This is a genomic window from Paenibacillus sp. 1011MAR3C5 (genome assembly GCF_003591485.1).
Classification (GTDB): domain Bacteria; phylum Bacillota; class Bacilli; order Paenibacillales; family Paenibacillaceae; genus Pristimantibacillus.
On the sequence record NZ_QZCF01000007.1, the window covers coordinates 1 to 115,343 of the forward strand.

At 51.3% G+C, this 115,343-nt stretch carries 109 protein-coding genes, 2 tRNA genes, 2 rRNA genes and 2 riboswitches (1 of these 115 running past the window's edge); of the genes, 96 read left to right on the forward strand and 17 right to left on the reverse strand.

Annotated features, from left to right (window positions below):
* The 14 genes from D3P07_RS20085 to D3P07_RS20150 form a co-directional block, all read left to right on the forward strand.
* A 23S ribosomal RNA gene (locus D3P07_RS20085) occupies positions 1-164 on the forward strand; the annotation flags it as partial.
* A 62-nt stretch (positions 165-226) separates the two neighbouring features.
* Positions 227-343 (forward strand): 5S ribosomal RNA (gene rrf / locus D3P07_RS20090).
* A gap of 759 nt (positions 344-1,102) precedes the next feature.
* A complete protein-coding gene (locus tag D3P07_RS20100; RefSeq protein WP_119802057.1) occupies positions 1,103-2,290 on the forward strand; it encodes a GNAT family N-acetyltransferase in 1,188 nt (395 codons plus the stop codon).
* A gap of 142 nt (positions 2,291-2,432) precedes the next feature.
* Positions 2,433-3,890 carry an IMP dehydrogenase gene (gene guaB, locus D3P07_RS20105; RefSeq protein WP_119802058.1) on the forward strand — a complete coding sequence of 486 codons (1,458 nt, stop codon included), beginning with the start codon at positions 2,433-2,435 and terminating at the stop codon, positions 3,888-3,890.
* Positions 3,891-4,315: 425 nt separating this feature from the next.
* A complete protein-coding gene (locus D3P07_RS20110) occupies positions 4,316-5,605 on the forward strand; it encodes a D-alanyl-D-alanine carboxypeptidase family protein (RefSeq protein WP_259391626.1) in 1,290 nt (429 codons plus the stop codon).
* A gap of 121 nt (positions 5,606-5,726) precedes the next feature.
* Entirely contained in the window at positions 5,727-6,608 is an 882-nt protein-coding gene (pdxS, locus tag D3P07_RS20115; RefSeq protein WP_119802059.1) for a pyridoxal 5'-phosphate synthase lyase subunit PdxS, read from the forward strand.
* Between the two features lie 66 nt (positions 6,609-6,674).
* A complete protein-coding gene (pdxT, locus tag D3P07_RS20120) occupies positions 6,675-7,259 on the forward strand; it encodes a pyridoxal 5'-phosphate synthase glutaminase subunit PdxT (protein WP_119802230.1) in 585 nt (194 codons plus the stop codon).
* Between the two features lie 68 nt (positions 7,260-7,327).
* The gene (gene serS, locus D3P07_RS20125) at positions 7,328-8,608 is read left to right on the forward strand and encodes a serine--tRNA ligase (RefSeq protein WP_119802060.1); all 1,281 of its coding nucleotides are present in this window, start codon (positions 7,328-7,330) and stop codon (positions 8,606-8,608) included.
* A 126-nt stretch (positions 8,609-8,734) separates the two neighbouring features.
* Positions 8,735-8,823 (forward strand) — tRNA-Ser (locus D3P07_RS20130).
* 191 nt (positions 8,824-9,014) lie between these two features.
* Positions 9,015-10,832, forward strand: a complete 1,818-nt coding sequence (locus D3P07_RS20135; RefSeq protein ID WP_119802061.1) for a glycoside hydrolase family 30 beta sandwich domain-containing protein — start codon at positions 9,015-9,017, stop codon at positions 10,830-10,832.
* A 74-nt stretch (positions 10,833-10,906) separates the two neighbouring features.
* Positions 10,907-11,254 carry a hypothetical protein gene (locus D3P07_RS20140; RefSeq protein ID WP_119802062.1) on the forward strand — a complete coding sequence of 116 codons (348 nt, stop codon included), beginning with the start codon at positions 10,907-10,909 and terminating at the stop codon, positions 11,252-11,254.
* Positions 11,255-11,266: 12 nt separating this feature from the next.
* A complete protein-coding gene (locus D3P07_RS27180) occupies positions 11,267-11,440 on the forward strand; it encodes a hypothetical protein (protein ID WP_182914426.1) in 174 nt (57 codons plus the stop codon).
* A gap of 51 nt (positions 11,441-11,491) precedes the next feature.
* Positions 11,492-11,644, forward strand: coding sequence for a small acid-soluble spore protein P (locus D3P07_RS20145; RefSeq protein ID WP_119802063.1), 153 nt, complete (start codon positions 11,492-11,494; stop codon positions 11,642-11,644).
* A 114-nt stretch (positions 11,645-11,758) separates the two neighbouring features.
* Positions 11,759-12,823, forward strand: a complete 1,065-nt coding sequence (locus D3P07_RS20150) for a Rossmann-fold NAD(P)-binding domain-containing protein (RefSeq protein WP_147384547.1) — start codon at positions 11,759-11,761, stop codon at positions 12,821-12,823.
* 141 nt (positions 12,824-12,964) lie between these two features.
* Here the strand turns inward: D3P07_RS20150 and D3P07_RS20155 are convergent, their stop codons facing one another.
* Positions 12,965-13,321, reverse strand: coding sequence for a DUF4870 domain-containing protein (locus tag D3P07_RS20155; RefSeq protein WP_259391612.1), 357 nt, complete (start codon positions 13,319-13,321; stop codon positions 12,965-12,967).
* A gap of 223 nt (positions 13,322-13,544) precedes the next feature.
* On the opposite strand from D3P07_RS20155, the gene D3P07_RS20160 reads away from it, so the two are divergent.
* The 4 genes from D3P07_RS20160 (at position 13,545) to D3P07_RS20175 (ending at position 17,748) form a co-directional block, all read left to right on the forward strand.
* Positions 13,545-14,231 carry a hypothetical protein gene (locus D3P07_RS20160; RefSeq protein ID WP_119802065.1) on the forward strand — a complete coding sequence of 229 codons (687 nt, stop codon included), beginning with the start codon at positions 13,545-13,547 and terminating at the stop codon, positions 14,229-14,231.
* The gene (locus D3P07_RS20165; protein ID WP_119802066.1) at positions 14,231-15,538 is read left to right on the forward strand and encodes a polysaccharide deacetylase family protein; all 1,308 of its coding nucleotides are present in this window, start codon (positions 14,231-14,233) and stop codon (positions 15,536-15,538) included. Before D3P07_RS20160 ends, D3P07_RS20165 begins: the two co-directional genes overlap by 1 nt.
* Before the next feature lie 241 nt (positions 15,539-15,779).
* Complete coding sequence (locus D3P07_RS20170; RefSeq protein WP_119802067.1) at positions 15,780-16,334, forward strand: RNA polymerase sigma factor; 555 nt, start codon at positions 15,780-15,782, stop codon at positions 16,332-16,334.
* Positions 16,321-17,748, forward strand: coding sequence for a hypothetical protein (locus D3P07_RS20175; RefSeq protein WP_119802068.1), 1,428 nt, complete (start codon positions 16,321-16,323; stop codon positions 17,746-17,748). Before D3P07_RS20170 ends, D3P07_RS20175 begins: the two co-directional genes overlap by 14 nt.
* Positions 17,749-17,844: 96 nt before the next feature.
* Here the strand turns inward: D3P07_RS20175 and D3P07_RS20180 are convergent, their stop codons facing one another.
* On the reverse strand, positions 17,845-18,243 hold the full coding sequence (locus D3P07_RS20180) for an alpha/beta fold hydrolase (protein ID WP_147384548.1): 399 nt from the start codon (positions 18,241-18,243) through the stop codon (positions 17,845-17,847).
* A 129-nt stretch (positions 18,244-18,372) separates the two neighbouring features.
* Between D3P07_RS20180 and D3P07_RS20185 the strand changes: the two genes are divergently transcribed.
* Positions 18,373-18,448 (forward strand) — tRNA-Arg (locus D3P07_RS20185).
* A gap of 73 nt (positions 18,449-18,521) precedes the next feature.
* Here the strand turns inward: D3P07_RS20185 and D3P07_RS20190 are convergent.
* Positions 18,522-19,325 (reverse strand): DUF4097 family beta strand repeat-containing protein, encoded by an 804-nt coding sequence (locus tag D3P07_RS20190; protein WP_119802070.1) that lies wholly within the window; start codon positions 19,323-19,325, stop codon positions 18,522-18,524.
* A 403-nt stretch (positions 19,326-19,728) separates the two neighbouring features.
* Here D3P07_RS20190 and D3P07_RS20195 point away from each other — a divergent pair, with 403 nt between their 5' ends.
* The 5 genes from D3P07_RS20195 (at position 19,729) to D3P07_RS20215 (ending at position 28,117) form a co-directional block, all read left to right on the forward strand.
* The gene (locus D3P07_RS20195) at positions 19,729-22,677 is read left to right on the forward strand and encodes an S-layer homology domain-containing protein (RefSeq protein WP_182914427.1); all 2,949 of its coding nucleotides are present in this window, start codon (positions 19,729-19,731) and stop codon (positions 22,675-22,677) included.
* 212 nt (positions 22,678-22,889) lie between these two features.
* Positions 22,890-24,737 (forward strand): asparagine synthase (glutamine-hydrolyzing), encoded by a 1,848-nt coding sequence (gene asnB / locus D3P07_RS20200; RefSeq protein ID WP_119802072.1) that lies wholly within the window; start codon positions 22,890-22,892, stop codon positions 24,735-24,737.
* 18 nt (positions 24,738-24,755) lie between these two features.
* Positions 24,756-25,982 (forward strand): carboxylate--amine ligase, encoded by a 1,227-nt coding sequence (locus D3P07_RS20205; RefSeq protein WP_119802073.1) that lies wholly within the window; start codon positions 24,756-24,758, stop codon positions 25,980-25,982.
* Complete coding sequence (locus D3P07_RS20210) at positions 25,982-26,983, forward strand: lipid II:glycine glycyltransferase FemX (RefSeq protein WP_119802074.1); 1,002 nt, start codon at positions 25,982-25,984, stop codon at positions 26,981-26,983. Before D3P07_RS20205 ends, D3P07_RS20210 begins: the two co-directional genes overlap by 1 nt.
* A gap of 48 nt (positions 26,984-27,031) precedes the next feature.
* Positions 27,032-28,117 carry a C39 family peptidase gene (locus tag D3P07_RS20215; RefSeq protein ID WP_119802075.1) on the forward strand — a complete coding sequence of 362 codons (1,086 nt, stop codon included), beginning with the start codon at positions 27,032-27,034 and terminating at the stop codon, positions 28,115-28,117.
* A 130-nt stretch (positions 28,118-28,247) separates the two neighbouring features.
* Here D3P07_RS20215 and cuyB read toward each other — a convergent pair whose 3' ends face one another.
* From cuyB to D3P07_RS20230, 3 genes are read right to left on the reverse strand one after another with little or no spacing between them, the layout of a single operon-like run.
* Complete coding sequence (cuyB, locus tag D3P07_RS20220) at positions 28,248-28,964, reverse strand: cysteate racemase (protein WP_119802076.1); 717 nt, start codon at positions 28,962-28,964, stop codon at positions 28,248-28,250.
* Between the two features lie 2 nt (positions 28,965-28,966).
* A complete protein-coding gene (locus tag D3P07_RS20225; protein ID WP_119802077.1) occupies positions 28,967-30,466 on the reverse strand; it encodes a UDP-N-acetylmuramoyl-L-alanyl-D-glutamate--2,6-diaminopimelate ligase in 1,500 nt (499 codons plus the stop codon).
* A gap of 23 nt (positions 30,467-30,489) precedes the next feature.
* A complete protein-coding gene (locus D3P07_RS20230; RefSeq protein WP_119802078.1) occupies positions 30,490-31,674 on the reverse strand; it encodes a carboxylate--amine ligase in 1,185 nt (394 codons plus the stop codon).
* A 285-nt stretch (positions 31,675-31,959) separates the two neighbouring features.
* On the opposite strand from D3P07_RS20230, the gene D3P07_RS20235 reads away from it, so the two are divergent.
* Positions 31,960-32,142, forward strand: coding sequence for an aspartyl-phosphate phosphatase Spo0E family protein (locus D3P07_RS20235; RefSeq protein WP_259391613.1), 183 nt, complete (start codon positions 31,960-31,962; stop codon positions 32,140-32,142).
* Positions 32,143-32,145: 3 nt separating this feature from the next.
* Here the strand turns inward: D3P07_RS20235 and tadA are convergent, their stop codons facing one another.
* Positions 32,146-32,610 (reverse strand): tRNA adenosine(34) deaminase TadA, encoded by a 465-nt coding sequence (gene tadA / locus D3P07_RS20240; RefSeq protein ID WP_119802080.1) that lies wholly within the window; start codon positions 32,608-32,610, stop codon positions 32,146-32,148.
* A gap of 225 nt (positions 32,611-32,835) precedes the next feature.
* On the opposite strand from tadA, the gene D3P07_RS20245 reads away from it, so the two are divergent.
* From D3P07_RS20245 to rluF, 3 genes are read left to right on the forward strand one after another with little or no spacing between them, the layout of a single operon-like run.
* A complete protein-coding gene (locus tag D3P07_RS20245; RefSeq protein ID WP_259391614.1) occupies positions 32,836-34,650 on the forward strand; it encodes a PAS domain S-box protein in 1,815 nt (604 codons plus the stop codon).
* A 32-nt stretch (positions 34,651-34,682) separates the two neighbouring features.
* Positions 34,683-35,363 (forward strand): NAD(P)H-binding protein, encoded by a 681-nt coding sequence (locus tag D3P07_RS20250; RefSeq protein WP_119802081.1) that lies wholly within the window; start codon positions 34,683-34,685, stop codon positions 35,361-35,363.
* Between the two features lie 35 nt (positions 35,364-35,398).
* Positions 35,399-36,100, forward strand: coding sequence for a 23S rRNA pseudouridine(2604) synthase RluF (gene rluF / locus D3P07_RS20255; protein ID WP_119802082.1), 702 nt, complete (start codon positions 35,399-35,401; stop codon positions 36,098-36,100).
* Between the two features lie 92 nt (positions 36,101-36,192).
* Here the strand turns inward: rluF and D3P07_RS20260 are convergent, their stop codons facing one another.
* Both D3P07_RS20260 and motA read right to left on the reverse strand, forming a co-directional pair.
* Positions 36,193-37,020, reverse strand: coding sequence for a flagellar motor protein MotB (locus D3P07_RS20260; RefSeq protein WP_119802083.1), 828 nt, complete (start codon positions 37,018-37,020; stop codon positions 36,193-36,195).
* Positions 36,998-37,804, reverse strand: a complete 807-nt coding sequence (gene motA / locus D3P07_RS20265) for a flagellar motor stator protein MotA (RefSeq protein ID WP_119802084.1) — start codon at positions 37,802-37,804, stop codon at positions 36,998-37,000. Before motA ends, D3P07_RS20260 begins: the two co-directional genes overlap by 23 nt.
* 416 nt (positions 37,805-38,220) lie before the next feature.
* Here motA and D3P07_RS20270 point away from each other — a divergent pair, with 416 nt between their 5' ends.
* Positions 38,221-38,514: a hypothetical protein gene (locus D3P07_RS20270; RefSeq protein WP_119802085.1), complete on the forward strand. Its 294-nt coding sequence runs from the start codon at positions 38,221-38,223 to the stop codon at positions 38,512-38,514.
* Positions 38,515-38,594: 80 nt separating this feature from the next.
* Here the strand turns inward: D3P07_RS20270 and D3P07_RS20275 are convergent, their stop codons facing one another.
* Complete coding sequence (locus D3P07_RS20275; RefSeq protein ID WP_119802086.1) at positions 38,595-39,083, reverse strand: GNAT family N-acetyltransferase; 489 nt, start codon at positions 39,081-39,083, stop codon at positions 38,595-38,597.
* A gap of 107 nt (positions 39,084-39,190) precedes the next feature.
* On the opposite strand from D3P07_RS20275, the gene D3P07_RS20280 reads away from it, so the two are divergent.
* Entirely contained in the window at positions 39,191-40,438 is a 1,248-nt protein-coding gene (locus tag D3P07_RS20280) for an MFS transporter (RefSeq protein ID WP_119802087.1), read from the forward strand.
* 26 nt (positions 40,439-40,464) lie between these two features.
* Here D3P07_RS20280 and D3P07_RS20285 read toward each other — a convergent pair whose 3' ends face one another.
* Positions 40,465-40,953 (reverse strand): C40 family peptidase, encoded by a 489-nt coding sequence (locus D3P07_RS20285; protein WP_119802088.1) that lies wholly within the window; start codon positions 40,951-40,953, stop codon positions 40,465-40,467.
* A 5-nt stretch (positions 40,954-40,958) separates the two neighbouring features.
* Positions 40,959-41,109: riboswitch (cyclic di-AMP (ydaO/yuaA leader) on the reverse strand.
* Positions 41,110-41,334: 225 nt separating this feature from the next.
* On the opposite strand from D3P07_RS20285, the gene D3P07_RS20290 reads away from it, so the two are divergent.
* From D3P07_RS20290 to hisC, 5 genes are all read left to right on the forward strand, one after another.
* Positions 41,335-43,011, forward strand: a complete 1,677-nt coding sequence (locus D3P07_RS20290; RefSeq protein WP_119802089.1) for a glutamine--tRNA ligase/YqeY domain fusion protein — start codon at positions 41,335-41,337, stop codon at positions 43,009-43,011.
* Between the two features lie 88 nt (positions 43,012-43,099).
* Positions 43,100-43,726 (forward strand): molybdenum cofactor guanylyltransferase, encoded by a 627-nt coding sequence (gene mobA, locus D3P07_RS20295; protein WP_119802090.1) that lies wholly within the window; start codon positions 43,100-43,102, stop codon positions 43,724-43,726.
* Complete coding sequence (locus D3P07_RS20300; RefSeq protein ID WP_397334612.1) at positions 43,720-44,238, forward strand: GNAT family N-acetyltransferase; 519 nt, start codon at positions 43,720-43,722, stop codon at positions 44,236-44,238. The genes mobA and D3P07_RS20300 overlap by 7 nt, the downstream gene beginning before the upstream one ends.
* Before the next feature lie 23 nt (positions 44,239-44,261).
* The gene (locus tag D3P07_RS20305; RefSeq protein WP_119802092.1) at positions 44,262-44,726 is read left to right on the forward strand and encodes a VanZ family protein; all 465 of its coding nucleotides are present in this window, start codon (positions 44,262-44,264) and stop codon (positions 44,724-44,726) included.
* Positions 44,723-45,796, forward strand: a complete 1,074-nt coding sequence (gene hisC, locus D3P07_RS20310) for a histidinol-phosphate transaminase (RefSeq protein ID WP_119802093.1) — start codon at positions 44,723-44,725, stop codon at positions 45,794-45,796. The genes D3P07_RS20305 and hisC overlap by 4 nt, the downstream gene beginning before the upstream one ends.
* An 80-nt stretch (positions 45,797-45,876) precedes the next feature.
* Here the strand turns inward: hisC and D3P07_RS20315 are convergent, their stop codons facing one another.
* Together D3P07_RS20315 and D3P07_RS20320 are read right to left on the reverse strand one after the other, a co-directional pair.
* Positions 45,877-48,957, reverse strand: coding sequence for an FAD-dependent oxidoreductase (locus D3P07_RS20315; protein ID WP_259391615.1), 3,081 nt, complete (start codon positions 48,955-48,957; stop codon positions 45,877-45,879).
* Between the two features lie 189 nt (positions 48,958-49,146).
* Positions 49,147-49,356: a hypothetical protein gene (locus D3P07_RS20320; protein ID WP_119802094.1), complete on the reverse strand. Its 210-nt coding sequence runs from the start codon at positions 49,354-49,356 to the stop codon at positions 49,147-49,149.
* Between the two features lie 242 nt (positions 49,357-49,598).
* Here D3P07_RS20320 and D3P07_RS20325 point away from each other — a divergent pair, with 242 nt between their 5' ends.
* The 6 genes from D3P07_RS20325 to D3P07_RS20350 all read left to right on the forward strand — a co-directional run bounded on the left by D3P07_RS20325 (position 49,599) and on the right by D3P07_RS20350 (position 56,479).
* A complete protein-coding gene (locus tag D3P07_RS20325) occupies positions 49,599-50,015 on the forward strand; it encodes an RrF2 family transcriptional regulator (RefSeq protein ID WP_119802095.1) in 417 nt (138 codons plus the stop codon).
* Positions 50,016-50,140: 125 nt separating this feature from the next.
* Complete coding sequence (gene trxA / locus D3P07_RS20330) at positions 50,141-50,455, forward strand: thioredoxin (protein ID WP_119802096.1); 315 nt, start codon at positions 50,141-50,143, stop codon at positions 50,453-50,455.
* A gap of 174 nt (positions 50,456-50,629) precedes the next feature.
* Positions 50,630-53,008: an S-layer homology domain-containing protein gene (locus tag D3P07_RS20335; protein ID WP_119802097.1), complete on the forward strand. Its 2,379-nt coding sequence runs from the start codon at positions 50,630-50,632 to the stop codon at positions 53,006-53,008.
* Positions 53,009-53,274: 266 nt separating this feature from the next.
* Entirely contained in the window at positions 53,275-54,615 is a 1,341-nt protein-coding gene (locus tag D3P07_RS20340) for an ABC transporter substrate-binding protein (protein WP_119802098.1), read from the forward strand.
* 107 nt (positions 54,616-54,722) lie between these two features.
* Positions 54,723-55,583 carry a carbohydrate ABC transporter permease gene (locus tag D3P07_RS20345; RefSeq protein WP_259391616.1) on the forward strand — a complete coding sequence of 287 codons (861 nt, stop codon included), beginning with the start codon at positions 54,723-54,725 and terminating at the stop codon, positions 55,581-55,583.
* A 23-nt stretch (positions 55,584-55,606) separates the two neighbouring features.
* On the forward strand, positions 55,607-56,479 hold the full coding sequence (locus D3P07_RS20350) for a carbohydrate ABC transporter permease (protein ID WP_119802100.1): 873 nt from the start codon (positions 55,607-55,609) through the stop codon (positions 56,477-56,479).
* A gap of 125 nt (positions 56,480-56,604) precedes the next feature.
* On the opposite strand, the gene D3P07_RS27185 is transcribed toward D3P07_RS20350, so the two are convergent.
* Positions 56,605-56,748, reverse strand: a complete 144-nt coding sequence (locus D3P07_RS27185) for a hypothetical protein (protein WP_182914428.1) — start codon at positions 56,746-56,748, stop codon at positions 56,605-56,607.
* A gap of 209 nt (positions 56,749-56,957) precedes the next feature.
* On the opposite strand from D3P07_RS27185, the gene ychF reads away from it, so the two are divergent.
* From ychF to sdaAA, 5 genes are all read left to right on the forward strand, one after another.
* Positions 56,958-58,058 carry a redox-regulated ATPase YchF gene (gene ychF, locus D3P07_RS20355; protein WP_119802101.1) on the forward strand — a complete coding sequence of 367 codons (1,101 nt, stop codon included), beginning with the start codon at positions 56,958-56,960 and terminating at the stop codon, positions 58,056-58,058.
* Positions 58,059-58,313: 255 nt separating this feature from the next.
* The gene (prfA, locus tag D3P07_RS20360) at positions 58,314-59,384 is read left to right on the forward strand and encodes a peptide chain release factor 1 (RefSeq protein ID WP_119802102.1); all 1,071 of its coding nucleotides are present in this window, start codon (positions 58,314-58,316) and stop codon (positions 59,382-59,384) included.
* Between the two features lie 126 nt (positions 59,385-59,510).
* Positions 59,511-60,467, forward strand: coding sequence for a peptide chain release factor N(5)-glutamine methyltransferase (gene prmC / locus D3P07_RS20365; RefSeq protein WP_119802103.1), 957 nt, complete (start codon positions 59,511-59,513; stop codon positions 60,465-60,467).
* Between the two features lie 224 nt (positions 60,468-60,691).
* Complete coding sequence (gene sdaAB, locus D3P07_RS20370) at positions 60,692-61,444, forward strand: L-serine ammonia-lyase, iron-sulfur-dependent subunit beta (protein WP_119802104.1); 753 nt, start codon at positions 60,692-60,694, stop codon at positions 61,442-61,444.
* Positions 61,422-62,315 (forward strand): L-serine ammonia-lyase, iron-sulfur-dependent, subunit alpha, encoded by an 894-nt coding sequence (gene sdaAA / locus D3P07_RS20375; protein WP_119802105.1) that lies wholly within the window; start codon positions 61,422-61,424, stop codon positions 62,313-62,315. The genes sdaAB and sdaAA overlap by 23 nt, the downstream gene beginning before the upstream one ends.
* A 166-nt stretch (positions 62,316-62,481) precedes the next feature.
* On the opposite strand, the gene D3P07_RS20380 is transcribed toward sdaAA, so the two are convergent.
* Both D3P07_RS20380 and D3P07_RS20385 read right to left on the reverse strand, forming a co-directional pair.
* Positions 62,482-62,919, reverse strand: a complete 438-nt coding sequence (locus D3P07_RS20380; protein ID WP_119802106.1) for a carboxymuconolactone decarboxylase family protein — start codon at positions 62,917-62,919, stop codon at positions 62,482-62,484.
* 56 nt (positions 62,920-62,975) lie between these two features.
* The gene (locus D3P07_RS20385) at positions 62,976-63,872 is read right to left on the reverse strand and encodes an RNA polymerase sigma-70 factor (protein ID WP_182914429.1); all 897 of its coding nucleotides are present in this window, start codon (positions 63,870-63,872) and stop codon (positions 62,976-62,978) included.
* 148 nt (positions 63,873-64,020) lie between these two features.
* Here D3P07_RS20385 and spoIIR point away from each other — a divergent pair, with 148 nt between their 5' ends.
* From spoIIR to D3P07_RS20445, 12 genes are all read left to right on the forward strand, one after another.
* Positions 64,021-64,749 (forward strand): stage II sporulation protein R, encoded by a 729-nt coding sequence (gene spoIIR / locus D3P07_RS20390; RefSeq protein ID WP_119802108.1) that lies wholly within the window; start codon positions 64,021-64,023, stop codon positions 64,747-64,749.
* 170 nt (positions 64,750-64,919) lie between these two features.
* A complete protein-coding gene (locus D3P07_RS20395) occupies positions 64,920-66,011 on the forward strand; it encodes an L-threonylcarbamoyladenylate synthase (protein WP_119802109.1) in 1,092 nt (363 codons plus the stop codon).
* Positions 66,012-66,077: 66 nt separating this feature from the next.
* On the forward strand, positions 66,078-66,635 hold the full coding sequence (locus D3P07_RS20400) for a manganese efflux pump MntP (protein WP_119802110.1): 558 nt from the start codon (positions 66,078-66,080) through the stop codon (positions 66,633-66,635).
* Between the two features lie 40 nt (positions 66,636-66,675).
* Positions 66,676-67,257: a low molecular weight protein arginine phosphatase gene (locus tag D3P07_RS20405; protein WP_119802111.1), complete on the forward strand. Its 582-nt coding sequence runs from the start codon at positions 66,676-66,678 to the stop codon at positions 67,255-67,257.
* Positions 67,258-67,317: 60 nt separating this feature from the next.
* Positions 67,318-67,399: riboswitch (ZMP/ZTP riboswitch) on the forward strand.
* A 124-nt stretch (positions 67,400-67,523) separates the two neighbouring features.
* The gene (gene rpiB / locus D3P07_RS20410) at positions 67,524-67,982 is read left to right on the forward strand and encodes a ribose 5-phosphate isomerase B (RefSeq protein ID WP_119802112.1); all 459 of its coding nucleotides are present in this window, start codon (positions 67,524-67,526) and stop codon (positions 67,980-67,982) included.
* Positions 67,983-68,013: 31 nt separating this feature from the next.
* On the forward strand, positions 68,014-68,619 hold the full coding sequence (locus D3P07_RS20415) for a TIGR01440 family protein (protein ID WP_119802113.1): 606 nt from the start codon (positions 68,014-68,016) through the stop codon (positions 68,617-68,619).
* Between the two features lie 81 nt (positions 68,620-68,700).
* Complete coding sequence (locus D3P07_RS20420; protein WP_119802114.1) at positions 68,701-69,948, forward strand: serine hydroxymethyltransferase; 1,248 nt, start codon at positions 68,701-68,703, stop codon at positions 69,946-69,948.
* A gap of 901 nt (positions 69,949-70,849) precedes the next feature.
* Positions 70,850-72,526 carry a peptide ABC transporter substrate-binding protein gene (locus D3P07_RS20425; RefSeq protein WP_182914430.1) on the forward strand — a complete coding sequence of 559 codons (1,677 nt, stop codon included), beginning with the start codon at positions 70,850-70,852 and terminating at the stop codon, positions 72,524-72,526.
* A 125-nt stretch (positions 72,527-72,651) separates the two neighbouring features.
* Positions 72,652-73,584: an ABC transporter permease gene (locus tag D3P07_RS20430; RefSeq protein WP_119802116.1), complete on the forward strand. Its 933-nt coding sequence runs from the start codon at positions 72,652-72,654 to the stop codon at positions 73,582-73,584.
* Between the two features lie 2 nt (positions 73,585-73,586).
* Entirely contained in the window at positions 73,587-74,537 is a 951-nt protein-coding gene (locus tag D3P07_RS20435) for an ABC transporter permease (protein ID WP_119802117.1), read from the forward strand.
* Between the two features lie 33 nt (positions 74,538-74,570).
* Complete coding sequence (locus tag D3P07_RS20440) at positions 74,571-75,572, forward strand: ABC transporter ATP-binding protein (RefSeq protein ID WP_119802118.1); 1,002 nt, start codon at positions 74,571-74,573, stop codon at positions 75,570-75,572.
* The gene (locus tag D3P07_RS20445; protein WP_119802119.1) at positions 75,569-76,525 is read left to right on the forward strand and encodes an ABC transporter ATP-binding protein; all 957 of its coding nucleotides are present in this window, start codon (positions 75,569-75,571) and stop codon (positions 76,523-76,525) included. Before D3P07_RS20440 ends, D3P07_RS20445 begins: the two co-directional genes overlap by 4 nt.
* A gap of 98 nt (positions 76,526-76,623) precedes the next feature.
* Here D3P07_RS20445 and D3P07_RS20450 read toward each other — a convergent pair whose 3' ends face one another.
* Positions 76,624-78,831, reverse strand: a complete 2,208-nt coding sequence (locus tag D3P07_RS20450; RefSeq protein WP_182914431.1) for an Ig-like domain-containing protein — start codon at positions 78,829-78,831, stop codon at positions 76,624-76,626.
* 254 nt (positions 78,832-79,085) lie between these two features.
* On the opposite strand from D3P07_RS20450, the gene D3P07_RS20455 reads away from it, so the two are divergent.
* From D3P07_RS20455 to D3P07_RS20635, 38 genes are all read left to right on the forward strand, one after another.
* Entirely contained in the window at positions 79,086-80,189 is a 1,104-nt protein-coding gene (locus D3P07_RS20455) for a mechanosensitive ion channel family protein (protein ID WP_259391617.1), read from the forward strand.
* Positions 80,190-80,349: 160 nt separating this feature from the next.
* Positions 80,350-81,429: a D-alanine--D-alanine ligase family protein gene (locus tag D3P07_RS20460; protein ID WP_119802121.1), complete on the forward strand. Its 1,080-nt coding sequence runs from the start codon at positions 80,350-80,352 to the stop codon at positions 81,427-81,429.
* Positions 81,430-81,433: 4 nt separating this feature from the next.
* Positions 81,434-82,540 (forward strand): alanine racemase, encoded by a 1,107-nt coding sequence (gene alr / locus D3P07_RS20465; protein WP_119802122.1) that lies wholly within the window; start codon positions 81,434-81,436, stop codon positions 82,538-82,540.
* A gap of 9 nt (positions 82,541-82,549) precedes the next feature.
* Positions 82,550-83,404 carry a D-alanyl-D-alanine carboxypeptidase family protein gene (locus D3P07_RS20470; RefSeq protein ID WP_119802123.1) on the forward strand — a complete coding sequence of 285 codons (855 nt, stop codon included), beginning with the start codon at positions 82,550-82,552 and terminating at the stop codon, positions 83,402-83,404.
* Entirely contained in the window at positions 83,382-84,437 is a 1,056-nt protein-coding gene (locus D3P07_RS20475; protein WP_182914432.1) for an acyltransferase, read from the forward strand. The genes D3P07_RS20470 and D3P07_RS20475 overlap by 23 nt, the downstream gene beginning before the upstream one ends.
* Positions 84,438-84,653: 216 nt before the next feature.
* Positions 84,654-85,283 (forward strand): uracil phosphoribosyltransferase, encoded by a 630-nt coding sequence (gene upp / locus D3P07_RS20480; protein WP_119802125.1) that lies wholly within the window; start codon positions 84,654-84,656, stop codon positions 85,281-85,283.
* A gap of 37 nt (positions 85,284-85,320) precedes the next feature.
* Positions 85,321-86,469 carry a non-hydrolyzing UDP-N-acetylglucosamine 2-epimerase gene (wecB, locus tag D3P07_RS20485; RefSeq protein ID WP_119802126.1) on the forward strand — a complete coding sequence of 383 codons (1,149 nt, stop codon included), beginning with the start codon at positions 85,321-85,323 and terminating at the stop codon, positions 86,467-86,469.
* A 191-nt stretch (positions 86,470-86,660) separates the two neighbouring features.
* Entirely contained in the window at positions 86,661-86,894 is a 234-nt protein-coding gene (locus D3P07_RS20490; protein ID WP_119802127.1) for an AtpZ/AtpI family protein, read from the forward strand.
* Positions 86,887-87,267: an ATP synthase subunit I gene (locus D3P07_RS20495; protein ID WP_119802128.1), complete on the forward strand. Its 381-nt coding sequence runs from the start codon at positions 86,887-86,889 to the stop codon at positions 87,265-87,267. Before D3P07_RS20490 ends, D3P07_RS20495 begins: the two co-directional genes overlap by 8 nt.
* Positions 87,268-87,276: 9 nt before the next feature.
* Positions 87,277-88,047, forward strand: a complete 771-nt coding sequence (atpB, locus tag D3P07_RS20500) for a F0F1 ATP synthase subunit A (RefSeq protein ID WP_119802129.1) — start codon at positions 87,277-87,279, stop codon at positions 88,045-88,047.
* Between the two features lie 109 nt (positions 88,048-88,156).
* Positions 88,157-88,375 (forward strand): F0F1 ATP synthase subunit C, encoded by a 219-nt coding sequence (atpE, locus tag D3P07_RS20505; RefSeq protein ID WP_119802130.1) that lies wholly within the window; start codon positions 88,157-88,159, stop codon positions 88,373-88,375.
* 86 nt (positions 88,376-88,461) lie between these two features.
* Positions 88,462-88,947 (forward strand): F0F1 ATP synthase subunit B, encoded by a 486-nt coding sequence (gene atpF, locus D3P07_RS20510; protein ID WP_119802131.1) that lies wholly within the window; start codon positions 88,462-88,464, stop codon positions 88,945-88,947.
* Entirely contained in the window at positions 88,944-89,492 is a 549-nt protein-coding gene (locus tag D3P07_RS20515) for a F0F1 ATP synthase subunit delta (protein WP_119802132.1), read from the forward strand. The genes atpF and D3P07_RS20515 overlap by 4 nt, the downstream gene beginning before the upstream one ends.
* A 15-nt stretch (positions 89,493-89,507) precedes the next feature.
* Positions 89,508-91,013, forward strand: a complete 1,506-nt coding sequence (gene atpA, locus D3P07_RS20520) for a F0F1 ATP synthase subunit alpha (RefSeq protein WP_119802133.1) — start codon at positions 89,508-89,510, stop codon at positions 91,011-91,013.
* A 94-nt stretch (positions 91,014-91,107) separates the two neighbouring features.
* A complete protein-coding gene (gene atpG / locus D3P07_RS20525) occupies positions 91,108-91,968 on the forward strand; it encodes an ATP synthase F1 subunit gamma (protein ID WP_119802134.1) in 861 nt (286 codons plus the stop codon).
* 32 nt (positions 91,969-92,000) lie between these two features.
* Positions 92,001-93,404 (forward strand): F0F1 ATP synthase subunit beta, encoded by a 1,404-nt coding sequence (gene atpD / locus D3P07_RS20530; protein WP_119802135.1) that lies wholly within the window; start codon positions 92,001-92,003, stop codon positions 93,402-93,404.
* A 24-nt stretch (positions 93,405-93,428) separates the two neighbouring features.
* Complete coding sequence (locus tag D3P07_RS20535; protein ID WP_119802136.1) at positions 93,429-93,830, forward strand: F0F1 ATP synthase subunit epsilon; 402 nt, start codon at positions 93,429-93,431, stop codon at positions 93,828-93,830.
* Between the two features lie 282 nt (positions 93,831-94,112).
* Entirely contained in the window at positions 94,113-94,478 is a 366-nt protein-coding gene (locus tag D3P07_RS20540) for an NADH-quinone oxidoreductase subunit A (RefSeq protein WP_119802137.1), read from the forward strand.
* The gene (locus D3P07_RS20545) at positions 94,469-94,987 is read left to right on the forward strand and encodes a NuoB/complex I 20 kDa subunit family protein (RefSeq protein ID WP_116049618.1); all 519 of its coding nucleotides are present in this window, start codon (positions 94,469-94,471) and stop codon (positions 94,985-94,987) included. The genes D3P07_RS20540 and D3P07_RS20545 overlap by 10 nt, the downstream gene beginning before the upstream one ends.
* Positions 94,984-95,673 carry an NADH-quinone oxidoreductase subunit C gene (locus D3P07_RS20550; protein WP_119802138.1) on the forward strand — a complete coding sequence of 230 codons (690 nt, stop codon included), beginning with the start codon at positions 94,984-94,986 and terminating at the stop codon, positions 95,671-95,673. Before D3P07_RS20545 ends, D3P07_RS20550 begins: the two co-directional genes overlap by 4 nt.
* A 7-nt stretch (positions 95,674-95,680) precedes the next feature.
* Positions 95,681-96,781, forward strand: coding sequence for an NADH-quinone oxidoreductase subunit D (locus D3P07_RS20555; RefSeq protein ID WP_119802139.1), 1,101 nt, complete (start codon positions 95,681-95,683; stop codon positions 96,779-96,781).
* Positions 96,781-97,794, forward strand: coding sequence for an NADH-quinone oxidoreductase subunit NuoH (nuoH, locus tag D3P07_RS20560; protein WP_119802140.1), 1,014 nt, complete (start codon positions 96,781-96,783; stop codon positions 97,792-97,794). Before D3P07_RS20555 ends, nuoH begins: the two co-directional genes overlap by 1 nt.
* A gap of 22 nt (positions 97,795-97,816) precedes the next feature.
* Positions 97,817-98,266, forward strand: a complete 450-nt coding sequence (gene nuoI, locus D3P07_RS20565; protein WP_119802141.1) for an NADH-quinone oxidoreductase subunit NuoI — start codon at positions 97,817-97,819, stop codon at positions 98,264-98,266.
* The gene (locus D3P07_RS20570) at positions 98,267-98,782 is read left to right on the forward strand and encodes an NADH-quinone oxidoreductase subunit J (protein ID WP_119802142.1); all 516 of its coding nucleotides are present in this window, start codon (positions 98,267-98,269) and stop codon (positions 98,780-98,782) included. It begins immediately after the preceding gene.
* Positions 98,783-99,085 (forward strand): NADH-quinone oxidoreductase subunit NuoK, encoded by a 303-nt coding sequence (nuoK, locus tag D3P07_RS20575; protein WP_119802143.1) that lies wholly within the window; start codon positions 98,783-98,785, stop codon positions 99,083-99,085.
* A 4-nt stretch (positions 99,086-99,089) separates the two neighbouring features.
* Positions 99,090-100,961: an NADH-quinone oxidoreductase subunit L gene (nuoL, locus tag D3P07_RS20580; protein WP_119802144.1), complete on the forward strand. Its 1,872-nt coding sequence runs from the start codon at positions 99,090-99,092 to the stop codon at positions 100,959-100,961.
* Positions 100,958-102,577, forward strand: a complete 1,620-nt coding sequence (locus D3P07_RS20585; RefSeq protein WP_119802145.1) for a complex I subunit 4 family protein — start codon at positions 100,958-100,960, stop codon at positions 102,575-102,577. Before nuoL ends, D3P07_RS20585 begins: the two co-directional genes overlap by 4 nt.
* Before the next feature lie 3 nt (positions 102,578-102,580).
* Positions 102,581-104,326 carry an NADH-quinone oxidoreductase subunit N gene (locus D3P07_RS20590; RefSeq protein ID WP_119802146.1) on the forward strand — a complete coding sequence of 582 codons (1,746 nt, stop codon included), beginning with the start codon at positions 102,581-102,583 and terminating at the stop codon, positions 104,324-104,326.
* 364 nt (positions 104,327-104,690) lie between these two features.
* Positions 104,691-107,903, forward strand: coding sequence for a S8 family serine peptidase (locus D3P07_RS20595; RefSeq protein WP_119802147.1), 3,213 nt, complete (start codon positions 104,691-104,693; stop codon positions 107,901-107,903).
* A gap of 33 nt (positions 107,904-107,936) precedes the next feature.
* Positions 107,937-108,203 (forward strand): DUF1146 domain-containing protein, encoded by a 267-nt coding sequence (locus D3P07_RS20600; protein WP_259391618.1) that lies wholly within the window; start codon positions 107,937-107,939, stop codon positions 108,201-108,203.
* Between the two features lie 21 nt (positions 108,204-108,224).
* Positions 108,225-108,401, forward strand: coding sequence for a hypothetical protein (locus D3P07_RS27190; RefSeq protein WP_182914433.1), 177 nt, complete (start codon positions 108,225-108,227; stop codon positions 108,399-108,401).
* A 76-nt stretch (positions 108,402-108,477) separates the two neighbouring features.
* Entirely contained in the window at positions 108,478-109,842 is a 1,365-nt protein-coding gene (gene murA, locus D3P07_RS20605; protein ID WP_119802148.1) for a UDP-N-acetylglucosamine 1-carboxyvinyltransferase, read from the forward strand.
* A gap of 254 nt (positions 109,843-110,096) precedes the next feature.
* Entirely contained in the window at positions 110,097-111,374 is a 1,278-nt protein-coding gene (spoIID, locus tag D3P07_RS20610; RefSeq protein WP_259391619.1) for a stage II sporulation protein D, read from the forward strand.
* Positions 111,375-111,438: 64 nt separating this feature from the next.
* Positions 111,439-112,185 carry a M23 family metallopeptidase gene (locus D3P07_RS20615; RefSeq protein WP_119802149.1) on the forward strand — a complete coding sequence of 249 codons (747 nt, stop codon included), beginning with the start codon at positions 111,439-111,441 and terminating at the stop codon, positions 112,183-112,185.
* A gap of 178 nt (positions 112,186-112,363) precedes the next feature.
* Positions 112,364-112,651 carry a sporulation transcriptional regulator SpoIIID gene (gene spoIIID, locus D3P07_RS20620; RefSeq protein WP_119802150.1) on the forward strand — a complete coding sequence of 96 codons (288 nt, stop codon included), beginning with the start codon at positions 112,364-112,366 and terminating at the stop codon, positions 112,649-112,651.
* 150 nt (positions 112,652-112,801) lie between these two features.
* Positions 112,802-113,791, forward strand: a complete 990-nt coding sequence (gene mreB, locus D3P07_RS20625) for a rod shape-determining protein MreB (protein ID WP_119802151.1) — start codon at positions 112,802-112,804, stop codon at positions 113,789-113,791.
* 488 nt (positions 113,792-114,279) lie between these two features.
* Complete coding sequence (locus D3P07_RS20630; RefSeq protein ID WP_119802152.1) at positions 114,280-115,146, forward strand: flagellar hook-basal body protein; 867 nt, start codon at positions 114,280-114,282, stop codon at positions 115,144-115,146.
* A gap of 33 nt (positions 115,147-115,179) precedes the next feature.
* Positions 115,180-115,343: the beginning of a flagellar hook-basal body protein gene (locus D3P07_RS20635; protein ID WP_119802153.1), read on the forward strand. The gene runs 676 nt beyond the window's last position; only the first 164 of its 840 coding nucleotides appear in the window; the start codon lies at positions 115,180-115,182; its stop codon lies off the right edge, out of view.

Consider the following 115,343-nt stretch of genomic DNA (forward strand, 5'->3'; position numbering starts at 1 on the left):
TACGGACGGGATAAGCGCTGAAAGCATCTAAGCGTGAAGCCCCCCTCAAGATGAGATTTCCCAATTAGTAAGACCCCTTGAAGACGACGAGGTTGATAGGTTCGGGGTGGAAGCACAGCAATGTGTGTAGCTGACGAATACTAATCGGTCGAGGGCTTATCCTACTGCTAAGGATGATTCAACAGTTACTTTCGTATCCAGTTTTCAAGGTGCAAACCCTTGATCGTTTGGTGATGACGGCGAAGGGGAACCACGCGTTCCCATACCGAACACGACCGTTAAGCCCTTCAGCGCCGATGGTACTTGGACCGCAGGGTCCTGGGAGAGTAGGACGTCGCCAAGCACAGATAGCCTACCGCATGAATTTGCGGTAGGTTTTTTGTTGTTCGTACGAGCTTCGCAACGTGCGAACCGCTTGGTGACTTCCCTCTCCCAACTGGGAGAGTGTCTGAACCTTCTGATCGATGCAATTCGACGATGTGGGCCCGGCCTTAGCGGTAGGTTCAGACGCCGACCGTGATGTAGAGCTACGAAGTTTACTCATCCGGTGCGGAATGGACGTCGCCAAGCACAAAATGGCCTGCCGCAGATCACTGCGGCAGGTTTTTTGTGCGTTCGGGGACTTTGGGATAGGCGAAGCCCTTCATCCCAAAGTCCCCTGGCGACGTTCCTCTCCCTGCTGGGAGAGTGTCCGAATCTTTTCATCGAAGCAACTCGGCGATGCGGGCCCGGCCTTAGCGGTAGGTTCAGACGCCGACCGTGATGCAGCGCTTCGAAGCCTATTCATCCGGTGCGGAATGGACATCGCCAAGCACAAGAGCCTACCGTATGGATGCGGTAGGCTGATTACTTTTTAAAGAGCAAGAGATAAAGATCAAAAGATAAAGATCAAAAGATCACTCTCCACAGGAGAGTGTTTGAACCCATTCTCGAAGAAGATGAACCTCCCAAAGCAAGTTCAAGCTACTTGAAACCTCACGGCTATTTGCGTCCGTTCATTGCGCATGTTATGGTTGCCATAGATTAATGTGCGTCTATCCTTGATTTAGCTTGGTTGAGGAGATTGGTGGAATCCTTAAGATACTATGGGAGGCGATGTGAAGTGTCGACGGCAGAACAGATTATAAGCTTGTCCCTGGACAGGTATGATGAAAGTATGGAGTTATCTCAATTCGCCTTTCAATTCAAGCGTACGCCTTCGGAATTAGAAGAGATCAAGCATAATTTTATCCATGAACCGGCAGATCGTTGGGCTGTACTGATTGATGATCGTTTGGCGGCACAAGCAATAGTGCTTGATCTGCAGACCTACATTGCGGGACGTCCGTTTCGCATGGGCGGAGTTGCTGGAGTGGCGACTTGGCCGGAGCACCGCCGGCAAGGTCTGGTCGGGAAGCTGCTGGTTCATTCCCTGCAGGAAATGAGAGCCAAAGGGCAAACTGTATCGTTCCTGGCCCCGTTTGCCTTCGGGTTCTACCGCAAGTTCGGCTGGGGGACGTATACCGATATCAAAACTTATACGATACAAGCTAATCAACTGCCTCCAAGAACAACGTATTCAGGTAAAATGGAACGTGTCGTTGGATATGAGCGTGTGCAGACGATATATGAAGCTTACGCAAGCCAGTTCAATGGTTCCCTCCAGCGAACGAAGCTTTGGTGGGAGCGAAGAATCAGTAAGCGAAAGCCTGGGCATATTGCTCTCTATAGCGATGCCCAAGGTAATGGGCAAGGTTATCTTATTTATGAAGTTACGAATAAAGAGCTGACCATTCACGAATTTGTGTTTTTATGCGAAGAAGCCCGCGCAGCGTTATGGAGCTTCATCGGCCAGCACGACTCCATGCTGGATCGCGTGATCTTGAGTGCGCCGGTCGACGATATTTTGACGGATTTGCTGCCAAATCCGAGAATCAAGCAGGACATCGTACCCTACTTCATGGCGCGTATTGTGGATGTGGAAGCGTTTTTGAAGCAGTATCCGTTTGCCACAGGTGGAGAAGACAGGTTCCATCTTCAAGTAACAGATACGCATGCTTCTTGGAATGCTGGAGATATTACGGTACATATTGATGAGAACGGTGACGCAAGCGTAAGCCGTGAACCGGGACTCTTTCAACAGAATGATGCGATTCGAATCGAAATGGGGGATTTAAGCACGCTTATGCTGGGATACCGATCGGTGGCTCAATTATCGTCTTTGAATCGCATTCATGGTCCGCTTGACGTTATGAATCGCTTACATCTCCGTATTCCCGAACGAACGACGTACCTTCCTGATTTTTTCTGAAGATTGTCAAATTTCAGGCACCTTAAATGCAGGAAAATGCGGGATTTATAGGCACTGGACTAGCCTTGACAGCCCCTACCCCCTCTGCTAATATTGCAATAATATACGACAGAGGCCATGAAAATAAGGGAGGAACATACTCGTGTGGGAAACGAAATTCGCTAAAGAAGGGCTTACGTTCGACGACGTACTGCTTGTTCCGCGCAAATCAGAAGTGCTTCCAAGAGAGGTCAATATCTCTACTCGGTTAAGCGACAGCATCAAGCTCAACATTCCGTTAATTAGCGCAGGCATGGACACCGTTACGGAAGCTGCTTTGGCGATTGCAATTGCTCGTGAAGGCGGTATCGGCATTATTCATAAGAACATGTCCATCGCACAGCAAGCCGAAGAAGTAGATCGCGTGAAGCGCTCCGAAAGCGGCGTTATTACGAACCCGTTCTCGCTTACACCGGATCATCATGTGTACGATGCGGAAGAGCTTATGGGCAAATACCGTATCTCCGGTGTGCCAATTGTAGATGGCAACAAGAAGCTAGTAGGCATTCTGACGAACCGCGATCTTCGTTTTGTCCACGATTTCTCCATTAAAATCAATGAAGTCATGACGCGTGACAATCTTGTAACGGCTCCGGTCGGTACGACGCTGCAGGAAGCGGAAGGATTGCTTCAACAGCACAAGATCGAGAAGCTCCCTCTCGTCGATGAAGAGAACACGCTGAAGGGCCTAATCACCATTAAGGATATCGAGAAAGCAATCCAATTCCCGAATGCAGCGAAGGACTCGCAAGGCAGACTGCTTTGCGGTGCAGCGGTAGGCATCTCCAAGGATACGTTTGACCGTGCAGAAGCGCTCGTGAACGCAGGTATCGACGTGCTTGTCGTCGATTCCGCTCATGGTCATCATATCAATATTCTAGAGTCCGTTCGCAAGCTGCGCACTACTTATCCTGAGCTGACGATTATCGCTGGCAACGTAGCGACAGGAGAAGCCACTCGTGATTTGATTGAAGCTGGCGCATCCGTGATCAAAGTAGGCATCGGTCCAGGCTCGATCTGTACAACTCGAGTCATCGCCGGTATCGGTGTACCTCAAATTACAGCGATTTACGACTGTGCATCGGTGGCTAGGGAATACAATGTGCCAATTATTGCAGATGGCGGCATCAAATACTCCGGCGATATTACAAAAGCTATCGCTTCCGGCGCAAGCGCGATTATGATCGGCAGCTTGTTCGCAGGTACAGCGGAGAGCCCAGGCGAGACGGAAATTTTCCAAGGCCGCAGCTTCAAGGTATACCGCGGCATGGGTTCGCTTGGCGCAATGAAGGAAGGCAGCAAGGATCGCTACTTCCAAGAGAACGAGAACAAGCTTGTTCCGGAAGGCATCGAAGGCCGTGTTCCTTACAAAGGCCCGCTGGCTGACACCGTTCATCAGCTGCTTGGCGGTCTGCGCGCCGGTATGGGCTATTGCGGTACTGCTTCGCTTGAGGAGCTTAAGAACGATACGCAATTTGTTCGCATCACAGGTTCGGGTCTTCGCGAGAGCCATCCGCATGATGTGCAAATTACGAAAGAAGCTCCTAACTACTCTCTATAATATGGATGTAGACCCGACAACGGGATATATGCCAGACAGTGATAGGCCGACATTGGCCGTCGCTGTCTGGTTTTTTAATATACGGATGCAGCATCCTCAGTCAGAAACCATCGAATATCATGCAGGCTTAACTCGGAGGAAGAATAGATGGTAATATTTTCTGATGGCTCGTGTTCGAATCGATTATGGGAGTAAATTTCTCTAAAGCAGTTGCAAGAAGGGAGCAGTCGCAGTTGATTCATTGCAAGCGCAGTCTGGCATTTGAAGCTTGGGAATAGCACCACAGGCAAGGCGCATGCACGATTATTTCTATGAAGGATCTCTCATTTCCCGGCAGCCTGAAAGAGGTTTAATTGTAGTGTTCTCCTATGTTACAATTAGGCTTGGATAAATCAATGGGAAAAGGGGAAACGACATTGAAGGTAATGGGAAGACCGGTTCGGTTGTTGTCGGTCATAGCTGCTAGTTTGGCGTTGTGGTTGGCTGTGTTGTCGTTTGGCGCTACGGGCGCTCTGGCAGTCGGATTCGACAATAGGCCTAGTACGGAAAATTCGCTAGGCTTGCAAGTGAAGTCCGCCATCCTCATCGAAGCGGAATCGGGACAGGTGCTATTCGAGGTAAATCCGGATCAGCCGCTGCCGATTGCAAGCATGACCAAGTTGATGACAGAGTATATCGTACTTAAGGAGATTAAAAACGGACGTATGAATTGGGAAAATGTCGTGACGGTTGATCCTGTGGCAGCCGATACGGATCGCACGGAATCGCAAATTTTCCTCGCTGCTGGAGACCAGCACACCGTTCGTGATTTATATATAGCAATGGCGGTTGGCTCGGCCAACGATGCAACGAAGGCGCTGGCCATTGAAGTGTCGGGCAGCCTTGAAGCTTTTATCGACAAAATGAACGCGACAGCTGAGGAATTGGGCTTGAAATCGGCTGTATTCACAAGTGTAACAGGATTCGAGGATACAACGGTCATGTCGGCTGGCGATGTGGCAAGATTATCTCGACATATCTTGCTTGAGCATCCGGAGTTTCTCGAATTCTCAAGCATTCAGGACTATAAGTTCCGTGAGCGCGATACCGCTCCGATGATCAACTTTAACTACATGCTGGGCACCAATGTGAACAAAATTTCTCTTAAGCATCTGGCTTATGAAGGTGTAGACGGTATGAAGACCGGATTTATCAATGCGGCCGGTTACAACTTCACGGGTACGGTAAAAAGAGGCGACATGCGCTATATTAGCGTGGTTATGGATACTTCCACGAAAGATGCGCGCTTCTATGAAACGGCGAAGCTGTACAACTATGCCTATGCTACATTTGAGAAAAAGACGGTATTGCCGCCAAAATCCGTGGTAGAAACTGTGGAAACGGTGAAGATTAAGAAGGGCAAGCAGAAGACTGTTCCTGTCGTAACGGACAAGGATATTACGTTCATGGTGATGAAGGGCGTGGAGCCTAAGATCGAGATGAAGGGCTTCGAGCTTGTACCGGAGACCGAATTGGTAGCGCCGATCACCGCCGGCACGAAGGTCGGTACTGTGACGTACACGTATGCGGACCAAGCTACAGGCAAGGATTTGGACTACACCGTTAATCTTGTGACGACTGAAGAAGCGGAGAAAGCAGGCTGGTTCCGTCTGTTCTTCCGAGCCATCGGCGACTTCTTCTCGAACTTATTTAATAGCATTCTCGATTTATTCTAATTCCGAGCCATTTACAGGGATTCTAGGCTTGTCGATTACACGCCGTTCCTGTAAAATCAATGGTTAGAACACTACGGTAGGATCAACATTCCAAGGGATGAATAATAGGAGGAACTAAACGATGGAAACAGGTACATCGCGCGTAAAACGCGGTATGGCAGAGATGCAAAAAGGCGGCGTCATCATGGACGTTATGAACGCCGAGCAAGCAAAAGTAGCAGAAGCGGCTGGTGCTACGGCGGTTATGGCCCTTGAGCGCGTTCCTTCGGATATTCGCGCAGCAGGCGGCGTAGCCCGTATGGCTGACCCGACGATTGTAGAGGAAGTTATGAAAGTGGTTTCCATTCCGGTAATGGCGAAAGCCCGTATCGGCCACTATGTAGAAGCGAAAGTATTGGAGTCCATGGGCGTGGACTACATCGACGAGAGTGAAGTATTGACGCCAGCGGATGAAGTTTTCCATATTAGCAAAAACGAATTTACCATTCCGTTCGTATGCGGTGCGAAGGATCTGGGCGAAGCGCTTCGCCGTATCCAAGAAGGCGCAGCCATGCTGCGTACGAAAGGCGAGCCAGGCACAGGCAACATCGTAGAGGCCGTACGCCATCTTCGTCTGATCAACGGCCAAATCCGTAAGATCCAAGGCTTGTCCAAAGACGAGCTGTATCATGAAGCGAAGCTGCTGGGCGTTGCTTACGACCTGCTGCTTGGCGTACACGAAACAGGCAAGCTGCCAGTGGTTAACTTCGCGGCAGGCGGCGTAGCGACTCCTTCCGATGCGGCACTTATGATGCATCTTGGCGCTGACGGCGTATTCGTAGGCTCCGGTATTTTCAAATCGGACAGCCCTGAGAAGTTCGCTCGCGCGATCGTAGAAGCGACAACGCATTACCAAGACTACAAGCTGATTGCTGAGGTGTCCAAGAACCTGGGCACGCCGATGAAAGGCATCGAAATTTCGAAGCTGAACGCTTCTGAACGTATGCAAGACCGCGGAATTTAAGAGATCAGATGAGCCGGCCAAGCCTTCGGGGGAGGCCGGTCTTTTAAAAGGATGGCGAATATAACGATGAAGATAGGCGTACTTGCGCTACAAGGCGCAGTAGCAGAGCATATTCGAAGCTTGGAAGCGGCGGGCGCGGAAGCGGTCGCTATTAAGCGTGTAGAGCAGCTTGAGGAGTTGCACGGCCTGATCATCCCTGGTGGCGAGAGTACGACGATTGGCAAGTTAATGCGGAAGTACGGATTTATGGATGCGATCCGTCAGTTTTCGGCCCAAGGCAAGCCTTTATTCGGTACTTGCGCAGGTCTAATCGTCTTGGCTGACCGGATTGAAGGAAATGAGGAAGCTCATCTAAAGCTGATGGACATGACCGTTGCGCGCAACGCCTTCGGCCGTCAACGCGAGAGCTTTGAGACAGACTTGGACGTAAAAGGTATTAACGAGCCCATCCGCGCCGTGTTTATCCGTGCTCCGCTTATCAAAGAAGTTGGTGCTGGCGTAGAGGTGTTGTCGACGTACAACGATGAGATCGTCACGGCTAGACAAGGGACGCTGCTTGCAGCATCTTACCATCCGGAACTGACAGATGACTTCCGTCTGCATGCTTATTTCCTGGATATGGTGAAGGAAGCGGCTGCTGCGAAAGCATAAGCTGAGCTCGGCGCATCACGAAGAACGAATAAAACTAATACTCTCACGAGAGAGGGGCTTATAGAAACGTGTTAGATGTAAAATTGCTGCGTACCGAATTTGAAAAGGTGGAGCAGGCGCTGCGCAACCGCGGCGCTTCGCTGGACCTCATTGCCGGCTTCCCGGAGCTTGACCAAAAGCGCCGTGAGCTCATTCAAGAAACCGAAACACTGAAAAACCGCCGCAATACGGTATCCCAAGAGGTAGCGAAGCTGAAGAGATCTGGCGGCGACGCGGATAGCCTCATTGTGGAGATGCGCGAGGTAGGGGACCGGATTAAAGAGTTGGACGACCAATTGCGCGAGATGGACGTTCAAGTCGAGGAGCTGACGCTCAATATCCCGAACATCCCGAACGAAAGCGTACCTGTAGGCGCATCAGAGGAAGAGAACGTCGAGATTCGCCGAATCGGCGATGTGCCGACATTCGATTTCGAGCCGAAGGCGCATTACGATGTCGCTCATGAGCTCGGCATACTGGATTTTGAACGCGCGGCGAAGGTAACAGGTTCCCGTTTTACCTTCTATCGCGGACTTGGGGCGAGGCTCGAGCGTGCGCTAATCAGCTTTATGATGGATCTGCACAGCGACCAGCATGGCTATGAGGAGATTCTGCCGCCTTATATCGTGAACCGCGATAGCTTGATCGGTACTGGACAGCTTCCGAAGTTCGAAGAGGATCTGTTCAAGATCAAAGATACCGACTATTATCTGATCCCGACAGCAGAAGTACCGGTGACGAACATCCATCGCGACGAGATTCTAGATCATGAGCAGCTGCCGGTTAACTTCGTAGCCTACAGCGCTTGCTTCCGCTCCGAGGCGGGTTCGGCCGGCCGAGACACGCGCGGTCTTATTCGCCAGCATCAATTCAACAAGGTTGAATTAGTCAAGGTTGTAAAGCCGGAAGACTCTTACGATGAGCTGGAGAAGCTGACGGCTGATGCGGAGAAAGTGCTTCAATTGCTAGGTCTGCCGTATCGCGTACTAACGCTCTGCACAGGCGATATGGGCTTCACATCGGCGAAGACCTATGATCTGGAGGTATGGATTCCAAGCGCCAACACGTATCGCGAGATCTCCTCTTGCTCCAACTTCGAGGACTTCCAGGCACGGCGCGCGGGCATCCGCTTCCGCAGAGAGCCGAAGAGCAAGCCTGAATTCGTACATACGCTGAACGGCTCTGGACTTGCGGTTGGCCGTACGGTAGCCGCTATCCTGGAGAACTTCCAGCAAGCGGACGGATCGGTTGTCATTCCGGAGGCTCTGCGGCCTTACATGGGCGGCGTTGAGAAGATTACAGTACGGTAGTTTATCATTTGGAGATAACCTTCTCTTCAAATCACAGTATATGCCACAGGTCGAAAATAGCTTGATTATCAATTTTGACCTGTGGTACAATGAGCTTTGTCACGATTAAGTGACGATTTGATATGTGGAGAGGTACCGAAGCGGTCATAACGGGGCGGTCTTGAAAACCGTTAGGGCGCAAGCCCACATGGGTTCGAATCCCATCCTCTCCGCCAGCTTATTCTCATAAGTATATCCAGCGTCCAGCGCAGAAGCGCATGGGCGTTTTTTGTTGTTCATCCGAAGATTCTAAAAAAATAAACACGTCATCTAAAGAATGACGCCTATTCTCATTAATAAAGACGATGATATGCTAATGGGGCTTGATGGGAAAGACATGATCATTCTTATGAAAAGGAGTGTTGTCATGCTTAGATTCATCAAATTGGCTTTAAGCTTTTCCCTCATTATGCTTGCAGTAATGCCTTCGGTATCCGCAGCCGGAGAGTCGGTCGAGGTATGGACGACGAATGAATCGCTTAGCAAAGCTCTGACAAGAGAGGCGAATGTGAATTTCGGTCCAGATAGCGGCTCAGCACCGCTTACAATTGACGTGAATGAGAATATTGCTTATCAGCAGATGGACGGCTTCGGCGTGTCCATCACAGATGCTTCAGCGTGGCTGCTTACGTACAGGCTTAGCAATGCCAAACGCGCCGAAGTATACGAGCGGCTATTCGGTTCGACCGGAATCGGTCTCAGTCTGCTGCGCCGGACCATCGGGGCCTCCGACTTCAACTGGGAAATATACAGCTATAATGATACAGCCAACGATCCTAACCTCAACAACTTCTCCATCGCCCGAGATATGCCTTATATCGTTCCGAGGGTGCAGCAAGCGTTATCCGTCAATCCTCAAGTAAAAGTCATGGCAGCTGCCTGGAGCCCTCCGGGATGGATGAAAGCCGGCCAATATCCGAATGCCACCCATCCGATGAATACCGGCTATTTGTTACCCCAATACTATGGAAGCTACGCTAATTATTTGGTGAAATTTATTCAAGCCTATCAGGCTCAAGGCATTCCGATCTATGCCATAAGCCCGTTGAATGAACCCGGATTGCAAATCGATCATTATCCTACCACTTATATGTCGGTTACCGACCAAATTAATTTCATCAAAAACAATCTGGGGCCTTCCATTCAGCAAGCGGGGCTTACTACGAAAATAATGGGCTACGACTTTAACTGGGATAATACGTCCTTCCCGGATCAGTTGCTTGCCGATCCTGCAGCCAATAGCTATATTGCAGGCACAGCCTACCACCATTACGGCGGCAATCCTTCCGCGATGTCGACGATTCGGGATAAATATCCGACCAAAGATATATGGTTTACGGAAGGCGGCTTTGGGACTTGGAATCCGTCCTTTGACAACATGATGTGGGAGCTTATCTCGATACCGCGGAACTGGTCGAAGTCCTTCATCGCCTGGAATTTGGCACTGGATCAGAACAATGGCCCATCCGTGCTTCCGAACAGCATCAACCATGGGATGCTGCTTATTCGCAGCGACGGTACGGATCAAGTGACGTATCGCAATCAGTATTATGCCGTTGGACAATTCAGCAAGTTTGTCGTGCCGGGAGCTGTCAGAATCGCGTCGCCGAACTTCAATAATATGCAGAATGTCGCGTTCAAAAACCCGGATGGTTCCAAGGTAGTAGTCGCGTACAACAATCAGAACTACTCGCAATCCATAAAGGTGAAATGGGGCAATCAAAGCTTCACGTACAATGTGCCGGCCAAAACGGCGATTACGTTCAAGTGGCATGGCACCATAGCGGGCGCCAATCCCGTCGTAGCCATCAAGGCACAGGCGAATCAACGCTATGTAGCGGCGGAGAATGGAGGCAGCGCTTCGTTGATTGCCAATCGTACCGCTGTGGGCACATGGGAGAAATTCGAAAGAATCAATCTTGGCAACAACAATGTTGCCTTCCGGTCGCTGGCAAACGGCAAGTATGTCACGGCAGAGAACGCCGGCAGCAGTCCGTTATTCGCCAGGAGCGACACGATCGGGACCTGGGAGACCTTCCAGCTGTCGAACGTAAGCGGTGGTGTTACGCTGCGCTCAGCGGCTAACAATCTGTTCGTTACGGCCGAGGATGCGGGCGCAAGTCCGCTAATTGCGAACCGGGCAACTGCGTCGGGCTGGGAAACGTTCATCTTGGAGACACAGTAGCATAGTCGCGGGATGATATTCGTATAAAAAGCGCCTCCACATCGCATCTTAACGTTGTGGAGGTGCTACTACTTATGGCGAAATCTGATGAGCTTCGAATTGATCCGCAGCAGCTTGCAGACGCATGGCAGCGTACGCTGCCGGAGACCATCAACAGCTCCGATCGATGCGTGGTGCAGCAGGATGAGGCGGACGACAAGGCGCTGCGTGTTACGATACATTCCGCAGGGCATCAAATGTATGAATTTGATTTTAAAGTGACCTATACCGGCAGCCGTGAAGTGGCTGTGGAACTGGTCGATGTGGAGAAGGACAACGTTGCCGTGGACGAGCGTACGGATATCATTCAACAATTGATCCATGATTATAAGAGGCATCTGCATGAGTGCGCCCAAGCGCTCCAGCAGCTGACTCATGCGTAAGGGGTGACGAGCATGTCGAAAGCCAAAGGAACAGCCGATAAAAACTTATCCAATGTCGTGGAGGCGCTGGAGACGGAACCGGTTAACAGCCATCAAGCCCAGCAGCTTCAGCAAGACAAGAACGACCGCCGTCATCAGGACTCCCTGAACTTCGACCAGCCTGTGGATATGAAGAACCAGCGCTAGTCTATTGCTCCAATGAAGGTGAAGCAGCATTGACTATAGGAGGGAAACGTCATGAGTAAGCCGAAGAGCGTGCCCGTTCCCGAGAGCGTGCCGCATAATGAGAGGAAGCGGCAGGATCACGATAACGGCCTGCAGGAGCCGCTATCCGGCTCCAAGAAAACGAAGCAGCAGAACCACGTATCCCATAACAATCCGGAAGGCTAATATGCTCCCCGTGTCCTATGACACGGGGAGTATTTTTTGCCCATCGGCTATCCAATCACCTAAATATAGTATAGAATGGAGTTGCTTACAAAACAGATAGTGGAGGTAAACCGATTGATGAAGCAAGTAAAGCAAGCAGCACTTATCACCATGATTATTCTGACGATGATTATCGCAGGATGCAGCAGTGTGGCACCGCCGAAGGCAGCGCTCGAAGCAGCGACAGCCAAGACAATGGCGGCGGAATCCTACAAAATGTCCATGACGATGCAGCTCGACGAGCTGGAATTGCCTGAGGCAGGCGGCGTTGATGCTTCGATGTTCTCGCCGGCTCAAGTCGCAGGCATCGTGAAGGACGCAACTATTAAAGCAGACGTAGCTTATTCGTCGGAACCTATGCGGGCAGACGTTAACCTAGAAGTCATTTTGCCGGGCATGATGGATATGAAGCTGGCGGTGCCGATGATTATGACAGAGAAGGTCATGTACATTCAAGTTCCCTCTCTGCCGATGTTCGGTATACCGGAGTCTATCGTAGGCAAGTACATTCAATTTGACCTGGAAGAGCTGGCTAAGCAGGAAGGCGTAGATAGCCTGAACCTGAATGTTGCCGAGCAGCAGAAGATGGCGCAGGATCTGTCTGCGGCGCTGCTGAAGCACTTTGACGAGAAGACCTATTTCAGCAATGTGAAGGCTGAAGAGGCGGGATTGCCTGAAGGCCTTAAAGTTGACCAAGTGGTGAAATTCGCGATAGACGTTGAAAACTACCCTCAGACGGTAGAGACGATCGTGAACAAGGCGCTTCCAGAAATTTTGGATATCCTGATGAACAATGAAGCCTACCTGGAAACAGCCGGCATCGAGAAGGCTGATCTGGAAGAAGTAAAGGCGAACCTGGATACGAATAAGACAGAACTGCTTAACCTGCTTCAAAATGATTTGAAATTTAACGTTCTGGAAGTTACAGGCGGCATCAAGGACAAATACCTGGTGTACCAAGGCGGCAAAATCTCGGTCCAAATGAAGGATCCAGAGAGCGGCCTGGATGGGAAGTTCGGCGGCACTTTCTCAGCTCAGTATTCGGAGTTGAATAAGAAAATCGAGTTCCCTGCACTTCCGACAGACGCTTTGACGACAGATCAGCTTGCTGAGCTGTTCGGTGGTGCGGCTGGGCTGTAAGGTCTGACGTATCATGTAATCCCCTTCTGCCGGCCTGAGAGCTGCCAGAAGGGGATTTTATTTTATCTATATAATTGAAATTAGCCCGCTGTCTCTCGGCTAGAGAGGAGCGGGCTGTTCGTGTAGGAGCTGTAGTCTCAATTACTTGATGAATCGAATTGTAAGCGGGTAGCGGTATACGCTGCCCTCATTGGCTTTTATCGAAGCGATGATGACGAGGATGAACCAAGTGATGCCGATGGCAATCAGAAGCAGAACGCCGATAAACACAATGATAAGAATAGAGGAGATGATGCAATAGATCAGGATGCTGATTTGAAAGTTGAGCGATTCCTTGCCATGTTCGTTCACATAGGGGGACTGGTCTTTCTTGATTAGCCAAATCAATAGCGGGCCAATAATGGAGCCAAACGGAATGAAAAAGGTGCTGAAGGCCACCAGATGGCACAGCATGCCGAAGGTTTGATCATCCTTTGAGACCGGATTCGGATCGTACAAGCCACACTCCTCCTCATAGGGTAACGTCTTTAATGAAAGCACTCCACTTGCAATATATGCTCCATTTCACGATCTGTAGTCCTATTTGCTCAAATCTAGTACAAAAGAATCGTTTTTATTTGATAGACATAAAGTCCCACTTAAATTGCGGAAATTTTATTTATAATAGAACTAATTAACTTCGACAAAATTTTACATGAACCGATAAGAGGTGACAAAGAATATGATTTCTCCCTTTTTCAAGAAAAAAGAATCATCGGAGAAGCCCAGCGACCAGCCGCAGGACCTAGCTCCGGGACCCGCACCTGAGCAAGCCGACCTTGCTATAGAAGCGGGAGACGAGAATAAGGCGTATGGGGCTAATGTTCCAGACAAGGCGAAAATGGATAAAAAGTCGCTGGATCTGATCTTTGCAGTAGAACAAATGATTCAGGCCAAGCAGCATACGGAGCTTCAAGTGAATGAGCTTCAGGATCGTCTGGCTCATGCCGGCGGCAATATCGAGCGGCTGAATCGCGATGCGCGTCACTTGAACAAAGTGATTGAAGAGCGCGAGAAGAGCATTCATGAGTTGGAACAGAAAATTGTGGACAAGAACATGAAGGTCGATCAAGTTGTAGAGGATTACCGTGAGCTGCAACGGAAGATGTCGACGGAAATTGAAGAACTCAAGAGTGTCATTGAGTTGGAGCAGCAGAAATACAATGGCTTGCTTCAGAAGCACAATGATACGCTTGGGGAGAAAAATAAGCGCATTCATGAGCTTGAGGAGAAGATGGGCAGACAGGAAGTTGAGAATCAGCATCTGAAGCAGAAGTACGACGCGACGCATCAGGAGAAGGTTTATCTGGCCAATATGATCAGTGACTTTACTAATCGGATGTCTGCGCCATTAGGAAGAGATAACTAATGATGAAAACGGAAGCCTTGCAGACGATCGAGCTGTTGTCGCTGGAAGTTAAGCATGGCCGCCATGAGTTGCAGCTAGCAATTGAACGGGATGGGCAGCGTCATGTAACCGCACTGGAAGTCGATGAGAGCACCGGCCAGCAATTGCTTCTGCTGGGACCGAGCGAGGGGGAAAGGGCGAGATTATCGCTATACACCAGCTGGGATCCTTATCGAGAAGTACATTACAGCTCTATCATCAAGTCGAACCGCCAGCGGAGCGAGACGCATTATTTCACATGCTCCAAGCTGTATACGGATCTCATCGAGCAGCTTCGCCTAGGGGATTGGCCTGATCTGGCGGGAGATGATCGCACCGGAGAGGAACCGCCGGCGGAACAGAAGGCTTCACTTGCAAGCACGAATACATATGTTACAAAAATAACACGGATGATGGCCGCCTCCTTTCGTCTGCTCGTCTTGACTTGCGTACTATATGCAGCCTGGTTTGAGCTGGAGGGCAGCTTCTTGGCGAATCAAGGGGATGCGCTAAAGGAGCTTCAAGTCCCGGTAGCGGCAACAGTGGATACGGCTCAAGAGCAGATGGCCTCGCGACTGAACGATCATTTCGTACAGGCGCAAGGCGAGGAAGGCAGCGGAGCTGTCATGGCGGCCAACCTCCCTGTAGAACCAGAACAAGCTGCTGCATCGGAAGAAGCCGCAGAAAAGCCTGCCGTTGCAGAAGTCATAGAGCTTATCATCGGCGAGCCTTATTACAGCCTGCCAAAGGGGTACGTCGCCTTGACCTTTGACGATGGTCCTTCTATTTATACGAAGGATATTGTGGATCAATTGATCAAGCATGAGGTGGCGGCGACATTTTTGTTTGTCGGGAGAAATGTAAGCAACAATGCGGAATCCGTTGCCTATGCACATGAACAAGGCATGGCTGTTGGCAATCATTCCTGGGACCATAGCAATCTGGCTACACAGAAGAACGACAAGATGGCGAGCAATATTGCGGGGGCTAATGAGAAGCTGGAGCCGTTTATCGGGCAATCCGTCTCCCTATTCCGTCCGCCGTACGGGTCAATGAATGACCGCTTGTCCGACACCGTAGAGGATATGGGCATGAAAATGCTGATGTGGAATCGTGATCCCGAGGATTGGCGCACGAATGCGGCGGAAGATATTATGCAATATTTTGAGCAAACCGATCCGTCGGGCGGCATCTATGTCCTGCATGAGAAGAAAGCGACACTAGAGGCATTGCCTGACATTATCGAATTGTTGAAGCAGCAAGACTTGAAATTCGCCATCTTTCAATAATCGGCAGTCCGAATGCGGCATTCGTCGCAGGGGGCTGCTTTTTTCATGCAGGGAAGCGGGAGAACATGTCGAATCCTTGGGACAATATCAGGACTCCAAGCATCTTCACTGGCATGTAGCTTATGGCGACCCGTTGCGTTAAGTGGATAAGGGAAGGGACCGTAGGGTCCTTTTTTTCTTGGCAAAAAATGAACGATATCTGTCGCTTGGTTGTCTGTATAGGTGTGGAGGTGAGCAGGAGTTGGATTTTACCTATTTGAATACGCTGGCTGACGGCTATGATCGGGAGCAGGTGCTGCAGGATCTCATTCACGCGTATCGCAATGACGTATGGGATTACGCGTTCTCCATTACGCGCAGTGCAGATTTGGCCGATGATATCGCGCAGGATGTATTCCTGAAAGTGTATGAGAAGCTGCACACATTCCGCGGCGAGGCTTCGATCAAAAACTGGGTGCTGCGTATAACACGCAATATCAGCTTCAACCGGATGAAAAGCGGCTTTTTCCGGCGGGTGCTGTTAATGGGCGAGATGAGGGAGGCTGGTGTCAGTGCCCCGTCAGCGGAGAAACAAGCGATGGACCGCTTGCAGACGTCGGAAGCCTGGCAGCTTGTGCTGGAACTACCGGTTAAGCATCGGGAAGTGCTGGTGCTTCATGCTCATCACGAATTGACGCAAGAGGAAATTGCGGTGATGCTGCATCTTCCATTAGGCACGGTCAAGTCGCGCCTGCATCATGCCAGAACGAAGCTGGCTGGGCGGTACAAAGGAGGTTCGGAGCATGACGAAGTATAACGTCGACTTGGAGCGGGCGCTGCGGGAGCGGCCCGTACCGGGAAAGCAGGTCTCGATATCTGTAGAGAGCATATTGGCGCCGAGGAATAGAACGGGTGCATGGCGAAAACGAATAGCATATGCTTTTGCGGCCTGCGTAGTTGCGATTTCGGTCGTCTTTTTGTCCAGGGATATGTGGTTATCGGGATCAGACGGGGGCTCGGCACTTCCGATTGAGGGGTATCATGCGTCGAACAATGAGGATAATTGGACGCCTGCGACAAAGGAGAAAGCAGCGACGGCCCTTGGGGAGCTGCAGCCGGATTATCAACTGGGTCCTCAGCTGGCGGAGCTGGACTGGAACGGATTATTGGAGGGCAAGACGAAGCTGGATGGAATGGAGATGCTCTATCGGGAGGTTCTTGATGAAGACAGTCAGCTGCTCTTCATGGCGAGGAAGGGGGGAGTGGATTACGCGTATGAGCTTCTTGCCGTAGAGGTAAAGAAGGACGGGAATGAACCGTATAAGGTGTCGACCACCTTCTCCGCGATACCGCTTAAAGGGCCAAAGACTTATGAAGAACAGGCCGACAATGATTGGATGACGTACAATTGGGGCTCCTACCGGCATGAGGATGGTCGTACAATAAGGTTCGCATTCGGATATGTACTGAATGAGCGGCTGACGGAAGTGCGCTTTGCCAATTCATCAGGGAAGCAGGAAACCGCATTGCAGCTCAGTCATTCCGGCGGTCAGCGCTTTTGGTTTAAGGTCTTGTCGCCTGAGCTGAGCGAGGGGGCAATCACGATTGAGGCTCTGAACAGTCTAACCGGTAGACTGATGCTAGTCGATACGGAAGGCCGGATCAAACAGCGATATAGCAGGAGTCTTCAAAATATGGACAGTTTCAGCGCCCTCTCTCAGAAGGAGTGGAGAGAGATATCAGATGGAGCTGTCAACCATCCGTATATTGAAATGTTGGATAAGAAGATCATGCAAGATGGATCACAAATGTTGTTTTTGGCAGATTATAATAAAAGCACGCCAGTCAAAGGATACAAGATGTATGTCGTTAACTTAACGGAAGAGAAGAATGATGAATCCAATCGAATATTGCTCCCCGCAATAATGGGTGTATCTGCTGCCTTGGAATATGACAGCCATTCAACCGTGTCTACGGGCAATGCATTCTTCCATTACTCTTGGGGAGCGATGGATAAGTACGCCTTCGTATTTGGGTTTATTCGCGATCCGGAAGTTGAGAAGCTGCAGTTGAAGGATTCAGAGGGTGTGAAGATAGATTTAGTATTAACGGCTAATAAGCAAGGGGATCGCTTCTTTGTTCATTACGATCCGAGAAATAAAGAAGAAGATACCTTTGATTATACCTTTGAAGCATTAGATAGAGATGGGAATGTGATGTACCCGAAATAAAAAGTAATCGTTCAAACAAACATAATCATCATTCATATAAAAACCGTTCCAGTCGCTTATTCACCTCCGCCGGATTCTCCAAGTTCATCATATGCCCTACACCCGGCAGCAGTTCGGCATGAATCTTCGCACATTCCACTTCATCGGGATGGCAGCCATAGCGATGATTCGGTTAATAAAGGTCTGGTGAAGCGGAACAAAAGTGGCGGCGGGACTGAGCAAAAACAGCTTTTGGATTCGATAGGGAGCATAAATCGTATAATTCAAGGCCAGAAAACCGCCATACGAAATACCGCCCAGAGAGAAGGTGTCTACCTGGAGCTCACGAAGGACATCATCCATCCATTCCCCGCACGCTTCCCGGTTGGCCGGTATGGAGGTTGGCGCACTCTTATTCAAGTCGCCAATATAATCAATCGCATAGACGCAGTGTTTCTTTGCCAGCACTTCAATGTTCGGGAACCATACCGTAGAACTGAATCCCATTGCGTGCAACAGGATAAGAGGCTCGCCATCCTTTGGACCGCAGCTTTAAAAACTGATTTCCCGGCGCAGATGCCGTAACCAATTGCAAAAATCCCTTTTTGCTCAATCCGTTAGTTATGCTATAATGAAAATTGCTGTGGCCCCGTAGCTCAGCGGATAGAGCACACGTTTCCTAAACGTGGTGTCGGATGTTCGATTCATCTCGGGGCCGCCAGTATTGCCCGTATCACGATAAGAAGACAGTTAAGGGGTTGGCCATCATTCGGCCAACCCCTTTTTGACAGGTTTTATGCTTCTACCGTAACGGAACCGACAGATACAGATGCCTCCAACCGAGGTCCCTTTGTACCGATTGTGCCTGTTATTTCTCGCTTGGTATTAACTGTGTATTCAATCGCCTCGAGGTTGCTGGCGACATTGCCGACCTCGCTTTTCAGGCTTACGTCAGCCGCAGCGGGAGATTCGTTTAATTGAACGCGAATGGTACCTACCTCCGTCTTGGCAATAAGGTCGTTGTTCAGGCTAACACCATCGATTTGAATATCGCCGGTAGCTGTTTCGAGATGCATCGCCCCAATAATGCTGCTCAATCGGATGGAGCCGACATCGTTTTTGACATTAAGTGTATTCATATTCAGCTGCGATCCCTCAATCGCGCCGAAGTTATTGTTAATGGTAACTTTGTCATACTGTTTCTCAGGCAAAGAGATAATCAAACGGCGTTCCCCACGATTATCGCCGATTATTTTGCTGTTTTTTTCCTTGGTCTCAATTTCAAGCACGTCATTTTTGATCGCTACATTAAAGGTTATATCCTTCTCCACCTTGCTGTCAGCCATTAATTCAACCTCGGCCTGCTCGGATTTGCTGCGAACAATATCAATCAACATCGCTTCTGTAACGACTTTTATGCTCTCAAATTCATTAGCCTGGAATGTATGCTTGCCCTTGGAGACGACCTCCCCTGAACCAGAGCCTTCACCGATGACAACTTTATCCGTAAGCTTATTGACAGTGCTGCTGCAAGCTGTCAGAGCGATTGCCAGCATGGTGGCTGTAACTAGCAAACTAATTTTTTGATAACTTTTCATGATAGATCCCCTTTTCCGTTCCAAGTGTCTATAACCACTTCAAGGACTTGTGCGTCCTCGCCGTATCCATATTTTAACTCATGCCTTACATTATAGAGAAAAACGGCCTCGAGCAAAACAGACCTCCGTCGGTGAACGGTACTAGACTTAAGGCTTGGTCGTGTAAGAACGTCTGTTTTTACAATTGGGTAGGCCTTTAGATGGTCGTTCCAACAACCGGAACTTGATAACGATGCGAAATAGATACTCAATCCACAAACTTTAGAACTTGTTTACTACGTTTGCGTGCTAATCGTCCTATTATTTTGAAGATTTCAGTCGAATTATTGATAATTTTGTCTTATAATGTATTTGGAGTTATAGCAATTCCATATTAGTGGTCAATATGAAATGGAGGAAGAATATGCACGTTCAGAAGAGATCAGTCAAAAAATGGCTAAGTATGTTAATGGTAGTTGCGCTATCATTTTCAATGTTTAGTTCGGTAGGAGCGGCTTCATCTAGTGATCTGGATGGTCACTGGGCAAAGGCTACTCTAATAAAATGGGTGGAGTCAGATTTAATAAAGGGCTATGAGGATGGCTCTATTAAACCGGATAAAGAGATTACGAGGGGAGAATTCGTTGCTCTGGTTAATCGTTCTTTTGGATTGCAGGAAGAGAATAAAGAGGTTTCATTCTCAGATGTACCCCAGGCACATTGGGTATATACACCTGTCTCTATAGCTGTTGAAGAGGGTTATGTTAGTGGTTACCCTGATCAAACCTTCAGACCTAGTCAGCCTGTAACTCGTGAACAGTCCGCACTGATGGTCAGCAAGCTGCTTAAATTGGGACAAGCTGCGTCAAGCGATAAAGAGCCATTTTCTGATATTCTGAACCTATCGACTTCCAGCCAGTCTGCGATTTTGTCCCTATATGAAAAAGGCATTATAAAAGGATATTCGGAGGACACATTTGGGCCAGAACAACCTTTGACAAGAGCTCAAGCAGTTACGATGTTGGACACGGCCTTGAATCAAACCGTTGTTTATGACAAAGCAGGCGAATACGGTCCAGAGTCCGATGTGGAGACGATCTACGGTCATGTCGTAGTCGCCGCTGCTGATGTTACATTAAAGAATGTAGTGGTAACCGGTAACTTGACAGTAGCCAAAGAGGTCGGAGATGGGGATGTACATTTCAAAGGTGTTCGCGTGAAAGGTGAAACCTTTGTTCAGGGTGGCGGAGAGAATTCCGTTCACTTCGAGGATTCCGTCATCCTTAGAATAACCGTAAATAAAACAGATGGTTCTGTCAGGGTGGTTGTGGCGGGGGCATCTACCATTCAGCATGTCCTCGTTCAATCGCCAGCGAAGCTGGAAGAGTCGTTTGTGACGGATACAGGATTCTCTAACGTTGATATTGGCAAGGAATTGCCATCAGGATCACAAGTTGAGCTGCTGGGGCAATTTGAGAATGTAAGTGTAATTTCTTCTAATATTAAGGTTAATATTCCAAAAGGCTCTGTTAATTCCCTTAATGTCCAAGCTGGGGCCAATGACAACAAGATTACGATTGATAAAGAAGCTTCTGTCTTGAAACTGATTTTGGATACGATAACTTCAATGCTGGGACAAGGTAAAATTGAAGATGCGGTCGTAAATAGAGGTGCTCAAGGCTCTAACTTCGAGACTCAGCCAAGCAAAGTAGACGGTGCAGGAGCTGTGCAACCAAGCGGTACGCCTGACCCGAATACAGGTGGCAGTACTGGACCGGTAGCTACTCCTAAGCCATCGCCGAGCACAAAGCCAAGCGAATCGCCAAGTGAATCGCCGAGCACAAAGCCAAGCGAATCGCCAAGTGAATCGCCGAGCACAAAGCCAAGCGAATCGCCAAGTGAATCGCCGAGCACAAAGCCAAGCGAATCGCCAAGTGAATCGCCGAGCACAAAGCCAAGCGAATCGCCAAGTGAATCGCCGAGCACAAAGCCAAGCGAATCGCCAAGTGAATCGCCGAGCACAAAGCCAAGCGAATCGCCAAGTGAATCGCCGAGCACAAAGCCAAGCGAATCACCAAGTGAATCGCCGAGCACAAAGCCAAGCGAATCACCAAGTGAATCGCCAAGCACAAAGCCAAGCGAATCACCAAGTGAATCGCCAAACCCGTCGCCAGAACCTTGTGGCAGTGATGAATGTAAAATGGCCGATCTTAAGGGCCTTGCGGTCGGTGACTTTACCCTGAATCAATTAGATTGGTCTTACAATCCCACCGGCATCTTGGGATTTGATCCTAATGTTTTCACATACAGTGTTGTTAATGATGTGGAAGCCCCAACAACATTTGAATTAAGTATAGTAAAGCCAGAGCTTGCTAATGCAACATATAATTACACTGTTACAGAGGGGAATAAAAAAACGTTTCGATATGGGGACTTTAAAAATGATGTTCTTGCTCTTGAGATCAAACCTCATCAAGACCTGAGAATTTCGATTACTGTTACTAGCGGCGATGGGAAACGCGACAAGTATTATTCAATTATTTTCTATCACCCAAGATCAATTCAAGAAGCTTTTAAAATCGAACGAAACAATTCCTATAATATCAATGCAGGCACATGGACAAATCAGTATGCTTTGCGCGGCATTATTGTAAACGGGATCAAATTGTTAGACACAGATTTAATCACGGTTTACCGATCTCAAGATGATCGAACAGTGATTGGTAGCGGCACATATAAGGTGGCACAATTGAACGAAAGTGAGTTATCGGTCGCTGAAAAGACGGGATCATTCTATGTAGAAGTAACCAGAGAGGATAGCGTTCTTGCTGAAGGGATTTATAACTATGATTTCACTCCGATCGAGAGAATAACGAAAGATGTGGGAATTAGTATTGTACCTTTCACGAAGCAAGAATTAATTGAAGAATTTATAAATAAACCTTATCTGTCCGATCCGCTTAGTAGTGGAGCAGTCTATTACTATGATTTTGATAAAATTAGAGAAGCATTGCCAAATGCCAAATATTATATGGATTCATTTCAAAGTCTATATGACGAAGTCAGTGATTTTCCTGATGCATATACTTTAGAACAAGTCAAACTTGGAGTAGTGGCGGATGGATTCTCGGGTCCTCCTCTTAGTAATTTAAGTGATATTCCGGAAGGAATGACCGGAACGCATGCTTGGAGGTATATCCACAATTTCCAAAGCGAATATGGTTCCAAAGAGATCTTAGATCAATTTATATCATTTATCTTCTTCGATGAAGAGTTTAATGCTATTGGATATATTATCATTCCAGTTACTTACGATGAAGACCATGTAGCGGATGGATACAAGCCGAAAAAAACATGGAAACCAACACCGTAGTTAAAAAGCTGGCCCTATGCGGGCCAGTTTTTTTATAGATGAAATTGCTGGCGTATACCGCCATAAGTCGACAACCAACCAGCGAGAAGGTATCATGGAAGAGGACTAATTGCCTTATAAACAGGCTTTGTTTTCCTTTGCTGCCGGTATAGTAGGGGAATAGGATCGCCTATGGTAAAATGGTATGGATATGAACATAGAGGTGAAATAATATGTGCGGTTTTGTCGGATATATAAAAGGAAAAAATACAATTGACCATTCAACGGTAATGGAACATATGCTTGAAACGATTATCCATCGCGGGCCGGATAGCGGCGGCGTGCATGAGGACGAGGACATCGTACTCGGCTTCCGCAGGCTCAGCATTATCGACTTGTCCACGGCGGCGAACCAGCCGCTGTATAGTGAGGACGGCAATATCGTGCTCGTCTTTAATGGAGAGATCTACAATTTCCAGGAGCTTCGCGAGGAATTGCAGGCGCAAGGCTACAACTTCCGCACATCCTCGGATAGCGAAGTGCTTATATATAGCTATCTCGCTTACGGTACAGAGATGATGCAGCGTCTGCGCGGCATGTTCGCGTTCTGTATCTGGGATAAGCGCAACGATACGACGTTTATCGCACGCGACGGCTTCGGCATCAAGCCGCTTTACTATACGCGCCATACCGTGGATAATACCTTCATCTTCGGCTCGGAGATCAAGTCGTTCCTGCCGCATCCTTCCTTCGTGAAGGAACTGAACAAGGACGCGCTTCGGCCATATCTGACATTCCAATATTCGGCGATGGACGAGACGTTCTTCAAGGGCGTGTACAAGCTGCCGCCAGCCCATTATATGATCATCAAGAACGGCGAGATCAAGATCGAGCAGTATTGGGACAAGGCGTTCCGCGAGGAAGAGAATACGCTTGAGCATTATGTGGAGGAGATCCACGAGACAATGAAGGAATCGGTAGCGACGCATAAAATCAGCGATGTGAAGGTTGGTTCCTTCCTGTCCGGCGGTATCGACTCCAGCTATATTACTTCGCTGCTGCGCCCGAACAAGTCATTCTCCGTCGGCTTCGCCGACTATGAGGCGATGTTCAACGAGACGAATCTGGCCAAGGATTTGTCCGAGCAGTTGAATGTGCAGAATGAACGCAAAATGGTGACAGCGGAAGAATGCTTTAACGCGCTTCCGACGATTCAGTATCATATGGACGAGCCACACTCCAATCTCTCGTCGCTGCCACTCTACTTCCTCGCGGAATTGGCGCGCAAGGACGTCACGGTCGTGTTGTCAGGCGAGGGCGCAGATGAGATCTTCGGCGGCTACCCATGGTACCAGAATTCACCGAAGATGGAGAAGTACGAGAAGCTTCCGTACGGCATCCGCCGTGCAGCTCACCATCTCGGGAAGAAGCTCCCGAAAAACCGGATTACGGAATTCATGGTCAAGGGTGGCCAGAAGGTGGAGGAGCGTTTCATCGGGGAGGCAGTTATCTTCAGCGAAGAGGATGCTCTGGGCGTCTTGACGCCTGATTTCCGCAAAGGACCTTCTGTATCCAGCATTACCGGCAAGGTGTATAACCGGGTGAAGGGCGCGGACGACGTGACGAAGATGCAATATCTCGATCTTCATTTGTGGCTCCCGGGCGATATCTTGCTTAAGGCGGACAAAATGAGCATGGCTCACTCTATCGAGCTGCGGGTGCCATTCCTGGACAAGCGGGTGATGGAGCTCGGCAAGAAGCTGCCGTCACGCTACCGGGTCAATGCAATCGATACGAAGTATGCGCTTCGTCAGGCAGCGCTCAAGGATCTGCCTGAGGAATGGGCGAACCGTCCGAAGCTGGGCTTCCCGGTGCCGGTCCGTCACTGGCTGCGCGAGGAGCGGTATTACAAGCTGGTGAAGGAGACCTTCTCCTCGGAATATGCCAAAGCTTTCTTCAATACCGAGGTATTGATGGGTTATCTGGATGAGCATTATCATGGCCGCAAGAACCGCGCGCGTTATGTGTGGACGACGTATGTATTTTTGGTATGGTATAAGCGATTTTTCATTGATATGTAGGAAATGGGGTTCGATCTCGTGGCAAAGCAGGATTTCATCCCGGTAATCTTGGGCACAGATATTAACGCGTACGGGATGGCGCGTTCCTTCCATATGGAATACGGCGTAACGAGCCGCTGCATCGGCAAGGGCCGTCTCTTCATGACGAACTTCTCCGATATTACGACGATTAAGGTCGTCGAGAACTTGGATGAGCCGGACGTTTTCGCGGATGCGATGATCGCATTCGCGAATGAGCTGAAGCAAGAGGCGGAGAAGCTTGTGCTGATTGCCAGCAGCGACAGCTATGCAGAGCTTGTTATCCGCAATCAGGACAAGCTGGCCGCCCATTATGAGCTGCCGTTCGTCGCGGAGAAGTGGATTGACGAGCTGCTGTACAAGGACCGTTTCTACGCGCTCTGCGAGCAATATGGCCTCGACTTCCCGTCCACCTATCTGGTGACGAGGGCGAACAAGGATAAGGTAGAACTGCCGTTCGACTTCCCAGTCGCATTGAAGCCGGCGGATAGCATCGCTTATCTGGAAGCTTCGTTCGAAGGCAAGAAGAAGGCTTATATTATAAAAGACCAGTCGGAGCTGGAACGCACGCTGGAGGCGATTTACGGCTCGTCATATACTGGAACGATGATTGTGCAGGACTTTATTCCAGGCGATGATTCTCATATGCGCGTATTGAACGCCTATTCGGACCAGAACGGCAAAGTTCGCCTTATGTGTCTCGGAAGGCCGCTGCTGGAGGATTGTACGCCATCTCTGGTAGGCAACTACGTGGCTATCGTCAACGAGTACAACGAGGATATCTACAAGCAGTACCAGCAATTCCTTGAAGCGATCGGCTATACAGGGCTTGCCAACTTTGATATGAAGTATGATGCGAGAGACGGCAAGTACAAAATCTTCGAGATTAACCTTCGCCAAGGCCGAAGCAGCTTCTTCACAACAGGAAGCGGGTACAATTTGGCCAAGTTTATAGTAGACAGCCTTGTCTACGGCAAGCATGAGCCTGCGGTCTATGCGAAGACGGAGCATCTGTGGCTTGGCGTGCCGAAAGAAGTGGCGCTGACGTATACGGAGGACAAGGAGGCTGTCATCTATATGAAACGGCTGATCAAGGAGAAGAAGTACTGCATGACGCTTCAATATGATGCCGATAAAGCGATTAAGCGCTGGTGGCATGTCCGCAAGTATTATAAAAGCTACGAAGACCGGTACAAGCAATTTTACGAGCAGAAAGGAAGTTTGTAATGCCGATCGTAGACATCACGAATGAAACCGAGCTTGCGCGCTACGAGCGTTTCCTGCGCAATTCTCCGTTCGCGACCGCCACGCAGGATACAGGCTGGTCCGAGGTCAAGAACAATTGGATTCCTCTATACGTCTACCTGGAGGAAGCGGGCGAGATCATCGCTGCGATGTCGGTGCTGATGGTCAATGCGGTAGGCGAGCAGAAGCTTGCGTATTGCTGCAAAGGGCCTGTATGTAACCCGAGAGATACAGCGCTCGTAGACCGCCTGATACAGGAAGCCGAGGCGGCTGCGCGCGATCATCAAGCCTTCGTGCTGCGGATCGATCCGGAGACGGCTTATGACGAAGAACTGCATAAGCAATATGCGGAGCTGGGTTATGTGCTGCGCAACCGCAATGTATCCTCCAAGGATACGACGCAGCCGCGCTACAACATGGTGCTTGATCTGATGGGCAAGACGGAGCAGGAGCTGCTGGAGAGTTTTCATTCCAAGACGCGCTACAATATCCGCCTGTCGGAACGCAAAGGTGTGACGACCCGTTACAGCACCGAATCTTCCGATCTGGAGCTGTTCCATCAGTTGTATGTGGTCATGAGCAACCGGCATGGCATCTCGTACCGTCCGTATAACTATTTTGCAAGAATGCTGGAAGCGTATAAGGATTACACGCGCGTCTATCTGGCGGAGCATGAAGGGGATACCATTGCCGCCGCGGTCGCGATCAGCTATGGAGACAAAACCTGGTATATCTATGGGGCAAGCGCCAATGAAAAACGCAACTTGATGGCCCCTCATTTGCTGCAATGGGAAATGATCAAGTGGGCGGTAGAGCAAGGAAAGGCTCGTTATGACTTCGGCGGCGTATTCAAGCTCGATCAATCGGACGGTCTGTACCGGTTCAAGGAAGGATTCTGTCATCCGGATCGTTACTCGGAGTACATTGGCGAGATTGATCGAGTATTGAACGAAGAAGCTTATCGGACGTTTATTAGCAAGTAGCACTAATTCAAAAAACATTATAGACATAAAGCATGGAGGTACAGACGATTGAAGAGGCTTTTATTGATTGCTATGACGGCAGGATTGGTGGTTCTGGTCGTCCTGATTGGGAAGAGCGGGTTCCAATGGGGGAGCGACGGAGCCAGCAAGCCAGGCACGAATGACGGCAAGCAAGCGGAGAGCACTCCGGCAGTTGTCGAGAAGGTCAAGCAGGGGGTCATCACGATTGTTCATAATGACGGCACCACGACCCTGCCGATCAAAGGTACGGAATTTACAATCGTGAACGGCACGACGGATGCCGTCATCGAGAAGGTGACGACGGATGCAGATGGTAGAGCTGTATCTTCCAAGCTGGATTACGGCACCAATTATTTGATTAAGCAAAGCAAGATTATGGAACCGTTCGAGCTGGATAATCAAGCTGTAGGCGGCGCTGTTAATCAGGAGAATCGGGAGGTTACCTTCTCTAGCACCATACCGGCTTATGTAAAAGGCTACGAGTGGACGGAGAATGGAGAGCTGGATGTATCCGAGATCTACATCGACGTTCCACTGGTGATGCAGAAGCCTGAGCTGCCGAACGGCTGTGAGATTACGTCACTGACCAGCGTGCTGAACGGCTTGGGCTACGATCTGACCAAAGAAGTGATGGCGGACGAGTATTTGCCGAAAGAGCCTTTCTATCGCAAGGATGGCAAGCTGTTCGGAGCTAACCCGAATAAGGCGTATGCCGGCAATCCACGCGATCAGATCGCATGGTTCTCGTATGCGCCGCCGATTATCGATGCGGCCAATAAAGTATTCGATGAATTCGGAGGCGATTACACGCCTGTCGACATTAGCGGCAGCACGCGGGAAGAAATCTACGCCGAGCTCGATCGCGGCAATCCGGTTGTCATCTGGGTGACGCTTGATCTGTCGCCGCCGAAGATTACGTCCTCCTGGTATTTCAGCGATACGGGCGAGCTGTTCAAAGCGCCGGTCAATCTGCATTGCGTTGTGCTGAATGGCTATGGCCCTGGCAACCGGGTGCATGTCATGAATCCGTTGGAAGGCCAAGTCACATACGACGCGGATGAGTTTTTTGCTTCATACGATGCACTGGGCACTCATGCCTTGGTTATTCATTAATACGGGTTATCATTAGAAATCATCAGCTTTATATGAGATCAAAAAAACCTCTTGCAGCCTGTCTATGGAGACAGAATGCAGGAGGTTTTTGGCGTACGAGGAGCAAAGAGTATTTTCCTCTAATTATGAATTAATTCGCAGATTTAGGCGTCCGTCCTGACAATGTGATGGAGCGCTCGACGAGCACCTGCATCGCATCGATTACGCCCTCAGCGTAAGCCGGTCCAAGCGTAATGCAGGACAGCTCCGTGCATGCCAGAATAACGCAAGCGCAGCCATGCTCCGTACGCAGCTCGTCTATCTGCGCCTGAAGCTCCTCCGGTGAGAAGTCCATATCGCGTTTGACGTTGGAGTAGATAATCTTCATCGTCTGCGCTTGCATCGCTTCATTCGGGAGATGCAGATCGATGCCGTATTTCTGGCAGGCTTTGGCATAGACTCCGGTCTTCATGGTGCCGGATGTCGCCAGCACGCCAACCTTGATGCCGGCTCCGTACCGATCATGGACAAGACGGAGCGTCTCGTCCACCATATGGATGATCGGGATCGTCGTCATAGCCTGCATATCGTCGTAGAAATAATGGGACGTATTGCACGGAATAGCGATATGCGCCACGCCTGCATGCTCCAATAGCCTCAAGTCCCTGGCGACCTCCGAAAGGAAGCGCTGTTCTGTTCCCTCCATAATGACCGTGGTGCGGTCCGGAATGGTCGCGTGATTCAATATCAACATATCGACATGCTCCTGGTCGCATTGTGCGACGGTATTCTCGATAATCTTATCGAAGAAGACTGCCGTCGCTTTCGGTCCCATGCCGCCGATTACGCCTAAGCTTTTCTGATCCATGATCAAACCTTCTTTGAAGTTGAATTAGTATGTTCAGCCATGATTTCGCCCACGATTTCCGCTTCATTGAACGGGATTTCCGTCTTGCCGATAATTTGCGTTGTTTCGTGACCTTTGCCCGCAATCAGAATAACGTCACCCTGTCGGCTTATCTCAATGGCATATCGAATCGCTTCTCTGCGGTCTACGATGCCGGTGAATTGCCCACCAGCGGCCTTCACTGCAGCGGATACTTCTTCGATGATCGCATCAGGATCCTGGTCCTTCGGATTATCGGTTGTCACAACACAGAAGTCGGCATGTTCGGCTGCAATCTTGCCCATCGCCTCGCGCTTGCCGCTGCCGAGCTGGCCTGGTGCGGCGTAGACGCCGAATACGAGGATAAGGCGCCCTTTGGTGAACGGACGCAGCGTAGACAACGCCTTCTCCAGACTGTCTTCCGTATGGGCGAAGTCAACGATGATTCGCCGGTCTTCATCCTGGTAGACGACCTCCAGCCGGCCTTTGATGCTCTCTACGGCGCGAATACCCGCAGCAATCGGCTCCAAGTCAATACCGCTGCAATAGGCGCAAGCGATCGCTGCCAAGCTGTTATAGACGTAGATGAGACCCGGCAAATTGACACGTATATCCACGCGGCCTGTTGGCGTATGGGCGACATACGACGTGTAGTCGGGACCATATCGGATATCTGTGGCATAGATAGAGGCTTCATCCGTGACGCCATAGGTCACAAGCTTGGCGTCGTAGCCGGCTACTTTGCGGGCGAGCTTGCGACCGAATTCATCATCCAAATTAATAATGTTATAATCGGTCGTCAGATCAAAGAGCATCGATTTGGCTTCAAAATATTCTTCCATCGTCCGGTGCAGCTCCAGATGATCAGGCGTCAGATTCGTGAAGACGCCGATCTTGAACGTGGAAGCTGCGGCACGGTGAAGACTTAGTGCATGGGAGGATACCTCCATCACACAATCTTGTACGCCCAGCTCGACCATGTCTGCGAACATATGCTGGAGATGAAGCGATTCCGGTGTAGTCGGCGTTGTAGATTTTGTCTTCAGCGACTGATTGCCGGCCAAGGCGCCAATCGTGCCGATGACACCTGTTGTATGTCCGGTTTGCTCCAGGATGGACTTAATGAAATAAGTGGTGGACGTCTTGCCGTTGGTTCCGGTAATGCCGATCAGATTCAGCTTCTCGGACGGATGCCCGTAGAAGCGGGCCGAGACCAGCGCCAGCGCCTTGCGGGTATCCGCAGTCTTCACCACAGTGACCGGGTCTCCTAGCGCGGTGTCCTTCTCTACGAGAACAGCGGCGGCTCCAAGGTCAATGGCTTTTTGTATATAGTGATGTCCGTCTTGCGTAAACCCGGTCACGGCAACGAACAGACTTCCTTTCGTCACTTCCCGCGAGTCAAACGCGATGCCAGTAATATTGAGATGCAAGTCGCCTTGCAGGGTTATGCAATCAAGATCTTCAATCAAGGAAGCCAGCAGCATGCTATCCGCCCCATTCTTATAAACTATCTTCTTCGAAATCTGCTCCACATCTTGCCCAGCGTCATTGTCGCGAAGGCCAGACCCGGCCTGGGATCGCTCCAGGACCAGATCGCATAAGCTTTTGGCTTCAGCAGCGACCGGAGCACTTGCCCTATGGTCAATTGTTTGGTTCTTATGTAGTCGCGAATCGCCAGCATATCCTCATAGCCGTACCAGAATACCCGGTTCATATCCTTCGTAACGGCATGCGGTTCTACGGGGGTGCCTGTCAGCTCACGGTAAGTCACATAGGGGAAGTTAATGCCGACTTGCCGCAACAGCTCGTTCAAGTTGGTCATTCGCACATTCACTTCGATTAAATAATAGGCGCCGGTCTGGGCGTCCTTCTTGAATTCAATTTCCGCAAAGCCCTTCCAGCCGATATTCTCTAGAAAGGCTCCGCCAATCTGGCGAAGCTCCGGCACATATTTTTGACCGGTGTAGACGGATGCGCCGAAGTTTATGGGGAACTGCCGATATTTCTGACAGGTGACCCAGTGGGTGATGTTGGACTTCTGATTCAGATAAGCGTCAAAGGTATACATATGATCATCGAATCCGGGAATAATCCGCTGCACCACAACCTCGAGGTCTTCTTCCTGCACCTTGGACAGCGCCTCTTGCAGCTCAGCTTGGTTATTCACCTTAAATATCTTGCGGCGGAATACGGCGACAAATGAAGGCGAATCCGTCGGCTTGACGATGCAAGGGTACCCCAGCTCGGACTCGACTCGCTCCAGAAAGCCGTCATCGCTTGGACTTAGAGTCTCCGGTACGTTCACGCCATACTGCTGCGCCATGCGGTGAAGCGACTCCTTGTTCATCACTTTCGTATACAGCCCTTGCTCGGTCTGAGGAATCCGATACAGCTCGCGAAGCTCCTCCAGGTGTTCGTCAATGACCTCCACATAGGAGTCGTGGCAAGGAATAAGGACAGGAGGCTCTTGCTGTCTGCGGCCATAATCCTTCAAAAACGTAAGGAAGGCTTCTTTCTCCTTCTTATAATGCGGTGCAATCAAGCGTTCCGACGTATATTTGGACAGCGCGCCATAGGCGCGTTCCTCTGAATAATCCACAGCTACAGTATGTATGCCGAATTGGCCCAAACAGCGGAGGGCACTTAAGCCGATATAATAGTTGCACCCAAGAATAACTGCTTTCGCGCACATTATAATCAACCCGCTATTCTATAGTGGTATGAAGTCATTTTACTGTATCGCTTTCTAGATTACAATTGGCAGCCAGCTGGTGATGGAGGGCTTGCAACCCTACCGGGACTACAGTACTATAAAATGGAACCATTAGCCTTTATTTGTCGAATAATGCCTAAAAATTGTAGTCATCCGTCGACATGTTTTTACAAACACTTCGATTTTCACGGAGTATAATGGAACTATTGCCACATGATTACTAGATAAGGAGTGTGCCTCGAAGCGACCATGGATAAAAATCACTTGCTTAGACAGTTGCAATCGCTTCGGCAAAAGCTTCATGAGATCGCCGAAGTGCGAGGCAGTTTGACCGATCCGGCCGTCCTGGCAATTAGCGAGGAAGCGGATCAGCTAATTGTTGCGCTCCAACATATCCAGCGGACAGAATTCGAATTGACTGCCGCACATCGAGAAAAAAATAGATAAGCGTTATCGGCCGCGGAGTCGACGAAAGAACTGGGTAAGCAGCCCAGCGCATTCCGATTGAAGGACGCCGCTTGTGAGCTCCGTTTCGTGATTGAAACGGGGCTCTTGTAGTAGGTTCATGAGCGTTCCGGCACACCCTGCCTTGGGGTCTACCGTGCCATATACGACCCGTTTCACCCGAGACTGTACGATTGCCCCGGCGCACATGGGACAAGGCTCCAGCGTGACATATAGTGTGCAATCAAGCAGGCGCCATGCTTCGATCCGGTCACAGGCATCCCTGATGGCTACCAGTTCGGCATGCGCGGTAGGATCATGAAGGGTTTCGCGCAAATTATGGCCGCGGCCAATGATCTCATCGCCGCGTACAATGACGGCTCCGATCGGTACTTCGCCAATCTGTTCGGCTTTCTGGGCTTCGGCGATCGCTTCAAGCATCCAACGACGATCTTCTTCTTCTCTCTTCATGATGAACTAGACTCCTTGTTCTATCTTTGTGATTTATTCAACGAACAAATATTCCGTTGTTAACATACTGTTGATAAAATTGTGGATAACTTTTTTGATATTCACATAATTACTCACAATTCATCCACTGCTGTGCATAACTTCTGTTGACTATGTGTATGGAATGTGAATAGTCATTTGGATCTATGTCCAACCGATCATCTCGCCAAAAGGGTGTGTCGTTCATTGTCGATTAAGACGAAGCTGTCCCTTGTTATTTCGCTCATGTTGTTCGCTGTAGTCATTCTATACCATCTATTAAGCGAATATTCGATGGTCAAAGGAATAAAGGGCTTGATGGTTGATTCCATGGAGAGCACGTCTGTCCAGGCCGCCGAGTATATTGCGACTTACGAGGAATCGGGTGCCGGGAATGAGAGCGGCTCATCGCGTGCACCTGCATTCTTCTTCAATATGCTTCATACCATCAATCCCTACATTAAGGAAACTACGATATTCGACAAGGAAACCGGTCGTATCGTATATGGTACCTATACGTATCTTGATGCTAACAACGATCCGCAGTTTGTGCAAGCATCGGAGCCGGGCAGCTACGTCTTGCGTGACTTGACGTTTGATGGACATGAATATTTAAGAAGCTTCTATATGAGCGAGAAGCTGAGCAATTATGTGGTCAGTATTGTATACGATCGTGCCAGCATTACGACATTGGTGGAGATGAAGCGTGACTATACGTTAATGTATACCGGCCTCTTCCTGCTGCTTATGATTGTGGTAATCTACTGGCTGGTCGGCATCATGATTCGTCCGCTGAAGGATATTTTGTGGAAGGTTAACGAGGTTTCATCCGTCCGTTTCCATAAGCCGATACAGATTAAGCGCAAAGACGAATTCGGCTTGCTCGCGCTCAAGATTAACGCGATGTCCCAGAATCTGAGCATCTACATGAACAAGCTGCGCAAGGCCTTTGAAGAAAACCGCAGAATGAAGGAGCATTTGGAATCATTCATTAATCACTCGAATGATGCGATCCATCTGATGGATCTGGAGGGCAAGGTTATTCAGGTCAATCGTGCGTTCGAGCAGTTGTTCGGCTACGAGGAAGCCGAAGTGCTGGGCAAGAGGTATCCGACGATTCCCGAGACGCATCGCATGGAGAAGCGCCAGATGATCGGATTGCTTCTGGCGGGCAAGAAGCTTCCGGCGCAGGAGACAGTCCGCGTCACAAGAACGGGCGAGGTCATACCGGTCAGCGTAACCGTATCACCTATCCGCGATTCGGACGGCACGATCCGCGCCTTTGCCAGCACCTGCAGGGATATGCGCAGCCGGAACCGCATGGAAGAGCTGCTCAGACGCTCTGAGAAGCTGACAACAGTCGGGCAGCTGGCTGCGGGTGTCGCTCATGAGATTCGCAATCCGCTTACTACGCTTAGAGGATTTCTGCAGCTGCAGCTCCAGAGCAAGTCGTTGAACTTATCCCATGTTACCTTGATGCTGTCGGAGCTGGATCGGATTAATCTAATCGTAGGCGAGTTTCTTATATTGGCCAAGCCACAGGCGACCAAGTTTGTATCGAAGGATGTCCGGGATGTGCTTCAGGACGTGCTGCGCTTCCTGGATAGCGAAGCTCATCTGCATAATATCGTGTTCCGTACCGTGATTACCGAAGAGCCTTGTTTAATCTCCTGCGAGGAGAACCAATTGAAGCAAGTGTTTATCAATCTATTGAAGAACGGCATCGAGGCGATGCCTCAGGGCGGGCCGATCCATATCTCGATACAGAAGAAAAGCGGCAGCATTGCCATCTCGATTACGGACGAAGGCGTCGGCATACCGGAGGAGATGATCTCCAAGATCGGCGATCCGTTCTTTACGGGCAAGGAGACAGGAACGGGACTCGGTATTATGGTGAGCCAGAGAATTATTAACAGCCATCAAGGCACGCTTGATATTCAGAGCCAAGTCAATGTAGGGACATCCGTCAAAGTTACATTGCCGGCTTTGAAAGGGGAAGGGAAGGGAGATATACTGGAGTGAGACACTATCGTCAAGGGAGCTGAGAAAAGCGAGTGGAACGAAGGGCAGTCATCGCAGGCGCGACGGGCTTGGTGGGCGGAGAATTGGTCAAGCTGCTGCTGAGCCGCGAGGATTATAGCTGCGTAACCGTGCTGGTCCGGCGCAAGCTGCCGATGGAGCATGAGCGGCTGGAGCAGCTGGTTGTCGATTATGAGCGGCTGGAAGAGCTGCCGGGTCATCTGTTCGAGAACAGCGATGTGTATTGCGCGCTTGGAACGACGAGGAAGAAGGCTGGCTCCAAAGAGCAATTCGAAAGGGTGGACTATGGTTACCCGATGGCACTTGGACGCTTGGCGAAGCGTAATGATGCAGCCCGGATGCTGATTGTAACGGCCATGGGCTCGGACGAAGCTTCGATCTTCTTTTACAGCAAGGTCAAAGGAAAAGTGGAGAAGGAGTTGCAGCAGCTGCAATTGCGCAGATTGCATATCTTCAGGCCTTCACTCATTCTGGGAGACAGACAGGAACATCGGTTGGGAGAAGCGGCTGCTGCCAGGCTATATGCTATGTTTCCTTTCTTGTTCGGGGGAGTGAAGAGCAAATACCGGCCTATAACTGCGCGTGAGATAGCTGAGGGAATGCTGAGCACGGCGTTGACCGAAGATGCGTCAGAGACCGTCATTCCATCGCATATGATCGCGGAGAAGGCTAGACGGTTGCGCGAGAGATCTTGATCGTGTAGGATACGCTACAGCGGGGTGAGTCACAATTGAGGATCAATAAGTTTATAAGCGAGACGGGGTACTGCTCCCGGCGGGAAGCCGATAAGCTTGTCGAGAGCGGTAAAGTTACGATTAACGGCGTTAGAGCCGAGCTGGGCAGCCAGGCTGAGCAGGGCGATGATGTCCGGGTGAACGGCAAACGCATTGGCGCACATAAGCGGCATGTGTATATTGCCCTTAATAAGCCAGTAGGCATAACCAGCACAACTGAGCGGCATATTAGAGGGAATATCGTCGATTTCGTAGGGCATGCAGAGCGGATCTTCCCCATTGGCCGGTTGGACAAGGATTCGGAAGGGCTGATTCTGCTAACGAATGACGGCGATGTCGTGAATCCCATTCTGCGTTCCGAGGGAAAGCATGAGAAAGAATATATTGTAACGGTAGACAAACCGATTACGGAAGCCTTTGTAAGGGGAATGTCCCAAGGGGTTAAAATATTGGGCAGCATGACGCTCCCGTGCAAAGTGACAAGAGTGGCGGAGAGGACATTCCGAATCATCTTGACGGAGGGCCGCAACCGGCAAATTCGCAGAATGTGCGAGACGCTCGGCTTTCATGTCCGCCGTCTGAAACGAATCCGTGTCATGAACATTCGATTGGATGAGCTTCCGGTCGGCAAGTGGCGGGATTTAACGGAAGGCGAGCGCCGGGAGCTGTTCGGTATGCTCCATTATACGCCGCAATAATACGAGCGTATCGTATAGGAACGTGGAAAGCCGCCGGTGATAAAACCCGGCGGCTTTCTTTCGCTATGGATGCGAAGGCGGAGGTGCCTTCGCTATTCGACCTTCAACTGCTGCGGATTCGAAGCATTCACATAAGTGTGAATAATGGAGACTTCGACGCGGCGGTTTTTGGCTTTGTTTTCAGTCGACGTATTCTCCGCTACCGGATGATACTCGCCATAACCGATGGCGCTGAATCGCTTCGGCTCCAGGTCTTTGTTCTCCAGCATAATATCCATGAAGCGAACGGCGCGCATGGAGCTCAAATCCCAGTTGGAACGGAATTCGGCACGATTGACCGGCGTGTCATCGGTATGGCCGGCTACAACGATATCATACTTCGGATATTGTTGTAGCATCTTTGCAATCGCTGTCGCCAACTCCTTCGCTTCAGGCTTAACCGTTGCTTGGCCTGGTGCGAACAGCGCATTGTCGCTAATCGTAATAAGCAGCTGAGACATATTGAGCTTGGTCTCGAGATCGCTCATAAGGCCATTTTTGTCGATATAGTCATCGATCTTCTTCTTCAGATCCTCAAGCTCTGCTTCCTCGTGCTTGATTAACTCCTGAAGCTCGGATTCGGATAGCTTGCCTTCATCTTCATTGTTTTGCTCGTTTTCCATATCATCCGCGTCCTTATCGCTCTTATCCGGATCGGTGCCATGCTCGACCACGGAAGGCATATCCAGCACACCGCTGCCTGTGCTCAGCGCAATGCTGAAGGCCCGGGACATATCCTCGAACTTCTTCACGTCCACGGAGTTCATGGAATACAGAACGATGAACAAAGCGAGCAGAAGGGTCAGCAGGTCGGCGTATGGAATTAGCCAGGATTCATCTACATGCTCTTCATGTTCTTCATGCTTGCGCTTTTTGCTCAACGTCCCCTTCCTCCTTCTCTCTCAGCTTCTTCCGCTCTGTCGGTGTCAGGAAGACGGATAGTTTCTGATTAATAGCGATAGTAGAGACGCCCGACTGGATGGATAATAAGCCCTCCAGCATCATCAGACGAATTTGAATCTCCTGCTTGGAAATCCGTTTTAGCTTATTGGCAATTGGATGCCAAAGTACATAACCTGTAAAGATACCAAGCAGCGTTGCGATGAATGCGCCGGCGATTGCGTGAGCAAGCTTCTCCATCTCGCTCATATCGGACAATGCGGCTACCAGACCTACGACGGCTCCGAGTACACCGAGGGTAGGTGCGTATGTACCAGCTTGGGTAAAGATCAGGGCGCCTGCTTTATGGCGCTCTTCTGTCGCGGCGATGTCCTCGAGCAGTACATCGCGGACCAGATCCTGATCGTTGCCATCAATGATCATGCGCATTCCGTTGCGCAAGAAGGAATCTTCGATTTCTTCGACACGGGCTTCAAGCGCCAGCAAGCCTTCGCGGCGTGTAATGGAGGCCCATTCCATAAATTTGCCGATAAGCTCCTCGCGTGAAGTTAGCTTTTGCTCAGAGAATACAATCTTGAACAAGGCACCAACCTTCTTCAGCTCTGCCATCGGGAACGCAATCAAAACCGAGGCGCACGTACCGAGAATAATGATCATAAAGGCTGCGGGATTAAACAGAGCTGTCAGACTTGCTCCCTTTAGCACCATCCCGCCAAGCACAGCGATTAGACCTGCCACGATACCAATAATAGTTGAGTTCTTCATCATACACCCCGTCCATGTTATCAATAGTTTATGGTATAAGCAGACATTAGCGAAGCGTATGCCCGTCTCATATTTACCTATCGTGCGAAAACGAGCTTGGGCTTGTAGCATTAGCTTCAGCTGTTTACGTTTTAAATCCAGGCTACTAAGGACGTCGTCCCTTATAAAGCTGCCTGGATTTCTACACGAAACGAGCCTACGCCATTAGAAATGGCTTGGCCGTTTACGTTTTAAATCCAGGCTACTAAGGACGTCGTCCCTTATAAAGCTGCCCGGATTTCTACACGAAACGAGCCTGCGCCATTAGAAATGGCTTGGCCGTTTACGTTTGTCTACTTCTATTTATATCGTCAAAAGGGTATTCTGAGATTATAGTAAACAAAAGTGTTCACTAAATTTAAGGAGCTGTATGTCAGATGGGAGTTCGTCACGCGCGCGAATATGCGGATATATTGAAGGAATTGTCAGTTGCGGTGGGTGAAATCGAAAATAGCTACTCGTTCTTCGAGATGGAGCCGGAGGAATGGGAGGCGCTTGCCGCGGAGGAACGTCAAGAGGTGATGGAGGCTCTGGCCGACGATGTGTTTTTTGGCCTGGGTGAAGATCCCGTTATTGCCATCGGCGGCGGAGCGATTACGTATAATAGCAAGCATCATGTTATTGAAGTGTCGCAAGGCGACAATGTGATTCAAATTATTAGGCTTATTTGATTTCAATGCGAAATCCTTATAAGGCCAGACGCCTCCAGTTAAGAAAATATCCATGACGCGGAGAGCCGCATGGAGCACAGTTAGTCCTTGCCAACGGACAAACCGGCTGGATGGAATACCATGCAATGGCATTCGATCTCACCGCTTGGAGAGGGACGGAGATAGGTATCTTCGATGCGGAAGCCGGCTCGCTCGTATGCGCGTATAGCGCGTATATTCCAGCTCGCCACCTCCAGATCAATCTCGTGGTCCGGACAGCGGCGGAGCGCTTCTAAGGCTAGCGTGTGGACAAAGTGAGAGCCTAATCCTTGGCCTATTCGCTCAGGATGAAGTCCGAGGCCTAATCGGGTCACATTGCCCATGGGGAAGAACTGGACATAACCGACAAGCGACTGATGCTTGTCCAATACAACGGCATACTGGGAGGCACGGAGGACGGGATCGCCGAATTCGATCGCGTCCTTCTTCATGTTTTCCCATGCAGGCCAGTTGTAGCTGTCCCAAGGCGGCTCATAACGCCAATCGCATAGTGAGCGTGCGTGCACTTCGGACATGGCATGAATGGTCATTACCGGCTGGTTTGGTTTATAATAGAAGGTGTTGTGGTTATCGTATATCATAAACTTGATTATAGCAGATGGCGTCGATCGGGCGTAAGGACAGGGAGTCGGTTGGAATGAAGAAGCTGCTGTGGATGGGCTGCCTCTCGTATTTGGTTATTGGCATTGCGCATGTGGTCGGCGGAGCGTTGCTGGAGCAATTGATTGCCTATTACGGCATTACTTATAAAGACGGCGGGCAATGGATCATGAATCAATTCATTGGATTTCTGTTCGGTGTACTGCTGGCACCGGCTCTGACTAGCAGAGTCGGGAAGCGGGGGGCGGTTCTGATCGCCATGGCGCTGCTTACCTTGAGCGAAGCGGCATACAGCTTGCTGCTGCCATGGGGCTGGATGCTCGCCATTGCCCCAATAGCCGGCATCGGCTTTGGGATGACAGAAGCAATTGTAGGGGCAACCATTATCGATCATATGAAGGGAAAGGCATCGGCCATGAGCAGGCTGGAGACTTTCTTTGGAATCGGAGCTCTGCTCATCCCGGTTACGGCAGCATTGCTTATTCAGCAGCATGTATGGCAGCTTTCCTTTCCGATTCTTTCCGCGATGGCGGGCATTACCTTTGTCTTGTGGCTTACGATGTCCTTTGGAAGTCTGGACGACAGCTTAAGCCCGCCACAGCGGTCTGTCCCTGAACGGGAAGGCGGCCTTCAGCAAGCTGCAGCGCTGTCGAAGAATAGGACGCACGCCGGTAGGCTTGGTTATGCGCCAAGGTCAATTCCTTTTCTTGCCCTTAGCGCAGCATTCTTCATGATCTATGTCGGCATGGAGATGAGCTTTTCGAATTATTTGCCATCGATTCTCATATCGCAGACAGGAATGTCCGATTCAACCGCTACAGCTGCGCTTAGCCTGTTCTGGGGAACGATGGTGCTGGGAAGGCTGTTCGCGGGCATAATGGCTGACCGTATAGGCTATGCCAACTATTTGTTCATCACGACTGCCGCTGCGGCTGTTGTTTTTATCGGAATGATTGTCTTCCAGCAGCAGAGCCTGCTGCTTATATTAATCGCGCTGAGCGGATTATGCTTCTCCGGTGTGTTCGGCATCGCGCTCGTGTATGCCAATGGCATGCTGCCAGGCATGACAGAACGAACAACAAGCTTGCTGGTTGCCCTTGGGGGAGTGGGCGGAGCTGTATTCCCTCGGCTGACGGGCTGGTTCATGGATCGTTACTCGACAGGAACGACACTCTATTACTTCTCTGCTTTAGTGGTTGCCTTGCTTGCCGTATTGCTCGTACTTATTATGACAGGACGCAAGCAGTCGAATCGTATGAACGAAAAAGAGGTTGCCCCCTCCTAAGCGGGGCAACCTCTTTATTCTAATCATTACTTCTCAGCAGCAACGATAAACTTCTCAATTTGAGACTCATCCAGTATGCGAGCAGCTGTTACGTAGCGCGGCTTGTAGTAGGAGGAATCCAGCTTCTCGATAATTACGCCTTTGCTTGTCGAAGCATGAGCGAAGTTACCGTCTCCAACGTAGATGCCTACATGGGAGATTCCGCCGTTGTTTTTACCGCTAGTGTCGAAGAACACCAGATCGCCTGGTTGAAGGTCGGCTTTTGCGACTTTCGTGCCAGCGCCTGCTTGATCAGCCGATCTGCGCGGCAGATCGATGCCCATCTTGTTGAACACGTAGCTCGTAAATCCGGAGCAATCAAATCCTTTAGTTGTCGTTCCGCCGTAGGAATAACGTGTTCCGATCAATTCATCAATGAAGCCGTCCATCTTAGATGCGCTGGCGAATGCGCTTCCAGCCTGGAAAGCGAGCATAAGAACTAGGCCCGCCAAGATGATGCTGACTTTCTTCTTCAACTTGGTGAAGCTCCTTCCGGTGCCGACGAGGTTAGCTGTGGGGTTCGGTTGAAGGTTCCCTATGATCTCTCAGGCGCCCGGCGTGCCGTGCGTCAAGATCAATTCACCCAAAGTGGTTCCCCCGTTTCCCTGGCGGGAATTAGGCAATTTTTGTTTAAACATCTTTAACCAATATAATAAATGGAAAGTGTAGATTCGTGTTGAAAATGAGTAGATTTTAATAATACAAATCGAGATTTACACGTTAGCTTATTCTGCATAGACAATAATATAGAGATAAACATCATTTCAGCCAAGCTATGACACCCAAACTTGAGTGTATTTTCAATGGAATTTGTGTATTATAAATAGAAAACTATTTAACGGGAAAGGTTGGTCGCGATGGAGAGCGCTGTGGATCATAATAAGACATCATCCTCGAACTTTATTAAAAATATCGTTGTAGAAGATTTGAAGAGCGGCCGCGTGCAGGAAGTCATTACGCGCTTCCCGCCTGAGCCTAACGGTTATTTGCATATCGGACACGCCAAGTCGATCTGCCTGAATTTCGAGCTCGCCGACGAGTTCAAGGGCAAGACGAATCTGCGGTTTGACGACACGAATCCGGCGAAGGAAGATACGGAATATGTCGATGCCATCAAAGAAGATGTGCAATGGCTCGGATTCCAGTGGGATGAGCTCAGATTTGCTTCGGACTATTTTGAAGAATTGTATAACCGCGCTGTTCTTCTTATTAAGAAAGGCAAGGCGTATGTATGCGATCTGACAGCCGAACAAACCCGCGAGCTCAGAGGAACGCTGACGGAGCCGGGCAAAGACAGCCCGTATCGCAACCGCAGCGTCGAGGAGAACCTGGACTTGTTTGCGCGTATGCGCGCCGGCGAATTCAAGGAAGGCGAGCGGGTGCTGCGCGCCAAGATCGACATGGCATCCCCGAATATTACGATGCGCGATCCTGTCCTGTACCGGATCTCCCATGCTCATCATCATCGTACGGGCAGCGAATGGCATATCTATCCGATGTACGATTACGCTCATCCGCTCAGCGACGCGATCGAGGGCGTATCGCATTCGATTTGTACGCTTGAATTCGAGGATCACAGACCGCTCTACGATTGGGCGATTGCCGAATGCGAGATGGAGTCGCAGCCGCGTCAATACGAATTTGCTCGTCTGAATGTGACGAATACGGTGATGAGCAAGCGCTACTTGAAGCAGCTGGTGGATGAGGGAGTTGTCGAAGGCTGGGACGATCCGCGTATGCCGACGATCAGCGGCATGCGCCGCAAGGGCTTTACGCCAGAGGCGATCCGCACATTCTGCCGCGAGATTGGCATAGCGAAGAGCAACAGCGTTGTAGATGAGCGGAACCTGGAGCATTTTATCCGGGAGGATCTGAAGCTGAAGGCGCTTCGCACGATGGCGGTGCTTCGCCCGCTTAAGGTGGTCATTACGAACTATCCGGAAGGACAAACGGAGCTTCTGGATGCGGAGAATAATGCGGAGAACGAAGAGATGGGCATTCGCCAAATCCCGTTCTCGCGTGAAATCTATATCGAGCGCGACGACTTTATGGAGAACCCTCCTAGCAAGTACTTCCGCTTGTTCCCTGGCAATGAAGTGCGCCTGAAGCATGCGTATTTCATTACGTGCCAGGATGTGATCAAGGATGAGAACGGCGAGGTCGTGGAGCTGCACTGCACGTACGATCAGGCGACGAAGAGCGGCAGCGGCTTCAATGCCCGCAAGGTGAAGGGAACGATTCACTGGGTGGAAGCCTCGCAAGCGATCCCAGCCGACTTCCGCTTGTTCGAACCGCTCATTCTGGATGAGTCCAATGAAGAGGATACCTCGTTCCTGGAGCGGATTAATCCGAATTCCATGCAGGTGGAGCGCGGATTTGTAGAACCGAACATGAAAGAAGCGAAGGGCGGCGACAAATTCCAGTTTTTCCGCCACGGCTACTTCAATGTCGATCCGAAGGACACGACAGCCGAGAAACTGATTTTCAACCGCATCGTTTCTTTGAAGAGCTCATTCGATCCTGCCAAGGCCTAACGGAACTCGCTTCGGCTAGGCAACAGCCTAACAGCCTGTCAAGCATTCCGCTTGGCAGGCTGTTGTTCGTTAAGAAAGGGGCCTGGACATGCCGGATAAGCTTCGCAACAGTGTCGTTCTGGCAGGCGGACAAAGCAGCCGGATGGGGCAGGACAAGGCGCTTCTACCCATAGAAGGAGAGCCGCTGCTAACCCGCTTGGTCCGCCAATTGACGGGGGTATCGGAATGCGTGACGATAGCAACCGGCACAGCGAGACGGGCCGAGAGTTATCGCGAAGCGCTGGAGGGCCTGCCATTTGCGACCACCATTCAATTTGCAGAGGATATATACCCGGGTGAAGGCCCGTTAGCAGGGTTGCATGCAGGACTTTGCACCGTCCAGGAAGAAGGATATGTGTTGGTGACCGCCTGCGATATGCCGGATATCTCCCTGTCGCTGCTTCAGAGATTGCTTGAGGCCAGGTCAGGCGGCTCCGATGCGATCTATGTGCGGGGACAGCCGTTCCATGCCCTCTATCACACTCGCGTAACCACTTTGCTGGAAGAAGCGCTGGAGCAGAGGAATCTGCGTGTTATGGGCTTTCTTGGCGGGTTGAGCACTACAGTTTTGCAGCAGGAGATCGATTGTTCAGAGCCTGTGACGGGACTGTCCAATTTGAACACGCAAGAGGAGTACCACAATTATTTGAATAGAATGCGGAGAGATGGATCATGAGCACACCTACTTATGACATTCAGGATGCCAGGCCCGAAGACTTGGAGCGGATTGTAGACATTTATAATTCGACTATAGCAGGCCGCACAGTAACGGCGGACCTAGACCCAGTAACGTCCGAGAGCCGTCGGGTGTGGTTCGATGCACATTCGCCAGAGAAGCATCCGATCTGGGTGGTGCGAATGGAGGATGGCAGCATTGGCGCCTGGATGAGCTTCCAAGCCTTCTATGGCCGGCCTGCCTATCAGGCTACCGCGGAGATCAGCATCTATATCGCGGAGGAGCAGCGTGCCAAGGGGCTAGGCTCCTTCCTCGTGGAGCGGGCGCTCGCGGAATGCCCGAGACTTGGCCTGACCACGTTGCTTGGATTCGTCTTCGGCCATAATGAACCGAGTTTGCGGCTGCTCCGCAAATTCGGATTCCTCCAGTACGGACTTCTGCCCCGGGTAGCGACACTTGACGGTATAGAACGTGATCTTGTCATTATGGGCCGAAGAGTGGACGCTGTGTAACAGCCGGATGGCAAGCGGAAGGGGTGATCGATGTCAAGCTCTATCGAAAGGCTTTCAGCACGCATATCGGCTTTAATGTGGCTGTGACGCTGCTTGCTGTTCTCTATGCCTTGATCATGCTGAATTTGTTGTTTTTCCGCGACCGTTCCATGATGGACGGCTACGCGTACAATTTCGTCCCGTTCGATACAATCCAGCGTTATGTGGTATACCGCAATCATTTTAACTTCGACACCTGGTTCAAAAACCTGTTCGGCAATTTGGTTCTGTTTATCCCCATCGGCATGTTTCTTCCGCTCTTGAATACGCGCTTTCGGAGCAGCTTGATGCTGATTGGAGCTACCGTTATCATTATTGGCGTCATTGAGACAGCCCAGATGCTGCTGCGGGTAGGCAGCTTTGATATTGACGATATTATATTGAACACGGCCGGCGCCTGGATTGGTTTGCTGCTGACCCGGCCATTCATGAGGAGAGAGAAGCAATGAGCAAATATTGGAGTCCGCTGGCCGGATCGCTCGAGCCCTATGTGCCTGGCGAGCAGCCAAAGGACAAATCGTATATCAAGCTGAATACGAATGAGAATCCGTACCCGCCTTCTCCCAAGGCGATTGAAGCGATCACATCCGCTGCGGATAGCGATCTCAGGCTCTACCCTGACCCGACCTGCGATATTCTGGTGAAGGAAGCGGCCCGTTATTACGGACTGACGGAGAAGCAGGTGTTTGTCGGCAATGGCTCCGATGAGGTGCTGGCGTTCGCATTTGCCGCTTTTTTTGACCCGGCGAAACCGGTCTTATTCCCTGACATTACATACAGCTTCTACAAGGTTTACGCCAAAATGTACGGCTTGCAGCCTAAGCTTATTCCGGTAGATGAAGACTTCGCGATTCCGCTGGAGCAATTTGCGAGCAATGAGGAGCATACCGGCATTATCCTGCCGAATCCGAATGCGCCTACGGCGAAGCTGCTGCCGCTCTCCGATCTGGCGTCGCTGCTGGAGCGGAATCCGGACCGCGTCGTCATAATTGACGAGGCCTATATCGACTTCGGCGGAGAATCAGCGGTGAAGCTTATTCCGCGCTATCCAAACCTGCTTGTCATCCAGACGTTGTCGAAGTCCAGATCGCTTGCAGGCTTGCGCGTAGGCATGGCCTTCGGATCGGAGGAGCTGATTGAAGGGTTGGACCGGATCAAAAACTCATTTAATTCCTATACGCTGGATAGACTGGCCCTCTATGGGGCGGTAGCCTCTTTGCAGGACGAAGCGTACTTCCGCGAAACGACTGACAAGGTCATTCAGACGCGTGAGCGAGTGGCTGCAGAGGTGGCCCGTTTAGGGTTCAAGCTGACCGATTCCAAAGCGAATTTCCTCTTTATCTCGCATCCGGCCATAACGGCGAAGGAGCTGTTCCTGCGGCTTCGCGAGAAGGGAATATTGGTTCGATATTTCGCCTCCCCGCGTATTGATCAATATTTGCGTGTGAGCATTGGAACCGATGAGGAGATGGATGTCTTCCTATCTGCATTGGAAGAAAGTGTAAGAGAGCTGTCTTAATAGTCCGACGAGAGCAAAAAAGGGTGCCGCTACAGCCAGACAACTGGCCAAGCGGCACCCTTTGTTTCATAAGCTTAGGGTTATTCGTAGATAACACCTGCATAATACTCAATGACATCGCGAAGCACCATGAAAAATTCCCCGTTCGTCATCGCAGTCTGATCCGTAATCTGGTTGATCGTCTCTTGCTTCAGCCAACCGTTATTCAAGAACTCATCCAGCGTTAGCGATTTTGCTTTTTCATTATCCATTGCGTTGGCAATGGTTTTGACCGCTTGATCGAGCGTCAGCTTCTGCTCGGTCGGTGTACCCACTCCAGCAATAGCTACGGACGGGTCCCCGTGGAAATCGTCTGAATGCTGCTTCTTCACGCGGTTCATACTGTAGACAATGCGCTGCATGTTGGACTTGCCATCGAGATCGTAAGCCATATTATCATGATTGCCGCTGGTCATAAGCATACTGACAGCTGCTACCAGACCCTTATACGCTTTATGCTTCACATAATAAGGCGTCTCGAAAGCATTCATTGTAAGCTCCATGCCTTGCTTGGTCAATCTGTCGCGAAGCTCCGCAATCAGCTCAGTCGACTTTGACAGCTCACGGAAGGTCATGTTGTTCTCTGCCGCCATCTTGGCGGCCAGTCCTGCTGCTTCTGCAGTCGCCATTCCGAGCGGGATGACGCGCGCGCTGCCATGCGGCAGCGAATCAAAGCTTGCTGCGCGGCCCACTACGAGCAGTCCGTCTACCTTCTGCGGAACCAAGGTACGGAACGGTACGCCGTATTGAAGCGGCGAATACAGGACAAAGCCGGTATCTGTATTGCTGGTTGCTTGAATATCGACGTCATACGAGCCATAGGCTACGGCGTCCCAATGGTCGCGATTCGCCATCAAGTCAGCCATGGTGAGACGATACTCCCCTTGAATATGTCTCGACTCGCGTACATACAGCTCATCGAATGTATAAGCAAGCTCCAGGTTCTTAAATTCAGCGTACGTATCCTTCAAGTATTGTACGATGCGCGGCGCCTCTGCGCGGCCTAGCTCAATGGCAGATTGCAGGCTTGCCGGATCGAGCGGATCGATTCCGAAGAGATGCATCGCATTAATGAGTATCGTATCGTCGTTCTGGCGTCCGACATTGAGGCCGCGAAGCTTGACTCGCTCGGGATCGCTGGATACATAGTTCGCGGCATCATGGAAGCCCCAGGCGCTCATCGAATCAATATCCGTATTTGGAATCTTGTCGAAGGAATCCCAAACCTCTTGCGTCACGCCCTTTAGTGCAAAGACAAGTGTGACAGCCATCTGCGCATCGGGATCGCCAATGTCTGAGCGGCCCTGCGTGAACGGAGCGCCCGCTGCGGCCGCAAGATCGCCATCCTGCGTAGCGTCGATAACGGAAGGCGCCGTAATGTCCAGGCTCGTCCCATCGTCCTTCACAATCCGGAGACCCTTAACGGTCTGATTGCCGTCTGTACCCGGCTCAACAAGCGGCTCCATCGACTGTGTTTTCATCAGCAGGTCAATATTGTCTTCAGCCTTGACCATGCTGTAGAAAGCGTTGGCGGCGGTATTCACATCGAAGGAGGTGCCTTCGACTTTGTCGTACCATTCCTGGAAGATGCCTTTGTTCAGGAAATTGTGCTTGCCCGGAACGGTAGACTTCTTCGGTGAATAGTTCAAGTCGAGCGTATTCAGACCGCCGACCGTCATGAGCCCGCCCAGAATCTCGCGGTTCTTGCCATCAACGAGTAGAACGCTTAGGCCATTCCTTGCCGCGGAGATGGCGGCGGCGACCCCTTCGGGATCGGTGCCGGCCACAATGACATCATAGCTGTCCCGAACCTCCTGAATATATTGAACCTCCGCGAGCTCCTGCCGCTTGTTGGTGTTGACCGTATCATTGGAGCGCAGCCATGCATAGCCGGCCGCAGCGGTAACACCCAGGACGAGTACAATCGATGTAGCGGCAAGGATCGTTTTTTTCTTGGAAACGGCGGGCGCTTCGTCCGAAAGCTGAAGCCCTTGGCGCGACACATTGCCGAACAGTACCCACGAAAACGGTACAAAACGCGAGACCAGCGCAACGGTGAACCACGATGCCACAAGCATAATGACCCAGCTTCCGAAGTAGCTGATATGCTCCATCCATGCCGCGCCGAAGCTTGGCATATAGCGATCGTACAGCATCAGGTACAGGAGGTGGATCAAATAAATGCCGAACGAGAGCTGTCCCAGCCTGTACAAGACCTTCGAGATCCATCTTGGCATATGCCGGAAGATAAAGAACGATAGGCTGATGACAACCAGCGCGGCGAAGAAGGAATGGAAATTCCATAAGAACTCGTAGAGCATCCCATGATAGCGTGTTCCGTAAGCGCGCGCGTTAAAATAGATGTTCACATGATATAACGCTACTCCCAGCCAGATGCCAACAAGCAGAATCCAGAAGAGGATGCGGCCGATCGATACGTTTTCCTTCGTCATCGCAAGCCAGCGCTTTATTTTTGGGAAGAAGACGCCCATAAAGGCTCCTGCGAAGAAAAACGAGAAATACGATGGCGCGAGGCTGCCCTTGTTCGACAGCTGCCAATCGTAGAAATTGAAATAAACGAATATCCATTGCAGAATGAAGCCCGCCGGCACGAAGCCGTAAACGATACGCGGCCAGCGCTTGGCTGCCCATAAGACGAGCGGGAACAACAGATAGAACTGAATGCTGATGTAGACAAAATATAAGTGTGAATAAGCTTTGCCATTCACAAGCTTATCGAGAAACTCTTTCAACGCATCTATATTCCATAGAGGCAGATTGTTGGCCCATTTAATATAAATAAAATAGACAGCTGAAAAAATAATGTAAGGGATGATGATGTAGAGCAGCCGCTTCTTATAGAAGCTTGCGATGAGCTTGCTATCCAGCGGCCGGTTGTAATAACTGTAGAACAATACAAAGCTGCTTAGCAGAATAAATGTCGGCGTGCCGTATTTCATGAAGATATTAATAAAATTATAGAAGAAGAAATAGGCCGATTCTTTCATGTAGACGGTGGCTGCGGCGCTTGCATGCACAGACAGCACGCCGATAATCGCAATAGCTCGTACTAGTTGCAACTCGGGGATATGCTCTTTTTTTACATTCGATTGATTGGTCATGATCCTACCTTTCCTCTTGCCGGTATTGGGGGCCAAATCGTTTAAATGGTATCACTATCCTATGGGAAGATGCAAGATGAAGAGGTTTCAAATATGGGAACGACACGGAAAGGCAAATGGTTGCATCCTCACCATAAAAGAACGGCGGCTGCCCATAAGGGCGCCGCCGCCTTACATCTGCTTATCTGTTTATTGTTCCTTATCGAAAGTCTCAATCAGCTCCCTTGCCCGTTCGATCTCTTTCTTCGGCACATGAATCCGTTTCAGCGTACTTCCTTCAAAGGTAATTTTGGATTTGATGCCATGGCTCTTGAACAACGCCTGAAGCCGGTCAATCACATCGGCTCTTGAGCCAGTTTCCGTGCGCACCGCTACCCAACGATTGCCGAACAAACCCACCGTTTTCACCTCCTATTCCGCGCTGTATCTCGCGCTTGATTGGAGACTCCCTTCATATATATTCGGGGTCATGATTCGCTCATGACTGCGATGGGTAAAATTATAATAAGCTCGCGATGGTGCATGGTGCATAAGCGAACGCCGTCTTTCGCAACCTAATAAGGGAAACGGGCCGTATTGCGCTTGACAACATCAACTGTAATGGATATTATTACAGTATAAAGCAGGGAGGCCCGCTTACCGTGAACAGTGAATTTACAATTGCCGTACACAGTCTCGTCTACTTGGCTTATTTGCCGGAGAAGATGGCAAGCAGCGATATGATCTCCGATAATGTGCGTACGCATTCCGCCCGTGTCCGCAAGGTGATGAGCGCATTGCGCAAAGGCGGCTTTGTCGAAACCCGGGAAGGCTCGGGAGGCGGCTACCGTCTGACGCTTGACCCGGATTCTGTTACGCTGGCAGACATCTACCGTGTCATGGCTCAAGGCTCGCTCATACCGAGCTGGTGCTCCGGCAGTCCAGAGATGGATTGCGTTGTGGGCTCCAATATGAATCAGGTCATGTTCGGCATCTTTTGCCAGGCGGAGAAACAACTCGAAGAGCACTTCAGAGGCATTACCATCAGCGATGTCCTGAAGCAAATCCATGCCTGCTAACAGAGGTTGTTCAAAAAGTCGTTTATTGATCACGAACCGGCTTTTTGAACACGAACAAACAGCTTATCCTGGTGAGACGGGACTTCCCTTTATCATAAATCATGTCTTAGAGAGGATGATTGACAATGGCAGCAGTAGCATTGACAAAAGATAACTTTACACAAAGCGTAGAGAGCGGCGTATCCTTGGTAGACTTCTGGGCTCCATGGTGCGGACCTTGCAAAATGCAGCTACCTATCGTAGAAGAGCTTGCTGGCGAACTTTCCGGCCAAGCGACTATCGCAAAAATCAACGTGGATGAAGAGCCTGAGCTTGCTTCCCAATTCGGCGTCATGAGCATTCCGACGCTGATCCTGTTCAAAGACGGCCAGCCTGTAGACAAAATGGTCGGTTTGCAAAGCAAAGACGCCCTGAAAAACAAAATCTCCAACCAATTGTAAGATTAACGATCTCTATAAGCATGGAGGTCTGGAACGCCACCGTACTAGCAGCGCACAGCTGCCGGATCGGTGGCGTTTTTTTTATTTTCCATTTACTTATATATCCTGCAACCGATTGACAGGCAGCTTCGTTATAAGTATGAATAAATTAACATTTTGTCAGGAGGGACGAAGATGAGCGTGCGAATCAGGAAGACTTTGGCGTTAAGCCTCGCAACCGCATTGCTGGCAGGGCTAATCAGTGTGCCTGTTGCATATGCCGACAATGAAGCTGGCAAAACAGCAACGAAAGATCTGGCTTCAGGCAATACGGCTTCCAGCGAAGCGGATGGCAAGGATGATCAAGCCATGGAAAAGGGTTCCATTGATAAAGCTCAGGCAGAGAAGCTTCTCAGACAATACATAAACATTCCAAGCGATTATAAGCTTCAGAGCTCTAACAGTTCGTCTATAAAGAAGCACAAGGGTTCATCTCCTGTATGGGGGATGGAATTTGTGAAGACAGTGAACGGCAAGCGTCAGGGATCGATCTATGCCTCTATTGACGCCGACAGCGGCCAGTTGCTCAGCTTCGAATCGTATACGAATCAGGCTAACGCAAAGCCTGTTTATCCGCTTAAAGTGAATCGCGAGGCGGCGCAGAAGCTAGCTGCAGATTTCATTAGTGAGATCGCCGCTGACTATACGTCCCAAGTAACATTTAATACGGATGCTGGGGTCCATGTCCTGCCTCCTCTATCGGGCGAGGTGCGTCATGAGCTTCGTTACGACCGGATGGTGAACGGCATTCCTTATATCGACAACTATATCCAGCTATCGATCGATAGCGAGGGCCATGTTCTTCAGTTCAGGCTGGAGTGGGATGATACGATTGTATTCCCTGCTTCGGTTAAGCCGATCTCTCAGGAGGAAGCATCTGCGAGCATCCGCAAGCATGCTGTTCCAGAGCTGGCTTACTTTATTCCGTATTCGGGACAGAAGAAAGAACCTGTCTTATATTATGGCGTGCAGCCGGTCGTTATTAACGCGGAGACAGGCGGGCAACTGCCTGGAAACGGATATTCGGCGTACAATCGCCAAGAAGTGTCGAAGGAGCCGTTGTCAGCCGAGCCGCTTGCTAAGCCTCCTCTGCCTGTAACGCTCACCCAAGAAGAGGCGGCTGCTGCCGTAGAGAAGGCGTTTGCGCTGGCGCAGGAATACAAGCTGCAGAATGCCAGCTTCAGTGAATACGTCAATGAAGCCGACAAGTCGAGCACTAGATGGAATCTGGAGTGGAGCGCGAAGAAAGACGGCAAGGATATTGGCTTTGTCCATGCCAGCGTTGATGGCCGTACAGGAGCGATTTCGGAATTCTACAGTTATCAGAACGGAAAAGGCGGCGAAGCGGCGGAAGGCGGCATCACGCTGGATAAGGCGGTCGAGCGCGCAATTGACATCGTCAAGAAGCAGCTGCCGTGGCAGACACATGAGATTTATCTCCAGAAGCCCGCGGAGGATCGCTATAAGGATCGTACGCCAGAGGAAATTGGATCCTACTATATTACGTTTGTCCGCAAGGTTCACGGCGCTACAGTGACATATGACCATATCTCGGTAGCTATACATGCCATGACGGGAGCGGTGGAGAACTATAGCGCGAATTTGTCAGATTATGCGTACCCGGAGCAAGCTCCCAAAACAGTCGACAGAAACGTGATTTTGGATCGCTTCGAAGAATATTACAACATAGGGCTGACATACCGGCTGTTCTCCGAATACCGATTGAATGGTGAGCCGATTCCAGTCGAGAAATACCAGACTTTGCTTGCAGCAGGCCTGGATGACACGGAGGAGATTACACAGCAATCGAAGGTGGAGCTGGTCTATCAGCAGATGTCTAAGCCACGCCCTGAAAACGTAGTGCTCGATGCGATAACCGGAGAATGGCGCAGCAATGAGACGGGCGAGCCGACTCAATTGGAGATTCCGAAAGCGACGGATGCGGAAGGCCATTGGGCAGAGGAGTCGCTTGGACTCATGGTCGCTTATAAGGCTTTGGACCTAGTCGAGGGCAAAGTGCGTCCGAACGAAGCGATCACTCGCGGCGAGCTGATCAAGATGCTGGTGCTGGCCCGCAGCGGCGGTCGACAGTTTGCATACGACACGGCTTCTGAAGCTGGTTTGAGCAAAGCTTCCTTCAATGATGTGGCAGCGGATTCTGCTTACTTTGCTTATGTAGAGAGCGCTTTGCAGCAGAACCTGATCGATCTTGGGGACGGCTCGTTCAATCCCGATGCCAAAGTCTCCAGGGATGAGATGGCAGAGCTGATTGTAAGAGCACTGGGCTACAATTCTCTGGCCGACTACGACCATATCTTCAAAGCAAACTTCAAGGACAGCAAGGATATAGCGAATACGGGGCAAGCCGCAATCGTTGTCGGTCTCCGCATTATGAATTTGACAGACGGAAAGTTCCTGCCGAAGAAGCAGGTGACTAGAGCAGAGGCTTCCATTGCGTTCTTCCGTTACTTGCAGAAACGGGCGGAACTGCAAGAAGCTCCGCTTCGAATGTAGGCGGAATAGAGGCGGGAGAGAGGGCGATTCGCATGAAGCGGATCGCCTCTTTTTATGCGTCTTGAATTTTCCCCCTATTTTAGAGAAATGTACCCCTGAAGGTCATAGGAATGTCCCCCCCGTAATTAGAGGAATGTCCCCCCGAAAACGCCCTCCAAGCCGTTGACGACCCAGTAGATATGTCCTAACATTTTGAGTGTAGGGCAAACGAATTCCGGTCCAATGATCCGGCTGAGGTCCTAATAACACTAAGGGGGATTTTCGAAGTGAAGAAATCAGCATTGACTATCGTAAGCTTGCTTCTCGTGATGACAATGTTCCTTGCTGCTTGCGGCGGCAATAAGAACAACTCAACAGGCGGCGCAAGCAACACGCCTTCAAACACGCCATCTGAAACACAAGAGCCATCCAAAGAACCAGACCCTGTTAACCTCCGTGTATTCTCCACATTCGGCGGCACTGACGCAGCTCGCGAAGCTTTCCAAAAAGCGCTTGACGAGTTCACGGCTGCTAACCCGCATGTGAAAATCGAAAACGACACTATGTCCGCAAACGATGACGGCTTCAGAACAAAAGTAAATACAGATATGACAAGCGGCAATGAGCCGGACCTTCTGTTCTACTTCATCGGCACTGACGCTTCTGAAATTATCAAATCCGAAAAGGTTGTTCCATTGGACGAAGTCCTGGACGCTGACCCAGAGTGGAAGAACGGTTTCGCTCCAGCGGCTCTTGAATTCGCTAAGCATGAAGACGGCAAAACATACGCAATTCCTTTGACAGGTTTCTTTGAAGGTCTGCTTGTGAACAAAAAGATCTTCGCTGACAATGGCATCGAGCTTCCAACGGATTGGGAGAAAATGAAAGCAGCTGTAACAGCTCTTAAAGCTAAAAACATCATTCCTTTGTCCGGTCCATTCGACCAATCCCACTACCTGCTTGAGCACTTCATTCTGGCAGCGGCTGGTTCTGAAAGCCAAAACAAAGGTCTGAAAGACGCTGTAGATCCAAACTGGGCTAAAGGCCTAGAAGCGATGAAAGAACTGTATGATCTTGGTGCATTCCCAGAGGACGCTGCAACAATCGATCTTGGTATGGCAGCGAACTACTACTCCGAAGGTCTGGCAGCTATGGTCCTTGAAGGATCGTGGGCAATCGGCGGTCTGTCCGACGAGACTAAAGCGAACACAACTGTTCTTCCTTTCCCTGCAATCCCAGGTGGAGCAGGTACTGGCAAAGACGTAGTAGGCGGCTTCGGTACTGGTTTCTACGTATCCAAAGCAACTTATGACGACGCTGCTAAGAAAGAAGCTGCAGTCGCATTGCTTAAACACCTGACTTCGCCAGCTACAATTAAAAACATTGCTGAAGCTAACGGCGGTACGCCTGCAGCTGCTGGTGTTGAGCCAGAAGGCGTGACACAAGCTGTTCTTGACGGATTCAAAATGGTATCGGAAGCTTCTTCCGTCAATTCGCCAATCGACTCCAAAGTTACGCAAGAAACGTTCTCCGAGCTTCGCGCTAACGTTCAGCCTGTCGTAACAGGCAAGAAAACAGCGGCTGAAGCGATTGATGCGGCTAAGAAAATCGAAGACGCAGCTAAGTAAGAATCGTTTCTAACGAGTAGTGTTGCATGAGAAACAATGATAGCCGCCGCCCCTCTGACTCAAGGGCGGCGTCATCATTTCTGAAAAATAAACATCAAAGGTGATAAATGATGAAGGGCGATCGTAAGTATATCGTGATGTTTCTGTTGCCGGCGGCAGCATTCATGTCAGTGTTTCTGTACTATCCGTTCTTTAAAAGCTTGTTCCTGAGCTTCTTCAGAACAAAAGGGTTTACGACAAGAACGTATGTCGGCTTCGATAACTATATCCGTATGTTCTCAGACAATTTGCTTGGCGCCGCCACCCTTCATACATTGGAATTAATGTTTTATGTTATCGTGTTCCAAGTGGGTATTGCGCTGTTCTTGGCAGTCTTAGTCGACAACATTACTTGGGGCAAGGGCTTTTTCAGAACCGTATTTTTCTTCCCGGTCGTTATTTCGGGTACCGCTATTGCATTGTTATTTGTACTGTTCTACAACTTCCAATTTGGATTGCTTAATACCATATTGCAAAATTTCGGCTTCTCCAAAGTCAATTGGCTGAGCGAAAGCATGGCGCTCAAAGCTGTAGCCATTCCAACGGTATGGCATTATGTTGGTTTCTATTTCGTACTATTCCTTACCGCTATGTCTAAGATTCCATCCGACTTTTATGAAGCGGCTAAGCTGGAAGGGATCACCGGCGTAAAGAAAACGTTCATGCTGACCATTCCGCTTATTATGAGCGATATCAAGGTTGTCATTACGTTAGCGATTACGGGCACGCTCAAAGTGTTCGAATTCATTTACGTATTGTCCAGAGGCCAGAACGGAACGGAAGTACTCGGTACTTATATGTATAAGAAAGCGATGGTCGATCAGAACTTTGGTTATGGTTCGACAATTGCAATCTACATCGTAGTATTCGGCGTACTCTTGTCGCTGCTCGCCAACCGTCTTATGAAAAGAGATGAAATCACATACTAAGCTGGTATTAGGGGTGTACGTTTATGCAACAATTAGCAAGAGGAGAGCAAAAAGTATATAAGCGGAAAAAAATTAACTTTAGCATTGGTCAATTTCTTTCCTATGTCGTGTTGTTCGCGTGGTCAATGTCGACTATTTACGCCATGTTCTGGATTGTGAACAACTCGTTCAAAGTATCCCGCGACGTAATGAACAACTCGTTTAAAATCGCATTTGATCCTGTAATGGTTAACTATACAAATGCATTCGACCGCATTAACATCGGCAAAGGGTACGTGAACAGCCTGATCATGTCAGGCGGTACAGTACTGCTAGTGCTTCTGTTCGGCGGACTGGCTGCTTACGTTCTGTCGCGGTTCAACTTCCGCGGTAAAAAGGCGCTGTTCTCCATCCTGTATGCAAGCTTGCTTATTCCGGCATTCGCGACGGTTGTACCTGTCTACGAGCTGCTGATCAAAACGCAGTTGGTCAACACGTACTTTGGTCTAATGTTCCCGCAGACGGCTGGCAACCTGACTTTCGCCATCCTTGTCCTAGCTGGCTACATGGCCACGATCCCGAAGGAGCTTGAAGAAGCAGCCTTCATTGATGGATGTAACCGATGGTCTTTATTTACGAAGATCCTATTGCCGATCTCAAGACCCGCTTTTGCTTCCGCATCTATTTTCGTCTTTTTGTGGTCGTATAACGACTTGTTCTCAGCACTGATCTTTGTTAATAAAGAGGCTGTTCGTCCAATTGTATTGTTGCTGAGTGAGATCAGCTCCCAATACGGTACGGACTTTGGTCTGATGGCTACGGCTGTTTCACTGACCGTTGTACCGGTGTTAATCGTGTATCTGTTTATATCGAAGTATATCGAGAAAGGCCTGACCGAAGGTGCGGTAAAAGGTTAATACCGCATTGAACGGCCTGATAGAGTGGAGTAACTCTGCAGCCACGCTGTAACCGGTATGGACCGGTTATGGCGTGGCTGTATGAGTTTGTTGCATCAATCGCTGGAATGAGGATGACGAAGGGACTAGTCCGTCTTCTTTTTGGAGGAGGAGAAGTTTGTTACGGACTTGGCATCTTCTACGGTATCATTCACAAACGCCATATCTTGGTTTTTAGCTTTCATGTTCGTGGTTCCTTTGTAGTTGCCTTTATGCGATTGGTTTTCCATGGTTGTCACCTCCTGCTGTCCATAGTATGGCCTCAGAGATGAGCGGCATTCCAATGCGCAGGGCATGCGGGGATGCCGCATCTTCATCCACATGATGTCGAGTGCAACGGGGAAGGTACAAGGATTGGCCGCAGCCCTTTCAAAGTGGAGGGCGCTAAGGTATAATGACGGGAGCTGTTTACTTTCGGATTATAAGGAGTGTCTCATACATGGCTTTGAAAGCAGGAATAGTAGGTCTGCCGAATGTCGGCAAGTCGACCTTGTTTAATGCGATTACGCAAGCGGGAGCGGAGTCTGCGAACTATCCGTTCTGTACGATTGACCCGAACGTTGGCGTCGTCGAAGTACCGGACGAGCGTCTGGACAAATTGGTTGAGCTAGTCGTACCGAAGAGCATTGTGCCAACCGCGTTCGAGTTTGTCGATATCGCGGGTCTTGTAGCCGGTGCAAGCAAGGGTGAGGGACTTGGGAACAAATTCCTTGCGCATATCCGCGAAGTAGATGCGATCGTACATGTTGTTCGCTGCTTCCAGGATGAGAATATTACGCACGTTGCAGGTAAAGTAGATCCGATTAGCGACATTACGACCATCAACTTGGAGCTTATCCTTGCCGATCTGGATACGGTGGAGAAGCGGATCGAGCGTTCGCGCAAGAACTTGAAGGGCGGCGACAAGAAGGTTGCCCAGGAAGTGGAAGTGCTGGAGCGCCTGAAGGAATCGCTATTCAATGACAAGCCGGCTCGCAGTCTAGAGCTTACGGATGATGAGAAGCTGCTGGTACGCGACCTGCATCTGCTGACGATGAAACCGGTACTGTACGCAACGAATGTAAGCGAGGAAGAAGCAGGCGGCACTGAAGATAACGAATATGTGCAAATCGTACGCAAATTCGCTGCCGAAGAAGGCGCTGAAGTCGTACCGATTAGCGCGAAGGTGGAATCAGAGATTGCCGAGCTGGAAGGCGAGGACAAGGAGATGTTCCTTCAGGAGCTGGGTATGGCGGAATCGGGCTTGAACCGGCTCATCCGTGCAGCATACAAGCTTCTCGGCCTGTATACTTACTTCACGGCCGGGGTTCAGGAAGTGCGTGCTTGGACCATACGTCAAGGTACAAAAGCGCCTCAAGCGGCAGGCGTTATTCATACCGACTTCGAGCGCGGCTTTATCCGTGCAGAGGTCGTGTCTTTTGATGACTTGGCTGCTGCAGGTTCCATGGGCGTTGCCCGCGAGAGAGGCCAGCTGCGACTAGAGGGCAAAGAATACGTAGTTCGAGACGGAGACGTTATGCACTTCCGCTTCAACGTTTAGAGCACAGCCTGGCAGGGAATCGCTGTGGGAAGCAGCCTCTATGTTCCCTGTATAGAAAGCGCGTGAGACAGCCTTTAGCGAGGCGCTCACGCGCTTTATTTTGGATAAAAAAGTCCTTATGTGGACAAGATGTGCACAGTGTGTGGATGAATTGTGGATAATAAATATGCAGTGGTTAAAACCTCATATCGATACACCCTTCGAGATGTGCTATAATATTGTATATCTTAATGGAATAAACAGAGGTGAATAGACGTGTTTGACCGATTACAAGCACTCGCCGACCGATATGAGAAGCTAAGCGAGCTTCTATGCGATCCGGACGTAGCCAGCGATCCGAAGCGGCTTAGAGATCTGTCCAAGGAGCAATCCGATCTACAAGAGGCGCATGACGCCTATACGGAATATAAGCAGGTTACGGAGCAATTGGAAGACGCCAAGCTGATGCAGGGCGAGAAGATGGACGATGAAATGCGCGAAATGGTCAAGATGGAGATTGATGAGCTATCTACGCGCAAGACCGAGCTGGAAGAAACAATGCGTATACTGCTCCTGCCGAAGGACCCGAACGATGACAAAAACGTCATTGTGGAAATTCGCGGAGCGGCAGGCGGCGATGAAGCTGCGCTATTCGCTTACGAGCTGTACCGCATGTACACGAAATTCGCGGATTCCCAAGGCTGGCGTGTGGAGCTGATGGAATTCACGGAGAATGATCTCGGCGGTTTCAAGGAGGTTATCTTCTCCATTAACGGCAAGGGCGCTTACAGCAAGCTGAAGTATGAGAGCGGCGCGCATCGCGTCCAGCGTATCCCGGTAACGGAGTCCGGCGGACGTATCCATACGTCTACGTCGACGGTTGCCGTTATGCCGGAAGTCGAAGAGGTCGAAGTCGAGATTCTGGACAAGGATATTCGGATCGACACGTTCTGCTCCAGCGGCGCAGGCGGACAATCCGTCAACACGACCAAGTCGGCGGTTCGCGTTCTGCACGTACCGACCGGCATTATGGCGACATGCCAGGACGGCAAATCGCAGAACGACAACAAAGCGAAGGCGCTTCAAGTGCTTCGCGCACGGATCTATGACATCCGCCGTCAGGAAGAAGAAGCCAAATATGCGGGCGAGCGGAAGAGCAAAGTGGGAACAGGTGACCGAAGCGAACGGATTCGCACATACAACTTCCCGCAAAGCCGTGTAACGGACCATCGCATCAACTTGACGCTGCATCGTCTTGATTCCGTGATGAACGGCGATATTGCGGATATCATTTCCTCGCTTACTATTGCAGAGCAAGCAGAAATGATGGAACGCGAGTCGATGTAAACGAATGAAACGATAAGACATGCACTTGCATGTCACAGAGATGCCGGATTGCCGCGCGCTTTGCCTAGTGCATGCGAAGGCCATTCGGCTTTTTTGTTATAGGGCTGGACAAAGGAGGACTATGAAATGGCAGTGGATCAAGCACCGGAGGGCTGGCACGGATTGCCAATGACGCTTCGGCAAGCGCGCGATCGGGCCGGGGCATGGCTGGAGCAGCAGGGCGTAGAGGATGGACGCAGCCATGCGGAGCGCCTGCTTCTGCATATACTGGGCATCGAACGTGCTGCGCTGCTGATGGCTTGGCATGATGCATTTCCCGTGAGCCTGTTGGAAGTATGGCAGTCGCTAGTGCGCCGCAGGGCGACTGGAGAGCCGCTGCAATATGTGATCGGGGAGGAATGGTTCTACGGGCGTCCGTTTGCGGTGACGCCCGTCGTCCTTATTCCGCGCCCCGAGACGGAGCTGCTCGTGGAAGCGGTGCTGGCGGCTGCCGATCGCCTCTGGCCTCCGGCAGCCGAAGCCGGCGCCGCCGCACCGACGGTCGTCGACGTCGGCACCGGCAGCGGCGCCATTGCCGTGACGCTGTCGGCTGAGCGTCACGGCTGGCGCGTATGCGCGTCCGACCTGTCGCCGGACGCGCTGGAAGTCGCCCGCGCGAATGCGGCCCGCCATGAGGCAACGGGCCGTATCGCCTTCGCGCAGGGCGACCTGCTCGCGCCCTTCATCGCTTCAGGGCGCGGAGGCACTGCCGTCGATGGCGGCAAGCGCATCGACGTGCTCGTGAGCAATCCGCCGTACATACCGGCGGCGGATATGCCGGGCCTCCAGCGCGAGGTGCGGGATTACGAGCCGCATCTCGCGCTGGAGGGCGGGGCGGACGGGCTCGATCCGTACCGCCGGATGCTGGAGCAGCTGCCGCTGCTCCAGGCCATGCCGCGCATCGTTGCCTTCGAGCTCGGCATGGGCCAGCCTGCCATCGTCGCAGAGCTGATGCGCGCGATGGATGTCTGGGACGATATTCGCATCATTACCGATTACAACGGAATAGACCGGCATATTGTGGCGGTAAGAACCGCTGTATAAGGATGCGTCGCCGCTAAAGGCAAAGAAAGAAATGAAAGACGGAATGGTCGCTAGGGACCGATTGGCTATGCCCAATCGGCAGCGACCGTTCCGTTTTTTTGCGTGAGAGTATGGTTGAAGCGAAACTCGTCAGCATACACTACTGTGAACACAACAATGGGAATGATTGTTCCGCTTGGCGGCATTCCGTCAGTAGAACTTTGTGAACGAGAGCGGGGTATCGTATGAGATTTAAGGATGTATTCTCGATTATCGGGCCGGCTATGGTCGGACCGTCCAGCTCACATACGGCTGGGGCCGCCCGGATCGGCCGTTCAGCCAGGCATCTGCTTGGTGCTCCGCCTGCGAAGGCGGATGTGGCGTTCTATGGCTCCTTCGCCGCTACGTATGCCGGCCATGGTACAGATGTTGCGATCATCGGCGGCATTCTTGACTTCCTAACGGATGATCCACGCATCCCGGATGCGATCCGTCTTGCAGAAGAAATAGGGATAGAGGTTAACTTTCGCGAAGGCAGAGGGCTGTATCCGCATCCCAATACAGCTCGTGTGAAGCTGGTAAGCGCGGCGGGAGAAAGCATAGAGGCCGTGGGCATCTCCATTGGCGGAGGCAATATCGAAATCGTAGAGATTAATGGCTTCCGAGTGAAAATGACCGCGATCTATCCGACGCTTGTGCTTTTTCATGCGGATCTGCCGGGAGTGATTGCTGATATTACGGGCGAGCTGAAGGAGGAGCATTCCAATATCGGCTATATGTCCGTCGATCGGAAAAGCCGCAGCGGAGATGCGTTGACCGTCATTGAGCTGGATACGGAGATTACGACGGATATGCTAAACCAATTGGGGAAAGTCCATGCGATTCAATCGATCCGCGTGGTCGATATTACGGATAAATTCTCGATGGTAAAGAAGCTGCAAAGTCCCGAGGAAGGACCGAAAGGAGCGGAAGAGAATGAGGTTTCGCCATCTGAATGAGCTAGCCAAGCTATGCGCTGATGAAGAGATAAGCATCGGAGCGTTAATGGTTACGGAGCAAGCGGCCGAGTCCGGACAGTCCCCCGAAGCGGAATTTGCGAAGATGACGGACTATTACGCAGTGATGAAAGACGCGGTGCGGCGGGGACTGACGGAGGACACGACCTCCCGCAGCGGGCTGACGGGTCTCGATGCTCAGCGGGTCGCCGCTTATAATAAGCAATCTCCATCCAATCTAGGCATTGCAGGTGATGCAATGGCCTACGCGCTTGCAGTATCGGAAGTGAATGCTTCCATGGGGCGCATCATTGCGACGCCGACGGCAGGCTCTTGCGGGATTATTCCCGGGGTGTTCGTCAGCTGCCAGGAGCGGTATGGCTGGTCGGACGAGCATATGACGCACGGTTTGTTCACGGCGGGTGCGATCGGTTATGTCATTGCCAATAACTCCTTTGTATCCGGTGCGGAAGGCGGCTGTCAGGCGGAGGTCGGTTCCGCCATCGCAATGGCGGCGGGCGCGCTGACGGAGATGCAGGGCGGCAATCCGGCTCAAGCTGTTCATGCCGTAGGGCTGGCGCTGAAGAACACGCTCGGCCTCATCTGCGATCCGGTCGGCGGGCTGGTGGAGGTGCCCTGCATCGTACGCAACGGTTTCGGCGCGGTGACAGCGCTCGCAGCAGCCGATATGGCGCTCGCGGGTGTGCGAAGCGCTATCCCGTCGGATGAAGTGATTCAAGTGATGCTGGAGGTGGGCTCTGCCATGCCGGAGAAGCATCGTGAGACCGCCGGCGGGGGGCTTGCCCAGACGCCGACCGGCAAAGCGATACTGCGTAATCTGAGCTCGCTTCGCACCAAGCCAAAGGAGCCATAACTTGGTTGTTTCAAAGCGCAGCCAACAGACATGGCATTTGTCTGCATCACAGCGCAACCGAAAGAACCTCCGCAACCGCATTGCCTGTGGAAGTGGAGGTTCCGCTCGTTTGAGCGACTAACTCTTTGGAGCGCGACAACGCTCTATCGCCTTTGCAATGGCAGGTCTACTCCGGCATTAAACCGGTTGTAATGGCAATGCGGTTCCAGCCGTTTATGGTAATAATGGCCATGATGAGCTCGGACAATGATTTATCGTCGAAGTGCTTCGAAGATTCTTGGTACACATCATCAGTCACATGTTGGCTCGAAATTAGCGTAACAGCCTCCGTCAATGCCAGCGCAGCTCGTTCCTTCTCCGAAAAATATGGCGTATCTCTCCAGGCGCTTAGCGCATAGATGCGCTGCTCCGTCTCTCCCTCGCTCCGCGCTTCCTTTGTATGCATATTAATGCAGAATGCGCAGCCGTTTATTTGCGACGCGCGTATTTTCACCAATTCGATAATCGGCTTCTCCAGGCTTGAAGCTCTTACGAATTTCTCCATGCCGCTCATCGCCGCGTACGCCTCCGGATTCACTTGATGGATATTGATTCTATTGCTCATTTCATCCACACTCCTTGTCTGATGTGGCCGATTCGAGTTAGGAACCGGCTATACATCTAAGACAAATTAGCATCCGTATTTGTGACATGCGTTAGTTTATCGGGGTTCATAACGAGATAGATCCGCTCGATCTTCTCGCCGGAAGCATCCCACTGGAAGGTAAGCACCCTAGTTGCTTGGCCGTCTTGATGCACCAGGAGACCGGCTTGCCCGCTGACCGTTGCCGGAATATAAGCGTGAGGCTGGTGTCCTTTGCGGGCGAGTCCGCCGAAGAATGCCATAATACGTTCGCGTCCCAGGATTGGGAAGATGGCTGCGCGTACTTTGCCGCCGCCGTCCGAGATCATAATCGCGTCCTCCGTCAGCATGCCGACTAATGCGGCTGTATCCCCGGTCTCCGCTGCTCTTATAAAGGCGCCTGCCAGCTCCATCGCCCGGACATTATGGAAGACAGGCGTATCCGGCAATCCATCCAGTTTTTCCCTGGCTCTGCTTAGCAGCTTTCTGCAGTTCGCCTCCGATTTGCCGATGATCTCCGCAATGTCCGAGTAGTCGAAGGAGAATGTCTCTCTAAGCACAAATACGGCTCGTTCGACGGCGCTCAAATTCTCCATCATTACCAGCATGGCATAGGTAATAGCTTCGGTCTTCTCCAGCATGTCGGCGGGGTCGCCGGTCCAATTGGCGCTATAGACAACGTCAGGCTCAGGCAGCCAGTTGCCGACATACGTCTCTCGTCTCTTGCGTGCGGACTGCTGCTCGTTCAAGCATCGATGGGTGACCATCTTCGCCAGATAAGCTTTCTCATGCCTGATCCCCTTATGGTCCAGCTGATAATAGTCCAGGAATACCTCCTGCACGATATCCTCGGCATCGCTGACGGAACCTAGCATTCGATAAGCCAGACTGAGCAGCAGGGGGCGGTAAGCTTCATAGGGCTGCGGTTCATGCATAAGGCAGATTCGCTCCTTCTCTTGTTGAAATTTGTTTTTATGATAGGCTGATAGGTTTATAGATTTGACATCGCGGGCATAATGACGGATAGAGACGTTCCGGAACGCAAGCAGACGCACCGGCGGGTGCGCGAGAGGAGCTTGTGTCATGTCCCGTACTTATTCCTATTCTTCCTATCGTTCCGTTTCACCTTTCCGTTTTCCTTATCGCAAATCCTATGGCTTAATTATAATGGTATTGATGGTGTTGATCATGAGCTGGGAATCGCAACAAATGGATGCTGCCTTAGCCAAAGGCGGAATTCCCGAGGAAGCGATCCGGCTTCGTATATTAGCTAATTCGGACAGTCCGTCCGACCAGCTTGTTAAGCGTGTTGTTCGCGATGAAATTGTCAAAGCGATGAATGGCTGGGCGACAGGACAGCAGACGATCGAGGAAGCTCGTGCGACGATTCAGTCCAAGCTGCCGGAGCTTCAGCAGATCGTAGCGGATGTGCTGCAGAGCAGAGGCTTTGCTTACGATTCCAGTGCTGAGCTTGGCTTAGTTGAATTTCCGACAAAAATGTATGGCAACAAAGTTTATCCTGCAGGGCAATATGAAGCGCTGTTGATTACGATCGGCGAAGGACAGGGGCAAAACTGGTGGTGCGTACTGTTTCCTCCGCTATGCTTTGTAGATGCTGTGTCAGGCGAAGCGTCCGCCGCTTCCGGTCCAGCGCAAGAAGGCGCAGCGGTGACGGTGTCGGCAGAAGCGGGTTCAGCCGTTAATGACAATGCGGTTACAGCTGAGGATCATGGAGCTGACACGCCGAAAGCGAAATTTTTTCTATGGGAGCTGCTGCAGTCGTTGATCGATTGGATTAAATCCTTGTTCTAAGTTACCCCAATATTCGCCGTTTTCCTAGTCCATAAGGAATGACGGCGTTTTGCTTTTCTTCATAAATGCGAAACCCCGTTCATCCCTGACGAGAAGCGCTCGAAACCAATGGGATTGTGCTATAATAGCGGTGATACGGACACTAAAGGCAGAGTAAGAGGATTGAATATATGGTACTGAATACGAAAGTTTGGATCGTTCAAGATAAAGAATCGGCAACAGCCAGTTATGCCCAAGAGGCAGGAGAAGCGCTGCGCCAGGCTGCCGATATCGTAAGACAGGGAGGGCTTATTGCTTTTCCTACTGAGACGGTATACGGGCTTGGAGCCAATGCGCTCAACACGGAAGCGGTGGCAGGCATCTTTCAGGCCAAGGGAAGGCCATCGGACAACCCGCTTATCGTACACGTGGCTAGTGAGACGGATTTGGACGGGCTGGTTCTTCCTTATCCGCCGCTTGCGGGGCGTCTGATGAAGCGGTTCTGGCCGGGACCGCTTACGATCGTGCTGCCGGTGCGTCCGGATGTACTGTCTCCCCTTGTGACAGCCAATCTCCGGACCGTTGGCATCCGCATGCCCGACCATCCTGTTGCACTGGAGCTGATCAAGCTGGCGGGATGCCCGGTAGCCGCGCCGAGTGCGAATCGCTCCGGCAGGCCCAGCCCGACATTAGCTGCGCATGTGATGGAGGATCTGTCTGGCCGCATAGATGGCATCTTGGATGGCGGGGCTACAGGCGTCGGATTGGAATCGACAGTGGTCGAGCTGGAAGGAGAGCGCGGCATTCGCATATTGAGACCGGGCGGCGTGACAGAAGAAGCGCTTCGCCTTGCTTTCCCGGATGCGGAGATCGTCAGCGAGCCTGAGACAAGCGCAGCGCCAGAGAAACCGAGATCGCCTGGCATGAAGTATACCCATTATGCGCCAAAAGGCGAGCTTTCCATCATTCAGGGTCAGCCCGAGGCTGTTATCTCGTATGTGAATGAACAGGCTAGACAGTCGAAGGCAGACGGTGTGGCTACCGGCATTCTTTCTTTCAGTGAGCGGTCAAGCCGTTATGAAGCCGATCTTGTGCTGGACCTCGGCAGCGAGAGCAAGCCGGAGGAAGCAGCCCATCGTCTCTACGGGGCGCTTCGCCAATTCGATGAAGCGGGGATTGGCCGCATATGGTCCGAGGCTTGTCGCCCGGAAGGCATAGGCGATGCGCTTATGAACCGTCTGGTGAAGGCGGCCGGCGGTATGCTCATTGAATTAGACAAGTAGTATGTTTGTCCCTATGTCCGCATATGTTGGTTAGTGAATGCGGCCTTACATGGGGGAGATGTGCGAATGGACGTTAATGCGTATATGGGGCAGTTTCTGACGCTGCTCATTATTGCTGTGGCGCTTGGATTCGATGCGTTCTCGCTCGGATTAGGCATTGGACTGAAGGGCATTCGACTGCTGGATATCGTAAAGCTTGGCGCGGTTATTGGTCTTTTTCATATTCTAATGCCCATCGGAGGTTTGATGACGGGACAATTCGTGAGCGGGCTGCTGGGCAATGTTGCCACAACGGCCGCCGGCGTCTTGCTCCTATTGCTTGGTGGTCATATGATCTATAGCTCCATCAGAGGAGAAGGCGTGCCGACATTCAATTACCGTTCGTCGCTGGGGCTGCTTGTCCTGGCCTTAAGTGTAAGCGTAGACGCTTTCTCGGTAGGTGTAACACTGGGAATGTTTTCTGCTGACTTATGGCTGACCATTTTGCTATTCGGCTTTTTCGGCGGAATGATGTCCATGCTGGGCTTATTGCTAGGCCGTAAGGTGAGCAGCAAGCTGGGTGAGTATGGGGAGGCATGCGGCGGCGCCATATTGCTTGTTTTCGGCATTTTATTTATTGTCTAGTGAAGTGGAAGGTAACCGTTCATACAAAGGAGCTGGCGCAATGAAACGTATTTTGTTCGTCTGTACTGGAAATACTTGCCGTTCGCCCATGGCGGAGGCGCTGCTGCGTCGTCATGCCGCATTGCGGGGCATAACGGTGGCTGTCCGCTCAGCGGGCGTATCGACGATAGACGGCCTGCCGATCTCTTCGAATACCCTATCTACGCTCAGGCTCAGAGACATTGAGCATACGGGCTCCTCGCGGGCAATAACGGCTGAGGCCGTGGACTGGGCCGATTTGATTTTAACGATGACTTCAAGCCATAAGCGCTCTTTGCTTCATTATCATCCGGATGCGGTCGACAAGACCTATTCGCTCAAAGAGTTCGCTTACCAAGATGATCATGTTCTGCAGGATATATTGGAGCTGGAAGGCCTTTATACCGAAATGCAGATGAAGAGCGCGCTTGGCCAACAGCTTAGCGCTTCTGAGAGGCAGCGTCTGCTGGAGCTGGAGCAGCGCATTCCAAGCTTCGATATCGCCGATCCGTTCGGAGGGCCGCAATCCGTCTACGACAGCTGCTCCCAAGAGATTGAAGCTTCCATCCAAAAGCTGCTCGAAAAGTTGTCGAAACGTCCGTAATTAGACGTGCTAAATGATTGATTTCTGAACAGATATGAGCTATGATGATGGAGACAAAAGGGTTTCCGATGTAACTGGCGACGGAAGTGGGCTAACCACGGTGGAGCATCGGAATATACGGCCGGTCGCCTGGGCAAAGAGCAGCATGCTGAATAAGCATGTCTTGCTCTTTTTTCGTCTTTTTGGCCGGAACAAGGTATACTATCACCATAGGTTATTTGCAGGAAGCAATGACTCTTACAACTTAAGGCAGGATGGTGTTCACATTGAAGATTGCGATTGGCGCCGATCACGGCGGTTACCGTTTGAAGGATGAGCTTGTTCCGATTATTGAAGCACTGGGTCATGAGATTGAGGATGTTGGCTGCGATTGCGAGCAGTCGGTCGACTATCCGGATTATGCGCTGCCGGTTTGTGAGATGGTGGCAAGCGGCAAGGCGGATCGCGGCATATTGATTTGCGGCACGGGCATAGGCATGTCCATCGCGGCAAACAAATATCCGGGCATTCGCTGCGCGTTGGTGCATGATATCTTCTCGGCGAAGGCGACTCGGGAGCATAATGATACGAACGTCCTGGCTATGGGCGAGCGCGTCATTGGACCTGGTGTAGCCGGAGAGATTGTTAAAGTATGGCTGGAGACGCCGTTCTCGAACGCCGACCGTCATGCAGGCCGAATCGACAAAGTTATGCAGTTGGAGAAGCGTTTCTCCGTTCATCCCTAACAGCTGGTTTCAGGGAAGGAGGGACGACTAAATGATCAATGAACCTAATGAGCAGCAAGCGGAAATTGCTGGGCAAGTAGAGACTGTTGTCAGAGAGCTCGCGTTAGCCGGCAAGCTGGAAGCGGGTCATCTCCTTGTAATTGGGGTAAGTACAAGTGAGATGCTTGGCTATCGAATCGGCACATCGGGAGCCGTGGAGACGGCGGCGGCTGTCTATGCGGGCGTCGAAGCGGTCAGAAAGCAGATTCCGTTTGTTCCCGTCTACCAATGCTGCGAGCATCTGAATCGTGCGTTAGTTATCGAGGAAGATGAGGCCGTGCAGCGCGGTCTTGAGATTGTCTATGCTGTACCTGTGCCGAAGGCTGGAGGATCCATGGCTGCCTATGCATACGGTCAATTTGCCAAGCCATGCCTGGTGGAACGATTGGAAGCACATGCAGGCGTCGACATTGGCGATACGTTCATCGGCATGCATTTGAAGCGGGTTGCCGTTCCGGTGAGACCGTCCATTAAGACGATTGGCGAAGCTCACGTCACGATGGCTATTACAAGACCGAAGCTGATCGGCGGAGCGAGAGCGGTCTATGACGCGAGCAGCAGCTTGAGGGCGGAGCAGCAAGCCGGGACATGCGAGTAGGGTGATTGCGCGAAGGACGCTTTGACGGTATGAAAGTGTGTTTCGCTATTATACAAGCATTGATACAAGGAGGAACTAAAGGTGGAACAATTACGCAAGCAAGATCCAGAAGTATTGAAGGCGCTAGGCCTTGAGCTGCAACGTCAGCGCGACAACATCGAGCTGATCGCATCGGAGAATATCGTCAGTGAAGCGGTACTGGAGGCTATGGGCTCCGTACTGACGAACAAATACGCAGAAGGCTATCCAAACAAGCGTTACTATGGCGGCTGCGAGCATGTGGATATTGTGGAAGACATTGCGCGCGACCGTGCCAAGGAGCTGTTCGGAGCCGAGCATGCGAACGTTCAGCCGCATTCCGGCGCGCAAGCGAATATGGCTGTCTACCTGGCTGCACTGAAGCCCGGCGATACTGTGCTTGGCATGAACCTGGCACACGGCGGCCACTTGACGCATGGCAGCCCTGTCAATGCTTCGGGCTTGCTGTATAACTTTGTGGCATATGGCGTACAAGAAGACTCCTTCACGATCGATTATGAAGAAGTGCGCAAGCTGGCTTTCAAACATCGTCCTCGTATGATCGTAGCAGGCGCAAGTGCGTACCCGCGCATTATCGATTTTGAAAAGCTTGGTCAGATCGCCAACGAAGTCGGCGCATTGTTCATGGTCGATATGGCGCATATCGCTGGTTTGGTTGCAGCTGGCTTGCATCCAAGTCCGGTACCGCACGCTCATTTCGTAACGACTACGACGCACAAGACGCTTCGCGGACCTCGCGGCGGCATGATCCTGTGCAGAAAAGCATGGGCGGCAGCTATTGATAAAGCGGTATTCCCAGGCTCCCAGGGCGGCCCGCTAATGCATATTATTGCGGCTAAAGCAGTGGCATTCGGTGAAGCTCTGCATCCTTCATTCAAAGAATACGCGAAAAATGTAGTGAGCAACGCCAAGGTTCTGTCGGAAGAACTGATCTCCAAGGGCATCAATATCGTCTCCGGCGGCACTGACAACCACTTGATGCTGATCGATACGCGCAACCTGAATATTACAGGAAAAGTAGCGGAGCATGTACTCGATCAAGTTGGCATTACGGTGAATAAAAATGCAATTCCATTCGATCCAACTAGTCCATTCGTTACAAGCGGCATTCGTGTAGGTACGCCTGCAGCAACTGCCCGCGGCATGAACGAAGACGCGATGAAGGTTATCGCAGAGGTCATGGCGCTGGTTCTGAAGAATCCAGAGGATCAATCTGTTCTGGATCAAGCCAAAGGCATGGTGCGTGATTTGACTGCGAAGTTCCCTCTTTATCCGGGTATGACTTATTAATTGAAGCTGCTGTTCAGAAGCTCTCGGCCATTGCGCCGGGAGCTTTTTTATGTGCATATACCCATCAAATCATGGAAATTGTGTAAAAAAGAGTTGGCAAATGATTATGGAGTGTAATGATTGATCCAGATCAGTATAAGCAATAGCAGGCGGAGAAAATGATTTAATCAGCGATTTGGTAACTTTTTACGTATGCTGCAATCATGATTGAAAAGGTTTAGTATAGGATGGGCATAATGGCATGCGAGTGCTCAAATTAGAGCCAATTCACCGTACTGGGTTTCATGGCACGTTTTAATGGGTATGAAATGAAGATAAAAACGAACGATAAACATGTTTTATTGGGAATCGATGGTTTTTTATTTCATTGATACGTAATATATTTTATATTCTATAATATTACATATAAGGAAATAGAAAATCGAGTGATAGCCGGAATTAACAAGTGCATAAGATGAATATTAGCCTGCAGAATTTGAGAATGAAAAATGTGTTTCTTCTATAATATACGTTAAAGCCGTATTGTGTTAATGCGCATATGCATTAACACAGGGTCGAGTCATCACATACAAGCATTAATGCTAGTCTGCATTAATGCTTGTATGCATTAATTCTAGAATGTTTTAACGCTTATATGTACTGCCGTAATAAAGACAGGCCGGAGTGAATAATTAATCCAATTTGCTCATAAATTTTCTATAGTAGGACATAGTAAAAACGCATATTGGAAGGATTTAAGCGCATCAAATAGTTGACAATTGTTCAATTGAAGTTGTATATTGTTTAACGTCGAATAATTATTAAAACCATGTTAATTATTGTTACATCCATGCAATATTGAGCTTTATCTCATTACTTACGGTTTTAAAAAAATTATTATAGAAAGTGGGAGTTGATGTTGGTGAAAGAAAATTTCAAAAAGCCAGTGCAATTCATGCTTGTGCTCGTGATCGCTTTCAGCATGCTGCTTGCAGCTTGCTCCAGCGACAACAACAAGCCAACGCCTTCGAACAATGGCGGCGCGAACAACGGAGGAGAGACAAAAGCACCTCAAGAGTTCCGTTTCACACTTGCGAGCGAGCCACCTAGCTTGGACCCTGCCTTGATGACGGACGCTCAGTCCAGCATCGTAGCTGCAGGTCTGTACGAAGGTCTTACTCGTCTGAACACGAAAGGCGAGCCTGAGAATGCACTTGCAAAAGAAATCAATGCTTCTGAAGACGGCAAAACATACACGATCACCCTTCGCGAAGATGCAAAGTGGAGCAATGGTGACCCTGTAACTGCACATGACTTTGAATTTGCTTGGAAACGTTCTTTGAACCCAGAGACAGCTTCCGAGTACGCATACATGCTGTTCTACCTTGAGAACGGCGAGAAATACAACTCCGGCGAAGGATCCGCTGATGAAGTAGGCGTTAAAGCTACTGGCGATTACACGCTGGAAGTTAAACTGTACACGCCAGCTCCATACTTCCCAAGCCTTCTGGCTCACTACACGTACCTGCCAGTTCACCAGGCTACTGTAGAAGCTGCTGCTGATTGGGCTGCTGAAGCGAAAACGATTGTTTCCAACGGTCCTTTCCTTCTGAAGCAATGGGCGCATGCTGACAAGCTGGTTCTTGAGAAAAACCCTGATTACTACAACAAAGATGCGATCAACTTCGACAAAGTAACGATTTCCCTTGTTGAAGACGAGAACACGGTTTACCAATTGTTTGAAACTAACAAAATCGACTGGATCGGTGCTCAAGCAGGATCTGTGCCAACGGACCTGACGAAAAAACTGATCGACGAAGGCAAAGCTGAAGTTACAGCTGTTGCGTCGACTTATTACTACCTGTTCAACAACGACAAAGTACCTTTCAACAACGCAAAAGTTCGTAAAGCGTTCTCGATGTCCATCGACCGTCAATCCCTGATTGACAACGTGGCACAAGCGAATCAACAACCGGCATTCGGTCTGGTACCGCCGTCCATCGCTGGTCCAGAAGGCAAGATGTTCCGTGAAGTATATCCAGACAGCTACTTCCAAGAAAACCTTGAAGAAGCGAAAAAATTGCTTGAAGAAGGTCTTGCTGAACTGGGCTTGACTGCATTCCCTGAAGTAACGCTTCTGTACAACACAAGCGAAGGCCATAAGAAACTGGCTGAAGCAGTTGTAGATATGTGGCGTAAGAGCCTGGGCGTAGAAGTGAAACTGGCGAACCAAGAATGGGGTACATTCCTGGAAACTAGAAAAGCGGGTCAATTTGATATCGCACGTTCCGGCTGGGGCGCTGACATCAACCACCCAATCAACTTCACGTATGACCTGATCCATCCGAAATCCGGCAACAACGACGGCAAATACAACAACCCTAAAGTTGAGCAGCTGCTTGACGGCTCCTTGGTAGCGGAAACGCCTGAAGAAAGCATGAAAATGATGGCTGAAGCAGAGAAAATCGCTATCGAAGAAGATATGGGCGTATTGCCAGCTTACTACTACACAACTGTAACAATGGTTAAAGAAGGCTTCGAAGGCGTTATCTCCGATTACGCTGGCCACCTTGACTGGGTACACGGTAGCAAAAAATAGGTCACTCAACCTGCCCTATCTATAGCGACTAACTTAGAGTAACTTAAGTTCCAGAAGGGTATATATAGTCTCTATATATACCCTTTTGAAATGTTAATAAAGATTGTGAGAGAGTGGGTGATCGTGTGCTCCGTTACATTTCAGGAAAGTTTGTTTTTATGCTGATATCTTTGTTTTTACTCGTAACGGTGACATTCTTGCTTATGAATGCCATTCCCGGCAGCCCGCTGCAATCGGAGAAGGCGACAAGCGAGGCCGTTCAGAAAAACTTGGAAGCGTATTACGGCTTGGATAAGCCGCTTTATGTACAGTATGGCACCTATCTAAAAAACCTTCTTCAAGGCGATATGGGTATCTCCATGAAGAAAAAGTTCCAATCTGTTGATAAGATGATCTCTCAATCGTTTGGTCCTTCCCTTCGATTAGGTCTTTCCGCACTTGTAACATCCGTAGTTGTTGGATGTCTCTTGGGTATTCTCGCAGCTATGTATCATCGTAAGCTGCTTGATAACCTGGCCATGTCATTAGCCGTTATTGGCTTAGCTATACCGAGTATCGTACTGGCACCTGTCATGCAATATTTCCTGGCAAACAAGCTGGGGTGGTTTGAAGTAGCTGGATTGAACGGTCCTATGGATTATGTGTTGCCGACCATTGCTTTGTCATCAGGTCCAATTGCCGTTATCGCAAGACTTCTTAGATCGACGATGATTGAAGTATTGAATGCTGATTTTATTAAAACTGCCAAATCCAAAGGGCTTTCCGGATATGTAATCATTGTGAAGCATGCCCTGCGAAACTCCATGCTTCCTGTCGTTACGTATTTGGGTTATCTGACCGCCGGTATTATTACCGGTTCCGTAGTCGTAGAGAAAATTTTTGCGATTCCGGGCGTCGGAAAGCATTTTGTTACTAGTATCATAGATCGTGATTACCCGTTAATTATGGGCATTACCATTTTTTACGCCGTGATTCTCATGGTAAGTCGTTTCTTGGCGGATATCGCTTATGTTCTAGTGGATCCGCGCATGCGCGCCGGCGGAAAGGTGGGTAAATAACCATGTCAAACCTGAATTCTAATCATAAAGAACGTTCGGACGCCTTGACGCCGGATATGTTTGAGAAGCTGGAACGCGCGGAAGTGCGCGTCGACGAGGCGGGCCGCGCCAGCTTGACGGCATGGCAAGACATCAAGATGCGTCTGATGAGCAATAAGCTTGCGATGACGGGTTTCTGGATTATCATTGCACTGGTTTTGGTGGCCTTTATTATGCCTTTTATTTGGCCATTTGACCACTTCACCAATAATTTGACGAATACGAACCAACCGCCCAACAGTACGCATTGGTTTGGCACGGACGACCTTGGTCGCGATATGTTCGAGCGCGTATGGAAGGGAGCCCAGGTGTCGTTGTTCGTCGGTGTAGTAGCCGCATTGATCGATTTGATCATCGGGATTATTTATGGCGGTATTATGGGCTACTATGGCGGTAAAGTGGACGAGGTTATGAACCGTTTTGCCGAAATTTTGTACTCCATCCCTTACTTGCTTGTTGTTATTCTGTTGCTGGTTGTTATGGAGCCAAGCCTGACCACCATCATCATTGCGATGTCGATCACAGGGTGGATTAATATGGCGTGGATTGTGCGCGGTCAAATTATGCAGCTCAAAAACCAGGAATATGCGCTTGCTTCCAAATCTCTGGGCGCAGGGGCAATGCGTATTATTTTCCGCCATTTGATTCCCAATGCGATGGGACCAATCTTGGTTACCTTGACTTTAACCATTCCGGGCGCAATCTTTACGGAAGCATTCCTGAGCTTCTTGGGCCTTGGTGTACAGTCCCCTATTGCTTCATGGGGTACGATGATTGACGACGGTGTTAAAGCAATGTCGATCTATCCATGGCGTCTGTTCTTCCCTGCATTCTTCCTAAGCTTAACGATATTTGCCTTTAACGTCTTCGGTGACGGACTGCGCGACGCATTCGATCCGAAGCTGAAAAAATAACTATACAGCCTGGCTGAGAGGAGGTCACCACCAATGAAGACCTTGCTGGAAGTAAATAATTTAAGTGTCTCCTTTGATGTATACGGCGGCGAAGTGCAAGCGATCCGCGACATTACCTTTCAAGTGAAGAAGGGAGAGGCGGTCGCCATCGTAGGCGAATCCGGATCTGGCAAAAGCGTAACGGCTCAATCGATTATGAGATTGAACCCGTCGCCGCCAAGCCGAATCAAACAAGGTTCGGTCAAATTCGATGGACAAGAGCTTCTTTCTTTGACAGAAAAGGAAATGCAATCGGTGCGTGGCAATAAAATCGGGATGATCTTCCAGGATCCGATGACATCCTTGAATCCTACGCTAACCGTTGGCGCTCAGATCATGGAAGGCTTGATCAAGCATCAGAACGTTAGCAAAAGCGATGCTACGGCCCGCGCGATTGAGATGCTCAATCTGGTCGGCATCCCAAATCCCGAAGCGCGCATCAAGCAATATCCGCATCAATTCTCCGGCGGTATGCGCCAGCGCGTTATGATTGCAATCGCTTTGGCTTGCAATCCTTCGCTACTGATTGCCGATGAGCCTACAACCGCTCTCGACGTTACGATTCAGGCGCAAATCATGCGCGTGATGAAGGACCTGCAGCAAAAAATGGGCACTTCTATTATCCTTATTACGCATGACCTTGGCGTTGTTGCCGACGTGTGTGACCGCGTAATCGTTATGTACGCGGGACGCATCGTTGAGCAGGGCACCAAGTGGGAGATCTTCTCCAATCCGCAGCATCCTTACACCAGAGGCCTGCTGCGCTCCTTGCCTCGTCTGGACCAGAGAAAAGACGAGCCGCTTATTCCGATTCCGGGCACGCCGCCCGATCTGATTAAGCCGCCTGCGGGCTGCAGCTTCTGCGCACGCTGCGACGAAGCGATGAAAGTCTGCGTGGATAACGATCCGAACCTGCATGCCATCAAGGGAAGCGACTCCCATGCGGCTGCATGCTGGATGCTGCATCCTTACGCCAATCGGGAGGTGCCGGTATGAGCTCTCCATTAGTTCAAGTCAATGACTTGCGCAAGTTTTTTAACTTGGGCAAAGGCAATATTCTGAAAGCCGTTAACGAAATCTCGTTCGATATCGGCCGTGGTGAGACCGTTGGGGTCGTAGGTGAATCCGGCTGCGGCAAATCGACGGCGGGGCGCACGATTCTGCGTCTGTACGAGCCGACTAGCGGCGGCGTTACGTTCGACGGGAAAGACATCTACAAGCTGCGGGGGGCTGAGCTGAAGGCGCTGCGCCGCAACATGCAGATGATCTTCCAGGATCCGTATGCATCGCTGAACCCGCGTATGACGGTCGGCGATATTATCGGCGAGGCGCTGGACATTCATAATCTGGCCGGCAGCAAAACCGAGCGCAAGCGCAAGGTAGAGGGTCTGCTTGATCTGGTTAACCTCAATCCGGAGCATGCCATGCGGTATCCGCATGAATTCTCCGGCGGTCAACGCCAGCGTATCGGGATTGCCCGCGCTCTTGCGGTAGATCCGACATTCATCATTGCCGATGAGCCGATCTCGGCGCTTGACGTATCTATTCAGGCGCAAGTTGTCAACCTGATGCAGGACCTGCAGCGGAAGATGGGGCTGACCTATCTGTTCATTGCGCATGACCTGTCCATGGTTAAGCATATTAGTGACCGCGTAGCGGTTATGTACCTGGGTAAGATTGTTGAGCTTGCGGAAAGCAGCGAGCTGTACGACAATCCCCGCCATCCTTATACAAGAGCGCTGCTGTCTGCGATTCCGATTCCGGATCCGAAGGTAGAGGCGGAGCGAGAGCGTATCGTCTTGAAGGGCGATCTGCCGAGCCCGATCAACCCGCCTTCCGGCTGTCAGTTCCATACGCGCTGCCCGATCGCGACAGAGAAATGCAAGACTGACGAACCGAAGCTGGTGGACGTAGGACAAGGACACTTTGCAGCTTGTCATTACGCTTAAGAAGCAAATAGAAGAGGCGAGGCCGGATGATTCCGGCCTCGCCTTTTAACGTTTAAGGACCCTCTGTCCTATGACAGAGGGTCCTAGTGTTAACGATCTTATTTAACCGTAACGCGGATGGTTGCGCTCTTGCCTCCGAATGTAGCCTTAATAGAGGCGCTTCCTTTGGCGACTGCTGTTATTTTGCCATCCTTAACCGTAGCCACGGTTGGCTTGGAGGACGTCCATACGGCGCTTCCAGTAGCGTTCGCCGGGTTTCCGGTATAGTAGACGGCCTGGACCGATACGTTGTATGTGGCGCCAGGTGCTAGCTGCACAGACTTAGCGGACAACTGCAGTGACTTCAGCTTCGGCGTAACGATAACGGTCACTTCAATCGGGTTGCCTTGATAGGAGCCCGTTACTTTGGTTGTGCCTACGTCGATTGCCTTGACAGAGGAAGCTCCGCTTACCGTCGCTACCTTTGTATTGGCCACCGCCCAGTCAATCCGGGAGCCTACAGAAACTTTTTTGCCGTTTTTGTAATAGCCGGTTACTTTGATGGATTTCGAGCGTCCAGGATTCAGCTCAATGACCGTGGGGCTTACTTCCAGCTTCACGATTTCTTCCTCGATCTTCACGCGTACCGATACGGTCTTCGCGAGGTAAGTACCCGTCAATGTTACGGTGGAGGCCTCAAGGCCTTTCATGCTGTCCTCAAGAAGAAGAATATTATCCGATGTTGTTTTCCATTCGATCGATTTGCTGATATCGGCTTCCTCGCCGTCTTCATAAATGACGGTTACGGCTGGGAGAGAGGCCGAGCGGCCCAGCACGATGCTCAAGTCTTTGTTTTCAGCTATCAGCTTGACCGGCTTCAGATGCACAATAAGCTTGGTCTCTACTTTCATGCCTTGGAGCGTAGCTGTAAACGTCGTTTCGCCCAGTTCTTTGGCTGTCCATTCATTGTCTTTGATTTCTGCAATGTCGTCATCCTTCACCGACCACTTGACCAGCTTCGACACATCAACGCTAGATCCGTCAAAGGTAGTAGCCGTTACTTTCGGAAGCGCGGCGCTAATGCCTTTGAATCCGTCGAGGGTTTCCTTCTCTACCTTCAGCTTCGTAATGCTCGGGTAGACGGTTACATCAATGCTCTTGCTGACGCCTTTATGCGAGACCGTAATTTTGGTCGTGCCAACCGCTTTTGGCATCACTCTGCCTTGTACGACAGTTGCTACTGTCACATCGGAGGATGTCCATTCGCCTACATCTGTAATGTCATAAGACACATTGTCATTGTTCAATACATCCGCCCGCACTTGAAGCGGCGTATCTTGAAGCTGCAGATGGAATTCTTTCTCCGGCGAAAGCTTAATGGATTGATAAGGTGTCCGTACCACGACAGTAATCGTATCCGTCACGCCGAGATGGCTGACCGTAATGGTTGTTTTGCCGGTTCCTACTGCTGTTACTACGCCTTTCTCGACAGTCAGCACTTTCGTGTTGCCGCTGGTCCATTTCGCATCCTCGGATACGTTCAGCGTTCCGCCAGTCTTCGGCTCGGCAATAGCTTGCAGGATATGATCATCCATGCCAATTTCAAGCTCAAGAAGGTCATGAGCCGGTTTAGGCAAGATCTCGATACCCTTGTAAGGAGAGACGACGGTTAGTTTGACGGTATCGCTCTTTCCTTTGTACTTGGCGGTAATCGTTGCGGTTCCTGTTCCGACGAGCGTGATTTTGCCGTCATCTACCGTTGCTACGGAGGCGCTCGATGTCGTCCACGTCGCTTCGGTTGTAATGTTCGTGACGTTGCCTTGCTTCTTTCCGTCAAGAGTGAAGGTTAACGTTTCACCCAGCTTGATGTCCGAGATCGATGCGGGTGCCGCTTGATCATCCTGCATAATCACAACCTCGTCATAGACGTAATCGGAAGTGGCTTTGATCGAAGCGGTAAATCCTTTATACGTAGCGCTGATCGTTGCTGTGCCTTTGCCGACACCGGTCAGTACGCCCTTCTCTACTTTAACGATAGAGCTATTGGATGTTTTCCAAGTGGCATCGGTGGTTACGTCTTTTTTCGATGCCGATCCCGATAGACTTGCAAGCACCGATACATTGATCTTGTCATCCTCTACAAACATGACAAGCGATGATGTGCCTGAGTTATAATCCGACGAATCATAATCCAACTCTATTCCGGTTATGGTATCCTCCGCGGCGCTCGCGACGCCCACAAGGCTGGACATGACGAGGACGAACGCCATCATGGCTGCCAGCGATCTGCGCGCGTTCATAAGCGACTTGCCCCAACTTGAACTCAATTTCACTACATCCCTTTCCTTTCGTAGGTGGATTTTTATTCCTCTCTCTATGTTTAACGGCATTTAAGGCCCAAAAATGAACACGAAAGGCTAGGTCATTGGTACGATATTCCTCAATTAAGCTTGTACATTTGCATGGGGAACGCTGCTTCGACGGTCATTTTAAACTATGTTAAAATAGTACTTTACGCTGACGCACAGCATGACTGGTGCAAACCTTGACGTGAGCGTGCGGAAAGGAGCTGCAATTTGCGATGACCACTATGGATTGGCTAATGGATAAGATTGAAGTCTGGCGATTGCTTGATCTTGGTATTGCCATCGGTATATTTTTGTTGTTTCTATTGTTCCGGAGATTATTTGTCCGGTTTTTGTTCACCTTCCTGATGAAGCGACTGGCGCGAATGGAGCTGGCTGCACGTGTGCTGGAAGCGTTCGAGAAGCCGCTTCGCGGCTTGTTCGTGCTGCTGGGCGCTTATTTGGCGATCCTCTATTACGTCCCGGCTCATTGGACGCCTCTGCTTGTTGTGCATAAGCTGTTCCGCAGCGGCATGATTCTCTTGATCGGGGGCGGTCTGTACAATCTGTCTGCGGTTTCGTCTGTATTTATGGAAGGAGCGCTCAAGCGGTTCGGCGGAGACGACTCCAGCATGCTGATTCCGTTCCTCTCGAAGGCGGTCCGCTTCGTAGTGATTGTAATTGCGGTTACGGCAGTAATCTCGGAATGGGGCTTCAATATTAACGGGGTAGTTGCGGGCATGGGGTTAGGCAGTCTTGCGCTGGCTCTGGCGGCCAAGGATACACTCGGCAACATTCTGGGCGGAGTCATTATCATACTGGAGAAGCCCTTCTCCAAAGGAGACTGGATCTTGACGCCTTCCACAGAGGGAGTGGTGGAGGATATTACGTTCCGAAGCTCCAAGATTCGGACATTCGCCGATGCGTTGGTCACGGTGCCGAACTCCACGCTTGCCGATCAGCCGATTACGAATTGGAGCCGGATGGGCAGGCGGCGCATCACGTTTACCCTGAATGTGGCGCTGGATACGGATGCGGAACGGCTGACTATGGCTATTGACCGCATTGAGCGCTATTTAATGGACAATGAAGAAATCGACGACGAGACGATTATGGTTAGGTTTAATGAATTCAAGGAGAGCAGCCTTGGGATTATGCTCTATTACTTCACCAAGACGACTGCGTGGAAGGATCATCTCACCGTTCGTCAGGAGACGCAGCTGGCCATGCTCCAAATTCTTAAGGAAGAAGGTGTGCAGCTTGCGCTGCCTATGCAGCGCATTGTAGTCGGCGGCGAGTCGGGCGAGGCGAGACATGAAGGGAATCCAGAACGTGGCTAACGTTCAGTGCTGCTTGTCGCAGTGTGCAGGATCTTAAGGAAGTTTATCATTAATCCTCATATTATCTTAAGCTTTTGTTATGTTTCACTTACAAGCCTCTTAACGTTTGAAGGTTATCTTGGTAACAGGTAATCAGTCGAGCGTAGGAGGCTATTTTGTTATGAAAATAAAAATGTTTGTATTATATGGCGGCAAATCGGTAGAGCATGAGGTTTCCCTCAGAACGGCATTTACAGTCCTAGGATCGATAGACCGCGAGAAGTTCGATGTGTTTCCGATCTACATCACACAGCAGGAAGGGGCATGGTGCTGCTGCGGTATACAGGAGCGCCCGCATGCAACCATCGATGAGCTGGTGATGAGACCGGAATCGGTATCGCCATCGCAATCGATGGGCTCAGTCCTGCTGCGTTATATGTCGGGCGAGGGCAAGAAGGTTGTGCTGCCTCTGCTTCACGGCTCGAATGGAGAAGACGGTACCGTCCAGGGACTTATGGAATTGCTGGATATTCCATATGTCGGCAATGGCGTGCTGTCGGCTGCACTGACGCTGGATAAAGCCGTATCCAAGCAATTGCTGGCACAAGCGGGTATCCGGCAGACGGACCATATCAGCTTCCGTCTGGAGCAATGGAGCGAGGAGCGCGAACAATGGCTGGATCGGCTGGAGCGGGCGCTGGGTTATCCATGTTACGTCAAGCCGGCGACGCTTGGCTCCAGCATAGGCATTAGCCGCTGCGAGGATAAAGACGCGCTTATCCGGGGAATTGAATTCGCGTTCCGATTCGATAGAAAGCTAGTCATCGAGCGGGAAGTCGCGGGACGGGAAATTCAAGTCGCGGTCATGGGCAATGAGCGCCCGCTCGCTTCCTTGCCGGGAGAGTTCATTCATCGCCATCGCTTCTTCGACTTTGAATCCAAATATATGGACAAGGAACTGGTTATGTCGATTCCGGCGGAGCTGCCCGCAGGCGTCATGGAACGCATTCGAGAGTATGCGGTGCAAGCCTACAGCGCGTTGTGCTGCTCCGGTCTTGCGCGAGTCGATTTCTTCTTGGGTGAGGACGGCCAACTTTATTTGAACGAAATCAACGCACTGCCAGGCTTTACGGGTACGAGCATGTATCCCGTCATGTGGGAGCGCACGAACGGAACGGCGTACAGTGAACTGATCGAGAAGCTGATTGATTACGCATTTATGCGCCATGCAGACAAATTGACCGTTCAATACGCAAGGTGAAGACATGTATAGAGATACGAGAGCGAAAGTGAGTCTTGGCGCGATTAGAGAAAATACAGCCGAGATTCGCAGACTTATGCCGGAGAGCGCCAAACTGATGGCCGTCGTGAAAGCTGACGGATACGGGCATGGCAGCGTAGCGTCGGCACGAGCGGCGGCGCAAGGAGGCGCTGATCATTTGGCCGTTGCCTATCTGGAAGAGGCGCTGCTGCTAAGGTCGAAGGGGATCGAGCTTCCGATCCTGATTCTGGCCCCGATTCATCCATCGGAGGTGATGCTCGCGATCCGGCATCAGCTAATGGTGACTGTGACACATGCAGAGTGGTTCCGCCAGATGGCGCCGTACCGGGAACCGCTCTGCAAGGATAACCTGAGGGTGCATGTAAAGGTGGACACGGGGCTGGGACGGATTGGTCTTAGAACCAAAGAAGAGTGGGACGAGCTTGTGCCGTGGCTGCAATGGGACTTTATTGATGTAGACGGCTTCTACACTCACTTTGCAACTTCTGCAAGAGAGGATACCGCTTTCCTGAGGACGCAGCTCGCCAAGTTTCTGGAAATGAAAGAGTGGAGCCGGACATCCGGCATTGAAGCCCGTCATTATCATTGCGCGGGCAGCAATGCGGCACTGCGCTTCCCCGAGCTTGCCATGGATATGGTTCGGATCGGAGCCGCTTTATTCGGCTTCTATCCGGAGCAGTTGGTGTCCGGCATCCATCTGCGCCCTGCACTAAGCCTGTACAGCAGACTGATACAAGTAAAGCAGCTGCGGAAGGGGGAGTGCATCGGGTATGACAACTCCTATGTTGCGGAAGAAGATGAGTGGATTGGAACGGTGCCCATTGGCTACGGAGACGGCTGGTCCCAGAGCTTACAGAACACGGAGATGCTGGTCGAAGGGCGCAGAGCGCAAGTCGTGGGTAAGATCTGCATGGACCAGCTCATGATCCGCCTGGATCGTTCGTATGAAGCGGGGACGGAGGTTGTCCTGATCGGAAGCCAGAGAGAAGAGCGTGTTGCAATCACGGAGCTCGCCCTGCATGCGGGGACTGTATCGCAGGAAATCTCGACGTCATTGTCAAGCCGAGTCGAGCGAATCTATAAGGAGTAGGGGATAGATATGGAGAGAATAACCGCACAGTTCACCTCGAATAAGGCAGAGCGATTGGTGGCTGCTACGATTCGGCTGGGCCGGGATGAGGTGCATAGAGGGCATCTCCTGCTGGTGAATGCCATGCACCCCGTACGGTCAGTTAAGGAACCAGCTGCCTTGTCGCCTGTGGCCGCTGCTGGCGGATTGCAAGTGCTTGGCCCTGCAATCGAACTAGAGACGGTCTGTCTCCGGCAACTGGCCGCTTTGCTAACCGCTGTCCAGGCATTGGACGACATTGTCGTAGTGAGCGGTTATCGGTCGCAGGAGGAACAGCAAGCTATCTACGAGGGCTCTATCCGTGATAGCGGACCGGAATATACGGCTAGCTATGTTGCGCTGCCGGGCAGGAGCGAGCATCAGACAGGACTAGCCGTGGACGTAGGAGAGCGGCAGGCGGGTGAGCTGGACTTTATCGCGCCGTCGTTCCCTGATCACGGCAAATGTCTGGCGTTTAAAGAAACGGCGGCGCGTTACGGCTTCATTCAGCGATATCAAGAGGGAAAGCGGGCGCTTACGGGCATCGCATGCGAGCCGTGGCACTATCGTTATGTGGGAACGCCGCATGCGCAGTGGATGGAGCGATTGGGTTATTGTCTGGAGGAGTACATGGATGATGTGAAAAGATTTGAATTCGCCGGGGGATGGCTCCAGCTTGATCGTGAAGGGACAAGGGCTGCGGTCTACTACGTAAGAGCGGAAGAGCGGGGGCTGACGGAGATACCTTTGCCGGTATGCGAAGGCTACCAGGTATCGGGCAATAATGTGGACGGCTTTATCGTGACCGTGTACGGGATTGATGATGATGAAACCAAGGGGCGCTAATCGACGGTATGGAGGCATCGATCTCGTCAAGCTGGCGGCCTCCTTCCTCGTTATCGCGATTCATACAGGACCCTTGCTAACCTATGATGAATATGCCGATTTTTTAATCACAGGCATAGTAGGCCGCTTGGCGGTTCCATTCTTCTTTATGGCTTCCGGCTATCTGCTCTTTCGGAAGTTGACGGGCAAAGGCCGGGAAGATCGAAGCATGATCAACCGCTATGCTTTGAAAGTAGCCCTTCTCTACCTGGCAGCCATGATGATCTATCTTCCCCTTAATGTATACAAAGGCGACTTCGATCAAGGCATCTCCTGGCCAGCGCTTGCAAGGGATATTGTCATCGACGGCACCTTCTATCATCTATGGTATCTGCCTGCGCTGCTGATTGGCATCTATATGGTTTATGGCTTGTACCGGCTGCTGCCGCGATGGGCCTTCGCGGTCTTGGTATGCTTGCTATACGCGATTGGCGTGATGGGAGACAGCTACTATGGTCTTGCTGTGCAGGAGCCCCACCTTAAAGCCATGTATGATTGGTTGTTCGCTGGATTCGATTATACGCGCAACGGTTTTTTCTTTGCCCCTGTCTTTCTGGCAATGGGCTTGTGCATGGCGAAACATTCGGCAACGCCGAAAGTGCGATATGTCTATCCTGTTGCTTTGCTGATCAGCATAGGGGTTCTGTTCCTGGAAGGCATCCTGTTGCGAGATGCAGGATTCCCTAGACATGACAGCATGTACATCGCACTTCTGCCCGCGGTATACGCCCTATTCGGAATGGCTATGCAGATTAAGATCAGCTCGAGTGCCCGCGCAGGCGCGATTGCCCAGTGGATCTACCTGCTCCATCCGGCGGTCCTGGTAGCGATTCGGGGAATAGCTGGAGCTGCGGGAATGAAGCCAATTCTAGTGGATCATTCGCTTGTGCATTATATCGCCGTATGCGTCTTCACGACCATCGTCTCCATACTAGCAGCGCGGCTTCTTGACGCGCTAGGAAGAATGCCGCTTCCACCGGTCAAACGATCATAAGCTTCAGCTGCTTGAGCCTTTGGAATGCTGCAATAATTCCGAAGGCTAAGCGGCTTTTTTGGCATGGGCTGATTATGTGCTGGAGGGGAGAGGCAGAGGCGCAGATTTTTTTCGGGGCCCAGATGCAACGCTTTCTTTACAGTGCTATAATATATGGGATTGTGACCATGCTATAAGCATGTCCGTCGAAAAGGAATTTGGGAGGAATTACGCTCCATGAGCAAACTGGTTATATGCGACCATCCCCTAATCCAGCATAAACTGACGTTCATTCGTAATAAGGAAACGAATACGAAGGACTTCCGCGAGCTGGTGGATGAAGTTGCAACATTGATGGCTTACGAAATTACGCGGGATATTCCGCTGGACACGATTAAGGTGGAGACGCCAGTCGCTATTACCGATGCGAAGGTTGTATCGGGACGCATGCTTGGCCTTATTCCGATTCTGAGAGCGGGCCTCGGCATGGTGGATGGTATCCTGAAGCTGATTCCGTCGGCTAAAGTCGGCCATATCGGACTGGCTAGAGACCATGAGACGCTTCAACCGAAAGAGTACTACATTAATCTGCCTACGGATGCGCCGAACCGGCTTCTGATCGTGATCGATCCGATGCTGGCAACGGGCGGATCTGCTATTGCCGCGATCTCTTCGCTGAAGAAGCGCAATTGCGACCAAATCAAGCTCATGTGTCTCATTGCAGCTCCGGAGGGCGTCAAGGCTGTGCAGGACGCGCATCCCGATGTTGATATTTATATTGCCGCACTGGACGAATGTTTGAATGAAAAAGGCTATATCGTGCCTGGACTTGGCGATGCGGGGGACCGCATGTACGGCACGAACTAAACATTTTCAGCCAACTATGATGTAGGAGTGGAATCTTTTGTCTAAACTAAAGGTAATGACCATATTCGGCACGCGTCCGGAAGCGGTAAAGATGGCTCCGCTTGTCTTGGAGCTTCAGCGGCGCGAGGATGACATCCAGTCCATCGTATGCGTTACGGCGCAGCATCGACAGATTTTGGACCAGGTGCTTGATTTTTTTGAGATCAAGCCGAATTATGACCTGAACGTAATGAAAGAACGCCAGACGCTGACGGAGACGACAGTCCGAGTGCTGGAGGGACTGGAACCTGTGCTGGCGGAGGCTAAGCCGGATATCGTGCTGGTGCATGGCGATACGCAGACGACCTTCCTGGCCAGCTACGCTTCGTTCCTGAAGCAAGTTAAAGTAGGCCACGTGGAAGCGGGGCTTCGTACTTGGAACAAGATGTCGCCGTATCCGGAAGAAATGAACCGGCAATTGGCGGGCGTCTTGTCCGACATTCACTTTGCTCCGACGGAATGGTCGGCGAACAACCTGCGCAAGGAGAACAAGTCGGAGGACACGATCTACGTGACGGGCAACACAGCTGCGGACGTCTTTCAATACACGGTGGACGAGTCGTTCGAGCATCCGGTCATCGAATGGGCGAAGGGCAAGCGGATGATTCTGATGACCGCGCACCGCAGAGAGTCGCTGGGCGAGCCGCACCGCAACATCTTCCGCGCAGTGAAGCGTATTGCAGATGAGCACGAAGATGTCGTCGTCGTTTACGCCGTTCATCCGAACCCGGCGGTGAGAGAACCGGCTAATGAGATCTTGGGCGATCACCCGCGGATCCGCCTGATTGAACCGCTTGATGTATTTGAATTCCATAACTTCTATCCTCATACGTACATGATTATGACGGATTCCGGCGGCTTGCAGGAAGAAGCGCCATCCTTCGGCGTACCGACGCTCGTGCTTCGCGATACGACGGAGCGTCCGGAAGGCATCGAGGCGGGCACGCTTGAGCTGGTCGGCACGAATGAAGAGGATGTATATGGAAGAGCGAAGGCGCTGCTCAACGACAAAGCATTATATTGTCGAATGAGCCAAGCAGCCAATCCTTACGGCGACGGCAAAGCCTCTGAACGAATTGTTGACGCAATCCTTCATCATTTTGGTAGAAGCAAGCAACGTCCTGATTCGTTCACACAACGTTCATAGTTTATCTCGGGGATTCGGACTAAGCGCAGAATATACAGCATACAGTGGCACTGTACGGTTTCGGCGCTTCAGAAACCTTGTAGGATAAGGGTTTTCCCCCTTTCGTTCACGGAAAATTTGCTGTTATTTCAATTGACAAACCTTGCGCCGCTTCGATAAAATAAATGAGGATTGACAGGGGTTGGAGCAATATGAATGGGAAAAGCAACAGTGACAATCCATGGAAGGCCGCCGCGCTTGTCGGGGCGCTTGGCGTGGATGTCGGGATTTGTGTTTTCTTGGGATATTGGCTCGGCCAGGCGGCTGGGGAGCGCTTCGGCGATCCGAAAGCCGGGACGGTCGGCGGACTGCTTGTTGGTCTGGCTGTCGGTATTCTTTCAGCCATTCTGATTGTCAGGAAGGTGTTGAAGGATTCCGATGGATAACATTTTCAAGATGGCGATGCGCGGGGCGCTTTTTTTTGCGGCTGCCTGCTTGCTGCTCTGGGGTATCTTTCCGGAGTGGAAGAGCGTATTCGCTGGTCTTCTGCTGGGCGTACTCGCGAGTTTCATGAATGCGCTTTTGCTTAGACGCAGAGTGGAGATTGTAGGACAGGCCATGGCGAATCGGGGCATGCGCAAGATGGGGCTGGGACTTGGAAGCCGCATGGCGATGGTGCTGCTGGTCGCGATGATTGCCTACAAATATCCGGAAACGTTCAACCTGCCGGCAACGCTTGCGGCAAGTATGGTGATGCCGTTTATTTTATTGGTATCAGCTTTGATTCACCAGAAACGACTTAACAGCGGAAAGGGGTGAAAAATTAACATGCATGAATTTCCGGTATGGGATGTAGGCGGCTTTCGAATTGATTTTTCAACTTGGGGGACGATTATCGTCACCATGATCATTACGTTCGTACTCGCCCGTCTCGCGGTTCGCAATCTGTCGGTCGAGAATCCGTCCAAGATGCAAAACTTCATGGAATGGATTATCGAATTCGTTCACAATACCGTTGCAAGTACGATGCCGCTGGAAAAAGTAAAGCGCTACCTATCGCTAGGACTTACGCTCATACTGTTCATCTTCATCTCTAACTTGCTAGGTCTTCCGTTCGGTGTCGTGTTCGAGTATTCGGAGCCTAATTCTTTCCTTGGCATTACGAATGATCTTCTTAAGAAGTATGACGGTCACGTGCATATTGCCTTCTGGAAATCACCAACTGCGGACTTGTCCGTAACAGCTGGCCTTGCGATTGTGGTTATCTTCTTGGTTCATTACCTGGGCATGAAGGAAAACCGCAAGCATTACCTGAAGCACTATTTCGAGCCGTTTCCAATCTTCTTCCCTCTTAACCTGATCAAGGAAATTTCGAAACCACTGACGCTGGCTCTTCGTCTATACGCGAACATCTTCGCGGGCGAGGTTCTGATTGCAACAATCCTAATGCTAGGCTTATGGGGTCTCCCATTCCTTGCAGCATGGCAAGCCTTCAGTATCTTTGTCGGAGGTATTCAGGCGTTCTTGTTCACGATTCTTACGATGGTGTATATCTCGCAAGCCACCATTCATCATCACGATGAAGAAGAAGCGCATTAAGCATGGGTTTAAACCCCGTATAAGGATCGGTTCGATTACTTGCGCGGGATTAGTTATAAACAAGATCTAACATTAAATCTAAAAACCTATTTTTGAGGAGGATTTTTAAATGGATTACGGAGTTTTGGCAGCAGCAATTGCAGTTGGTTTGGGCGCACTTGGCGCGGGTATCGGTAACGGTATGATCGTAAGCAAAACAATCGAAGGTATCGCTCGTCAGCCTGAGCTTCAAGGCAAGCTGCAAACCACAATGTTTATCGGTGTAGGTATCGTCGAAGTTGTACCTATCATCGGCGTAGTTATCGCCTTCCTGGCGTTCTTCGGCTAATCATTAGAGACCTGAAATTGGCGGGGAAGGCCTAGCCCTCTTCGCCTTCGTTTTGATTACAAGCATGTAAGGAAGGAGTTGCAGCTATGGATAAGTTTATTTGGGAGTCGACAGTCTTCGCGATCGTTGCGTTTCTAGTTCTGTTATGGCTGTTGAATAAATACGCATTTGGCCCGTTGTTCACGGTTATGGAGAAGCGCAGACAGCTGATTCAGGAACAGATGAACACGGCAGAAACAAGCCGCAAAGCGGCAGAGGCATCGCTTGATGAGCAAAAGGTTGCACTCGAGCAAGCGCGCAAAGAAGCTTATGCGATTATTGATCAAGCAAGATCGACAAGCACGAAGCAAGCGGACGAGATTGTACAATCCGCGAAGAACGAGGCTACTCGTCTGAAAGACGATGCGCTGAAGGACATCGAGAGCGAGAAGAACAAGGCGATTGCCGCTCTTCGCACAGAGGTTGGCGGAATCTCCGTGAAGATCGCTTCCAAGATTATCGAGAAGCAAGTGGACGAGAAGTCGCAAGAGCAACTTGTTGACCAATACCTGAAAGAGGTTGGAAGCAAATGAGCCGGGACACGGTCGTAGCGAAGCGCTACGCAAAAGCGCTGTTCGAGCTTGCTTCCGCCGCAGGAACTGTCTCCGAGGTTGAAGCTCAGCTTAAGCTGATCGCCGAAGCTCTGAAGCAGGACGCGGAAATCGAGAAATTCCTCTCCTTGCCAAGCGTTGCTCCAACCGCCAAGATCGACGTATTGAAAGCGGCATTCGGCAACAACGCTTCCGGAATCGTACTGGATACGCTGAAAGTCATCATCACGCGCGGTCGTCAAGCGATCATCGTTGAGGTGTATGAAGCATTCACCAAGATTGCGGGCGAGGCGCTCGGTCAGGCTCATGCGACGGTTTACTCTGCGCAGAAGCTGACGGACGAAGAGCTTTTGGGCGTTGCGGCGCAATTCGGAAGCATCACAGGCAAGAAGATCATTGCACAGCAAATTGTCGAGCCAGCGCTGCTTGGCGGCATTCAAGTCCGTATCGGCGACCGCCTGTATGACGGAAGCTTGTCCGGCAAGCTGGATCGTTTACAAAAAACGTTAAATTCTAAAGCACTGTAGATAGGGGTGAACGAATTGAGTATCAGACCTGATGAAATCAGCACGCTGATTAAACAACAGATCGAACAATATAAATCCGAAATTCAAGTCGTGGATGTCGGCACGGTCATCAATGTCGGTGACGGTATCGCACGTGTACACGGCCTTGAGAATGCGATGCAAGGCGAGTTGCTCGAGTTCGCGAACGGTGTTGTAGGTATGGCGCTCAACCTTGAGGAAAGCAACGTGGGTGTCGTTATCCTGGGTCCTTACACGGACATTCGCGAAGGCGACCAAGTTAAGCGTACAGGCCGCATCATGGAAGTTCCAGTAGGCGACGAGCTTCTGGGTCGCGTTGTTGACCCGCTTGGACAGCCGGTAGACGGCAAAGGTCCGGTTAACACGACGCAAACTCGCGCGATCGAGTCCCCGGCTCCGGGCGTTATCGATCGTAAATCCGTTCATGAACCTATGCAAACAGGTATCAAAGCGATCGACGCCATGGTACCAATCGGCCGCGGTCAACGCGAGCTTGTTATCGGTGACCGTCAAACGGGTAAAACCACGATCGCGATCGATGCGATCATCAACCAAAAGGGCAATGGCGTAAAATGTATCTACGTTGCCATTGGCCAAAAACAATCTACAGTTGCCAACGTTGTGGAAACGCTTCGCCGCCACGGCGCATTGGAATACACCATCGTTGTCACTGCAGGCGCATCCGATCCAGCTCCACTTTTGTATCTTGCACCGTACGCAGGCGTATCGATGGCTGAGTACTTCATGTACAAAGGCGAGCATGCCTTGATCGTATATGATGACTTGACGAAACAAGCTGCGGCATACCGCGAGCTTTCCTTGCTTCTTCGCCGTCCTCCGGGTCGTGAGGCTTATCCGGGCGACGTATTCTACCTGCACTCCCGCTTGCTGGAGCGCGCTGCGAAACTGAGCGACAAGCTTGGCGGCGGCTCGATCACAGCTTTGCCGTTCATCGAGACGCAAGCGTCCGACGTATCGGCTTATATCCCGACGAACGTTATCTCCATTACTGACGGTCAGATCTTCCTGGAGTCCGACTTGTTCTACTCCGGCCAACGCCCAGCGGTTAACGTTGGTATCTCCGTATCCCGCGTAGGCGGTTCCGCGCAGATCAAGGCGATGAAGAAGGTTGCCGGTACGCTCCGTCTTGACCTTGCGGCATACCGCGAGCTTCAAGCGTTCTCGCAGTTCGGTTCCGACCTCGACAAGTCGACGCTCGCACGCCTTAACCGCGGCGCGCGTACGATGGAAATCCTGAAACAAGGCGTTAACCAGCCAATGCCGGTAGAGAAGCAAGTTATCTCTCTCTATACAGCGGTTAAGGGACACCTTGATGATGTTGCGCTCGAGAACATCTCCCGTTTCGAGAGAGAATTCCTGGCATTTATGGACTCCAACCATCCGGAGATCGGCGCTTCGATTCGCGATACGAAGGACCTCGTTGCAGACAACGAGAAAGCTCTTGTAGACGCGATCAACCAATTCAAGAAAAGCTTCGCTTAGACATATTTCCCTACGCCCGTCCAAACACGTCCGGGCGTAGGCCCTTACCACGCCCCGAAGGCATTCGAGGGCATACGAAGGCGGGTGAAATCAAATGGCAAAAGGCATGCGCGATATTAAGCGCGAGATCAAGAGCAAACAAAGCATGAAGCAAATCACGAAAGCGATGGAGATGGTTGCCGCATCCAAGCTCAGAAGAGCGCAGGGAGCTGCTACCGCTGCTCGTCCTTACGCGGATAAGCTGAAAGAAGTTGTTGCTAGCATCGCGGCTGGCACCAAGGATGTGAAGCATCCGATGCTGGATACTCGTCCAATCAAAAAGACGGGCTATCTGGTCATCACCTCCGACCGGGGTCTGGCAGGCGGCTACAATGCGAACATCTTGCGCAAAGTAACGCAAACCATTCAAGAAAAGCATAAGTCTACGGACGAGTATGTATTGTTCGTGATCGGCCGTAAGGGCCGTGACTACTTCCGTCGCCGGAACATGCCTATCGTTGAAGAAGTAATCGGGTTGACTGATTCGCCAACCTTTGCAGACATCAAGACAGTTGCTACAGCAGCCGTGCAGAATTTCGCAGAAGGCGCTTATGACGAACTGTATCTATATTACAACCAATTCGTAAATGCGATTACTCAAATCCCGACGGAATCCCGCTTGCTGCCTCTGGATGAGATCAGCGAGGGTACGGCGGTTTCCGCTTATGAATACGAGCCATCGCCGGAAGGCGTACTGGAAGTATTGCTGCCGAAATATGCGGAGACGCTTATCTACAGCGCGGTACTGGACGGCAAGGCATCCGAATTCGGTGCTCGTATGACGGCAATGGGTAGCGCGACGAAAAACGCGACGAAGATGATCAATCAGCTGACGCTGACGTACAACCGTGCCCGTCAGGCTGCGATTACCCAGGAAATTTCCGAGATCGTTGCGGGAGCTAACGCACAATCATAAGTTCATATAAGAAGGAAGCAGGAGGGAAAGCAATGAAAAAAGGACGCGTTGTATCCGTCATGGGTCCGGTCGTCGACCTTGAGTTCGAACGCGGCAACCTGCCGGAGATTTTGAACGCCGTCAAAATCGTGCACAAAGCCGACCAAGGCGGAGTGGACATTAACCTGACGCTGGAAGTAGCTGTTCACCTCGGTGACAACATGGTTCGTGCCGTTGCGATGAGCACGACAGACGGTCTTGTTCGCGGCATGGAAGTTGTAGACACAGGCGCACCTATTACAATTCCGGTTGGCGCTCCAACGCTCGGCCGCGTATTTAACGTATTAGGCGAGCCTATCGACGAAGCTGGCGACGTTACGTCGGAAGTTAACCTTCCGATTCACCGTCAAGCGCCTGCATTCGACGAATTGTCCACGCAAGCGGAAATTCTTGAAACAGGCATCAAAGTTATCGACTTGCTTGCACCATACGCTAAAGGCGGCAAGATCGGCTTGTTCGGCGGTGCCGGCGTAGGTAAGACGGTAACGATCCAGGAGCTTATCAACAACATCGCGCAAGAGCATGGCGGTATCTCCGTATTCGCTGGTGTAGGCGAGCGTACCCGTGAGGGTAACGACTTGTACCACGAGATGAAAGATTCCGGCGTACTACCAAAAACAGCGATGGTATTCGGTCAGATGAACGAACCGCCAGGCGCGCGTCAACGCGTAGCTTTGACGGGTCTGACTATGGCTGAATATTTCCGTGACGAAGAAGGCAAAGACGTACTTCTGTTCGTCGACAACATCTTCCGCTTCACGCAAGCGGGCTCCGAGGTTTCGGCCCTTCTGGGACGTATGCCTTCGGCGGTAGGTTACCAGCCAACGCTGGCAACGGAGATGGGTCAGCTTCAAGAGCGTATCACATCCACGAAAAAAGGCTCTGTAACGTCGATTCAGGCGATCTACGTTCCTGCGGATGACTATACGGATCCGGCTCCTGCAACAACGTTCGCTCATTTGGACGCAACGACTAACCTGGAGCGTAAAATTTCCGAGATGGGTATCTTCCCAGCGGTTGATCCGCTAGCTTCATCTTCCCGTATCCTTAACCCTGAGGTTCTGGGTGAAGAGCATTACAATGTTGCTCAAGGCGTCAAGAAGATTCTTGCCCGCTACAAAGAGCTTCAAGATATTATCGCAATCCTGGGTATGGACGAGCTGAGCGAGGAAGATAAAATAACAGTTGGCCGTGCACGCAGAATCCAATTGTTCTTGTCCCAGCCGTTCCACGTTGCCGAGCCGTTCACTGGAACGCCAGGCAAATACGTACAGGTTAAAGAATCCGTTCGCAGCTTCAAAGAAATTCTCGAGGGCAAATATGACCACCTGCCGGAAGAAGCTTTCCGTTACGTAGGTGTCATTGAAGAAGCCGTGGAGAAAGCCAAAACGCTTTAATAGCGAAAGGCGGGAGGAATCCACATGAGTACCTTTCTGGTAGAAATCGTAACGCCGGAGCGCAAGGTGTATCAGGAGACTGCGAATATGGTAAGCGTAACGGGCGTAGAGGGCGAGCTAGGTATACTGCCTAACCACATCCCGCTCGTAACGCCGCTTCGCATTGCACCTGTTACGATCAAACGCGATGGCAAAGTCGATATCGTCGCTGTCAATGGCGGCTTCATCGAAGTTCGCAAGGACAAAATTGTTATTCTGGCGGAAAGCGCAGAGCTTGCGCAAGACATCAACATCGAACGTGCGGAAGCTGCGAAGCAGCGTGCGCAACAGCGTCTGGCCGCTAGGCAGGACGAGGTTGACTTCCGTCGTGCCGAGATGGCTATGCAGCGCGCGATGAACCGCTTGAACGTAAGACAAAAGATCTAATCGATCCTAAGAAGCTTTCCGTGCGTATAACGCGCGGGAGGCTTCTTTTTTGATTTGAACAACTCTAATACAAGAATCATTGCAAAGGAAAAGTGGGGAACAGTCCATTTTTATTACGTGGCCGCATATAATGGAATAGGCTGCATGAAGCAAGCGAAGGCAATGATCGTAAACCCGTCATAGACGGTAGTCCCAGCATTTGTTATAATTGTGAGGGAAAATTGACCATGAACAGACAGCGTACAGACATCCTGCATACCATCCTTTAACGGAGGCGATTGTGTGGATAACTATGTCAACCACTACGTCGTCGTCGCGATTTTTCTCGTACTGGGCATTCTGCTCCCGGTCGTGGCTTTGACAGTCGGAAGGCTGCTGAGGCCGCATAAGCCGACCGATCCGAAACGAAGTACATACGAGAGCGGCAACGAGCCAGTAGGCGAAGGTCAGGTCAGATTCAACATCCGGTACTATATGTTTGCCCTTATGTTTGTCATTTTTGATGTAGAAACCGTTTTCTTATACCCGTGGGCCGTTGCGTATAATAAGCTCGGTCTTTTTGTGCTGGTCGAAATGGTCATTTTTGCGGGAATGCTGCTTGTGGGACTTCTATACGCATGGAAGAAGAGGGTGCTGAAATGGAATTGAACCTGGAGTCAATTACACTCGAAGAGCGCAGGGAGCTGGAACGCAATGTGTTTATGGGAACGCTGGAGCAGCTAAAGGGATGGGCGAGGAGCAATTCACTATGGCCCCTGACATTCGGCCTTGCGTGCTGCGCCATCGAAATGATGGGTACAGGCGCCTCCCACTATGACTTGGACCGGTTCGGCGTTATGTTCCGCACATCTCCGAGGCAGTCGGACGTCATGATCGTATCCGGGACGGTGACCAAGAAGATGGGGCCTCTTCTGCGCCGCTTATACGATCAAATGCCAGAACCGAAATGGGTTATTGCCATGGGTTCTTGCGCTACAGCCGGCGGCCCATACGTAAAGTCTTACGCGGTCATTAAAGGTGTAGATCAGATCGTACCGGTTGATGTATACATCCCTGGCTGCCCGCCTAATCCGGCGGCGCTCATCTATGGCATCAACAAGCTGCAGGAGAAAATTCGTTATGAGGCGAAGACCGGGAAGCAGGTGACGAGCCGATGAGCGAGGAGGAGAAAAAGAACCCCGAAGCGCCGCAAGAGCCGATAAAGTCTGAACACGAGCCAGCGTCTTCTCCTGTTGACGCGGAGCGTGAAGCGAAGCTGAAGGCCGCTGCTGAAGCGCGAGCGGCGCGAGCGGCGGCCAAGGCGAAGGCAGAGGCGGAAGCTGCGGAAGCAGCCCAGGCGGAGCAGGATATTCCGAAGGAGCCTTCACCGAGGCAGTGTGATCTGGACCGGTATGTACGATTGATCGATGAAGCGTTCGGGAAAGGCACGATCGAGGAATCCGGCCTGAACGAACTGAACGCAGACATGCCGATGCTCGTCATTGCGGCCGAACGATGGCCGGAGGTTAGTCTGCTGCTGCGGGATCATGGTGAGCTACGGTTCAACTATCTCCGCAATGTATCCGGTATCGATTACGAGACGCATCTGGAGGTTGTCTATTATTTGCTGTCACTTGACTCTAAGCAAGACGTCGCGATCAAGCTGAGAACGGACCGGGAAGCGCCATCCGTTCCTTCTGCAACGCCGACTTGGTCGACGGCCAATTGGAACGAGCGCGAAATCTATGATCTGCTAGGCATTGCATTTACTGGCCATCCCGATCTGAGGCGTATTATGATGCCCGATGATTGGGTCGGCCACCCTTTGCGCAAAGATTACGAACCGCTTGATTCGGAGGTGTAGGCAACCGGTGATTCGAACGGAAGAACTGCTGCTCAACGTCGGACCCCAGCATCCGAGCACGCATGGCGTGTTCAGGATCGTAGTCAAGCTTGATGGAGAAGTCATAACCGAGGCGACGCCTGTAATGGGTTATCTGCATAGAGGAACGGAAAAGCTGGCGGAAAGTCTAAATTTCACGCAAATCATACCGTACACCGATCGAATGGACTACGTATCGGCCATGACGAATAATTATGTGCTGGTCCATGCCGTCGAGACGATGATGGGACTGGAAGTGCCGCTTCGAGCGGAATTTCTGCGGTTAATCGTCATGGAGCTGCAGCGGGTAGCCAGCCATCTTGTCTGGTGGGGCACTTATTTGCTGGACATTGGCGCGATGAGCCCGTTCTTATATGCTTTCCGCGACCGGGAGACCATCATCAATCTGTTCAACGAGCTTTGCGGCGCGAGGCTAACCTACAATTACATGCGAGTCGGCGGAGTCAAATGGGATGCGCCTCCTGGCTGGATGGATAAGGTTAGGGATTTCATCCCGTACATGGAGAAGAAGCTTGCGGAATATGACAAGCTCGTATCCGGCAATGAAATCTTCCTGGCGCGCATAAAAGGAATTGGCCAATACGATGCGGCTACCGCAATCGACCATGGCTTGTCCGGCGCTAACCTGAGATGTACAGGCGTAAAATGGGATTTGCGCAAGGATGAACCTTATAGCCTTTATTCCCGATTCGAATTCGACGTGCCAATCGGCCACAACGGCGATTGCTACGATCGGTATTGCGTGCGCTTGGAGGAGATCAGGCAGAGCCTTCGCATCTTGAAGCAAGCGGTCGAGCAATTCCCGAGCGGCGGAGAGACGATGGGCAAGGTGCCGCGTGTGATTCGGCCGCCTGCGGGAGAGACCTATGTGCGAATTGAATCGCCTCGCGGCGAGATCGGCTGCCATATCGTCTCCAAGGGCAAGGCGGAGCCGTACCGCCTCAAATTCAGAAGGCCGTCGTTCGTCAATCTTCAAATCTTGCCCAAGCTGCTTGTGGGGGAGACGATGACCAATTTGATCACGATATTAGGCGGAATCGATATCGTTGTTGGGGAGGTTGATTGCTGATGGGCGCCTGGCTGAATGAGCCGCTGACGTGGGGCAGCGCGTTAATCCTGTTCCTGTGGGCGGCGTTATTCCTGCTCATAGTATTAGGATTTGTGACGTATGCCATTTATTACGAACGAAAGGTAATCGGCTGGATGCAGCTTCGCATCGGGCCTAACCGGGTCGGACCGTTCGGCTTGCTCCAGACGGTAGCCGACATCTTCAAGCTTCTGATCAAAGAAGACACCATACCTCGAAAGGCGGACCGGCTGCTCTTCATCCTTGCGCCCGCTCTCGCTTTCATTCCTTCATTTACCGTGCTTGCCGTTATTCCTTACACCGAGAAGCTTTATTTCGCCGACTTGAACGTTGGTTTGCTCTACTACGTGGCTTTATCTGGCATTACAACCTTAGGCATTGTGCTTGGAGGCTGGGCTTCCAATAACAAATATGCGTTGCTGGGCGGCATGCGCTCCGCAGCGCAGATGATCAGCTACGAGGTGCCGCTTGTCATATCCATCGTAGGCGTCATCCTGCTGAGCGGAAGTCTGAACCTGCGCGATATCGTAGCGGCTCAGGATGGCGGCTGGTTTTGGAACTGGAACCTATTCCCGCAAATCATCGGATTTATCGTATTTTTCATTGCAGCGGTATCGGAGCTGAACCGGACGCCCTTCGACTTGCCAGAGGCGGAGTCTGAGCTTGTGGCGGGTTATCATGTTGAATACAGCGGCTTCCGCTTCGCTTTCTTCATGCTCGCTGAATATGTATATGTGTACGCCATTGCGGCGCTTACGACGGTCTTATTCCTGGGAGGATGGCATGCTCCTGCACCCTTTCTTGACTTTGTGCCGGGCATTATATGGTTTCTGCTCAAATTCGCTTTTGTTGTCTTCTCGCTATTCTGGATACGGGCAACCTTCCCGCGCGTCCGTGTTGACCAGCTCATGAGCCTCGGCTGGAAGGTGCTCCTGCCCGTGGCGTTGCTTAACGTATTTCTCACCGCGCTCTACCTGGAGCTGTTCGTGAAATAAGGGTCTGAAAGGGGAGAGAAGCATGAAAGGATTGCTGCAAGGACTAGGTGTTACGATGAAGGCGCTGACGGCTCCGAAGGTGACGACGTCCTATCCGGATGAACCGTTCCCGATGCCGGATCGCTTCCGTGGCATTCAGCACTTTATACCGGATCTGTGCATTGTGTGCAATCAGTGCGCCCGCATATGCCCGACCGATTGTATTACGCTGACGGGTAAGCCGAATCCCGATCCCGAGAAAAAAGGCAAAGTGATCGATACCTTTGATATTAACTTCGAAATCTGTATTCTATGCGATCTGTGTACCGAAGTGTGCCCGACGGAAGCGATCGTGATGACCAGTCACTTCGAGCTGGCCGCATACAGCCGCGATGAGCTGTATAAGGACGCGGATTGGCTGACGGACAACAATACGTTGGTCAGACAGGATAACAATAATATCGGGGCTCCGGCAAAAGGGGGCGCCAAATAATTGTTTAACGTCGACCTAACGGGAGAATACGTTACCTTTTTCATACTCGCAGTCATTATTATCGGCGGAGCGGTGCTGATGATCAGCCTGGAGAAGGTAGTCCACATGGTGATCTCTATGGCAGCCGCTTTCTTGGGGCTTGCCGGCATGTATGTGCTGTTGGAGGCGGAGTTTGTCGCCTTCGTGCAAGTGCTGATCTACGCAGGAGCAGTCTCCATTCTGATGATCTTCGGCATTATGATGACGAAGCATAACGGAGAATCCGCTGAGCCTGTAAAGCCGCTTCACAAGACGCTTGCCGCCGTTGGTGCGCTTTGCCTCTTTGGACTGCTCTTCTATGCCATTCGCGCATCGGATTTGCAGAGTGCCGGGGCCTTCCACTCCGGAGAGGACAATACGCTGGCGATTGGCGAGCAATTATTCACCGGCTATATTGTACCGTTCGAGCTGCTGTCGATCTTGTTGACGGTTGCGTTTATAGGCGCAATTGCCTTAGCGAAGAAGGAGGCGGACTAGATGCTTCCATCCTATCTTACAATGGCCGCTATATTATTTTGCATAGGCTTGTACGGCGCGCTTGCCAAGCGTAATGCGATTATCGTCCTGCTGTCGCTGGAGCTGATGCTGAACGGCGTCAATCTGAATTTGATCGCCTTCTCCAAGTATGGCGTCATTCCGTCGCTGACGGGACAGCTCTTTTCTATCTTCACGATAACGGTAGCGGCGGCGGAGGCTGCGATCGCCGTAGCGATCCTGATTGCGTTGTTCCGGGCGCGCGGCACGGTTATGATCGATGCATTCAATCGGATGAGGAGGTAGGCGTATGGACTTTTTTGCGAAAATCGCATGGATGATCCCGCTTCTTCCCCTCGCTGCCTTCCTTGTGCTAATGACGCTGGGCAGGGGATTCCGGAGAGCGGGCGTATGGATCGGTTCCATCGGCGCGCTAGGCGCCTTCCTTCTGTCCCTGCTCGTGCTGTCGGAGAGGCTGAAGCCGCATGCTGTCGATTACAGCTATCACTTCAACTGGATCTCGATTGGTGAGTATACGCTTCGGATCGGATTCGAAATTACGAATTTGACGGCGTTGATGCTCGTCGTGGTTACACTCGTCGGCTTGCTCGTTAATGTCTATTCGGCCGGTTACATGGCCTCCGATGAGCGGGTCACGGTTTTCTACGGCTATGTGTCGCTCTTTACCTTCTCTATGCTAGGTCTCGTGCTATCGGATAATCTATTGTCCTTCTATCTGTTCTGGGAGCTGGTGGGCGTTTGCTCCTTCTTGCTCGTCGGATTCTGGTATGCCCGTCCAGCTGCAAGGGCAGCAGCCAAGAAGGCATTTATCGTGACGAGAATCGGAGATGCGGGGCTGCTAATCGCCATCCTGCTGCTATTCTGGTACATGCCGGACCATGCGCTCGACTTCACGATGATTCAAAGCATATTCGGAGGACAGGGCGGCATCATGACGGATGGGATCACGACTTTAATGGCTCTGCTTCTATTCCTTGGTGCGGTGGGCAAATCCGGCCAATTCCCGCTTCATGTCTGGCTGCCTGATGCGATGGAGGGACCTACGCCGATTAGCGCACTGATTCACGCAGCGACAATGGTTGCGGCAGGTGTGTTCCTCATTGCCCGTACATTCAGCATATTCGAGGCATCGCCAGCTGCAATGGAGACGGTTGCGTACGTCGGCGCGTTCACCGCGATCTTCGCAGCTGCGATCGCGCTTGCCCAGAACGATCTAAAACGCATATTGGCCTATTCTACGATCAGTCAGCTAGGCTATATGATGCTGGCGCTTGGACTCGGAGCCATGACAGGCGCGATCTTCCACCTGTTCACCCATGCGTTCTTCAAAGCACTGTTGTTCCTCGCGGCGGGAAGCGTCATTCATGCGGTACATACGCAAGATATTCGGGAGATGGGGGGAATCGGCTCCCGCATGCGGGTTACCGCATGGACGTTCGCAATGGGGGCCCTCGCTCTTGCCGGAATTCCTCCGCTCTCCGGATTTTGGTCGAAGGATGCCATACTGACCGCTGCGCTGGAGCATAACCCGGTGCTGTTCGCTGTAGGGCTGGCGACGGCATTCTTTACGGCGCTGTACATGACAAGATTGTTCGTGCACGTATTCATGGGAAAGTTGGGCATGAAGACCAAGGAGGCCAAGGAGTCGCCGCTGGTGATGACGATTCCGCTTATCGTACTGGCTGTGCTCGCGGTCATTGCCGGATTTGTCGAGCTGCCATGGAACGGATGGTTAAGCGGATGGCTTAGCGACGAGGTGATCGAACCGCATAGCAGCATGGTGGTCATGATATTATCCATCGCTGCCGGTCTATTCGGGATTTTGGCGGGTTGGCTGCTCTATGGGAAGGGCATGGCGGGCAATCATCCGCTTGGAAGCCGAATGCCCCGACTGGTCAGACTGGCGGAGCGGAAATTTTATATCGACGAGTTGTATGAGGCGGTGATTGTGAAGTCGCTGCGTGGACTGAGTGCTTGCCTGGCTGCAATCGACACCTATGTGATCGGCGGTGCCGTGAAGCTGGCTGGCGCGGCAGCGAGCGCGGCCGGCAAGCTTGGGCTGCGGCTGCAGAACGGCCAGGTGCAGACCTATGGCGTCGCTGCCGTGCTGGGCGTCGTGGCGATTGCGCTTGTCGTCATCGGAAGGAGGATGCTGTCATGAGCGGCTTGGAGCAAGTTCCGATTCTCTCGATTATTTTGCTGTCTCCGCTGCTGGGCTTTGCCGTCATCCAGCTCCTGCCGAGGCAGCGTGCTAGCTGGCTGAAGATAGCGGCGGTTGCGGCTACTTTGCTTCCGCTTGCCTTGTCACTATGGCTCTACGCTGATTACGACAGACAACAAGGCGCCGCATCGTACAGCGAGACGTACAGCTGGGTGCAAGCCCCGCTCAAGATGAATGTGGGGGGAGACTGGTTCTTCTCGTTCCAGTATGCGGTTGGTCTGGACGGCTTGTCGCTTCCGCTGCTGCTGCTGACGTCGGTCGTGACGGCGATGGCTGCGCTGGCGGCTGTTCATGTGAAGAAGCGGTGGAAATCCTTCTTCAGTTGGTTTCTCTTGCTGGAATTTGGCATGATTGGCGCGTTTATCGCCCGCGATGTTTTTCTATTCTTTATCTTCTTCGAAATTACGCTGGTCGCCATGTATTTCCTGATCGGCATTTGGGGCTATTATAACCGGGAGCGTGCTGCGAACCAGTTCTTGATCTATAATGGCATCGGTTCGGCCATCATGTTGATTGCCTTTATCATGCTGGTCAATACGGCGGGTTTTCACATGATGGAGACGGCCTCATCCCTGCAGTATGTCTATAGCGGAAGCTATACGGATATTTTGCACAACTTGACCGATCCGAACGCTTATGTGAATCTGCCTGCCGAATCTGCGGGCAGCAATCCGTTTGCGCTCAGTGAGACGAAGCAATGGACGATCTTCATTCTGCTGCTCATCGCTTTTGGCATCAAGCTTCCCGTGTTTCCGTTTCATTCATGGATGCTCAAAGTGCATCAGGAGGCTCCGCCAGCCATCGTAATGATCCACTCTGGCATTCTGCTGAAGATGGGCGCTTACGGCTTGATGCGATTCGGGTTGTTTCTCTTCCCCGAACAGGCCAAAGAATGGGCGGGCGTACTTGCCATACTTGGTGTTATCAATTTGCTCTATGGAGCCATACTGGCCTTCCGGCAGCAGGAGTTCAAGCTGGTGCTTGCTTATTCCTCGATCAGCCATATGGGAATCGTATTGATCGGGTTGGCCGCCTTCAATGAAATCGGCCTGCAAGGCGCGTTGTTCCAGCTCATCTCTCACGGCCTGATCTCTGCGCTGCTCTTCCTGATCGTCGGCAGTCTGTATGAACGGACGGGGACGACTAAGCTGTCACAACTAGGCGGTCTTGCCCGTTCTATGCCATTCATTAGCGGCGTGCTTCTTGCGGCGGGGCTGGCTTCGCTTGGATTGCCGGGACTATCCGGGTTTGTTGGCGAGTTTCTGTCCTTGCTGGGATTGTTCGAGTCCATGCGCTGGGTGACCGCTGTTGCGGTTATCGGAATCATATTAACGGCCGTCTATGTGCTTCGAAGCGTGCTGAAGATTACGTTCGGCCCGCAGCGGGACAGTTTTGCCGCCATACGGGATGCCCGGTTCATCGAGGCGCTGCCAATGGTTGTTCTGCTTGCATGTATCGTACTGCTTGGCTGTTATCCATCTGTGCTGATCGATACGGTGCAAGCAAGCGTAGGCGGTTATATGGATCTATTACTTGCAACAAGGGCAGGGGGGTAGTCGATGCCGGAGCAAACGTTGTTTCAACCGTTGACTTGGTCGGATTTGCTGGTGATGGCTCCTGAGCTTGCGCTCGGCGCCTGGTTTGTACTGCTCGTTGTGCTGGAGCTGCTGCTTCCGCGGAAGGTCAGCCGGAGCTGGATCGGGGGGCTTACGCTGACAGGCCTGCTCGGCGCCTTTATTCTGGTGCTGATGCGCATGATAGAGTCGAACGGCGAGGTGATCTCGCTGCTGGGGGACAGCTATCGAATTGATGATTTTGCGAGTCTTCTCAAGCTGCTGTTCCTGGGGGCTACGGCTCTTATCGTGCTGCTGGGATTGGGCACTGTACAGCAGGACAGGGCAATTACGGATAAGGGCGAATACTTCTACTTGCTGCTGCCCGCTGTGATCGGGGCCATGACAATGGCATCATCGGAAAATCTCGTGACGCTCTATATCGGATTGGAGCTGCTGAGCATTACTAGCTATGTCCTGGTAGGGCTCAGAAGAAAATCTTCCTTATCGTCTGAAGCTGCCTTCAAATACGTCGTCACAGGAGGGATATCCTCCGCCTTCATCCTGTTTGGCATGTCCTATCTCTACGGAGTGACCGGATCGGTGCAGTTAGCTGCAATTAACGCAGCGCTGCCCGGGGCGCTGGAGCGATACGAAGCTCTGGTCTACGTTGGCTTTCTGATGATGATTATCGGTTTCGCGATCAAGATAGCGGCGGCTCCGTTCCATGCCTGGTCGCTGGATGTGTATCAAGGAGCGCCGACACCGATTGCTGCTTTTTTGGCCGTCGTATCCAAAGGCGCTGCATTGGCGGTGATCTTCCGGCTTATGTTCGCAACAGCGTTGTTCGCTAATCCCGAGCATACGGCGGTCAGCGGCATGAGTGATGAATTGTTTTTCATCGTGCTGCTTGTTGCGGCTGCGTCGATGCTGTATGGTACGCTGGCGGCTTTGCGGCAGCTGAATGTGAAGCGGCTGCTCGCCTTGTCCGGTGTGGCCAATGCAGGATATTTGCTGGTGCCGATTGGGATTTCCTTCACAGTAGGACACTTGAACAACATGTCTGAATTCCTGTTCTATCTGATTGCCTACTTGCTGATGACGATAGGCGCATTTGCGGTTCATACAGCCGTCAGCCGAGCGGCGGGGCATGATGAGCTAAAGGGTTATGCCGGCATGTACTACCGATCGCCGTGGACGGCAATCGCGATGATCCTTTTGGTCCTCTCGCTTGCCGGGCTGCCCGTATCGGCCGGTTTTTTCGGAAAGCTGTTCATTCTGCTTGGGGCTGAGAGAGCCCAGGCCTACTGGATTGTCGTCATTATGGTGCTGAGCAGTGTGATATCGTACTACTTCTATTTTGGACTGATTAGGCAAATGTTCATGCGCAGCAGCAACGGGCTGTCCGCAGCTTCAAGCTCGCTCGACTTCGACGAGGATGAGGGATTCCCTTCCCGTACAATCGGTTCCTCGCCGTCACTTGCTGTTCAAGAGGTCCATGCTGGCCGAATTGAGACGGCTGGAGCATCGGAGCAATCACCTGCAGAGGGGACTGTACATAGCTCCGGTCCAGAAGCGGGATTGTCTGGTCCGGCCGCTTCCGAGCAAGCGGCTGGCGTTATTCGGATACCATGGCCGACTGCTGTCGTCATCGCTATATGCGCGGTTTTGACGCTTGGTCTGGGCATTGTGCCCGGTCCGTTGGTTGATATCATCCAGCAGTTGTTCAGCTTCCCCTTGCCATCGCATTAGCGGGGAGCTTGGCTTCCCCCTGCATTCCTGATGAAAGCTCTGACTTTGAGTTGCTCTGGCTACCTGCTGATGAGCAACAAGAAATCAGAGCTTTGTTGTTTCATCCGGAGGATTGCCGGGTAAGGGATGTTAGTCATAGATTTGGCAAGAAATATAGGGCGACGGACTTATATGGCAGACTGCTTGCGAATGGTATATCTATCCATAGCGCCGAATCCTCCGCCCGGCAGGAAGTTGCTGCGGGGAGAATAACGGCTTCAACGGGTATCGTCATTCTTTTATGCCCTTTTTTATGATCAATAAGAAGGGAAAACGTATTCGTTAACCGAAATATTAATGAAATACGTTTCAAAGGCAGAATATAATGAACATAGACTACTATAACGATGTAAATAAGAAGCAGGATCGGCCAGTTCCCTATCCTGCATCTCATAACGATGGCGCGGCTGCAGCGCGCGCCCTATACAGAGCGAAGCGCCTCGTCCGCGGAAGAGGCGCTGGCCGTCTTGCGCTCCTGACGCGCGGAGGGCTTCGCCGCGCGTTCATGGCGCTGCTGCTCGGGAGCATCGCGCTCTGGGGCTTATCCGCCCCAGGCGCCTTCGCTCCCGGAGGAGACTCGCCAGCCGGTTACGCGGAAGCGTCCGGCTCGGCAGCGCTGGCAGAGCAGCCGCAGAGCTGGCTGCTCAAGTGGTCGGATCCCGCGCTTGCGCATGATCTGAGCGGGGTTGAGGTGATCCGCCGCCAGAGCGAAGCGGCGGTGGATGTCGTTCGTCCCGCCGCTGATGTCAGCGGGGACTTGGAAGAGTGGCTGCGCCATCTGCGCAGCGCGCCGGGGGTCGAGTATGTGCACCCGAATCATAGGGTGCAGGTGCTCTCCAATTCCAGCGAGGAGCTTGCGGACTCGCTGGAGCCGATGGATGCATCAGATTTAGAGAATGATGCAGACGATAAGAGGCCAGCGGAGGAAGAGGCGGCGTCTCCGGCGACAGAGGAAGTGCGGGCTGCCGATTCCACGGATGCCGAAACAACCTCCTCTTCGCTTCTGACAGATTCACCGGCAGCTGCCGAACCGCAGGCTGCAGCCAAGATAGCTCCGTTCAAGGCAAATGATCCGGAGTTGTCCAAGCAGAAGCATTTGACGCAGATCGGAGCTTTGAAGGCTTGGGAAACGATTAGGGAGCATACGGGGATAACGATAGCGCTTGTGGATACGGGCGTTGATTTGGATCATCCTGACCTGAAGGAAAATCTGGTGCCAGGCGTTAACCTCGTCGATCCGAAGAAGCAGCCTGATGACGACAACGGTCATGGCACAAGTGTGGCGGGCGTTATCGCAGCCAAAGGAAATAACGGAATCGGGGTAGCCGGCATTCTGTGGGATGCAAAGCTCATGCCGGTCAAAGCGCTGGATCAATGGGGCGATGGTACGGAGCAGGATCTCGGAGAAGGTATTCTATACGCTGTTCGCAATGGAGCCAAGGTCGTCGTGCTGTCGGTCGGCCTCCACCGTTATTCGCCATATATGCAGGATATTGTGAACTACGCAGAAAACCATGGTGTACTTCTGGTAGCGGCCGCAGGCAATGACGGCTTGACCTTGGGCGGCAAGGCAGCCGTCAAATATCCGGCAGCTTATCCGACAGTGCTCGCTGTAGGCGGCGTGAAGGCTGACGGACAGCCAGATCCTCGTTCCAATCCAGGGTCTGAATTGGATATGCTTGCCCCATGGAATGTATATACCACCGGGGTGGACGGCACCTACAAGAAGGAAGAGGGCTCATCTATGGCGGCTCCGCAAGTTGCCGCTGCAGCTGCGCTTCTTATGGCCCAACACCCTGGTTTTCAGCCCTACCAGATACGGGAGCTGCTTCGCCAGACAGCGAAGGATATCGGCCCTAAGGGGACGGATACCACTTCCGGTTACGGTATTTTGCAATTGGATAAGGCTGTCGCAGCTTCCTTGTCCAAGGATGCACATGAGCCCAATAATAGTATCGGCGCAGCCACGACATTCCCGCTGATGAGCCAGATGATTGCAGAGCTTGAATCTGCCAAGGACCAGGACTGGTATATGGTTGACGTTCCGTTCGACGGCAAGCTCACCATTTATTTCAAGGGTATGCCAGAATCAGGGCAAGCGGTGCCTGTCGTTCGGTTTACGCATTATGCGGGTGGCAAGCAGCTGTCTGCCACTGATACAAAGCTGTCCACCAAAACGATGGATTTCGATGTAAAAAAAGGCAAGCAATACATACAGGTGCAATACGGGAGTCCGGAGGAACGACAGGCGCTAGTTTATTCCTTAATGTCTTCGTTCACGATGAGCCCGGATTCGTATGAGCCGAATGATCGAATGGCGAATGCGTTCAAGCTGGAGGCCAAGTCACAGACCATCACAGGTTCGTTTCATCAGACGGCTGACCGGGACTGGTTCGCCGTAACGTTCAAGGGAGACGGGAAGCTTCAGCTTACGCTGGAAGGAAGCACTGCACGTATGGATCTGGGGCTGTCCATCCAGCGGGAAGGCGGCTCGCTAACCTTGTATGATGAGAACGGGGAAGGCATGAATGAATGGACACCTGTCATGTCGGTAACGCCGGGCACGTATTATATCAGGGTGCATAATGCGATATCGCTGGAGGCCAGTCCTACGGTGGGAACATATAAGCTGCGGCTGGATTACAAGCCGGAATTGACCGATCCCAATGAGCCTAATGACAAGAGCTATGAAGCGCTTCTCATGAATCCCGGCACGGAGTACAAGGGCGTCATACACAGCACCTCTGACATTGACTGGTTCCAGTTCCGCATGGCCAGCTCCGGCATTGTTCGGATGAATGCCGGGGGAGTGCCTGCAGACGCCTCGCTTAGGCTGGAGGTATATGACAAGAGAATGGACCGAATTGCGCTCGGCACCACTGGATCAAGCGGCAAGCTGCAGACACAGGAGCAAGTGCTGCAGCCAGGCGTCTATTATGTGAAGCTTACATCGAGCAAGCCATTCACGAACCAGTATTATCGCCTTTCCTTCCAATCGGAGGAGTTGATCTCCGGTTTCCGGGATATTAAGGGACATTGGGCCAGAGATGAGATCGTCTCGATGGCGGGCAGCGGCATTGTGAACGGTGTAGGCAATTATCGCTTTCAGCCAGAGCGCAATATTACGAGAGCGGAAGCGGTAGCGATGATCGTGAAGGCGTATAAGCCGCTTACCGGCAATGTCGTCACCAAATCATTCTCCGACGTCAACAGCAGCCACTGGGCAAATGACGCGATACGCAAAGCGGTTCAGCAGGGCTGGGTGAACGGGTTCCCGGATGGAACCTTCAAGCCAGACAGACCTATCACCAGAGCTGAGATGGCCGTCATGATCGGGCATGCAGAGGGCATAACCGCACGAATACCGACCTCCCGTCCGTTCCAGGACGTGTCGCAATACGAGTGGTACTCCTCCATGCTTCATGCCATGAAGCTCGAGGGCAAGCTGAAGGGTGTCGGGCCAAACCGGTTCAAGCCTGACGGCAAAGCGAGCAGGGCCGAATTTACCGTATTGCTGTACCGTTATTATAAGGACTAGGAGCCGCTTCAGTGGCTGCCCTGAGGAGGAGCTATGGCAACAAGCAATGATTTTATGGGTGATTTTCTCCGGATGAACGGATTAACCGGTCTGTTCTCCATTGTAGTGGAGCTGCTTAGCATTCTGCTTGTATGGATGCTGATTCGTGAAGTGAAATGGGAGACGTTCTTCCATTTTCCAAACAGCCGAAAGGCACAGGTTTTGAAATTGTTGCTCACAGTTGCACTAGGACATTTGTTCGCACAGTTTATATTGCAATATTGGAATTACACCGTCATGTTGAAAACCTTTGTCGAATAACAACAGCGAAACATGTTAACAATGGGTAATATCAAGCTGCATGATTTGTTGAAATTCGTCGACAAAAAAAGAACAGTACCAGCTGGCAGCAAGGGGTTAGGTGGCTGCCACCGCTGTATTCCACCTCGCTATTTACGCCAACAGGCGCAGAAGCAAAAAGTGGAAGGAATTTTACCCTTGTCGATTATTGCAGCATAATGTTAAGATGAAGGTTAGTAATGCGATCGAAATCTGTCTAATTATTGAAATTGCTATTCGCGGAGGGAACACAAAGATGACTAAAATTATCGTCCGCGGAGGCCAGCGTCTAACGGGCACGGTCCGCGTAAGCGGCGCCAAAAATGCAGTGCTCCCCATTCTTGCTGCCTCATTACTAGCGACGGAAGGAGACAGCGTCATCTGTGACGTTCCCCTCCTCGACGACGTTATGACGATTCAGAACGTGCTCGCTTCCCTGGGAGCCCAAATTTCCTATAATAATGAAACCATGCGGGTATCCGCACCTTTAATCTCATCATTCGAAGCGCCTTACGAACTCATCCGCAAGATGAGAGCGTCTTTCCTGGTTATGGGTCCTTTGCTGGCCCGTATCGGAAAGGTTAGGATCTCGCTGCCGGGCGGCTGTGCAATCGGTACCAGACCGATTGACCAGCATTTGAAGGGCTTCGAGGCGATGGGCGCCGAGATTACACTTGGTCAAGGCTTTATCGAGGCGACAGCGCCGACCAGACTGAAAGGCGCCAAAATTTATTTGGATGTCGCAAGCGTGGGCGCAACGGAAAACATCATGATGGCGGCTGCTCTGGCGAGCGGCACCACCACCATCGAAAATGCGGCGAAGGAGCCGGAGATTGTGGACTTGGCCAACTACATCAATGCGATGGGCGGCAAGGTTCGCGGCGCAGGCACAGGCATGATCCGCATCGAGGGCGTAGAGCGCATGAAGGGCGCCAGGCACAATGTCATTCCGGACCGCGTAGAAGCAGGCACGTATATGATTGCTTCTGCCATTACAGGCGGGGATGTCTTTATTGAAGGAGCCATCGCCGATCATCTGATGCCAGTCATCTCCAAGCTTCAAGAGATGGGCGTCGAGATTACCGAAAGTGACAGCGGCATCCGAGTCCGCTCCGCCAGTCCGCTTAAGGCGGTTGACGTCAAGACGCTGCCGCATCCTGGCTTCCCAACGGATATGCAGTCTCAGATGATGGCGCTGCTTCTTGTATCGGAGGGTACGAGCGTCGTAACGGAGACGGTATTCGAGAATCGATTCATGCATGTGGAACAATTCCAGAAGATGAATGCCAGCATCAAGGTAGATGGACGCTCCGCCATTGTGACCGGCGGCGTACCGCTCACAGGAGCGAAGGTATGCGCTACCGATCTTCGCGCAGGCGCTGCTCTGATCTGTGCCGCATTACGAGCTGAGGGTGAGACGGAAGTAACCGGCCTGCACCATATTGATCGCGGTTACGTAGATATTACGGGCAAGCTGGCATCGCTTGGCGCCACGATCTATCGTGAGGAAGCGGCAGAGAGCGTTGCGACTGCTCAAGCGGCTAGCAAAGCGGCTGATTCAGCAACGTACAAGCGGGAGAAGGAAGTTGCTGTACTGAAAGTGCAGCCTACTTGGGCATAATGCCACCACCAAACAAGAACAAACGGGAGGTTTTCTTGCAGCTTGTCCGGTATTACCGGACGGAGCAAGGAATCTCCCGTTTTTTGATGCACGGCAGAGGCCGATTGCCTGGATAAGAAAGGGAATAGGGTGCGATTGATAGAACCCGCCGCAAAAGAGATTAGAGAAGCTTCATTTTGCTTCTATCCTACTAGACGACTTCATAGACTGTACTATTAGGACGTGGGCAAGAGACGTTCAGATAGAAGCGTGATATGGAGACAAGCGGCTCCAGCGCTGGAATGGAGGGGGGCGGCAGGCTTAGCATGGCGGGAAAGCTTGCTAGAGTTGGATTAAGCTTGCGAAGAAGCAAGCAATGGTGGATGGTCTTCTGCATCGGCGTCCTGCTCGGATTCATGATATTCGGAATGAGAGGCATGATCATGGCCTCCGGTCAGTCAGCGGCAGAGAGAGGAGCCGCGGCTTCGTCTCATCTGAATGAAACGGCAGGGATTGCTCCGAAATCGGCCGAGCCTGCCGCACGGGTGGACTACAGCGCAAAGCCGCAGCCTGTTGTACGGCAAAATGACGGAGCAAAGAAACAACCGGACCCGGTTGTTGTTGAGCCGGTCCCGGTCAGTGAACCGAGAACGGAAGCGGCGGAACTGGCGGTCCCGGCCAAAGGCGCATTGGACAATCAGCGCGTTCGCGTCTATCTGACGGAGCGGAAGAAGGTAGAGAGCGTACCGCTGGAAACGTATGTAATGGGTGTGCTTGCCGCGGAAATGCCGATTGACTTTGAGCTGGAGGCGATGAAGGCGCAAGCCATTGCGGCCCGTACTTATATTGTTCGCCGGCTGTCTTCGGCAGCAATGGCCAGCGAGAGAGCGGATGTGCTGGATACGGTGCAGCATCAGGCGTATCTATCGAAGGACGAGCTGGGCAAAAGGTGGAAGGGCCAGGATAAAACAGTGAATTTGTCCAAGCTCAAACGTGCGGTAGACGAGACGCGCGGATTTATTCTAACTTATGACGGCGAGCCCATCGAAGCGGCGTTTTTTTCTACTAGCAATGGGTTTACGGAAAACGCGGAGGACTACTGGACGCAATCGCTCCCTTACTTGCGCAGTGTAGAGAGCCCCTGGGATGCAGAGATCTCTCCCCGATACGAAGCGGAGACTTCATTCTCCAAGAAGGAATTGTACCGCGCGCTTGGTTTAAAGGGAAAGGCAGCCAGCTCCAAGCTAACCATTCATGTAGCGAAACGAACGGAAGGAAACCGGATCAAAGAGGTTGTCATTAATGGAAAATCTTTTAGCGGCAGGGAAGTAAGAGAGAAGCTGGGTCTTGCATCCTCTCATTTCAGCTGGAAGATCGAAGATGACGAGATTGTCATCCTCACCTACGGGCTGGGCCATGGTGTCGGCATGAGCCAGTGGGGCGCCAACGGAATGGCGCAAGAAGGCAGGTCGGCGAGCGATATTCTAATGCATTACTATACGGGAACGAAAGTGGAACAAGCTTCGAAGCTTCCAATCCGGACAACCTCTTAAAATTTGATATGCCTCACGTATAAACCTAGCAGATGTGGCAACAATGGCTAGTGAGGTGATATCAATGAATGATCAAAACCAGAACAACAAACAAAAGCAAAGACCAGAGGAAACTCCCAAAAACTCACTGGGAGGAGCGTCTGCCGCGAAATCTAGCAGCGGACTGAAGAAACTATTCGCTAAGCGTTGGGTTTCTCCAGCAATCTTCATGGCTGCGGCGGCAATTATCGTAACCTTAATGTGGATCTATCAGGGATCTGATCCGGCGAAGCCGACTACAGGCCCGGACAACTCTACTGAGGTCGCGCAAGGTGAAGAAGGCGAAGGCCAGGTTGCGCCAGAAGATGAAGTCGACGTCGTGGCTATCGCCGAGGACATGAAATGGCCGGTGGCGAGCAAGCAGGATCTGCAAGTGGAAACCAAGTTTTATGATGAGAAAGCAAGTGAGACCGACAAGGAAGCAGCGCTTATCCAGGTCGGAACCACGTATTCGCCGCATACAGGCATCGACTTCGTCGATCCGAACGGACAGCCGTTCGACGTGCTTGCCGCTCTGGACGGCAAGGTAACGCGTGTGGAGCCGCATCCACTCAATGGCAATATGATTGAGATTAGCCATGGCAACGGCCTCGTGACCGTGTACCAAAGCTTGACGGGCGTTCAAGTGGAGGAAGGCGATGAGGTGACTCAAGGCGCGGTTATCGCTCAAGCGGGCCGCAGCGACCTGGAGCGCGATCTTGGCATCCATCTGCACTTCGAAACCAGGTTGAACGGCAAGACGGTTAATCCAAGCCAGTACATTTCCGAATAATTTAAGGAAGCTGGCGAATAGGCCGAAAGTTGCGACAGGCGGGGGACAATTCCCCCGCTTGTTTTGTTTTTTTTCAAAAATTATTGCCTTTCGGGGCTTGTCACGCTTGGACATAAAGAATATCTACCCGCTCCACTCATATAATGTACCAAACTATCTCGAGTAGGGAGGCGGGAACGTGCACGATTACATCAAAGAGCGAACCATTAAAATAGGCCGTTGCATCGTGGAGACGAAGCATACGGTGCGAACGATCGCCAAAGAGTTCGGCGTGTCCAAGAGCACGGTGCATAAGGATTTGACCGAACGGTTGCCGGAGATTAACCCCGACCTGGCAGACCAGGTGAAGCACATTCTCGAATACCACAAATCGATCAGGCATCTCAGGGGAGGCGAAGCGACTAAAATCAAGTACAAAAAAACAAGTGCCAAAAAACGTGAGGTATTGGCTGCCGGAAAAGCGTAACGTCTTCTGTAGGGATTCCTGATTTTTTTACAAAGCATAGAGGATTTTTGTCCTTTTTGGCGAATAATGTTCGTTAGGGGTTTTTCCTGTTCTGGGAAAACAGAAGTGGAACGTTACGATTATCATTATTCGTTGGGGGACTTAAGCCTTATGCTGAGCAAGGATATCGGAATTGATCTTGGGACAGCCAATGTGTCTATTCATGTGAAAGGGAAAGGCGTCGTGCTTGACGAGCCGTCTGTCGTCGCCATTGAGAGTGACAGCAAGAAGGTGCTCGCTGTTGGCGAGGACGCGCATCGCATGGTCGGGCGTACGCCTGGCAATATTGTGGCCATCCGGCCGCTGAGGGACGGCGTTATTGCCGATTTCGAGATTACGGAAATTATGTTGAAAGCGTTTATTGACCGCGTGGACGGCCGCAAGTGGTTCAGCCGTCCACGTATTCTCATCTGCGCCCCAACGAATATTACTTCCGTGGAGCAGAAGGCGATACGCGAGGCTGCCGAGCGCAGCGGCGCAAAAGAAGTGTATTTGGAAGAGGAGCCTAAGGCTGCTGCGATTGGAGCAGGCATGGATATCTTCCAGCCTAGCGGCAATATGGTAGTGGATATCGGCGGCGGCACGACAGACGTAGCCGTCTTGTCTATGGGCGATATTGTTACAGCGTCTTCTATCAAAGTGGCGGGTGACAAGTTCGACGATTCCATCATGAAGTACATCAAAAGCAAGTACAAGCTATTAATCGGTGAGCGAACAAGCGAGGATATCAAAATTAAGATCGGTACGGTATACGACAACGGCCGCCAGGATGAGATGGATATTCGGGGCCGCGACATGGTCTCCGGACTGCCTCTAACGGTAACGATTCGTTCGGGCGAAATTAGGGAAGCGCTATGGGACCCTGTAATGTCCATTGTAGCCGCTGCTAAATTCGTGCTGGAACAGACGCCGCCAGAGCTGTCGGCGGATATCATCGACAGAGGTGTAATCTTGACCGGTGGCGGCGCGCTGCTGGATGGGCTAGATGCGTTGCTTGCTGACGAGCTGAAGGTGCCGGTCTTAATCGCCGAAGATCCGATGCATTGCGTCGTTAAAGGGACGGGCATTCTGCTCGATAACTTGGACAAGCTCAGAAAATAAATTCGATTTGTCAAAGGACAAGCTTTCGCGGGTAGGGCGCCATTGGGGGGCGGGCCGAGGCGGAAATGAGTCTAAGGTCATAGGCATGGACTATTCATAGGGTCTGGTTTCCAACCGATAATAGAGGATAGAGAAGTACGAATCGGGACGGAAGCGATCACGCTTTCGAAGCTATGTTTACTTCGTAAACATTAAGCGTATGCTTTCGAAGCTATGTTTACTTCGTAAACATTAAGCGTATGCTTTCGAAGCTATGTTTACTTCGTAAACATTAAGCGTATGCTTTCGAAGCTATGTTTACTTCGTAAACATTAAGCGTATGCTTTCGAAGCTATGTTTACTTCGTAAACATTAAGCGTATGCTTTCGAAGCTATGTTTACTTCGTAAACATTAAGCGTATGCTTTCGAAGCTATGTTTACTTCGTAAACATTAAGCGTATGCTTTCGAAGCTATGTTTACTTCGTAAACATTTGAGGAGGAATTGTCATGCTAAGAGGACTATATACGGCAGCATCGGGCATGATTGCCCAACAGCGTCGCCACGACACGGTGACGAACAACATCGCCAATATCCATACGCCGGGCTACAAGCAGACTAACGCGGTCACACGCTCGTTCCCGGAGATGCTATTGTCTTTGACAGGCGTGGATCAGGCGGAGCGCGCGACGGTCGGACGCTGGACAAGCGGAGTATTTGCTGAGGAGAGTCTGTCTATTCACCTGCAGGGCGATCTGACTCAGACCAACCAGTCCTCCGACTTTGCATTGATATCCAATATAGAAGTAGACGGACTTGCCTTTGACGCATCGGGGAAGGCCATTGGCCCGGATGGCCTGCCGGTATTCCAGCCGCAAGCCTTCTTTACCGTTCAGGATGGCAATGGCGATATACGTTATACAAGGGGCGGCAAGTTTACGGTTACGGGAGATGGATTCCTGATGACCAGCGATGGCTCGAACGTTCTTGGCACCAATGGGGCGCCGATCCAGCTTCCTGCGGGAGTAGGGCTGGATAGCCTGATTCTGACAGACGACCAGCGCTTTGTAGATAGCAACGGCGTCGATATTGGCGCTCAACTGCTCATTACTAGAATAGAGAATCCGAATGATCTGGTGAGAGAAGGCAACGGCAACTTCCGTTTCGTCGACGACCGCGGACAAGCCCGGCCGATCGAGGTTGGGGAGCGGATTGAAGTTAGACAAGGTTATGTGGAGCGTTCCAACGTGGACTCCGCCCAGGCGGCTGTTGACCTGATGTCTGCTCTGCGCGCTTATGAAGCCAATCAGAAGGTCATTCAATTTTATGACCAAAGCTTGCAGAAAGCAGCTAATGAGGTAGGACGGGTAGGCTAGACGATTCGGACGAGCTAAGGGAGGAACGGCGGCATGAATGCATCCATGATCAATGCGATGGTATCGATGAACGCGCTTCAGCAGAAGCTGGACCTCATCGCTGACAATATGGCCAACGTCAATACTGTAGGCTACAAGAAGAAGGAAGCGACTTTCGAGGATTTGCTTAATAATGTCAAGAGACAACCCGATACATT

What these genes read in the sequence shown, in the direction of transcription:
- D3P07_RS20110 (WP_259391626.1), top strand. Translation starts at nt 4,316, where the DNA reads ATGGGAAGACCGGTTCGGTTGTTGTCGGTCATAGCTGCTAGTTTGGCG.
- pdxS (WP_119802059.1), top strand. Translation starts at nt 5,727, where the DNA reads ATGGAAACAGGTACATCGCGCGTAAAACGCGGTATGGCAGAGATGCAA.
- pdxT (WP_119802230.1), top strand. Translation starts at nt 6,675, where the DNA reads ATGAAGATAGGCGTACTTGCGCTACAAGGCGCAGTAGCAGAGCATATT.
- D3P07_RS20135 (WP_119802061.1), top strand. Translation starts at nt 9,015, where the DNA reads ATGCTTAGATTCATCAAATTGGCTTTAAGCTTTTCCCTCATTATGCTT.
- D3P07_RS20140 (WP_119802062.1), top strand. Translation starts at nt 10,907, where the DNA reads ATGGCGAAATCTGATGAGCTTCGAATTGATCCGCAGCAGCTTGCAGAC.
- D3P07_RS27180 (WP_182914426.1), top strand. Translation starts at nt 11,267, where the DNA reads ATGTCGAAAGCCAAAGGAACAGCCGATAAAAACTTATCCAATGTCGTG.
- D3P07_RS20145 (WP_119802063.1), top strand. Translation starts at nt 11,492, where the DNA reads ATGAGTAAGCCGAAGAGCGTGCCCGTTCCCGAGAGCGTGCCGCATAAT.
- D3P07_RS20160 (WP_119802065.1), top strand. Translation starts at nt 13,545, where the DNA reads ATGATTTCTCCCTTTTTCAAGAAAAAAGAATCATCGGAGAAGCCCAGC.
- D3P07_RS20165 (WP_119802066.1), top strand. Translation starts at nt 14,231, where the DNA reads ATGATGAAAACGGAAGCCTTGCAGACGATCGAGCTGTTGTCGCTGGAA.
- D3P07_RS20175 (WP_119802068.1), top strand. Translation starts at nt 16,321, where the DNA reads ATGACGAAGTATAACGTCGACTTGGAGCGGGCGCTGCGGGAGCGGCCC.
- D3P07_RS20190 (WP_119802070.1), bottom strand. Translation starts at nt 19,325, where the DNA reads ATGAAAAGTTATCAAAAAATTAGTTTGCTAGTTACAGCCACCATGCTG.
- D3P07_RS20195 (WP_182914427.1), top strand. Translation starts at nt 19,729, where the DNA reads ATGCACGTTCAGAAGAGATCAGTCAAAAAATGGCTAAGTATGTTAATG.
- asnB (WP_119802072.1), top strand. Translation starts at nt 22,890, where the DNA reads ATGTGCGGTTTTGTCGGATATATAAAAGGAAAAAATACAATTGACCAT.
- D3P07_RS20210 (WP_119802074.1), top strand. Translation starts at nt 25,982, where the DNA reads ATGCCGATCGTAGACATCACGAATGAAACCGAGCTTGCGCGCTACGAG.
- cuyB (WP_119802076.1), bottom strand. Translation starts at nt 28,964, where the DNA reads ATGGATCAGAAAAGCTTAGGCGTAATCGGCGGCATGGGACCGAAAGCG.
- D3P07_RS20225 (WP_119802077.1), bottom strand. Translation starts at nt 30,466, where the DNA reads ATGCTGCTGGCTTCCTTGATTGAAGATCTTGATTGCATAACCCTGCAA.
- D3P07_RS20230 (WP_119802078.1), bottom strand. Translation starts at nt 31,674, where the DNA reads ATGTGCGCGAAAGCAGTTATTCTTGGGTGCAACTATTATATCGGCTTA.
- tadA (WP_119802080.1), bottom strand. Translation starts at nt 32,610, where the DNA reads ATGAAGAGAGAAGAAGAAGATCGTCGTTGGATGCTTGAAGCGATCGCC.
- motA (WP_119802084.1), bottom strand. Translation starts at nt 37,804, where the DNA reads ATGAAGAACTCAACTATTATTGGTATCGTGGCAGGTCTAATCGCTGTG.
- D3P07_RS20270 (WP_119802085.1), top strand. Translation starts at nt 38,221, where the DNA reads ATGGGAGTTCGTCACGCGCGCGAATATGCGGATATATTGAAGGAATTG.
- D3P07_RS20275 (WP_119802086.1), bottom strand. Translation starts at nt 39,083, where the DNA reads ATGACCATTCATGCCATGTCCGAAGTGCACGCACGCTCACTATGCGAT.
- D3P07_RS20280 (WP_119802087.1), top strand. Translation starts at nt 39,191, where the DNA reads ATGAAGAAGCTGCTGTGGATGGGCTGCCTCTCGTATTTGGTTATTGGC.
- D3P07_RS20290 (WP_119802089.1), top strand. Translation starts at nt 41,335, where the DNA reads ATGGAGAGCGCTGTGGATCATAATAAGACATCATCCTCGAACTTTATT.
- mobA (WP_119802090.1), top strand. Translation starts at nt 43,100, where the DNA reads ATGCCGGATAAGCTTCGCAACAGTGTCGTTCTGGCAGGCGGACAAAGC.
- hisC (WP_119802093.1), top strand. Translation starts at nt 44,723, where the DNA reads ATGAGCAAATATTGGAGTCCGCTGGCCGGATCGCTCGAGCCCTATGTG.
- D3P07_RS20315 (WP_259391615.1), bottom strand. Translation starts at nt 48,957, where the DNA reads ATGACCAATCAATCGAATGTAAAAAAAGAGCATATCCCCGAGTTGCAA.
- trxA (WP_119802096.1), top strand. Translation starts at nt 50,141, where the DNA reads ATGGCAGCAGTAGCATTGACAAAAGATAACTTTACACAAAGCGTAGAG.
- D3P07_RS20335 (WP_119802097.1), top strand. Translation starts at nt 50,630, where the DNA reads ATGAGCGTGCGAATCAGGAAGACTTTGGCGTTAAGCCTCGCAACCGCA.
- D3P07_RS20345 (WP_259391616.1), top strand. Translation starts at nt 54,723, where the DNA reads ATGATGAAGGGCGATCGTAAGTATATCGTGATGTTTCTGTTGCCGGCG.
- D3P07_RS20350 (WP_119802100.1), top strand. Translation starts at nt 55,607, where the DNA reads ATGCAACAATTAGCAAGAGGAGAGCAAAAAGTATATAAGCGGAAAAAA.
- D3P07_RS27185 (WP_182914428.1), bottom strand. Translation starts at nt 56,748, where the DNA reads ATGGAAAACCAATCGCATAAAGGCAACTACAAAGGAACCACGAACATG.
- ychF (WP_119802101.1), top strand. Translation starts at nt 56,958, where the DNA reads ATGGCTTTGAAAGCAGGAATAGTAGGTCTGCCGAATGTCGGCAAGTCG.
- prmC (WP_119802103.1), top strand. Translation starts at nt 59,511, where the DNA reads ATGGCAGTGGATCAAGCACCGGAGGGCTGGCACGGATTGCCAATGACG.
- sdaAB (WP_119802104.1), top strand. Translation starts at nt 60,692, where the DNA reads ATGAGATTTAAGGATGTATTCTCGATTATCGGGCCGGCTATGGTCGGA.
- sdaAA (WP_119802105.1), top strand. Translation starts at nt 61,422, where the DNA reads ATGAGGTTTCGCCATCTGAATGAGCTAGCCAAGCTATGCGCTGATGAA.
- D3P07_RS20380 (WP_119802106.1), bottom strand. Translation starts at nt 62,919, where the DNA reads ATGAGCAATAGAATCAATATCCATCAAGTGAATCCGGAGGCGTACGCG.
- D3P07_RS20385 (WP_182914429.1), bottom strand. Translation starts at nt 63,872, where the DNA reads ATGCATGAACCGCAGCCCTATGAAGCTTACCGCCCCCTGCTGCTCAGT.
- spoIIR (WP_119802108.1), top strand. Translation starts at nt 64,021, where the DNA reads ATGTCCCGTACTTATTCCTATTCTTCCTATCGTTCCGTTTCACCTTTC.
- D3P07_RS20395 (WP_119802109.1), top strand. Translation starts at nt 64,920, where the DNA reads ATGGTACTGAATACGAAAGTTTGGATCGTTCAAGATAAAGAATCGGCA.
- D3P07_RS20400 (WP_119802110.1), top strand. Translation starts at nt 66,078, where the DNA reads ATGGACGTTAATGCGTATATGGGGCAGTTTCTGACGCTGCTCATTATT.
- D3P07_RS20405 (WP_119802111.1), top strand. Translation starts at nt 66,676, where the DNA reads ATGAAACGTATTTTGTTCGTCTGTACTGGAAATACTTGCCGTTCGCCC.
- D3P07_RS20415 (WP_119802113.1), top strand. Translation starts at nt 68,014, where the DNA reads ATGATCAATGAACCTAATGAGCAGCAAGCGGAAATTGCTGGGCAAGTA.
- D3P07_RS20435 (WP_119802117.1), top strand. Translation starts at nt 73,587, where the DNA reads ATGTCAAACCTGAATTCTAATCATAAAGAACGTTCGGACGCCTTGACG.
- D3P07_RS20440 (WP_119802118.1), top strand. Translation starts at nt 74,571, where the DNA reads ATGAAGACCTTGCTGGAAGTAAATAATTTAAGTGTCTCCTTTGATGTA.
- D3P07_RS20445 (WP_119802119.1), top strand. Translation starts at nt 75,569, where the DNA reads ATGAGCTCTCCATTAGTTCAAGTCAATGACTTGCGCAAGTTTTTTAAC.
- D3P07_RS20455 (WP_259391617.1), top strand. Translation starts at nt 79,086, where the DNA reads ATGACCACTATGGATTGGCTAATGGATAAGATTGAAGTCTGGCGATTG.
- D3P07_RS20460 (WP_119802121.1), top strand. Translation starts at nt 80,350, where the DNA reads ATGAAAATAAAAATGTTTGTATTATATGGCGGCAAATCGGTAGAGCAT.
- alr (WP_119802122.1), top strand. Translation starts at nt 81,434, where the DNA reads ATGTATAGAGATACGAGAGCGAAAGTGAGTCTTGGCGCGATTAGAGAA.
- D3P07_RS20470 (WP_119802123.1), top strand. Translation starts at nt 82,550, where the DNA reads ATGGAGAGAATAACCGCACAGTTCACCTCGAATAAGGCAGAGCGATTG.
- D3P07_RS20475 (WP_182914432.1), top strand. Translation starts at nt 83,382, where the DNA reads ATGATGAAACCAAGGGGCGCTAATCGACGGTATGGAGGCATCGATCTC.
- upp (WP_119802125.1), top strand. Translation starts at nt 84,654, where the DNA reads ATGAGCAAACTGGTTATATGCGACCATCCCCTAATCCAGCATAAACTG.
- D3P07_RS20490 (WP_119802127.1), top strand. Translation starts at nt 86,661, where the DNA reads ATGAATGGGAAAAGCAACAGTGACAATCCATGGAAGGCCGCCGCGCTT.
- D3P07_RS20495 (WP_119802128.1), top strand. Translation starts at nt 86,887, where the DNA reads ATGGATAACATTTTCAAGATGGCGATGCGCGGGGCGCTTTTTTTTGCG.
- atpB (WP_119802129.1), top strand. Translation starts at nt 87,277, where the DNA reads ATGCATGAATTTCCGGTATGGGATGTAGGCGGCTTTCGAATTGATTTT.
- atpE (WP_119802130.1), top strand. Translation starts at nt 88,157, where the DNA reads ATGGATTACGGAGTTTTGGCAGCAGCAATTGCAGTTGGTTTGGGCGCA.
- atpF (WP_119802131.1), top strand. Translation starts at nt 88,462, where the DNA reads ATGGATAAGTTTATTTGGGAGTCGACAGTCTTCGCGATCGTTGCGTTT.
- D3P07_RS20515 (WP_119802132.1), top strand. Translation starts at nt 88,944, where the DNA reads ATGAGCCGGGACACGGTCGTAGCGAAGCGCTACGCAAAAGCGCTGTTC.
- atpG (WP_119802134.1), top strand. Translation starts at nt 91,108, where the DNA reads ATGGCAAAAGGCATGCGCGATATTAAGCGCGAGATCAAGAGCAAACAA.
- atpD (WP_119802135.1), top strand. Translation starts at nt 92,001, where the DNA reads ATGAAAAAAGGACGCGTTGTATCCGTCATGGGTCCGGTCGTCGACCTT.
- D3P07_RS20535 (WP_119802136.1), top strand. Translation starts at nt 93,429, where the DNA reads ATGAGTACCTTTCTGGTAGAAATCGTAACGCCGGAGCGCAAGGTGTAT.
- D3P07_RS20545 (WP_116049618.1), top strand. Translation starts at nt 94,469, where the DNA reads ATGGAATTGAACCTGGAGTCAATTACACTCGAAGAGCGCAGGGAGCTG.
- D3P07_RS20550 (WP_119802138.1), top strand. Translation starts at nt 94,984, where the DNA reads ATGAGCGAGGAGGAGAAAAAGAACCCCGAAGCGCCGCAAGAGCCGATA.
- nuoH (WP_119802140.1), top strand. Translation starts at nt 96,781, where the DNA reads ATGGGCGCCTGGCTGAATGAGCCGCTGACGTGGGGCAGCGCGTTAATC.
- nuoI (WP_119802141.1), top strand. Translation starts at nt 97,817, where the DNA reads ATGAAAGGATTGCTGCAAGGACTAGGTGTTACGATGAAGGCGCTGACG.
- nuoK (WP_119802143.1), top strand. Translation starts at nt 98,783, where the DNA reads ATGCTTCCATCCTATCTTACAATGGCCGCTATATTATTTTGCATAGGC.
- nuoL (WP_119802144.1), top strand. Translation starts at nt 99,090, where the DNA reads ATGGACTTTTTTGCGAAAATCGCATGGATGATCCCGCTTCTTCCCCTC.
- D3P07_RS20585 (WP_119802145.1), top strand. Translation starts at nt 100,958, where the DNA reads ATGAGCGGCTTGGAGCAAGTTCCGATTCTCTCGATTATTTTGCTGTCT.
- D3P07_RS20590 (WP_119802146.1), top strand. Translation starts at nt 102,581, where the DNA reads ATGCCGGAGCAAACGTTGTTTCAACCGTTGACTTGGTCGGATTTGCTG.
- D3P07_RS20595 (WP_119802147.1), top strand. Translation starts at nt 104,691, where the DNA reads ATGAACATAGACTACTATAACGATGTAAATAAGAAGCAGGATCGGCCA.
- D3P07_RS20600 (WP_259391618.1), top strand. Translation starts at nt 107,937, where the DNA reads ATGGCAACAAGCAATGATTTTATGGGTGATTTTCTCCGGATGAACGGA.
- D3P07_RS27190 (WP_182914433.1), top strand. Translation starts at nt 108,225, where the DNA reads ATGGGTAATATCAAGCTGCATGATTTGTTGAAATTCGTCGACAAAAAA.
- murA (WP_119802148.1), top strand. Translation starts at nt 108,478, where the DNA reads ATGACTAAAATTATCGTCCGCGGAGGCCAGCGTCTAACGGGCACGGTC.
- spoIID (WP_259391619.1), top strand. Translation starts at nt 110,097, where the DNA reads ATGGAGACAAGCGGCTCCAGCGCTGGAATGGAGGGGGGCGGCAGGCTT.
- D3P07_RS20615 (WP_119802149.1), top strand. Translation starts at nt 111,439, where the DNA reads ATGAATGATCAAAACCAGAACAACAAACAAAAGCAAAGACCAGAGGAA.
- mreB (WP_119802151.1), top strand. Translation starts at nt 112,802, where the DNA reads ATGCTGAGCAAGGATATCGGAATTGATCTTGGGACAGCCAATGTGTCT.
- D3P07_RS20630 (WP_119802152.1), top strand. Translation starts at nt 114,280, where the DNA reads ATGCTAAGAGGACTATATACGGCAGCATCGGGCATGATTGCCCAACAG.